Origin of the sequence: Acidovorax sp. ST3 (genome assembly GCF_003231145.1) — a bacterium.
GTDB lineage: Bacteria > Pseudomonadota > Gammaproteobacteria > Burkholderiales > Burkholderiaceae_C > Acidovorax.
This window is the reverse complement of the sequence record NZ_QKVP01000004.1, coordinates 334,996-446,743: the sequence shown is the minus strand read 5'-3', so window position 1 is coordinate 446,743 and position 111,748 is coordinate 334,996. Positions and strand designations below refer to the sequence as shown.

Genomic DNA, 111,748 nt, shown 5'->3' with positions numbered 1-111,748 from the left:
CAGCGGCGCCTGGACGGGTGCCGAAGCCTTTGGCGTGACGCCCGACATCCTGAACTTTGCGAAGCAGGTCACCAACGGCGCGCAGCCGCTGGGCGGCGTAGTGGCTACCAAGGAAATCTACGACACCTTCATGGCCGCGGGTGGCCCCGAGTACATGCTCGAATTCCCGCACGGCTACACCTATTCGGCCCACCCCGTGGCCTGCGCGGCGGGCATTGCGGCGCTCGACATCCTGCAAAACGAAGACATGATCGGCCGCGTGAAGGCGCTGGCCCCGTACTTCGAGCAGGCTGTGCACAGCCTCAAGGGCGCCAAGCATGTGGCCGACATCCGCAACTTTGGCCTGGCCGCCGGCTTCACCATTGCAGCGCTGCCCGGCGAGCCTGCCAAGCGCCCCTATGAGATCGCCATGAACTGCTGGAAGAAGGGCTTTTACGTGCGCTACGGTGGCGACACCATCCAGCTGGCGCCACCGTTCATCAGCACCCAGGCCGAAATCGACCGCCTGATCAGCGCCCTGGGCGACGCCCTGCACGAAACGGCTTAAGGCACAAGCCCGACCGGCCCATGCGCATCTCCATCCTCACCTTCGACGCCTTCAACGACCTCGACTCGCTCGTGGCGTTTGGCATGCTCAGCCGCATCGCGCTGCTGGGCGACACGGACTGGCAGGTGCGCATTGCGAGCCCCACGCCGCGCGTCACGTCCATGAACGGGCTCACCATCGACGCACATGAAGACCTGAGCCAGTTGGCCCAGGCCGATGCGGTGCTGGTGGGCAGCGGCATGAAGACGCGCGAGGTGGCGAACACCCCGGCGCTGATGGAGCAGCTGCGTGCGCTGAACCCTGAACGCCAGTTGCTGGCGGCGCAGTGCTCGGGCACCCTTTTGCTCAGCCGCCTGGGCCTGCTCCGCGGCACGCCCGCCTGCACGGACCTGACCAGCAAGCCCTGGGTGGTGGATTCGGGCGTCGATGTGGTGCCTCGCGCCTTCACCGCCCGTGGCAACGTGGCCACGGCAGGCGGGTGCCTGGCGTCGCAGTACCTGGTGGCGTGGCTGATTGCGCGCCTGAAAGGGCTGGACGCCGCGCGCGAGGTGCTGCACTACTTTGCGCCGGTGGGCGAAAAGCAGGAATACATTGACCGCGCGCTGGCGCATGTGCTGCCGGTCTTGGAGTCCCAGGCCACTGCGGCCTAGTTACTATTAATTTGATAGCTGATTGCGCATATTGCACTAGCGCTACCGGCACTTTTGACCTGAAATCACCATGAACCACGACAAGAACGTCACCACCACCATCGGCCACCTGATCGACGGCAAGCTGGTTGCCGACACCGAGCGTACGCAGCCGGTGTTCAACCCCGCCACGGGCCAATCGACCACCAGCGTGGCGCTAGCCAGCAAGGCCACGGTGGAGGCCGCCATCGCGTCGGCCGAAGCCGCCTTCCCCGCCTGGCGCAACACCCCGCCGCTCAAGCGCGCGCGGGTGATGAGCAAGCTCAAGGTGCTGCTGGAAGAAAACGCCGACAAGATCGCTGCCCTGATCACCGCCGAGCACGGCAAGGTGCTGGCCGATGCGCACGGCGAACTGCAGCGCGGCATTGAAAACGTGGAATACGCCAGCTACGCGCCCGAGCTGCTCAAGGGCGAGCACAGCCGCAACGTCGGCCCATCGATTGACTCGTGGAGCGAGTTCCAGGCGCTGGGCGTCACCGCCGGCATCACGCCGTTCAACTTCCCGGCCATGGTGCCGCTGTGGATGTGGCCCATGGCCGTGGCGTGTGGCAACACCTTTGTGCTCAAGCCTTCGGAGCGCGACCCCTCCTCCACGCTGTTCATCGCCCAGCTGGCCCTCGAAGCAGGCCTGCCGCCCGGCGTGCTCAACGTGGTCAACGGCGACAAGACCGCCGTGGACACGCTGCTGCAGGACCCGCGCGTGAAAGCCGTGAGCTTTGTGGGCTCCACCCCTATCGCCGAGTACATCTACAGCGAAGGCTGCAAACACGGCAAGCGTGTGCAAGCCCTGGGCGGCGCCAAGAACCACGCGGTGCTGATGCCCGACGCGGACGTGGACAACGCCGTGAGCGCCCTCATGGGAGCGGCCTACGGATCGTGCGGCGAGCGCTGCATGGCCATCCCGCTGCTGGTGGCCGTGGGTGACGCAGTGGGTGACGCCGTGATTGCGGGCCTGAAGACCGAGATCGCCAAGATGAAGGTCGGCCCCGGCACCGACAACAGCAACGACATGGGCCCGCTGGTGACCAAGCCGCACTTCGAGAAGGTGAAGGCCTATGTGGACAGCGGCGTGGCCGAAGGCGCCACGCTGGTGGTGGATGGCCGCTCGGTGAAGGTGGCCGGGCATGAGGAAGGCTACTTCCTGGGCGCCTGCCTGTTCGACAACGTCAAGCCTGGCATGAAGATCTATCAGGAAGAAATCTTCGGCCCCGTGCTTGGCGTGGTGCGCGTGAAGACGCTGCAGGAGGCTATGCAGCTCATCAACGACCATGAGTACGGCAACGGCACCTGCATCTTCACCCGCGACGGCGAGGCCGCCCGCTACTTCACCGACCACATCCAGGTCGGCATGGTGGGCGTGAACGTGCCCCTGCCCGTGCCCGTGGCGTACCACTCGTTCGGCGGCTGGAAGCGCAGCCTGTTCGGCGACCTGCACGCCTACGGCCCGGACGCCGTGCGCTTCTATACCAAGCGCAAGACCATCACGCAGCGCTGGCCATCGGCGGGCGTGCGTGAGGGGGCGGTGTTCAGCTTTCCGAGCAGCCGCTGAAGCATCCGTCGGCGTCTACGCTTCAACGACAAAGGCCCCATGCGGGGCCTTTTTCGTTCCATGCCTCGCCAGAGCGTTGGAAGTCAAGCCATCCCAACGAGCACGGCTGGCGCGGCATGCACCCTTTTGACGCCAGAAGGGTGCATGAAGCGACCCGTTTCGGGCAAGCACTGTGTTCCTCCTCAAAAAGCAAAACACCTCATAGCTTATGTGCATGGATATGGGGGTCTCAAAACCCTGTCCACACGACACAATGAATGGGCAAACAGCCCCTGAGTAAGCAGATTCGCTTACTAGGGTTTTTACGCACATCCCCCTACAATCGCAGACCCTTACAAAGCTGACAGCCTGCTGCAGACCCGCTGGAGTACGGTTTTGGCCCCTCACCCCCTGAGTTGGAGACACTGAATGCCCGAGAACACCACGGCCCAGAACAACAACAACGATTCCGACAAGCGTGCCCAGTTGCGCCGTGCCGCTCTCGAGTACCACGAGTTTCCCAAGCCGGGTAAGCTGGCGATTGCCGCGACCAAGCAGATGATCAACCAGCACGATCTTGCGCTGGCCTACTCGCCCGGTGTGGCCGCGCCCTGCGAAGAGATCGTGAAGGACCCTGCCAACGCCTTCCGCTACACCTCGCGCGGCAATCTGGTCGCTGTGATTTCCAACGGCACCGCCGTGCTGGGCCTGGGCGACATTGGCGCGCTGGCCTCCAAGCCGGTGATGGAAGGCAAGGCCGTCCTGTTCAAGAAGTTTGCGGGCGTCGATGTGTTCGACATCGAGATCGACGAAAAGGACCCCGCCAAGCTGGTCGAGGTGATCGCAGCGCTGGAGCCCACCTTTGGCGCCGTCAACCTCGAAGACATCAAGGCCCCGGACTGCTTCTATGTGGAGCGCGAGCTGCGCAAGCGCATGAAGATCCCGGTCTTCCACGACGACCAGCACGGCACGGCGATCACGGTGGCGGCTGCCATCGTGAATGCGCTGAAGGTGGCAGGCAAAAAAATTGAAGACGTGAAGCTGGTCACCAGCGGCGCAGGCGCAGCGGCCCTGGCCTGCCTGAACCTGCTGCTCAAGGTCGGCGTGCAGCGCAAGAACGTGTTCGTCACCGACCTGGCCGGTGTGGTGTACGAAGGCCGCGAAGAACTGATGGACGACGACAAGCGCCAGTTCATGCAGAAGACCGACGCGCGCAAGCTGGCCGAGGTGATGGTGGGCGCCGACGTGTTCCTGGGCCTGTCGGCCGGCAACGTGCTCAAGCCCGAAATGGTGGCCACCATGGCCGAGCGCCCAGTGATCTTCGCGCTGGCGAACCCCAACCCCGAGATCACGCCCGAGCTGGCGCACAGCGTGCGCAACGACATCATCATGGCCACGGGCCGTTCGGACTATCCGAACCAGGTGAACAACGTCCTGTGCTTCCCCTACATCTTCCGGGGCGCATTGGACTGCGGCGCCACCACCATCACCGATGAGATGGAAATTGCGGCCGTGCACGCGATTGCCGAGCTGGCCCAGGCCGAGCAGAGCGAGGTGGTGGCAGCCGCCTACGTGGGCGAGAAGCTGACCTTTGGCCCCGAATACCTGATCCCCAAGCCGTTCGACCCCCGGCTGATGATGAAGATCGCGCCGGCCGTGGCCCAGGCCGCCATGGACAGCGGCGTGGCGCAGCGTCCCATCGCTGACATGGACGCGTACCGCGACCGTCTGCAGACCTTTGTGTATGCCTCGGGCACGACGATGAAGCCCATCTTCGACGCAGCCCGCAACGCTGCCAAGAAGCGCGTGGCCTATGCCGAAGGTGAAGAAGAACGCGTGCTGCGTGCTGCGCAGATCGTGGTGGACGAGAAGGTCGCCCGCCCCACGCTGATCGGCCGCCCCGCCATCATCGCCCAGCGCATCGAAAAGTTTGGCCTGCGCCTGAAGGAAGGCGTGGACTACGACGTGGTCAACACCGACTTCGACCACCGGTACCGCGACTTCTGGCAGACCTACCACCGCATGACTGAGCGCAAGGGCATCACCCAGCAGGTCGCGAAGATCGAGATGCGCCGCCGCCTCACGCTCATCGGATCGATGATGCTGCACAAGGGCGAAGTGGACGGCCTGATCTGCGGCACCTGGGGCACCACGGCCAACCACCTGATGTACATCGACCAGGTGATCGGCAAGCACGCGGGCGGTGCCGACAGCACGGCCCAGGACGTGCCGGTGTACGCATGCATGAACGGCCTGATGCTGCCCGGCCGCCAGGTGTTCCTGGTGGACACGCACGTCAACTACGACCCCACGCCGCAGGAGCTCGCCGAGATCACCGCTCTGGCCGCCGAAGAAATGATGCGCTTTGGCATCAAGCCCAAGGCCGCACTGCTGTCGCACTCCAACTTTGGCACCAGCAACAGCCCCAGCGCGGTAAAGATGCGCCAGACCCTGGAGCTGCTGCGCCAGCAGGCGCCCTGGCTGGAAGTGGACGGCGAAATGCATGGCGACGTGGCGCTGGACGGCAAGGCCCGTTCGGCACTCATGCCCAGCAGCGAGCTGACTGGCGACGCCAACCTGCTGGTGTTCCCCAACATCGACGCCGCCAACATTGCCTACAACCTGCTCAAGACGGCGGCGGGTGGCGGCATTGCCATCGGCCCCGTGCTGCTGGGGGCGGCCAAGCCGGTTCATATCCTGACACCGAGCGCGACCGTGCGCCGTATCGTGAACATGACAGCCCTCACCGTGGCCGATGCCAACGTGGCGAGATAAGCCAATATCCGGTAGCAAGCGCTAACTTAAAACCCTTGCAAAGCCCTTCAGCGTCTGCCCAATCTTTGTGCAGACGCTTGCTTTTTGGGGACCGTTGAGCGACACTAGCGGCTCGAAATTTCGGGTTAACCCGTAGTTTCTGAAAGGTTCGTTGATGCTGAAGGCTGTAGCCACCCGGGCGCGCAAGGCAGGGTTATTGTGTGTTTTGGGTGTTGCTTTCGTGCTGTCTCCGGTCGCGGGACATGCCCGGAAATCCCCGTCCGAAAGCGGGTCCACCACCCCCATCGCACTGGCCGAGTTGCCGCCCCAAGGGCGGACAACGTATGCGCTGATCCGTGAGGGCGGGCCCTTTCCGTACGACAAGGACGGATCGGTTTTTGGCAATCGCGAGCGGCTGTTGCCCTTCCAAAAGCGGGGCTACTACCGTGAATACACCGTCAGAACACCAGGATCGCGCGACCGGGGAGCCCGGCGCATCGTGTGTGGCGGCAAGCCCCGGACACCGGACGCCTGCTACTACACCAGCGACCACTACGCCAGTTTTCGCGAGATCGTCGAGTAACCCCCTGCGGTGTGCGCCAGCCAGCCCATCCCTGAAAACGTACGCCGCGCCCCATTGAATTCCCCATTCACAGGCCGCATCCTGCAGCCTGTGAGATGCCAGAAGTTTGTGGACTTTATAAAGAAAGAGTAGCGGAGATGCAGACGCCACTTCGTAAAGACCTGGAAACGCCACTGCGTGGCGTGCGCACCAACATCGTGCAGTCCATTCGCGCCTTCCGCGTGCAGGACCTGCAGGATGCAGCCACCTCCATGGGTCACCATTTCTTGTACGCCAATCTGGCCCATGCACAGTCCAAGCAGGATGTGCTCGACCTGATTGCCGCCCAATTCACGTTCCCATCGCACTTCGGCAAGAACTTTGATGCGTTGTACGACTGCATGACAGACCCGTTGCACAAATCGGGCCCGCAGCCTGGTTTCATCGTGGTGCTGGAGCAGATTCCTGCCACAGGCAAGTTCGACAAGGAAGCGCGCGAGCAGCTGCTCGACATCTTCCGTGACGCGGCTGACTACTGGGGTGATCGCAAGATCCCCTTCCGGTGTTTCTATTCTTTTCTGTAGCCCGTTCTGCATCCACCAGCCAAGCAGAACGGGCGAACGAGGCTAGCGACACCCAGGCCGTCGAAGGCATCGAGATCAACGGCGAACCCGCTGAAAAGATGCCCACAGACAAACTTGTGGACGTATCGCCCATGGCGCTGCGCATGAGCAGCCCTTTCAACGCCGGGTATTGGCTCAGCGCCGCCTGAATTCGGTACATCCCCCTGAGCGGATACGCCGCTTCCCCCTTCTCTCGGCTTCGCCGGGAAGGGGGACGACACCCGCGCGGCGGGGCGGCCCTTGCACGGTGTCTCTCGCACGGCATCTCGCCCATGGTCAGGGGCAGAGTTGAATCAAGCGCTTGCCACCCCCGAGGCAGGCCTTGTTTCCCGCCATTGAGGCGGATGATGCGGGTGCGCTGCCCCCCGTTTTTTACTCCCATAGATCGCCAGCGCCTGTTCAATAAGCGCTGTCAGCTATCATTCAAGAGCATTTCTGTGCCAGTGCCACGTACTCGGCCACGGGCACTTCCTCGGCGCGGCGCTGGGTGTCGAATTCACCCGCAAACTGGCAGGCTTCGAGCCAGCGGCCCAGCGTGTGGCGCAGGAGCTTGCGGCGCTGGCTGAAAGCCACCTGGACCAGCTCCTCCAGCAGCGGTACCGACAACGGCGCCGGCTCGGCATATGGCACCATGCGCACGACGGCGCTGTCCACACGAGGCGGCGGGTCGAAGCTCTCGGGCGGCACGAACAGCACGTTTTCCATGGCGTAGCGCCACTGCAGCATGACCGACAGGCGCCCGTAATCGCCCGTGGCGGGGCTGGCCACCATGCGATCGATCACTTCCTTTTGCAGCATGAAGTGCTGGTCTTCGATGACCTGCACATGGTCCAGCAGATGGAAAAGGATGGGCGTGGAGATGTTGTACGGCAAGTTGCCCACCACGCGCAGCCGCAATCCTGGCTGCCCGGCCTTGTCGCGCAGCGTCTGCGCGAGCGCCGTGAAGTCCACCTTCAGCACGTCGGACTCGATCACATCGAGCTGCCCATGCAGGCGCAGGCGCAGGGCCAGGTCGCGGTCCAGTTCGATGACGGTAAGGCGCCCCAGTCGCTCCACCAAGGGCTGCGTCAGCGCGGCCAGGCCAGGCCCGATCTCGACCATGGGCTGGCCGGGCAGCGGCGCAATGGCCTGCACGATGCCGTCGATGATGCCCTGGTCGGACAGGAAATGTTGTCCGAAGCGCTTGCGGGGGATGTGTTTCAACGCGGCCATACTTGTTATGGTGTCTGAGAGTGCTGGGTGCTAGGGCCTGCACTCATTGGGGTGGCTCGCGGTACTCGACATACGCGCGCCCACGCAGCTCTTGCGCCCAGGTGGCATACGCCTCGTCGAGTTTCTTCTCGCGCACCACGTTGCGTGCCATGTCACGCTGCTCGCGCTGGGTGAGCTTGGCTTCGCGGCGCTCCAGCAGCTGGATCAGGTGCACGCCAAAACGCGAAACCAGGGGTTCGCTGATGTCGCCAGGCTTGAGGGCGTCCAGCGCCTGCTCGAACTCGGGCACATACCGGCCAGGGTTGGCCCAGCCCAGATCACCACCCTCCTTGGCGCTGCCATCCTGCGAATGCTCGCGTGCCAAGGCTGCAAAGTCGGCCTGCCCGGCCAGCACGCGGCGGCGGTAGTCGGCCAGGCGCGCGGCGGCGGCGGCCTCGGACAACTGGGGGCCCGTGCGCAGAAGGATATGGCGCGCGTGGTTTTGCACCACCGTGGTTGGCATGCCGGCCGTCACACGTTCCACTACCTTGAGCACGTGAAAGCCCGCCGGCGAGCGCACCGGGCCCACGATGGAGCCCACCGGCAGGCCCAGGGTGGAGTTCACGAACAGTTCCGGATAACGGTCGGCAGGCCGCAGGCCCAGCAAACCGCCAGCCCGCTGGCCTTCAGGCGCATCGGAGAACTCGCGGGCCACCGCCGCAAAGTCTTCGCCCGCGCGCACCTTGTCGGCCGCACGCTGTGCGCGTGCCTGCCGTTCGGCCACCTGCGCGGGGGTGGCGTTTTCTGGCACCACCACCAGCACATGGCCGAGGTTGATCTCCATGGCGGCGACGTCCGTGCCCTTTTGCTCTTCGCGCAGGAACTGATCCGCGTCCAGGTCGCTCACCTTCACGCGTGCTTCGACTTCGCGTTCGCGCAGGCGCTGCTGCAGCAGCTGGTTGCGCAGCTCTTCGCGAAAACGGTCCTTGCTCATGCCGTCGCGGGCCAGGCGCGCATACAGCTCGTCCACCGTCATGTCGTTCTGGCGGGCCACGCCCTGCTCGGCCTGCGACACGGCGTAGTCATCGACCTTGATGCCCGATTCACGCGCCTGCTGCAGCTGCACCTTTTCCAGAATGATGCGTTCGAGAACCTCGCGCGCCAGCGCATCGCGCGGTGGCATGGCACCGCCCTGCTTGGCGATCTGCGCCTCGGCACGGGCCAGGCGCGAGCGCACTTCGTAGTTGGTCACGGGCTCGGAGTTGACCACCGCCACGATGAAATCGGCCGAGCGCGGAGCGGTGCTCGCGGAAGGCGCAGGCAAAGTGATGGAGGGCACGGCCGCAGGGCGCGCGGTCAGCGACGACGGCGAGGAGGACAACCCAGTCTTGCCCGAAGACGAGACCCCCGAGGGACGCAGGCCCTGGGCCGCAGCGCCTTGCGCCACGAGGGATGCCAACGCGGCCGTCAAGGCCAGTGCGAGTACACGGTGAGTCATGGTCTAGTCGTAGTTGCTGAAGCGGCTGGGCGTGGATACCTGCTCGCGCAGGTTCTGGTAACGCGGCACATTTTGCTTGAAGGAGTCGAGCGGGCTGGAGCCGAGGCTCAGGCGGGAGAAGCCCACGAATTCGATCTGGAACAGCAGGCGCGTGTTGGAGCTGGTCACGCTGCTTTGCAGGCGCTCCAGCACCACGCGGCCGATCCAGCAGCAGCTGTCGTACTCGAAGCCCACCACGGTGTCCACCAGCTTGCGGTCCTTCATGCTGTAGTTCAGGCGGCCCACGCTGTACCAGCGCCCGCCGCCCTGGCCACGGCCGGGGCCCAGGTCCTTGCCCTTGTCGCCCCACAGGTCGTTCAGCGGCCACTGCCAGCCGATGTCGATCTGCTCGCTGGTGCCACGCTGCAAACGGTAGGCCGCGCTCACAGTGCGGTAGTTGCTGGGGCTGTAGCGCGCGCCGATGGTGGAGCGGATGGACTGCCCGGTCTTGGGGTTGTACTGCACGGTGGAGTCAAAGCCCCACTGCGGTGTCCAGTTGATGCCCGCGCCCAGGAGCAGATCCGACAGGCGCTCGCTCACCGGCGTGCCGCCTGGCAAGGTCACCTTCTGGTCCGAGAACCGCACCCGCTGCGCAATGCCGAAACGCGCGGCCTGGGCACCGGTGTCGGGGTCCAGCAGGCGGGTGGTCACGCCCAGGGTCAGCAGGTTGTTGTCGGCCAGCCGGTCGTTGCCGCCAAACGCGTTCTCGGTGTAGATGGTCGCAAAGTTGAAGTCATTGGCCGCCGTGTCGTACACCGGCAGCATGCTCTGGTCGCGGTAGGGCGTGTAGGTGTAGAACGCCCGGGGCTCCAGCGTCTGCAGGAAGGCCCGGCCGAAGTAGGCGGTGTCGCGCTCGAACACCAGGCCGCTGTCCAGGCTGAAGGTGGGCAGTGTGCGACTGGCCGAGCGCTGGCCGTTGGAGAGGGCCGAATCAAACTGGTACTGCGTGGCATGCAGCTGCAGGCGCGGGGTGATGAAGCCCCCCGGCGACAAGAAGGGGCGGCTGATCTGCGCCATGGCGTAGCTGCGGTCAGCGTTGGGCTGGCCCGTGAGCGCGCGGGCTGCTTCGAAGCGCGTGGTGTCCAGCTCGACGCTGGCATCGAATCCACCGCCCAGCTGCGATGGGTTGTAGCGCCACTGCACCTGCGGCATGCGGTCATACGGCGGCACGATGGGCGAGGTGACGTCCTGCAGCGTCTGCCATTTGAGGGTGCGCACCGTGGCCGACATGTCGTTACCACCCCACGACAAGGTGGCATCGTTGGGCAACAGGCGCTGGCGCAACTGCTCGGTGGCGCGGCTGAAATCGCGCCAGTAGTTGTCGTCACTCACCCGGTTGAGGTTGAGGTTCAGCCCCAGCCCGCCAATGGGCGTATCTAACGAGCCTTCGTGCTTGCCGCTGAAGCTCCAGCGCACCCGGTCGCGCAGGCGGTCGGTGGGCATCACATCGGCGCTGATCTGGCCTTTGTAGGTTGGCTCCAGATACCGGAACTCGCCGCCCACATTGGCACCCCGCTTGGTCATGAGCGCGGCGCGCAAGGTGGCATCGCGGTTGGGGGCGATATTCCAGTAGTACGGCTGCACGTAGGTCACGCCATCGCGGCTGTCGAGCCCAATGGTGGGCGGCAGCAGGCCGGACTTGCGCTTTTCCGACAGCGGGAAGCTGATGTACGGAATGGGCAACACCGAAACCCCCTTGAACTCCAGCACCGCATCTTCGGCCGTGCCAACCTCTTCCTCGTTGTCGATGCGGATGGTGGCGGCGCGCAGCACCCAGTCGGGCTGCCAGCTTTCTTCGTTGCCACGCTCGCAGGTGGTGTAGGTGCCGTTGTGCACCACAGCGCGGTAGCGGTCCACAAAGTCCACCCGCGTCGCATCTCCGTGCGCCTGCGTGGCCAGAAAGCGGTAGCGCGCATCGCTGAAGAAGCCCTCGAAGGCCTCCACCCGCAGCTCCAGCGCCGTGCCTTCGTAGACATTGCCTGCGCGGTTGATGCGCACCTTGCCGTTGGCCTTGGCCAGGTCCTCGGGCACGTTGTAGTCCAGCCGGTCCGCACGGATGACCGTGTCGCCCCGGCGCAGTTCGGCATTGCCTTCGATCAGTGCGTTCAGGTCCGTCTGGCCGCTGATGTGATCGCCCTTCACAAACACGGGCAATTGCGAGCGCACGGCGTCAGGAATCTTTTCCTGCAGCAGCGGGGAGGACCGCAGCGCCGGAGGCGCATCCCAGGCGCTGGGCGCGGCGGCGTCCTGGGCCAGGGCCGCCAGCGGCAGGCCACACCAGGCCAGCGCAACGCCCAAGGCCAGCACGCGGGGCACGGGGGGCCGCAGCCGTGCAGACTTCGCCGTGGCGGGCCGGGCGCGAAGGGAGGTGAGGTTCTGCACGGTGGGTGGCTGGCAGCGTGGCACGTGGGGTGTTGGGGCGGTAGCGGACAAAGGGACCGGCCCTGCCCAGCGCGCACGGCGCCAGCCACGACCGGTTTGTAAAATCGGATTATCCATGAGCCACCCCATCCCCCCATCGCCCGCTGGCCAGCCCCCCGGCGCCACCTTGGCCGCACCGGCTGCGCCCGCCGCCTCCACCCCCGTCAGCTGGCCTGATGCCGCCCGCCGTGCGGCCTTTGACGCCTGGCTGGCCCCCCTGGTGGGACCGCACCAGTTGCTGCCCGCCACCCTGCGCCCCGCGTCGGCCGATGCCAGCTTCCGCCGCTATCTGCGCATCGACACGGGCACGGGCGCCAGCCGCATCGTGATGGATGCACCGCCCGACAAGGAAAACTGCAAGCCCTTCGTGCAGGTGCAAGGCCTGATGGCCGCCGCCGGGCTGAACGTGCCGCAGATCCTGGCGTTTGATGAGCCCACCGGCTTCATGCTGCTGTCCGACCTGGGCCACCAGACCGTGATCGAGCGGCTGAACCCCGAAAAACCCCAGGACGCCTACGCGTGGTACCAGCAGGCCACCGATGTGCTGCTGCAATGGCAAAAGGCTTCGCAGCCCGGCGTGCTACCCGCCTACGACGAGCCGCTGCTGCGCCGCGAGCTGGCGCTGTTCCCCGACTGGTACCTGGCCAAACACCGCGCCATCGCCCTGGACGACAAACAGCAGGCGACCTTGGGCAGCGCCTTTGATGCCGTCGTGGCGCACAACCTGGCAGCCCCGCAGGTCTATGTGCACCGCGACTTCATGACCCGCAATCTGATGGCGCCGGTGGAAGCTGGTGCACCCCTGGGCGTGCTGGATTTCCAGGACGCGGTCTACGGCCCCATCACTTACGACATCGCCAGCCTGCTGCGCGACGCGTTCATCAGCTGGGAAGAAGAATTCGTCATCGACATTACCGTGCGTTACTGGGAGAAGGCGCGCAAGGCCGGATTGCTGGGCGCCAACAGCGCCAGCGGCTGGGGCGATGACTTTGGCGAGTTCTACCGCGCAGTGGAGTGGATGGGCCTGCAGCGGCACCTCAAGGTCGCGGGCATTTTTGCGCGGCTGACGCTGCGCGACGGCAAGCCCAAGTACCTGGCCGATGCGCCCCGGTTCATTGCGTACATCCGCGCCACGGCCAACCGCTACCGGCAGCTGGGGCCGCTGCTCAAGATGCTGGACCAGATCGAAGGCACCGAGCCCGTGGTGGGCTTTGCGTACGGCCGCATGTAGCCACAGCGCCCTGCATCCACGGCACGCCCCAAAAAATCAAGCAAAAACCGGCTCAAGCGCAGAAAAATCATGCGCTAGTAGCTATTACAAACATAGCAAATGCCCCGTTTCCATTGCCCGGCCCCCCTGGCCACCAGCGCCGAGCTGGACCTGCCCCGGGGCGCTGCACGCCATGTGCAGGTGCTGCGCCTGCAGCCCGGTGACGGCATCACGCTGTTCCACGGCGGCCAGGGCGCGGGCGACCCCGGCGGCGAGTTCGATGCCACCGTGCTCAAGATGGGCCGCAGCGATGTACGCGTGCTGGTGGGTGCGCACCACGCCGTCGAGCGCGAGGCGCCCCGCGCCGTGCACCTGCTGGCCGGCATCACCGCCAACGAGCGCATGGACTGGCTGGTCGAAAAAGCCACCGAACTGGGCGTGGCCAGCATCACCCCGCTGGTGGCCGAGCGCAGCGTGCTCAAGCTCAAGGGCGAGCGCGCCGACAAGAAGATCGCCCACTGGCAGGCCGTGGCCGTGGCCGCCTGCGAACAATGCGGCCGCAACCGTGTGCCCGTGGTGCACCCCGCCATCGATCTGGCGGGCTGGCTGCGTTCACCAGGGCAGGGGGCGTCCTCTCCGGAGAACCAGGACCGTCCCCAGCGCCTGCTGCTGTCGCTGCGACCCGGTACCGTGCCGCTGCGCGAAGCTACGGGCAGCGAGGCTAGCCAACGCCCCTTGCTGTTCCTCTCCGGCCCCGAGGGTGGCCTGAGCCCTGCGGAAGAAGACCTGGCGGTGCAACACGGCTTTGCTCCGGTCACGCTGGGCCCCCGCGTGCTGCGTGCCGAAACAGCCCCGCTGGCCGCCCTGGCAGCGCTCACGCTGTAGCGCTGCACCCGCGCCGCAGACCGGACTCGCCACGCGAGCTGCATACCCGGACAACGCACGGCGAAGGCCTAGGGCCTGTACGCCCGGCATTACCTCACCGTAAAATCGCTGACTGGCCGGTAACGCCCAATCCCACGGGTTCTGGCCACCCCGCCCGCGCTCCGCGCGGCCCTCCCTCCTGGCCGGAGCCCCCCACCTTGCGCCCACCCGTCCGCTGGCAGCGCCTCAAGGATGTGATCCTCTCCACCGACCCCCGGCGGCGCACGCTGGTGGGCATGGCCTTGCTGGCGCTCACGCTGATGGCAGGCAGCGCTGGGGTGATGCTGCTGGTGGCGCATTCCAGCACCTCCGTGGACCAGACCGCCGTGCAATGGTGGGCCGCCCTGTCGGTGGGCGGACTGGTGGTGATGACGGCCTTCATCCGCTCGGGCGAAACCGCCCGCCTGCGCGACCCCTCGCTCACCATCCCGCAAATGGTCTGGACCATCACCAGCGGTGCGGTGGCCTATGTGCTGGCGGGCGATGCGCGGGGGCTGGTGCCCAGCGTGCTGGCGATGATCCTGTTCTTCGGCACCTTCGGCCTCACGGTGGCTGAGGTGATCGGCATCGGCGTGTATGCGCTGCTGGCCTTTGCCAGCGCCATCGGCGTCAGCTCCCGCTTCAATGCCAATGCCTCGGGCTACCTGGACACCGCCTATGCGCTGATGGTGCTCATCGTCCTCAGCGGCTGCATTGCGCTGAACCTGCGCATCCAGCGCATCCGCGCCAAGCTGCAGCAGCAGCGCGAGGCACTGGCCCAGGCGCTCGAAGTCAACCGCGAACTGGCCACCCGCGACGAGCTGACGGGCCTCATCAACCGCCGCGCCATGCTCGACCTGATGGCGCTGGAGCACCGCCGCAGCCTGCGCAGTGGCCGCCCGCTGCTGCTCGCGCAGCTGGACATCGACCACTTCAAGCCCATCAACGACCAGCACGGCCACGCCACCGGCGACCGCGCGCTGCAGGCCTTTGCGGGCACGGTGCGCGCCAGCGTGCGCGACACCGACGTGCTGGCCCGCTGGGGTGGCGAAGAGTTTGTGCTGATGCTCACCGACACCTCGGCAGACCATGCGCGCGAGCTGCTCGAACGCATTCGCCAGGCCGTGCAGGCGCTGGAGATTGCCCACAGCGCAGGCTCGCTGCAGCTCACCGTGTCCATCGGCCTGGCCCAGCACCTGCCGGGCGACACCGTGGAGCACACGCTGGAACGCGCCGACCAGGCGCTGTACCACGCCAAGGCCCTGGGCCGCAACCGCGTGGTGGTGGCGCCGGCCACCCACCGCCCTGTGGCCTCTGGGACTAGCGCACGGGCTTGATCGCGCCGCAGTCAGCGGCCAGCCACTTGCCGTTCTGCACCATGTCGATCTGCTCGGGCTTGCCGTTGGACGTGGTCTTGACCTTGAAATTGCCCGTGTAGGCTGTGGGCCCCTGGAAGGTCATCGTGCCCTCGCCCGTGGTGGGCGGCTGGCCTTGGGTGCCCTTGCAGCTGAACGTCATGGCCACGGCATTGGGGCCCGTGCGTTGCACGTTCTGCGTGCAGCCTTCCTGCGCCGGAATGCGGTCCAGGTCGGCCTGCTCGGGGCTGATGCAGACCTTCACGGTATTGCCGCTGGGGCCCATGCTCACACCCTGCTGGGCCATGGCCTGTTCCATCTGCTTGCGCTGCGCAGGCGTCAGGCTGGCCATGGACTTCTGCATCTGCGCCATCGCGGCCTCCAGCTGGCCGCTCTGACTTTTCATGGTCACGCTGTTCTCCCACAGGCCGGGCCGCAGCTTCTGCGTCTGGGCATGGGCCGTGGCCCAGAGCCCGGGGCCAAGCACGGTGGCGGAGAGGACAACGGCGAGAGCGCGGGGGATGGGGGTGTGCATGGTGGTGGGGCCTCGGTGCCAGCGGCGGAGCCGACAGTATCGACACACCGGCCTTTGCTGCCAAGTACCAACCACCAAGTGCACGGTGGAAGGTGGGAAGCAGCGGCTGCGGCCCGCGCGCAGCGGCACACGGTCTCCGTGGGTCTCCATCCTCAGGCGCTCAGGTGCGGCGGCGCGCGTAGCTGCTCGGGGGTGGTGAAGTAGGCTGCCGATGCCCCCAGGCCCGCGCGCGCCTGCGCCAGCTCGTGCCGCGCCACGGTGCGCAGGTGCACCTCGTCGGGCCCGTCCATCAGCCGCAGCGCGCGGCCCCAGGTCCAGAAGGCGGCCAACGGCGTGTCGGGCGACAGGCCCATGGCGCCAAAGATCTGCATGGCGCGGTCCACCACCCGCTGCTGCAGGCGCGCGGCCACCACCTTGATGGCGGCGACCTGGGCACGCACGGCGCGCGCGTCTGCCGCAGCGCCCTGGTCCAGCAACCAGGCGGCGTGCAGCACCAGCAGGCGCGCCTGGTCGATCTCGATGCGCGACTCGGCCAGCCATTCCTGCACATTGGCCTGCTCGGCCAGCGGCTTGCCAAAGGCGGTGCGCTCCAGCGCGCGCTCGGTGGCCAGGGAGAGGGCCAGCTCGCACTGGCCGATGGTGCGCATGCAGTGGTGCACACGGCCCGGCCCCAGGCGCGCCTGCGCCATCGCAAACCCCGCACCCCAGTCGCCCAGCAGGTAGTCCGCAGGCACACGCACACCCTGCAGCAGGATCTCGCAATGCCCCTCCGGGGCGTGGTGGTGCAGCACGGAGATGTTGCGCACGATCTGCACACCTGGTGTGTTCACCGGCACCAGCACCATGCTGTGGCGATGGTGGCCGTCTTCACTGTCGGCATCTGCGTTGCGGCACAGCACGATGAGCAACTGGCACTGCGGGTGCGCCGCGCCGGTGATGAACCACTTACGGCCGCTGAGCACCAGGTCATCGCCCTCGCGCCGCACCGTGGTTTGCAGGTTGGTAGGGTCGGACGAGGCCACATCGGGCTCGCTCATCGCAAAGGCCGATCGCATCTGGCCGTTCAGCAACGGCACCAGCCAGCGGGTGCGCTGGGCGGGCGTGGCAAAGCGGTGCAGCAGCTCAATGTTGCCGGTGTCTGGCGCATGGCAGTTGAACACCTCGGCCGCCCAGGGCAGGCGGCCCATGGCCTCGGCCAGCGGCGCGTAGTCCAGGTTGGACAGGCGCGTGCCAGGCTCATCATCCCGCAGCGTGGGCAGGAACAGGTTCCACAAACCCTCCTCACGCGCCAGCGCCTTGAGGTCTTCGACAAACGGCGGCGGGTAGTCGCCCGCCGCCACGGACGCGTGCCAAGCGGCGTTGTAGGGCAGCAGATAGCGGTCCATGAAAGCCAGCAGGCGATCACGCAGTGCAAGGGCCAAGGGGGAGAGTGCGAAGTCCATGCGGCCATTGTGAAAACCGCGCCAGCACACGTCACAACGCAGGCGACAACGGGCTTGACGCACATCACGGCCTGCCCGGGAGCTTTCGGTGACGGTATCCCATCTGCTACGCTATTGATAGCTAGTCAGGCATATTGCACTAGCGCTACCAACCCGTTTTACTTGAAATGTGGCCTGACACCCATCACCACGCAGGTACCATGGCTCCATGAGTACCCACTACGAAACCCTGCAGCACGCCGACACCTACCGCGAGGCGTTTGCGGTCGAGCCCCCTGCGGCGCTGGGTGAACGCCACCTGTGGCCCCGCAAGCCGGGCTTTTTCATCGTGAATGCAGCAACGGCCACCGCCCTGGCCCAAGGGCCGGCCAGCACGGCCGGCGCGGTTGAAGAAGCTGCCCCCACGACGGCTTCAAACACCCCGAGCGACGCCGCTTCCACCCGGGTGCTGGTGCCCGCGCAATGGGGCCTGGTGCCTCACTGGGTCAAGTCGGCATCCGACGCCAAGCTGCGCGCGCCCAAGCTGGTGAACGCCAAGTCCGATCTGGCCTCCACCGGCACCGCGTTTCGCGATGCCTGGCTGAACGGCCAGCGCTGCATCGTGCCGATGGTGGCGTTTTATGAAGACGACCTGCGCAGCGGCAAGGCCGTGCCCACCCGCGTTGCGCGCGTGGACGGCAAGCCGATGGGCGTGGCGGGCCTGTGGGCGCGCTGGCAGGGCGCAGGGGCCGAGTCGGGCGAGGTCATCATCAGCTACTGCCTGCTCACGGTGAACGCCAACAACCATGCCCTGCTGCACCGCTACGGCCAGCCCGGCAGCGAAAAGAGCATGCCCGCCATCCTGAACGAAGGCGCCTACGACGCCTGGCTCACGGCCCGGCCCGACAAGGCCAAGGAGTTCATGCGCCAGTACGCGGCAGAAAAACTCACCGCCAATCCCGTGGAGAAAAAGGCCGACAAGGTGCCCAAGGGCTGGCTGGGTTGAAGCCCGCACCGCCGGAGCGGCGCGGGGGGGTGCCTAGGATGGCCGCTTCATCTGGCACGACGTGGGCTGGGCGCTGATGTAGTTGTCCCACGCCACTTCAGAGCGGAAACCGTAGCCGGTCTTTTCGGCGTCGTACTTCACGCCCTTGCTGCCCTGCTTGGCCCAGATGCCGAGGTACAGCGGCGCTTCGAGCTGGTGGTCGGTCTTGCGCATGCGCACCTCGCCCATGGGGCTCTTGTAGGTCATGTTTTCCAGCGCGAAGGCGACCTTCTTGGCATCGGTGGACTGGGCCTTGCGCATGGCCTCGCGCAGCATGTGCACACTGTTCCAGTGGGCCGCAAACACAAAGTCGTCGCCCGTCTTCTTCTTGTAGTCCACGTAGATCTTTTCCAGCTCGGGGGTGGGCGCGTTGTGCACCCAGTTCCAGATCACCCCGACCTTGCCTTCGCCCCACGGCCCGATCTGCGCGGGCGTGCCGGGGTTGTTGGCGTTGAGCGTGAAGTAGTTGATGTTCAGGCCGTAGTCGCGCGAGGACTTGAACAGCAGCGTGAGGTCGCTGCCCCAGTTGGAGGTGATGACGGTGTCGGCCTTGGTCGCGGCAATCTTGGCCACGTACGAGGCGAAGTCGCGCGTCTGCGCGATGGGGATGAAGTCGTCGCCCACGATCTCGATGTCAGGCCGCTTGCGGGCCAGGTATTCCTTGGCGGCCTTGGAGACCTGGCGGCCGTGGGTGTAGTCCTGGTTGAGCAGGTACACGCGCTTCACGTCCTTGCGGCCCTGCAGGTAGGTGGTCAGCGCCTCCATCTTCATCTCGCTCGACGGATAGAAGCGGAAGTGCCAGAAGCTGCAGCGGTCGTTGGTGAGCTGCGGGTCCATGGCGGCGTAGTTCAGGTACACGGTGGCGCGCTCGGGGTCGCGCTCGGCGAGCTTGTTGAGTGCATCCACCAGCGCCAGCGCCACGCCCGAGCCGCCGCCCTGGGTGATGTAGCGCACGCCCCGGTCGGTGGCGGCCTTGAGCGCGTTCAGGCTCTCCTGCGGCGTGCCCTTGTTGTCAAAGTCCATCACCTCGAACTTGGGCTCGTTGGGCCCGGCCTTGGCGTTGACCTGGGCCACCACCTCGCGCAGCTGGTTCAGCGAGCTTTGGCCAGTGAGCGCAAACGGGCCGGACAGCAGGTCGATGAAGCCGATCTTTACCGTCTCGGCCGCCCCGGCGTGCGCGGACATCACCAGCGCCGCGGCGCATGCGCCGACCTTCAACCAATGGCGGGGCCATTTCCTGGGAACCATGTTCATGTGTGTCTCCGTGGGGTGGGTAAGTGGGAACGAAAGGAAAGCCAAAACCGAAAACCGTCAGCGCGTGATGGCGTCACTCGCCGCCGAACACCGCGCCATGGCGCTGCCGCAGCTCGTTCTTCTGGACCTTCCCGGTGCCGCCCAGGGGCAGGCTGTCAACAAACAGCACGTCGTCGGGCAGCCACCACTTGGCAACCCGCTGTGCGAGGAAGTCCAGGATCTGCGCCTTGTCCAGCTCCTGCCCGGGCTTGCGCACGATGAACAGCAGCGGGCGTTCGTCCCACTTGGGGTGCTTGACGCCGATGACCGCCGCCATGGCCACCGCCGGGTGCGCCACGGCAGCGTTCTCCAGGTCGATGGAGCTGATCCACTCGCCGCCCGACTTGATCACGTCCTTGGTGCGGTCGCGGATCTGCACCACGCCCTGCGGGTTGATGGTGGCGATGTCGCCCGTGGGGAACCAGCCATCGACCAGCGCCGAGCGCTCGGCCTTGTGGTACCGGTCCACGATCCACTGACCGCGCACCATCAGCTCGCCCTGCGCCACGCCGTCGCGCGGCAGGGTGGCGCCGTTCTCGTCCACCAGTTTGAGCTCGATGCCGAACACCGACTTGCCCTGCTTGGCCACCAGCGCGTGGCGGTCTTCGGGCGGCAGTTCGGCATCGGATGCGCCCAGCACGCTCATGGTGGCAATGGCCGTGGTCTCGGTCATGCCCCAGCCATGGCGCACCTCCACGTCGTACACGTCGTTGAACTTGGCGATCAGCGCCTTGGGCATGGCCGAGCCGCCCACACCGGTGCGCCGCATGGTGCTAAAGCGCAGCCCGTGCTGCTCCACATGCTGGATCAGGCCCATCCAGATCGTGGGCACACCCGCGCTCACGGTGACGCGCTCGGTCTCCATCAGCTCGTACAGGCTGGCCGCATCCAGGCGCGGGCCGGGCAGCACCAACTTGGCGCCACCGATCAGCGCCGCATAGGGCAGGCACCAGGCGTTGATGTGGAACATGGGCACCACGGGCAGGATGGTCTCCCGCGCGCTGATGCTGAGCACACCCGGCATGCAGGCCGACAGGGCGCTGAGCACGAGCGCACGGTGCGAATACAGCACGCCCTTGGGGTTGCCGGTGGTGCCCGACGTGTAGCACAGCGCCGCGCCAGCCTTCTCCTCGCACAGGGGCCAGATGAAGCGGTCGTTCTGGCGGTCCACCAGCGTCTCGTATGCCTCGACCCCGCTGACCCCTTGCAGGTCGATGGAGCCCAGCGTGTCGGCATCACACAGTGCCACCCAGTGCCGCACGCGGGGGCACGACGCCGCAATGGCACGCACCAGTGGTGCAAAGGTGGTGTCAAACAGCACCACCTCGTCGTCGGCGTGGTTGACGATGTAGGCCAGCTGCTCGGGGTGCAGGCGCGGGTTGCAGGTGTGCATGACCATGCCGCTGCCCGACACGGCGTAGTACGCCTCCAGGTGGCGGTGGTTGTTCCAGGCCAGCGACCCCACCACGCTGCCGGGGCGCAGGCCCAGTGCCTGCAGCGCGTTGGCCAGCTGCCGGGCGCGCTGGGCCATGTCGGCAAAGCGGTAACGGTGCAGGCGGCCATCGGTGTCGCGCGAAACGATCTGCTGATCGCCGTACTGGTTCTCGCCATGCTCAAGAATGGCCGAAACCAGTAAAGGCCGGTCCATCATGCTGCCGGGCTGGTGCTGCTGCATTGCCGTTGTCTCCTAGGGATGTGCGCCTTGCTGCATCGCGGCATCCACAGGGTGCCGGTGCAGAGCCTTCTATGTGAGGCTTGCGCATAGTCGCAAACAACGCGGGGCGGGCTTGTCGTCTGCGCGACTGAGGGTGCGCAGCACCACCTTGGTGCGCCGTGGCGCGCGGGGCCCTTAAAGGCCCAGCGCAGCGAAAAGCCCGTCCATGCGCGCCTGCACGGCGGCGTCCATGGTCATGGGCCGGCCCCACTCCCGCTGCGTCTCCCCCGGCCACTTGTTCGTGGCGTCCATCCCCATCTTGCTGCCCAGGCCGCTGACGGGCGAGGCGAAGTCCAGGTAGTCGATGGGCGTGTGCTCCACCAGCAACGTGTCGCGCGCCGGGTCCATGCGGGTGGTGATGGCCCAGATCACGTCCTTCCAGTCGCGCACGTCCACGTCGGCATCCACCACCACGATGAACTTGGTGTACATGAACTGGCGCAGGTGGCTCCACACGCCCATCATCACGCGCCGTGCGTGGCCTGCGTAGGCCTTGCGGATGCTGACAACCGCTAGCCGATAGCTGCAGCCTTCGGGCGGCAGGTAGAAGTCCACGATCTCGGGGAACTGCTTTTGCAAGAGCGGGATGAACAGCTCGTTCATCGCCAGGCCCAGCACAGCGGGCTCGTCGGGCGGTTTGCCCGTGTAGGTGCTGTGGTAGATCGCGTCCTTGCGCAGAGTGATGCGGTCCACCGTGAGGACGGGGAACTCGGCGCATTCGTTGTAGTAGCCGGTGTGGTCGCCGTAAGGGCCTTCCAGCGCGTGCTGCCAGCCGCTCGGGTGGCTCGCGTCGGGCTGGATGTGGCCTTCGAGCACGATCTCGGCCGTGGCGGGCACTTGCAGGGGCACGCCCAGGGCGACGGTGACCTCGGTGCGCGCGCCGCGCAGCAGGCCGGCGAACTGGTATTCGCTCAACGCATCGGGCACGGGCGTGACGGCGCCCAGCAGTGTGGCCGGGTCGGCGCCCAGCGCTACGGCCACGGGGTAGGGCTGGCCGGGGTGGGCGGCGCAGTGGTCGGCAAAATCCAGCGCCCCGCCCCGGTGGGCCAGCCAGCGCACGATGACCTGGTTGCGCGAGAGCACCTGCTGGCGGTAGATGCCCAGGTTCTGCCGCGCCTTGCGCGGGCCGCGCGTGATGGTGAGGCCCCAGGTGATGAGTGGGGCCACGTCGCCGGGCCAGCAGTGCTGCACAGGCAGGCGTGCCAGGTCAACGTCGGGGCCTTCCCACACTTCCTGCTGGCAGGGTGCGCCGCGCGCCACGGTGTGCGGCGCCATGTTCCACAGGGTCTTGAGCAGCTGGCCCATGCCCAGCATGTCTTTGAAGCCTTTCGGCGCCTCGGGCTCCTTGAGGGTGGCCAGCAGTTCGCCCAGAGCGCGCACGCCGTGCAGGTCGGCCACGCCCATGGCGCGGGCCACTCGGTCTGTGGTGCCAAACAGGTTGGTGAGCACCGGCATGCGGTGGCCCGTGGGCTGGGTGAAGAGCAGCGCCGGGCCGCCTGCGCGCAGCACGCGGTCGCTGAGCGCAGTCATCTCCAGGTGGGGCGACACGGGCTCCGCCACGCGGCGCAGGTCGCCCGTGGCTTCGAGCTGGGCCATGAAGTCGCGCAGGTCGCTGTAGGCCATATCGGGTCCAGAATTTGAATGAAATTGGCCTCTGGCGCTTATCCAATAAGCGCGAGCAGCTATGAATCAAGGAGCATCCAACTCCAGTCCCTGCCAGCGCGGCGCCAGGTCGTGCGGCATGTCGATGAGGTCGAGCGCGCGCGCCACGCTGTAGTCCACCACTTCGCCCACAGTCTGCGGGCGCAGATAGAAGGCGGGCAGCGGCGGGCAGATGATGCCGCCCATCTCGGTCACGGCCACCATGTTGCGCAGGTGCGTGAGGTGCAGGGGCGACTCGCGCACCATCAGCAACAGGCGGCGGCGCTCCTTGAGGGCGACGTCGGCCGCGCGCGTGAGCAGGTTGTCAGCCAGCCCATGCGCTATGGCGGCCAGCGTGCGCATGGAGCAGGGCGCGACCACCATGGCATGGCACTGGAACGAGCCGCTGGCGATGGCCGCGCCCACGTTGGCCACGTCGTGCACGCGGTGGGCCAGGGCCTCGACGGCAGGGCGGTCCATGTCCAGCTCATGCTGCAGGTTGCGCCAGCCGGCGTCGGAGACGACCAGGTGGGTCTCGATGCCGCTTTGGCCTTGCAGCACCTGCAGCAGGCGCGCGCCGTACACGGCGCCGCTGGCGCCCGAGATCGCGACGATGATGCGGCGGGTGTGGGCAGCATCAGCCATGCGAGGGCTCCACCACAGAAGGGCGCCGCAGGGGCTGGGCCCGCTGGTCGGCCTCCACCTGCTCCAACACCAGCGTGGCCTGCACGGGGTCAAAGTCTTCGTGCGCGCGTTTTTTCACGCCGTATTGCTGCAGCTGGTAATGCCGGTCGGCTGCGATGCCGTGGCGCGCGAGCGTGCTTTTGACGCAGACCAGCGGGCAGCCGTCGAGCGCGATGATGGGCCGGCCCGAGCGCACGGTCTTCATCAGGTGCGGCACATCGCCGCCCACACCGGCGATGCACGACATCTCGGCCACGCCGCGCCGGTCGAGCTGCAGTGCCACGTGGTTGGCCAGCTGCGCGGCGCTGGAGCAGCCGGAGCAGGAATAGACCAAGGGGTGGTTCTGGGGATGGGTGTCGGTGGTCATGCTCACCCTCCGTTGCGTGGTGTCGGGTCCAGGCGGCGGCGCAGGTGGCCCAGCACCTGGCGCGGCGCCAGCTTGTGGACCCACTGGCGCGGGTCCAGCACGGGCAGCTCGATGGCATCGAGCGCGTTCTTCACCACCAGGCCCAGCTCGGTGTCGCCCTCCATCGACAGGCGGCGGCTGAAGAACAGCGTGTCGGGGTCCTGCTGGCGCTGGGCGAGCAGCAAAAAGTCATGGACCGTGGCGCTCAGCGTGACATCGGCCACCTGCGGCGGCACCAGCGGAGCATGGGGGGCGAAGCGCTGGCCCGTCCAGGCAAAGTCAAAGGCCACGCGCGCATCGCGCACCTGCACCCGCATCTTCTTGTGCAACAGCACCTGGCCCACGTCCGCAGGCAGGTGCCGCGCCAGCGCCAGGTTGAGCGCGGTTACCAGCAGCTGCGAGCCAGGGTAGGCGGGCAGGCGCGCCAGCACAGCGCCCACGGGCGCAGGAACGACCAGGGGGAAAGGAAGGGGAGAAGCCGCCATGAGACAGAAGGGCCCTCAGGCCACGTAGAAAAACACGGTGAAGAAGTGGCAGACGCTGCCACCCAGCACAAACAGGTGCCACAGCCCGTGGCCGTGGCGCACGCGGTGGTCCAGCGCATAGAAGACGATGCCCAGCGTGTAGCAGGCTCCGCCCGCCAGCAGCCAGGCAAACCCGGCCGGCGTGAGCGCTTGCCACAGCGGCACCACGGCCACCAGCGCCAGCCAGCCCATGAGCACGTAGATGACCAGCGACAGCACACGCGCGCCGCGCGCCCACCAGATCTCCTGCGCAATGCCCAGCAGGGCGAGCCCCCACACCACGCCCAGCAGCGACCAGCCCCAGGCACCGCGCAGCGACACCAGCGCAAACGGCGTGTAGCTGCCCGCGATCAGCAGGTAGATGCTGCAGTGGTCCAGCTTTTGCAGCACGGCCTTGATGGTGCGCCGGCGCACGCTGTGGTACGCGGTAGAGGCGGCGTACAGCGCCACCAGCATGGCGCCGTAGATGCTGAACGCCACCACCTTCCACGGGTCACCCAGGCGCGCCGCCAAGGTGATGAGCACGGCCGTGCCCGCCGTGGCCAGCAAGGCGCCCACCAGGTGGCTGATGCTGTTGAAACGTTCTCCGGGGTACATGGTGTATCTGCCTGATGGTTACGGGTGCATGGAGGGCTGAGCGGCTGCACCGCCCGCCGCGCCTTGCATCCCTTGCTCCAGCCCTGGACGCCCGAACCAGTAGCCGTTGCAGGGCAGATCGGGCATGAAGGGCTGCATGCGCTCCACAAAGTCGGGCTCGTTTTCAGCAGGGGCTTCGGCCGCTGCGGCACGGCGGGCTTCGTCAAATGAATCAATCACCTGCGCCATGTGCTGCGCTTGCGGGCTCAGGCGCACCACGTCCACGCCCCGGGCGCGCATCGCGGCCAGTTCGTTGGCCAGGTTGTAGACACGGGCCGACTGGGTCTGCGTGCCGTTGAGCACCAGAAAGCCTTCGCTCTCGCGCGTGCGCAGCGGCAGGCCGTCGGCATGCTGCAGGCAGCTGAACTGGCAGTCGTCCTTGGGCAGGTTGCGGTGGCGGGCCGTGAAGCAGCGCGCCGAGTAGGCCAGCGGCATGCGGCCGTAGGCAAACACCTCGGTCTCGATGCCGGCGGGCCGCTGCGCCAGCACAGCAGAGAGCGCCTCCTGCGACATTTCGAGCGGCATCACCCAGCGCGTGGCGCCGAGCTGCGCCATCCACCGCAGCGAGTGCGCGTTGTACAGGTTCAGGTGCGGCCCGGCCACAAAGCCCCGCGGCCCGGCGGGCGCACGCGATAGGCAGCCCACGGCCCCCATGTCGTTGGCCTCGACCAGGAACTCGCCGTTGCCCGCGATCTTGTGCATCACCCCCACGTCGGCGCTGGACTCGATGAGCACCTGGCTGGACAGCACCACCTCCTTGCCCGCGTCCCGCAGCGTGCGCGACAGCGCCAGCCAGTCGGCCAGGCGCAGCTCGTGGCGGCGCGAGCACACCGTCTCGCCCAGGTACACCACATCCACGGGCGTGGCGGCCATGGCCTCGTAGAACGCGAACACGGTGTCGCGGGGCCAGTAGTACAGCAGCGGGCCGAGAGCAAGTTTCATGGGGCGATTTCTGGGAGGTTGTCGTTGTGGAGAAGCACTACTTCCACGGGCGGTGGTAGGCACCCAGCGTGTGCTGCTGGCCTTCTGCCACCTGGTCCAGGCTGGCCATCCAGCGTGTCTTGGGCGCGTAGCGGTGGGGATAGGCCAGGCACTGGTCCAGGGCCTCGCGCCAGACCTGGGTGACCTGCGCCACATACGCGGGGCTGCGCTGGCGGCCTTCGATCTTGATGGCGCGCACGCCCATCTTGAGCAACTGGGGCAGCAACTCCAGCGTGTTGAGGCTGGTGGGCTCTTCGATGGCGTAGTAGTTCTCGTCGTCCCCCACATCGAAACGCCCCTTGCACAGCGTGGGGTAGCCCGCGTTCTCGCCGGGCGCATAACGGTCGATGAGCACACCGTTCAGGCGCGACTCGCGGCCCTGTGGCGTCTCCACCCAGCGCACGGCCTTCGGGGGTGAACACACGCCGTGCGTGTTGGGCGATTCGCCGGTCACGTACGACGACAGCGCGCAGCGCCCCTCGACCATCACGCACAGACTGCCAAAGCCAAACACCTCGATCTCGACCGGTGTGCGGTCGATGACCTGGCGCACCTGCTCCATCGACAGCACGCGTGGCAGCACGGCACGCACGATGCCGAACTGCTCGCGGTAGAAGTTGATGGCCTCGTAGTTGGTGGCCGAGCCCTGCACCGACAGGTGCAGACGCAGCCGGGGGTGGTGCTGCACTGCATGCTGCATGAGGCCGGGGTCGGCCAGGATGACGGCGTCCACACCCAGGTCCACCGCCTTGTCGAGAGCGCTGCGCCAGGGCCCGGGGTTGGCGGCCTGCGGGTAGGTGTTGAGTGCCATGAAGACCTTGCAGCCGCGCGCATGGGCATGGTCAATGCCCTGGGCAATGGCTGCCTCGTCAAAGTTGAGGCCCGCAAAATTGCGCGCATTGGTGGCGTCGCGCAAGCCCAGGTAGACGCAGTTGGCGCCATGGTCCACGGCGGCCTTGAGGGCAGGCAGGCTGCCTGCGGGGCAAACCAGTTCCATGGCAGGGCTCGCTGCCTCGGGCAAGGCAGCGGCAGTCGATTTCAAGGGGTCCATCACAAGCATTCAAACGCTGGCCCCGGTGGGGAGCCACAGCACAGGGCGCCACCATACGGGGCGCATCCCGCGCGTCCGCTGATCTTCATCAACGGCAGTGCACAATGCTGGAGCAAAGCAGTCGGGCTTTGACGTGCCGTGGCCTTCCTGGCGCACCACACTGCCTACCGCCCTTGACTTGCATCCAGCCCCCACCCAACGCACCTCTGCCCGCCCCGAGCGCCCCCTGCCGTGAACAAGAACCTGTGGCTCCTGGCCCTGTGCCAAGGCCTTTTCCTCACCAACAACGTTGTCTTCATCGCCATCAACGGCCTGGTGGGCCTGCAGCTCGCGCCCTTTGGCTGGATGGCCACGCTGCCGGTGATGGGCTACGTGGTGGGCGGTGCACTGTCCACGCCGCTGGTGGCGCAGAGCCAGGCGCGCTGGGGGCGCAAGGTGTCGTTCCAGATCGGGCTGGCCGTGGCCGTGGTGTCGGCCGCGCTGTGTGCCTGGGCGGCTTTCAGCGCCAGCTTCTGGCTGCTGTGCACGGCCACGGTGGTGGCGGGCTACTACAGCGCCAATGGCGGGCTGTACCGCTTTGCGGCGGCCGAACTGGCCAAACCGGACTACCGCGAAAAGGCCGTGTCTCTGGTGCTGGCCGGTGGCCTGCTGGGTGCGGTGGCGGGCCCCAACCTGGCCAGTGCCACGCGCACGCTGTTCCCGGTGCCGTTTGCGGGCGCCTACATCGCGTTGATCGGCGTGGCGCTGTTGTCCATGCTGTGTATGTCAGCCATCCGGTTCGAGGCGCAGCCCGTGGTGCTCAATGCGGCGGGGCAGCGCGAGCAGGGCCGCCCGCTCAAAGTGCTGATGCGCCAGCCTGCGTTCATCGTCGCCATCGTGGGCGCCGCGCTGGGTTATGGCGTGATGAACCTGCTGATGGCCGCCACGCCGCTGGCCATGCAGGTGTGCGGCTTTGACTTTGATGCCTCAGCACTGGTGCTGGAGTGGCATGTGATCGGCATGTTCGCGCCCGGCTTTGTCACCGGCCACCTCATCAAGCGCTTTGGCGTGCTGCCCATCATGGGCACGGGCGTGTTGCTCAACCTGGCGTGCGTGGCGGTGGCACTGATGGGCGTGGAGCTGCACCACTTCGGCATTGCGCTGTTCTTCCTGGGTGTGGGCTGGAACTTACTGTTCACCGGCTCCACCACGCTGGCCATGACGGCCTACCGGCCGGAGGAGAAGGACCGCGCACAGGCGGCCATCAACTTCTGCGTGTATGCCACGCTGGCGCTGAGCGCGTTCTCGTCGGGCGTGCTGGTCACCACACAGGGCTGGACGCTGCTGAACGCCGGCTCGCTGGTGCCGATTGTCGTGACGGGGCTGGCGCTGGCCTGGCTGGGCCTGCAACGCCAGCGTGTTTCAAGCGGTGCCTGAAGCGCGTTCGGCAGCAGCGCCATCGGCCTGCGCCGTGGTGCGCAGCCACTGTGCAAAGGCCGCCACCGCAGGGTCTTCCAGACGCCCCGGCGCCACGAACAGGCTGTAGCCCCGCGCACCGCTGTCGTGGTGCGGGTGGGCCAGCACCAGCTCGCCCGATTGCAGTTCGCGCTCCACAAAATAACGCGGCACCAAGCCCACACCCAGGTCAGCGCGCACCGCCTCCACCAGCATCGAGAACAGATCAAAACGGTGGCCGCCCAGGGTGTGGGCCGGCACGCGCGTGATGCCTGCACGGCCCAGCCAGTCGTCCCACGCACCCAGGCGGGAGCTGAGCTGCAGCAGCGGCACGGCGCGGAAGTCGCCGCGCTCTGTGGCGCGCCGGTGGCGCGACTGCGGCGCACACACGGCCACGCAGACCTCGGGCATCAGCGGCGCGGGCACCACGCCGGGCCAGGCCGCGTCGTCGTACTGCACGGCCACGTCAAACGGGATCTCCGCCATGTAGATCTGCGTGGGGTACACCTGCAGGTGCAGGCTGCAGCCTTTGTGCTGTGCAAGGAAGGCCGGCAGACGGGGCAGCAGCCAGCGCTCGGCAAACACCGGCACGCAGCCCACCAGCAGACGCGCGCCATCGGGCCGCTGGGCCATGGCTTCGAGTGTGTGGTTCTGCAGGCGCAACAGGTCGCCCACGATCTGCGCGTGGTAGCGGCGGCCCACGTCGGTAAGGGTGGAGCCCCGAGCGCCACGCTGCACCAGCTGCAGGCCCAGCTGGCCCTCCAGCAGACGCAGCTGCTGGCTCACGGCGCTGTGGGTGAGGCAGAGTTCTTCGGCGGCCTTGCTCACGCCGTGGTGGCGCGCCACAGCATCAAAAACAAGCAGGGCGCGGGTGCTGGGGATGTGTTTGCGCATGTAAGAAAAACTGTCGGCTGGGCAGATTAAAGCAGAGCCCGGGGGCCGAGTTCGGTCCAACAATTGCATGGCACTGCATGCCGGCCCGCGGCTCCATCCACGATGGCTGGACAGGCCGGTCACTCCTTCCGTTTGTGTTCGTGTTTCGCTGGATCACCATGACTCTCCCTCTCCATACCTTCCGTGCCACAGCCCTTGCGGGTGCCATGGCCCTCGCCTGCGCCGCCTTGCTGCCCGGTGCCGCCCATGCGCAGTTCGGCGCCGTGGCGCCCACGCCCACCACGCTGCGTCCCGCCGTGGACAAGGCCTACGGCCAGCTCATGGCCGCGCCCCAGATCCTGCAGCTGCTCGACGCCGTGAAGGCCGACCACGACCGCGCCACCGAAGACCTGCGCATGCTCACCGAGATCGAGGCGCCGCCGTTCAAGGAACAAAAGCGTGCCGAAGCCTTCCTGGCCCGGCTCCAGGCTCTGGGCCTGACCAATGCCGCCATCGACGCCGAAGGCAACGTGGTGGGGGTGCGCAAGGGCACGGGCAACGGGCCCAAGCTGGTCATCTCGGCCCACCTGGACACCGTGTTCCCCTCCGGCACCGACGTGAAGGTGAAGGAGCGCGACGGCAAGCTGTATGCGCCCGGCATTTCCGACAACACGCGCGGACTGGCCGTGCTGCTGTCGTGGCTCAAGGTGCTGAACGATCAGAAGATCGCCACCGTGGGCGACCTGGTGTTCGTGGGCAATGTGGGCGAGGAAGAGCTGGGCAACCTGCGCGGCATGAAGCATTTGTTCAAGGAGCACCTGGACATCGACGGCATGGTGGCGCTGGAGCCCGCGCCCGATGGCACGGTGCTGGTGCTGGGCACGGGCAGCCACCGCCACGAGGTGACCTTCAAGGGCCCGGGCGGCCACAGCTACGCCGCGTTCGGCGAGGTGCCCAGCGCCATCCACGGCATGGGCCGCGCCATTGCCAAGATCGCCGAGATCCGCACGCCCAAGAGCCCCAAGACCACCTTCACCGTGGGCACCGTGGGCGGCGGCACGTCCGTCAACACCATCGCGCCAGAAGCGCGCATGGCGGTGGACATCCGCTCCGACGAAATGGCCCCGCTGCTGGCCACCGAAAAGCAGGTGCTGGCCGCCGTGGACAGCGCAGTGACCGAAGAGAACGCACGCTGGGGCGTGAACACCCTGAGCGCATCGACCAAGCTCATCGGCGACCGGCCCGGTGGCCGCACCGCCGCCGACGCGTTGATCGTCGAGGCTGCCGTGCGCGCCAACACCGCCTTTGGCCGCAAGACGGTGCTGGCCGGTGCCAGCACCGATGCCAACGTGCCCATGGCGCTGGGCATCCCCGCCATCGTGATCGGGGGCGGCGGCAAGACAGGAGGGTTCCACGCGCTGTCGGAGTGGATCGACCTGACGGATGCCTGGAAAGGCGCCCAGACCTCGCTGGTCACGGTGCTGGGGCTGGTGGGGGTACAAGGTGTGAGTGCGCCACTGCTCGACAAGCGCCCACCCCGCACCAAGTAGTGGCGCGGCACCCCAGCGGCATCACCCCGTTCACGATTGTTGACACGAAGGCGCCGCCGAGGTGCGTACCATGGGTGGTTCCGTCCGGGCTGGCGCACTGCCGCCCTTCATTCCTCTACAGGAGAACACCATGGGTTTGCTCGATTCCGTTCTGGGTGCCGTCATCAACAACGCGTCGCAAGGCGGCAGTGGCGCCGCTGCGGCGGGTGGGGCCGGTGGTGGCCTGGGAGGGCTGATCAGCCTGGCCGCACAAAACCCGCAGCTGGTGCAGGCCGTCATGTCCCTCCTCAGCAACGACGGCCCGGTGGGCGGCCTGCCGGGGCTGATGGCCAAGTTCCAGCAAGCCGGGCTGGGCAACGTGATTGCGTCGTGGCTGGGCGCCGGGCCCAACCACGCAATCTCGGGCGAGCAGCTGTCCCAGGTGCTGGGCAGTGGCCCACTGGCGCAGATCGCGTCGCAATTGGGTGTGGGCCCCAGCGCTGCGGCGGGGCAACTGGCGCAGGTGTTGCCGGGCCTGGTCGACCACCTGAGCCCCCAGGGACAGGCGCCCCATGGCGGGTTTGGCAATGCCAACGATCTGCTGGGTATGTTGGGCGGATTGCTTCAAAAGTGATAGCTGCCAGCACTTGATTTGAGAGCGCCATCGGCCATTTTCACCATCACCCCGCGCCCTCGGTGGGGCCAGCGCGTTACCGCTGCAAACAACTCAGAGGACTGCTCACAAAAATTCCCACGGGTGTGCCCCTAGCATCGCGGGCGCCGTGCAAGGCGGGCCCATCGGCAAGCACTGCGGCGCACACAACAACACACGACCGAGGGAATTTTCAGCATGAACGAAGGCACTCCATTTGCAACGCCCCCAGCGGCATCGGCCGCAGCCAGTGGCACCCCCACGGCGGTGCCCACCGACTTGCCCAAAGTCTGGCAAAAACGATTTGCGCTGATAGAGCGGGCGGGGGGACTCAAGCTCACCAAGCTCAAGGACCTGAGCTTCTTTGAGCGCACGGCGTGCACCTTCAACCTGCTGGCGGGCCTGTTCGGCCCGTTTTATTACGTCGCCAAGGGCATGTGGAAAAAGGGGCTGGCGTACTGGGGGCTGGGCATTGCGGGCATCCTGGTGCTGGAAACGCTGGTGACGGTGGCGGGCTTTGGGCACCTGCTGAGCCGGATGCACTACACCGGCGCATGGGTCGCCCTGTTTGCCATGATGGCGAACCGCGACTACTACAAGAAGGTCATGCTGGGCGACAACGGCTGGCTGTGACACCCGGCTCCCAACCCATAACCCCCAGCCGCGCCGCACAACACTGCATTCGCTGGGCCTGGGAGCTGCCCTGGTGACGTTTGCGCTCACCGCAGCCAACACGACCGGTGCCGCACTGGGTTCCAACGGGGTCACGTTCACCCCGTGGATGTGGCTGGACGTAGGTATCTGCGGGGTGCTGGCGTGTGGCATCTACCGCCGCAGCCGCGTCGCCGCCGTGCTCATGTTCGTTTACTTCACCGCCGCCAAGGCGCTGTGGGTGTGGAACGACCTGGAGATGCGTGACGAACCCGGCTGGAGCGATTTTCTGGACAGCCTGGACACCTGTACCAGCGGCGGCCTACTGATGGCCGCGGTGCTGGCGGTCGTGTACGCACTGGGCGTCTGCGGCACGGTGGCCCACCACAGGCGGTAGCGCCGGTCTGCACCACCGGCGTTATTTCCGCGAGTTCAAAAATGATAGCTACTGACGCATGATGCACTGGCGCTTGAAGGCCTTTTTATCCAAAAACGGCCCGTACGCCTAGGCCACCACGGGACAGCGCCGCACCAGCCATTGCCGCAGCAGGTCGAACACCGGCTCCGCCAGTTCCGGGCTTTCGTTGAACAGCTCGTGGAACAAGGGCTCAAAGCAGTGGGACTGCACCACGGCCTTGGGTGCAGCGGCCGCAAAGGCACGGCTGCCCGCAGGGTTGACCAGCTTGTCGCTGCCCGCCCACATCAGCAGCGTGGGCACGCTCCAGTGCGCAGCGCGGGCGACGGTGGCGGGGCCACCCTCGGCAATGAAGCGGGCCAGGCGGGCGCTGATGCGGTCGTGGCACAGCGGATCGGCCAGGTAGGCCGCCACCACGGCGCTGTCGTGCGAGAGGTATTGCGCATCCAGCCCGTTGCCCACGCGCAGGTTGGGCGCAATGCGCGGCAGCGTTGCGAGCAGCAGCTTTTGGACGGCGCCCAGGCCGGCATCGAGTGCGGGGGAGGACAGCACCAGTGCATCCACCGGCCGCAGGTGCAGGGACACAAACCGCGAGGCCACCAAGCCGCCCATGCTGTGGCCCAGTAGCACCAGGGGTTGCCCTTCCGGCATGCGGGCGCGGGTGGCGTCCACCAGGTCCGCCAGATCGTCCAGCAAGCGCATGTCCGACGTGAGCCCACCGCGCGGCCCGGCCGACTCGCCATGGCCGTATTGGTCATAGCCCCGCACGGCAAACCCCCAGTCGTTGAGGCGGCGGGCCAGCGCGTCATAGCGGCCCACATGCTCGCCCAGGCCGTGCACCAGCAACACCGTCCCCCGGCAGGGCTCGCCCTGCGGCAAGGGCCAGTCCTGCACGGCCAGGTTCTCGCCATCGCTGGCGGTGAAGGTGGTCAGGGTCGAAGGAAGCAGTTCTTCAGAAGTCATGGAAAGCAGGGCATTCGAGACGCGATGGGACAGCATACCCGGCGCGCCCAAATACCCGGTGCACTAAATGGTCAGGCTCGTGCTGCCGGCAAGACCCAGAGAGCGTGACCCCTGATCGGGCGAAGCTGCACCGGGGTTTTCAAGCCAGAGATACCCAGAGGTCATCCCAGTCGGTGGGCAGGAAATTGCCTTCGCGCCGCAGCACTTGCTGGTGCTTGCGGTTGAGCACGAAGTGCGTGGGACGCCGCGAAATGGCGCCAAAGCTGTCCTTGTGCCCCTCGGCGTTTCGCCAAGCAATGGGAAAACGCTGCTCGGCGGGCACTGATACCTTGAGCAGCTCGATGTACTGCATGAAGTCAGCCGCCTTCTCGTCCATGTTCACGCCCAGCAGCACAAAGTCGCGCTGGCGATTGGCGGTGTAAAACTCGCGCATGAGGCGCAGCTCGTTGGTACACAGGGCGCAGCCAGCGGTAAAGAAGCTCACCAGACACACCTTGCCGGCGTAGTCCGTCAGCATGACCGGCTTGCCTTCGCTGTTGGTACCGGTCAGCGTGTGAAGCGGGCCCGGTGTGCTGGCGCCAGCCGGGGTCTGGGCCAGACCGGACGCCGGCGCGAGAGTGGCAAGGGCAGCTGCAGAGCAGGCGTGGAGAAATGCGCGTTTGTCCATGGTGTAACCCGGTGATGGAAGGCGTGAGGAAGAGCACCCAGGGCGCCTGGTGTGGCGCCCTGTGCTGTCAGGGGGCCGTGGCCGCTGCGGCCGCCTGCTGGGCCATGGCTGCCATCACATGTGCCACGGAGGCAGTGAGGCGCTTGGCATAAGGCACGTGCAGAAACTCGTTGGGACCGTGCGCGTTGCTCTTGGGGCCCAACACGCCACAGACCATCATCTGCGCGGTGGGAAAGCCTTCGCTCAGCATGTTCATGAGCGGGATGGTGCCGCCCTGGCCGATGTAGCCGCAGGGCGCGCCAAAATGCGCCTGCGAGGCTTCGTTGAGCGCCTGCTCAAACCAGGGCGTGGTGGCCGGTGCGTTCCAGCCCGTGGCGCCGCCGCCGCTCTGGAAGGTGACCTTGGCCTGGTAGGGCGCGTTGTCTTCCAGCAGCGCCTTCAGGTCCTGCACGGCCTGGGCGGCGTCCACCAGCGGGGGCAGGCGCAGGCTGAGCTTGAAGGCGGTGTAGGGGCGCAGCACATTGCCCGCGTCCTGCAGCGCCGGGAAGCCCTCGGCACCGGTGACGCTGAGCGTGGGCTCCCAGGTGCGCTTGAGCAGGGCCTGCACCGGGTCGGTGGTGGTGGGCAGGGCGAACACGGTGGAGCCGCCGCAGTCGTAGTGCGCCCAGGGGAAGCGCTTGTACACCTCTTCGCCCAGGATGGCCGCCGTGGCGCGCGCCTGGGCCAGCCGGTCGGCGGGCACTTCGCAGTGGAAACTGGCGGGCAGCAGGCGGCCGGTGGCGCTGTCTTCCAGCCGGTCCAGCACCTGCCGCATGATGCGGAACGACGAGGGCACCAGGCCCGAGGCATCGCCGGAGTGGATGCCTTCGGTGAGGATCTCGACCTTGAGCGTGCCGCTGGCCATGCCGCGCAGGCTGGTGGTGAGCCACAGCTGGTCGTAGTTGCCGGCGCCCGAGTCTAGGCACACCACCAGCGCCACGTTGCCCATGCGGGGCTTCAATGCGTCGATGTAGGGCAGCAGGTCGCGCGAGCCACTTTCTTCGCAGGTCTCGATCAGGCCCACGATGCGCGGGTGCGGCACGTTCTGGCGCTTGAGTTCCTGCACGGCAGCGATGCTGGCGTAGACCGCGTAGCCGTCATCGGCGCCGCCCCGGCCGTAGAGCTTGCCGTCTTCGTACTTGGGTGTCCAGGGGCCCAGGTCGCTGCGCCAGCCAGAGAACTCGGGTTGCTTGTCCAGGTGGCCGTACATGAGCACGGTGTCGGTGGCATTGGGCTGGGTGGCAGCGATCTCGAAGAACAGCACCGGGGTGCGGCCTTCCAGGCGCACGATTTCGAGCGTCAGGCCCTCGACCTTTTGCGACTCCACCCAGGCGGCGGCGTTGCGCACCACGGTGTCGAGCAGGCCCAGCTCGGCCCAGTCGGCCGCGAAGGTGGGGGACTTGGCAGGGATGGCGATGTAGTCGGTGAGCTGGCGAACAATGTCGCTGTCCCAGGCCTGGCTGACGCGCTGCAGGGCAAGCTCAGGCTGAAGGACTTGGGAGGGCACGCGGGCGTTCATGGTGGGGGCTCCTGAAGGCGGAAGGTGATCAATCCGCCATTCCAACACAACCCCCCGCCGGGCGCCATCGGTCAATACAGAGACTCGGGCAAGGTCTCGGGATTGGCCTGGGCCGCCAGCTGGGCGCTGGGGCGGCGCAAGCCCGTAGCCACCTCGACGCGGTTGCGGCCGTTGTTCTTGGCCTGGTACAGCGCGCGGTCGGCCGCGGCAATCAGCATGTCCCAGCTGTCTCCTGAGTCCAGCCGCCCGCCAAACACGCCAATGCTCACCGTGACGGCAATGCCGGGGCCGGGCACGCCATCGGCTGGGCAACGGGACTCCTCGACTGCCTTGCACAGCTCGCGCGCCAGCTGTTCGGCCCCCGTGAGGCCGGTGTCGGGCAGCAGCACCATGAACTCTTCGCCCCCGTAGCGGCCCACCAGATCCTGCGCACGCACGCGCTGGCGCAGCACGTTGACCACGCTGCACAGCACGCGGTCACCCGCCGGGTGGCCGTACTGGTCGTTCACGTCCTTGAAATGGTCGATGTCCACCATCATCAGCGCCATGGGCTCGCGCATGCGCTGGGCGCGGGCCACGTCCCGGTCCAGCGCGGCGATCAGCGAGCGGCGGTTGGCCACGCCGGTGAGCGGGTCCAGCGCGGCCAGCACGCGGTTGTTTTCGTCGGCCCGGTCGCGCGACATGAACACAAAACCCACCGAGCTGACGAGCACCACCGAGAAGGTGGCCAGAAAAGTCAGCGTCTGCAGCCCACTGCCCTGCAGGATGTTGGTGGCCTCGGAATGGGTGCTGATGGCCACCAGCGCACGCCCCCCCAGCACCACGGCCTCCAGCGACAGGCCCGCCACCAGCAGCCACTGCCCGCGCCCCACGGTGGCGTGCCGGTGCGACAGCGCCGCCAGCAGCGCCCACACGGCCTGCAGCCCGATCACCAGACCCACAAAACTCACCCGCGCCGGAAAGTTGTCGATGAACACCGAGACAAAGACCAGCACTAGCAACGGCGGTGCCAGCAGCAGGGCCCAGCGCACAGGCCGCCCCTGGAACTGGTAGACCGCCGCAATCATCCCCACGAACACACTGGACAACATCAGGTTACCCACCACGATGGACAACAGGTCGGGGATCAGGCCGCGCAGCATGATCAGCAGGTGGCCGATGGCATTGACCAGCAGGGCCGCCGCCCAGCGGCCCAGGCCGTCGCGCCGCCGGCCCCACCCCACCACGGCCATGGAGGCAGCCATCATGAGGGAGCTGGCAATGATCATTGCCAGCATGGTGGGGACGTGGGCGGCCATGGATGCAGTTGGGCGGGGGTATGAAAGGAATCAGGCCAGCATAAACCAAGGATTACAGGCCGCAAACCACCGGATGACCACCCGCTCCGGTGGTGCGCCCTATTGCAGCTGGGCGGGCGCCCGGGCGCCGCTGCCGGGCGCGTGCTGCCCTTCGCCGTCGCCGGTCTGCGCCATGGGCGCGGCCAGGGCCGTGCGGGGGGCGTAGCCCAGGCCGCCCTGGGTGGCTGCGCCATCGCCGCGCGAGAGCTTGAACACCTGCACCGCGCCCGCCAGGCGGGTGGCCTGCTCGCGCAGGCTCTGGGCGGCGGCGGCCGACTGCTCCACGAGCGCAGCGTTCTGTTGCGTCATCTGGTCGAGCTGGTTGACGGCGGTGTTGACCTGACCGATGCCGTCGGACTGCTCGGTCGATGCGGCCGTGATCTCGCCAATGATGTCGCCTACCCGTTTGACCGAGCCCACGATCTCGTCCATGGTGCTGCCCGCGTTCTGCACCAGGCGCGCGCCCGATTCCACCCGCTCTACGGACGCACCAATCAGCGCCTTGATCTCGCGCGCGGCCTCGGCGCTGCGCCCGGCGAGGTTGCGCACCTCGCTGGCCACCACGGCAAAACCCCGGCCTTGTTCGCCCGCACGCGCAGCTTCCACGGCCGCGTTGAGCGCCAGGATGTTGGTCTGAAACGCGATGGAGTCGATCACGCCGATGATGTCGGCGATCTTGCGCGAGCTCTGGTTGATGTCGCCCATGGTGGTGACCACCTCGCCCACCACCTGGCCGCCGCGCGCGGCCACTTCGGCAGCGGTGCTGGCCAGCTGGTTAGCCTGGCGGGCGGCGTCGGCCGACTGGCGCACGGTGGAGGTCAGGTGCTCCATGCTCTGTGCGGTCTGCGCCAGGCTGCTGGCCGTGGCCTCGGTGCGGGCCGACAGGTCCTGGTTGCCGCTGGCGATCTCGGCGCTGGCGGTGGTGATGCTGTCCACGGCATTGCGCACCTGCTGCAGCATCTGCGTGTAGCGCTGGCGCATGCCCTCCACCTCCTGCACCAGCGCTCCGATCTCGTCGCGCCGGGTGGTGTGGAAGGCCTCGGTGAGGTCGCCCTGCGCGACCAGCGTGATGGCCTGGGTCAGGTCCTGCAGCGGGCGGCTCACCCCCCGGCGCAGCATGACGAACAGGCCGATGGCCAGCAGCACCACGGCCACGGCCATCAGGCCCCACACAGCCAGCGTGACGCGACGCTGGCTGGCCATGGCCTCGCCATCGGCCACCTCGGCCACCACCCACCAGCCGCCACCGGTCTTGCGCACCAGCGCCCAGGGGTTCTCGGCGCTGGTGCCCAGCACGTCTGCTGCCTCGCGCACAAAGCCGTCCTGCGATGCGGCCAGCGCTTCAAAGAAGGGGCGCGCCTGCGGATAGGCCTCCAGCACGCGCTTGCCGCGCGCTGTGGGGTGGTACACAAACACGGCCTGGTCCAGCGAGGTGCCGGGGTTGATCACATAGGTGCCGCCGTGCTCGAAGAACTTCGTCTGCGCTACCTGCTTTTGCAGCATGGCGTGGAACACGCTGATGTCGTTGCCGATGAACAGCAGCGCAATGACCTTGCCCGAGGCGTCCTTGGCGGGCAGATAGTGGCCCATGAAGGGCTTGCCGTTCACCACCGTGACGCCGGTGTAGGGCTCGCCCTTGGACACCGTAGCGTAGGCCGGATCGGTGCGGCCGAGCGGCGTGCCCATCTGGCGCTCGCCCTTGTCGTTCTTGACCGAGGTGGTGATGCGCACAAAGTCATCGCCCTTCTTGGCGAACACCGTGGCAATGCCGCCGGTCTCGCTGGCGAATTTGTCGACCGAGCCGTAGTCCTCGTTCACCAGCGCGCCGTAGCTGCGCAGCTCGCCCGAGGCTTCGTCAAGCTGCATGGTGGCCTCGAAGTAGCGCTGGAAGCCCTTCATGGTCAGCTGCACCAGCTCGCGGTTGGTGTTGTCGGCCGCGTCCAGCGACTGCGCCACGCTCTGCGCTGTATCCCCCACGCTGGCCACCACCTGCGCGCGGGTGCTGCGCTCGGTCAGCACGGCAATCGCCAGCCCCACCAGCACCAGCACCAGGGCCACCAGCGCAATGGCGGTCAACGTGACCTGGCGCGCGACGGATCGGTTGTTGGCAAGGGATGCGGGCATGCGGGGTGTCTCCTGAATTGGGATGCGCAAGGCAATGCGCCAAGGAATGCAAAAGCCGACTGGGCCGGTCTGCTTTCACTCTAAGCCCAGCACCTTGTTACATTTATTCACGCATTCCCTTACGCATTCGCGCGTACTGGAGTCGGCCCGCGAAACGATTTAGGCCGGGTGCTGGGGGCCGTTGCGCAGGGCCAAGTCCCGCCAGCCAAGCCCCTGCGATGTCCCTGCCGACGGGCTGTATTCGCAGCCCACCCAGCCCGTGTAGCCCAGGGCGTCGAGGGTGTCGAACAGGAACGGGTAGTGCAGCTCGCCCCGGTCGGGCTCATTGCGCGCGGGCACACCCGCCGCCTGGATGTGGGCCACGCGGCCCGTGGGCAGGTAGCGCTGCAGCTTGCCGTGCAGGTCACCCTCCACCAGCTGGCAGTGGTACAGGTCCATCAGCACCTTCAGGTGCGGCACCTGGGCCGCGTCGAGCAGCTCGTGCGCGTGGTCCTGCCGGTTTAGAAAATAACGCGGCACATCGCGCAGGTTGGTGGGTTCGATGAGGATGTCGCACCCGGCGCGGCCCGCCTGGTCTGCCGCCCAGCGCAGGTTGTCCACGCACAGGGCCTTGAGCGATTCGCGCTCCACGCCGGGCGGAACGGTGCCGCACAGCACATTGATGCGGGGGCAGCCCAGCCGTTCGGCATACCGCAGGGCCTCCAGCACGCCGGCGCGAAACTCCGCCTCCCGCCCCGGCTGCGCGGCCAGGCCGCGTGCGCCCTGGTCCCAGGCGTGGGCCATGTCGGCGGGCGCGAACCCGGCTGCGGGGGCATTGAACAGCACCAGCTGCAGGCCGTTGTCCTGCAGCCGGGCAGCGATCTCGCGGGGGTCGACAGCGTAGGGAAAGTGCAGCTCCACCGCCCGAAAGCCGTCGCGCGCTGCCGCCGCAAAACGGTCGAGCAAGGGCAGCTCGGGGTACATCAGGCTCAGGTGGGCGGCGAACTGGGGCATGGGGCAACGGGGCAGCAGTCGAAACCCTGCCAGCTTATCGCGCCGCAGCCTGCGGGCCGCCGCGCGGGGCCTGTTGGTGGCAGATTCAATACCCTACAGGCCGGTAGCGCTAATCGATCATGCCCGAGCAGCTATCAAAACAGTAGTGAAAATGATGCGATGCGATGAGATGCGCGGCACAGGTGGGAGGGAGCCAGCGCGGGCTTCAGCGCCCCGCGCGGCGCCACCACCTCTGTCTACTTGGCCCGGCTTCCCGCCGCCAACACGGCTGCACGGCCTACCGCCGAGTCGTCGGTGAAGAAGCCGTCGATGCCCGCACGCAGGTAGGCCGTGATCTCGGCCACGCTGTCGCCGCGCACGGTGCCATCGGTGGTGGGCGCCTTCTTCAGCCCGGCGGGCAGGAAGGCGTTTTCGGGCCGCAGTGTCCAGATGTGCACGGCCAGCCCGACGGCGTGGGCCTGCGCAACCAGGGGCGTGGGCTCGCCGGGCACGCCGTCCTTCACCGGCACCACCAGCGTCTTGAACGGGCCGATGGCGTTGGCGTAGGTGGCCACCTGCTTCAGGCCCTCGGGCGTGATCAGGTCGGCATAGCCGCGCGTGTTGGCCGCGCCCTGGGCCACAAAGTCATAGGGCCGGCCCGAGGGCGCCACCAGCTGCACCAGGCGCACGCTGCTGAGCTTACGAATCGCCTGCAGGTTGCTGACCTCGAACGACTGCACGAACACGGGCGCGTCCTTGTGGTTCCAGCCGTTCTTCTCCAGCGCGGCCAGCAGCGGTGCCTCCAGCGGCAGGCCGATGGACTGGAAGTAGGTAGGGTGTTTGGTCTCGGGGTAGATGCCGATGGTCCTGCCCGTCTTCGCGCTTTGGGCCTTGGCCAGGTCAATGACTTCCTGCAAGGTGGGCACCTCGAACTGGCCGTTGTAGGCCACGTTGGCCGGGCGCTGCGCGGGGATGCGCTCGCGGGCACGCAGGGTTTTCAGCTCGGCCAGCGTGAAGTCCTCGGTAAACCAGCCGGTGATGGCCTGGCCGTCGATGGTCTTGGTGGTTTTGCGGCCTGCGAACTCGGGGCGGTCCACCACGTCGGTGGTGGCTTCCTTCACCGAGCCGTCGGCGTTCAGGATGGCGATCGCGTTCTCGTGCCGGGCCACCAGCACGCCGTCCTTGGTGATCACCAGGTCGGGCTCGATGATGTCAGCGCCGTCGTCAATGGCCTTTTGGTACGCGGCCAGCGTGTGCTCGGGCCGCAGGGCCGAAGCGCCCCGGTGGGCAATCACGGTGGGGGTGGGCGGCCAGGCCTGGGCCACGGCGCCCAGCGCCCAGGTGGTGAGCAGCGCGGCGGCAGTCACGGCGCGCAGTGCAATGCGTTTCATGCGGGTCTCCTACAAACGGAGTCTGCACCTTAGCCGATGCGGTTGACAGCAACGTGTCGCCAGGGCGCACGCACCCACAAGGGCTATGCGTGCTCGAAGTGGAAGACGGCCGTGCCCGCGCGGGCGTTGGGCAGCCAGCGCACCTCCTGCCCATCCTGCAGCCCAAAGGAGTCGAGGATGCGCAGGCTGTTCTTGGTGGCCAGCACTTCAAAGTCCTTGTAAGTGCCCACGCGGATGTTGGGCGTGTCGTACCACTGGTAGGGCAGGCGCCGCGTCACGGGCATGCGCCCACGCAGGATGGACAGGCGGTTGGGCCAGTGCGCAAAGTTGGGGAAGGCCACCACACCGGTGCGGCCCACACGCGCTGTCTCGCGCAGCATGGTTTCGGCATTGCGCAAATGCTGCAGCGTGTCGATCTGCAGCACCACGTCAAAGCTGTTGTCGTCGAACATGGCCAGCCCCTCGTCGAGGTTGAGCTGGATCACATCCACCCCGCGCTGCACGCAGGCCAGCACATTGGCGTCGTCGATCTCCACGCCGTAGCCGCTGCAGCCGCGCTCGCGCTGCAGGTAGTCGAGCATGGCGCCGTTGCCACAGCCCAGGTCGAGCACGCGCGAGCCGGGGGGCACCAGGCGCGCCAGGGCTTGCATTGCCGCTTTGTCCGTCATGCTTGCAACTCCTTGGCAATGCTATCGAAGTAAGAGCGCATCACGCCCATGTAGCGGGCGTCATCCAGCAAAAAGGCATCATGCCCGTGCGGTGCGTCGATCTCGGCGTAGCTCACGCTGCGGCGGTTGTCGAGCAGGGCCTTGACAATCTCGCGGCTGCGCTGGGGCGAGAAGCGCCAGTCGGTGGTGAAGCTCACCAGCAGGAACTTCGCCGTGGCACGGGCCAGGGCGCGCGTGAGGTTGCCGGCGTGCGCGCGGGCGGGGTCGAAGTAGTCCAGCGCGCGGGTGATCAGCAGGTAGGTGTTGGCGTCGAAGTAGTCGCTGAACTTGTCGCCCTGGTAGCGCAGATAGCTTTCGATCTGGAATTCGATGTCCTGCGTGCTGTACTTCAGGTCAATGCCCTCGCGCAGCTGTCGGCCGAATTTCTCGTTCATCACGTCGTCGCTGAGGTACGTGATGTGGCCGATCATCCGCGCGATGCGCAGGCCTCGCTTGGGGATCACACCGTGGCGGTAGAAGTGGCCGCCGTGGAAGTCCGGGTCGGTCACGATGGCGCGGCGGGCGACCTCGTTGAAGGCAATGTTCTCGGCCGTCAGGTTGGGCGCGCTGGCCACGACCACGGCGTGGCGCATGCGCTCGGGGTACTGCAGCGTCCAGCTGAGCGCCTGCATGCCGCCCAGGCTGCCGCCCAGCACAGCAGCGAGTTGCGTGATGCCCAGACGATCGAGCAGGCGGGCCTGGGCGTTGACCCAGTCCTCCACCGTGACCACCGGAAAGTCCGCGCCGTAGACCTCGCCCGTGTCCGGGTGCGGGTGCATGGGGCCGGTCGAGCCGAAGCAGGAGCCGAGGTTGTTCACGCCGATGACGAAGAAGCGGTCGGTGTCCACCGGCTTGCCGGGGCCGATCATGTTGTCCCACCAGCCTTCGCTCTTGTCCTGCCCCGCGTACACGCCGGCCACGTGGTGCGAGGCGTTGAGGGCATGGCACACAAGCACGGCATTGGAGCGGTCGGCATTGAGCGTGCCGTAGGTTTCGTAGGCCAGGTGGTAGTCGCGGATCGACGCGCCGCTTTGCAGCGGGAGCACCTCCGGGAAATGCATGGACTGGGGTGTGGCGATGAACGACATAGTTGGAACGGGTAAGCCCTCACGTTCCACCGCTTGCAATCGCCGCAGCCCCCTGGGGAGCCGCTGTCGCCGAGGGCAAACCTCGGCAAAAAAATACCCGGCGTCGCTAAAAACGAGGCCGGGCAGGTGTGTCGGACGGGTCTTTAGCAGAATTTATAAAGCGCCCGCAAGCTGTGGCAAATCGGCGCGTCTGGCAAATATACCAAAGCAGCGCCGCGTCGCCCAGCCCGTTGATCGGTTCAGATCAGGCTGCCGACGAAAAAATGGCCAGCAGGCCGAGCACCAGAAAGATCGCGGCAGACACCAGATGCACCGCGCGGATGGGCACCTTGCGCGTGATGCGCTCGCCCAGCCAGACCACCGGCGCATTGGCCAGCATCATGCCCAGCGTGGTGCCCGCCACCACCCACAGATAGGCGTTGTATTTGGCGGCCAGCATGACGGTGGCGATCTGGGTCTTGTCGCCCATCTCGGCCAGGAAGAACGCGACCACCGTGGTGCCGAACACGCCCCAGCGCGGGGAGCCGTCGGCTTCGCCTTCGTCCAGCTTGTCGGGGATCAGCATCCAGATCGCCATGGCGATGAACGAGGCGCCCAGAATCCAGCGCAGTACCTGCGGGCCGAGGAAGGTGGTCACCCACGCGCCGACAGCGCCAGCCAGGCCGTGGTTGACCAGTGTGGCGACCAGAATGCCCAGCACGATGGGCCAGGGTTTACGAAAACGGGCTGCCAGTACGAGCGCGAGCAACTGGGTCTTGTCGCCCATCTCGGCAAGCGCGACGATGGCGGTGGAAATGAAGAAGGCTTCCATGGGGGATGGGGTCCTATCCGGCCGGATGGGTGGAAAACGCATTGACTGCACCCCGACTCCGGCCATGTGGATCGGTTTGCAGTCAATGGTCTCGCCCAGCTCAAAAGCCGCATACGCCATAGGTTTCCAAGAACCCAAGTGTGTTGACGCATGCCCCCGGCGCATTGCGCGGCCGGGCGGGCTACTCCCCAAAGACAGGCGGATTTTACCCTATGGTTTGCCCTGAAATTCACCGAAAAACCACGCTTGCCCGGTGTTTTGGGCCCATTTACCCAGAAATAAACCCCCACGGGCTCCATAAAGTGATTAATAATGGTTTCGCTTTTCTGTTCGCAGAAAGGCAGTTAGCTTAGCGGTGAATGGTCAGTTTCGCGTCTTTGAAGTCGTCACAGGTTTGTTGATTGCGTCGGGCTCCATCGCGTTTTTGTGTTTTTTCAGGAGTCCTTCATGGGCAACAAACTTTACGTGGGCAACCTGCCCTACTCTTTCCGCGACGAAGATCTGCAGCAGACCTTCAGTCAGTACGGCTCGGTTGGCAGCGCCAAGGTCATGATGGAACGTGACACCGGCCGCTCCAAGGGTTTCGGCTTCGTCGAAATGGGTAGCGATGCTGAAGCCCAAGCCGCCATCCAAGGCGTGCATGGCCAAAACTACGGCGGCCGTGACCTGGTGGTCAACGAAGCCCGTCCGATGGAACCCCGTGCTCCCCGTAGTGGTGGCTTCGGTGGTGGCAATGGCGGCGGCGGTTACGGCGGTGGCCGTAGCGGCGGCGGCTACGGTGGTGGCGGCGGTGGTGGTTACGGCGGTGGCCGTAACAGCTACTAATAAGTCCTCATCAGCATTCCCCCAGGGTCTGCTGACGGCATGAAAAGGAGCCTTCGGGCTCCTTTTTGCGTTCTGGCGCAGCATGGGCGCCACAGCACGCAAAGCCCCTTGCTTTTTCCGTAAAAGTGTGGCGCATAATGGCTTGCGGGCTTTGCCTGCGTTTCAAGTTTGCGGTGATCCGTCAGTTTCGCGCTGAGAGCGTCATTGAGATTAGCTGGCTGCGTTTTGGGGACTCCATCGCTTTATCCATGTGTTTTTGAGGAGTCCCTCGATGGGCAACAAACTGTACGTCGGCAACCTGCCTTACTCGGTGCGCGACGGTGATCTGGAACAGGCCTTTGGCCAGTTCGGTGCCGTGACCAGCGCCAAGGTCATGATGGAGCGCGACACGGGTCGCTCCAAAGGCTTCGGTTTTGTGGAGATGGGCAGCGACGCAGAAGCCCAGGCTGCCATCAACGGCATGAACGGCCAGCCCCTCGGCGGCCGCAGCATTGTGGTCAACGAAGCCCGTCCTATGGAGCCACGCCCACCCCGCAGTGGTGGTTTTGGCGGCGGTGGCGGCGGCTACGGCGGTGGTGGCCGCAGTGGTGGTGGCTACGGCGGCGGCCGTGAAGGCGGCGGCGGTGGCTATGGTGGTGGCCGCGAGGGCGGTGGCGGTGGTTACGGCGGTGGCCGTGACGGTGGCGGCGGCTACGGCGGCGGTGGCCGCAGCGAAGGGGGCTTCCGCAGCCCCTACGGTTCGGGTTCGCGCAACGGCGGAGGCGGCGGTCGCAATGGTGGCGGTGGTGGCTACGGTGGCGGCGGCAACGGCGGCTACTGAACCACACCCGTTTTTGTGTCACAAGGGCCCTTCAGGGCCCTTTTTCATGGCAGCTGCACGTCGAGATAGCAATCTCCATCGCCCCCGGCGCTTTGGAGCGCCTTGTGCAATCCCGCCCCTACTGCATTTCGCTCTGGCGGCGCTTGCGTGGGCGGCCCGCCAGCACTTTGTCAAACAATGGGTTCGGCAGCATGCGCAGCAGCTTGGCGACCACGCCCATTTGCCAGGGGATGACCCGGTAGCTCACGCCCGCCTGAATGGTGCGAAACGCCCGGTCGGCAAAATCGGCAGGCTGCATCAAAAACGGCATGCTGTAGCGATTCTGCTGCGTGAGGGGGGTGTCGATGTAGCCCGGCGACACCGTCACCACGCGCACGCCATGGGGGCGCAATTCACCGCGCAGGCTTTCGCAATAGCTGATGACCGCCGCCTTGCTGGCGCAATACGCGCCATGGCCCGGCAGGCCGCGGATACCGGCCACGCTGCCAATGCCCACCAGGGTGCCGCTGCCGCGCTGCACCATGGCATCCACAAACGGCTGGAAGGTGGCCGCCATGCCGATGTTGTTGGTGGCAAAGGTGCGGGCCATGACGTCGATGTCGCTCAGCACGGCCGTGTCCATGCCCACGCTGATGCCCGCGTTGGCAATCACCACATCCGGCACCCCCTGGCGTGCGATGCAGTCACGCCCCGCAGCGACGATGCTGTCAGTCACCGACACATCGGCACTATAAATTTCATAGCTTTCAGGGCTTATTCCTTGAGCACTTGCCCATGTTTTGACTTCGAAAGTGCGCCGCGCCACCAGAGCCAGGCGAAACCCCGCTTGGTGGTAGCGCTGGGCCAGCGCTTGGCCGATGCCACTGGATGCGCCGGTGATGAAGACAAGGGGAGTGGTCATGTGCATTCCGACAGTGGGCGGCTAGGCAGGATAGGTGGAGGCTACCGCGTGGTGCCCGGCAGGATCATGCCGCGCACGCGCCCGCGCAGCTGCAGCACCTGGTCGAGGTTGTCGTAATCCATGCTGTCGGCGGTGAAGCGGTCGTTGCCACGGGTGAGCGTGACCGGCTGATCAGAGCGCACCCGCTCGGTGTTGGTGAAGGCATGCAGAAACTCACCACGGAACTCCATGGGGGGCTGCGCTGCCGCCCCGGGCTTGGCGGGCAGCGGTTCACGCTTGACGATGGCGTTGCCGAACAACTGCACTTCGGAGCCATCGGCGTTGCTCAGGGCCCGGTTGGCCGTGGCCACGGTGACCCGGCCATCGAGGCTGACCGAACGCATGCGGACCTGATCGATCTCCAGCGTGTCGGTGTCGGGATAGTGGCGTGCCTCGTCGCCCTGCACCTCACTTTGCAGGCGGCCTGTGGCATCGAACGTTTTTACCGAAAAAGACTTCATGAAATAGTCCGGCTGGTGCTTCACGGGCCGGTCAATGGCGGGCAACTGCGGCATGGGCGCGTTGCGCACCAGCCACCAGGTGCCCAGCGCCAGCAGGCCCATCAGCACCACGGGCAGGTAGATCGAGAGCTGGTCCCAGCCCCGGCGGATCACGCGGATCATGCGGTGTAGTCCGCCAGCAGTGCCGCATAGCGGCCCGTGGCCACCAGCAGCAGATCGCACAGCTCACGCGCTGCACCGTCGCCCCCGCGCGCCTGGGTGACGAAGTGGGCCGCGTGGCGCACCTCGGTCTGGGCGTTGGCGGGCGCGCAGGCAAAGGCGCTGCGGCGCATGACGGGCAGGTCGGGCCAGTCGTCACCCATGGCTGCGGCCTGCGCCCAGGTCAGGCCCAGGGTGGCCAGCATCTGCTCAGCGGCGGGGCGCTTGTCTTCGGTGCCGAACACGGCGTGCTCCACACCCAGGGCCTTCAGGCGCACGCGCAGCGGGGCAGAGTCGCGACCGGTGATCACGGCGGGGGTGATGCCTGCCTTTTGCAGCAGCTTGAGGCCGTGGCCGTCCAGGGTGTTGAAGCGCTTGATGGTTTCGCCCGTTTCGCTGAAGTACAGGCCACCGTCAGTGAGCACACCGTCCACGTCAAAAAAGGCCACGCGCACGCCCTGGGCACGCAGCAGCAGCTCGGGGTCGATCTGCAGGGCAGGAGAGGGAGAGGTCTGCGGGGACAGCGCCATCGTCAGATCACCTTCGCCCGCATCAGGTCGCCGATGTGCACCACGCCCACCAGCACGCCCGCTGCGTCCACCACCAGCACGCTGGTGATGGCGTGGGCTTCCATCATTTCGGCGGCGTCCACGGCCAGGGCGTCGGGGGCAATGCGGCGCGGGTTGGCGTGCATGACCTGGGCGGCGGTGGTGGACCGCAGGTCTGCCCCGGCCTCGATGCGGCGGCGCAGGTCGCCGTCGGTGAAGATGCCCAGCACCTGCCCTGCTGCATCGACGATGGCCGAGGCGCCCAGGCCCTTGGCGCTCATCTCGCGCATGAGGTCGCTGAACGAAGCATCGGGCGCCACGCGCGGCACCTCGGAGCCCGAGCGCATCACGTCGCTCACATGGGTGAGCAGCTTGCGGCCCAGCGCACCGCCGGGGTGCGAGCGGGCAAAGTCTTCGGGGCGGAAGCCCCGGGCGTCCAGCAGGGCTACGGCCAGCGCGTCGCCCATGGCCAGCTGGGCCGTGGTGCTGGCGGTGGGGGCCAGGTTGAGCGGGCAGGCTTCGCGCGCCACGCTGCAGTCGAGCACCAGGTCCGCGTAGCGCGCTAGGGTGGACTGCAGACCGCCCGTCATGGCAATCATGGGCGCGCCCAGACGCCGCAGCACGGGCAGGATGGCTGTGAGTTCGCCGCTTTCGCCACTGTTGGAGATGGCCAGCACCAGGTCGTCGCTGGTGACCATGCCCAAGTCGCCATGGCTGGCTTCGGCGGGATGGACAAAAAACGCGGGGGTGCCGGTGGAAGCCAGCGTGGCGGCAATCTTGCGGCCCACGTGGCCGCTTTTGCCCATGCCCATGACCACCACACGGCCCCGGGCCTGCAGCACCATCTGCACCGCCTGGGCAAACACACCATCCACGCGGGCCGCCAGGCCATTCAAGGCTTCCACCTCGATGTGGAAGGTCTCGCGGGCCAGGCGCAGGGCCTGATCAGCGTCAAAAGGGGGCAGCGCGGCGGGGGCGGGAGTCATGCATGGATTCTATCGACCGGCATGTGGGCCGGTCCGTGCAACCTCCCAAGTCCACTGGCACGGTCCGTGCATCCAGCCCGCAAAGCCTTTGCCCCGCCCACCAGGCTGCGAGACCTGCGCGCACGGCCGCGCAGCAGCGGCCTGCAGCCCCGGCAATGGCTTGCTTGAATCCTGTGTTACACAACTCAAGCCTCGGATAGCATCGAACCCATGTCTTCTCTCGCCCTCACACTGCTTTACCTGCTGGCCGCGGTGCTGGGCGTGGTGACCTGTCGCAGCCTCAAGCTGCCGCCCATGCTGGGCTACCTGGCGGCCGGGGTGCTCATCGGGCCGCATGCGCTGGCGCTGGCGCAGAACTCCGAAGGCGTGCGCCACCTGGGCGAGTTCGGGGTGGTGTTCCTGATGTTCGCGATCGGGCTGGAGTTCAGCCTGCCCAAGCTGCGCGCCATGCGCAAGCAGGTGTTTGGCCTGGGGCTGATGCAGGTGGTGCTGACGATGGCCGTGGTGTCTGGCCTGGCGCTGGTGCTGTCGCGCTGGGCAGGCGGGGTGTGGGACATGGGCTGGCAGACGGCGCTGGCGCTGTCGGGCGTGATGGCCATGAGCAGCACGGCGATTGTGGTCAAGCTCATGGCCGAGCGGGCCGAGCTGGAGAGCGAACACGGCCGGCGCGTGATGGGCATCCTGCTTTTCCAGGACCTGGCCGTGGTGCCGCTGCTGGTGCTGATTCCTGCACTCGGGTCGTCGCCCGACCAGCTGCTCACCTCGCTGGGCTGGGCGCTGATCAAGGCCACGGTGCTGGTGGGCCTGCTGCTCACCGGCGGCCAGCGGCTGATGCGCTGGTGGCTCACGCTGGTCGCGCGGCGCAAGAGCGACGAGCTGTTCATGCTGAACCTGCTGCTGATCACGCTGGGCCTGGCCTGGCTGACCGAGTTGGCAGGCCTGAGCCTGGCCCTGGGTGCCTTCATTGCGGGCGTGCTGGTGTCCGAGACGGAATACCGCCACCAGGTGGGCACGGACATCCGGCCCTTTCACGACGTGCTGCTGGGCCTGTTCTTCATCACCATCGGGATGATGCTGGACTGGCACATCCTGGTGGACCGCTGGGCGCTGGTGCTGATGCTGCTCACCGTGCCGCTGGTGCTCAAGCTGGGGATCATCCTGGTGCTGGCGCGGGGCATGGGTGCGACCACCGGCGTGGCTCTGCGCACCGGGCTGTACCTGGCGCAGGCCGGCGAGTTCGGCTTTGTGCTGCTGTCGCTCACGCAAAGCAACGGGCTGGTGCAACCGGCGCTGATGAACCCCATCCTCGCGGCCATGGTGCTCTCGATGCTCGCCACGCCGTTCCTCATCATGTACAGCAACCGCATCGTGATGAAGCTGGTGGCCAGCGACTGGCTGCAGCAGTCGCTGCAGATGACATCGATTGCGCGCAAATCCATCAACACCAGCAAGCACGTGATCATCTGCGGCTACGGCCGCTGCGGACAGAACCTGGCGCGCATGCTGGAGCACGAGGGCATCCCCTACATGGCGCTGGACCTGGACCCGGACCGCGTGCGCCAGGCGGCGGCGGCCGGTGATTCGGTGGTGTATGGCGACGCGACCCGTCTGCAGGCGCTGATGGCCGCCGGCCTGGTGCGTGCCAGCGCCGTGGCCGTGACCTATATCGACGTGCCCGCCGCGCTGAAGGTGCTGGCCAATGCCCGGTCGCACGCGCCGCAGGTGCCGGTGGTGGTGCGCACGCAGGACGACCTGTACCTGGACAAGCTGCAGGAGGCCGGCGCGACCGAGGTGGTGCCCGAGGCCATCGAGGGCTCGCTCATGCTCGCCAGCCACGCCCTGGCCCTGGTGGGTGTGCCCATGCGCCGCGTGCTGCGGCTGGTGCAGGACCAGCGCGACGCGCGCTACAACCTGCTGCGCGGCTACTTCCACGGCGCGGACGACGACACGGTGAACGAGCGCGACCAGGAGCGCCTGTCCACCATCAACCTGCCCCCCGGCTCCACGGCCCTCGGTCGCAGCCTGGGCCAGCTGGCCCTGCCGGCCATGGGTGTGCGCGTGGTCAACCTGCGGCGCGGCAATGGCCATGTGAGCGCGGCGGTGGACGAGGCCTTGCTGGCCGAAGGTGACACGCTGGTGCTGTCGGGCCATCCGGCCGCGCTGGCGCTGGCGGAAGACAAGCTGCTGAAAGGCTGACCGGCCCAGGGCCCGCCGCTGGCAGCTCAGCGGGTGGTTGGGCACAAAATTTGAATGAAATCGGCCTGTAGCGCTAGTGCAATATGCGCTGACAGCTACACATTTAATAGCAAACTACAACAGCTCTGCAGGCCCAGGCCGCCCGAACAGGTAGCCCTGGAACTGGCGGCAGCCGTTGCGCAGCAGGAAGCTGCGCTGCCCTTCGGTTTCCACGCCCTCAGCCACCACGTCCAAGCCCAGGCTGCGGGCCAGCGTGATGATGGTGCAGGCGATGGTGGCGTCGTTGGGGTCGGTGAGCACGTCGCGCACAAAGCTCTGGTCGATCTTGAGCTGGTCCAGCGGCAGGCGCTTGAGGTAGCTGAGCGATGAATAGCCCGTGCCAAAGTCGTCCAGCGAAAAGCCCACCCCCAGCGTGCGCAGCGCCTGCATCTTGAGGATGCTGTCCTCCACGTCGTGGAGCAGCAGGCTTTCGGTCAGTTCAAGCTTGAGCAGGCGCGGGTTGGCGGCCGCATCGCGCAGCGCGGCCAGCACCTGCTCCACAAAATCGGGCTGGCGGAACTCCTGCGCACTCACGTTGACGGCCAGCGTCCACGCAGCCGTCGCCGGGGCGGTGGCCCACTTGGCCAGCTGGCGGCAGGCCAGGGCCAGCACCTGCCGGCCCAGGGGCAGGATGAGCCCGGTCTGCTCGGCCAGCGGGATGAAGTCGGCGGGCGAGACCATGCCGCGCTGCGGGTGTTGCCAGCGCACCAGCGCCTCGGCTCCCAGCAGGTGGCCGGTGGCGTCCACCACCGGCTGGTAGTGCAACAGAAACTCGTTGCGCGCCAGGCCCTGGCGGATGTCGCCCTCCAGTGCCGAACGCGCCGACGCAGCGGCCTGCATGGCGGGGTCAAAAAAGCACAGGGTGTTGCGCCCCTGCGCCTTGGCCTGGTACATGGCCAGGTCGGCGCGCTTGAGCAGCTCCTGCACCGGCTGCTGCGCGTCCTGGAACAGCGCGATGCCAATGCTGGGCGTGCTGTGCATGTCGCAGCCGTCCACCACATAGGGCTGGTTCAGTGCCACCAGCACCTTCTGCCCCACGGCCTCGGCCTCGGCGGCGGCTTCGACCTCCTGGCTGTGGAGACCTTGCACCACGACCACAAACTCGTCGCCACCCAGCCGCGCCACGGTGTCGGTGGCCCGCACGCAGGCCCCGATGCGCGCGGCCACCTGCACCAGCAGGCGGTCGCCCCATTCGTGGCCCATGGTGTCGTTGATGCCCTTGAAGTTGTCCAGGTCCAGGAACAGCAGTGCACCGTGGCGGCCCTCGCGCTGGGTGGTAGCCACCGCGCGCTCCAGCCGGTCCATCAGCAGGCGGCGGTTGGGCAGGCCGGTGAGTTCGTCATAGAACGCCAGGCGCTGGATCTCGGCCTCGGCCAGCTTGCGCTCGGTGATGTCCCGCGCCACGCCCCGGTAGCCGGTGAAGCGCCCCTCTTCGTCAAAGATGGGCTCGCCGCTGATCGACACCCATACGGGTTTGCCGTCCTGGGACAGGCGCTGCATCTCGAAGTCATGAAAGACCTGGTGCGCCTCCAGCTGTTCGCGGTGTTCGCGCCACTGCCCCTCGGTGACGAAGGTGTCGGGCAGCTCCCAGCGGGTCAGGCCGTAGTGCATCTCGTCGGGCACCCCCTCCGTGTGGTACGGGTTGCCGTCCAGCCGCACAAAGCGGAACTGGTCGTCCTGCTCCCAGTACCAGTCGGACGACAGGTCCGTCAGGCTGCGCCAGCGCGCCTCGCTCTGGCGCAGGGCCTCCAGCGTGCTCAGGTAGTCGGTGACATCGGTGAATGTGCGCACGCGCCCGCCGGGCTCCAGGGCGCGGGTGCGCACCTCGATGTAGCGGCCCTTGGGCGTGCGCCGCACGTAGCTGTCGGGCAAAGGCATCTGGTTGCCATGGGCCGCGTACTCCGAGGCCACATAGTTGCGCGCCATGGGCTCGATGAGCTGGAAATTGGGACCGAAGTCACCCCGCTCGGTCTGAAAGCGCACCACCTCTTCCACCAGCGGCTGCTGGGCCAGCAGACTCTCGGGCAGGTCCAGCAGCTCCAGGTAGCGCTGGTTGTAGACGCGGATGCGCCCCTCTGCGTCCACGTTGGTGATGCCCTGGGAGATGTTGTCCAGCGTGCCTTCAAGGGCGCGGGTCTTCTCGGCCAGCAGGGCGCTGGTGCGGGCCAGTTCGGCCTCCACATGGCTGCGGGCCAGCTCGGCGCGGCGGGCGGTCTCCAGCTGGCCGATCGTGCTCAGCAGGGGCTGCAGAAACTGCACGTCGGCGTTGGAGTACCCGCTGCTGCGGTTGGCCAGGCCCACCATGGCCACCAGCTCGCCCGCAGCGTGGATGGGCAGGCCCAGGTAGGTGCGCAGCGTGGGGTGGCCGGGCGGCGTGCCCGCGCTGCGGGGGTCGTGTTTGGCATCGTTGCTGATCACGGGCTCGCCCGACACCAGGGCCGCGCCCACCAGCGAATGCAGGTTGTCGAACACCATGCCGTCCTCGGCATGCTGGGCATAGCGCTGGCGCGAGGCCTCGTCCCAGCTGATGTCGGTCATCGCGTGCACACGCAGGTAGGGGTGCCCGTCATCGGCCCGCTGCACCTGGCCCACCAGGCCGAACGCGCTCTGGGTCAGCGTCATCAACTCGCCCAGCAGCGCCTCGAACGCCGCCCGGGGGCCAGAGCTGGCAATGAACATGCCCTGGGCCCGCGAGATGGCCTGCAGCAGCCGGTGCTGGCGCGCCAGCATGGCCTCGGCCGCGCGGCGGGCACGGGCGCTGGAGCTGCGCTCCAGCACGGCTTCGATCTGTGCGGGCAGGGTGAGCAGGTAGTCCAGCGCCGGGTCCTGCACGGTGAAGTCGTCAAAGCCGTGGCGCATGGCCTGCGCCGCGTGGGTCTCCGCCCCCATGCGCACGATGATGATGGCCGGAACGCCGTCGAGCAGCTGCAGCAGGTCAAAGGCCGAGCCGTCCATGGTGCGCTGCGCCGCCAGCACGATATCGGGCCGGTGGCGCAGCAGATGCTCGCGCGCCTCGGTGATGGACTCCACCACGTCCACGCGCCAGCCCGACCAGGGGTCGGCCAGTGCCCCCGCCACGGCCTGTGCGTGGGGGTGATCACTCTCGATCAGCAAGACGGAGATGGGCATGGGCCGATCGTCGTGGGGGTTGGGGCACCGCCCGCCACAGGCGGCGCGCAGTTTGTAACGCCAGTGAAACACATTATGGCGTCTGGTGCAGGCACGCGCGGGAACGGCCGGGCTGTTTACACTCTCGCACTTTCCGAGCGCTGCGCCACCGGCCAGCGCCTGTCGCGCGCACAGGCATTGGCCCCCGTCCGGGCCGCCTCACCGTCATCACTCCCACACCCGCCATGCAGCCCCTCAGCGTCAACCAGTACCTTCGCCAGCACATCCGCACCGTCCCTGACTGGCCCGCGCCCGGCGTGCAGTTCCGCGACATCACGCCACTGCTGCAGGACCCGAAAGTGTTCCGTGTGCTGATCGACGCGTTTGTGCACCGCTACATGGACAAGGGGCTGCGCCCCGACGTGGTGGCAGGCCTGGACGCGCGAGGCTTCATCCTGGGCGCTGTGGTGGCCTATGAGCTGAATGTGGGTTTTGTGCCCATCCGCAAGAAAGGCAAGCTGCCCTTCACCACGGTGGAGGAGACCTATGAACTGGAGTACGGCAGCGCCACGGTGGAACTGCACACCGACGCCGTGAAGGCCGGCGACCGCGTGCTGCTGATCGATGACCTCATCGCCACCGGCGGCACCATGATGGCCGGCAAAAAACTGCTGGAAAAACTGGGGGCCACCGTCACCGAAGGCGCCGCGATTGTCGATTTGCCCGAGTTGGGTGGATCACAGCGCCTGCGCGATGCGGGCCTGCCGCTGTACACCCTGGTGGACTTTGCAGGACACTGACCCGGAGCCTTGGCATGGGTGCACGGCCCGCTCAGGGCGTGCAACACATGACCCTTGGTGACCTTTGGCTCAGTTGAGTTCGCCGTACTGCGTGCTGCTGAGGTCGGGGGCGGGACTGTCGGCACCGGGCATTTCGGTGTCTTCAAAACCCGTGGGCTGGGACGGGGGCAGCAGCGGACCGGAACGCACGGGCACTCCTGGCTTGGCGGCCGCAGCCGTGGCCGCTGACGACCCTGCGGCGTTGGCTAGCGCGCGCTTGAACGCGGCCACCTCGTCGGCCTCGATGGGTTCAAAGCGGGCAGAAGAGGGCTGCCGCGCTGCGGCCAGCGGTGCGGGTGCAGACACGAGGGGCGCGGGGGCCGACACCGCGCCGAGCGGGCGGCGCGCAGCCAGCGGGGCCGCTGCTGGCGTCAAAGGGGTTGGAGCCACCGGTGCGGGTGCAGCCATAGCGGGGCGTGCACCTGCCAGGGGGGCGGGCGATGGGGTCAGGGGTGCCGGGGCCGTTGCTGCAACAGGCGGGCGGCGCACCACTGTGGAAGCCGCTTGCAGTGGCAGCGCTGCGCCCTGGGGCGCCACGCCCTTTTGCGGAATACCCACCGCCACATGGTCGTTGATGCGCCAGTACACGGCCGTCACCAGGATGTCGTAGCGGGTTTTAGCGGTCTGGGCGATGAGGGCCTCGATCTCGCTCAGGCGCACCGTCTCGCCGCCGTATTCGCGGGCCAGGTCCATCATCACCAGAAACTGGCGGCCGCGCTGGTCGAGCGACAGCACCTTGAATTTGTAGCTGGCCGACAGGACGCCCGCGCGCACCATGGCATCGCGCACCACCGTGTAGAGCAGCTCCCGGCGCTCCATGCGCTCATTCTTGCGGTTGGCGGCGTGCTCGGGCGGCTGGGGTTCCACGAGTGGCTTGCCCTGGCGCCCGGGTTGCAGGGGCACGGTGGCGTCGGCGTTGAACAGGCCGGAGGGCTCGGCCGCTGCGCGGGGCTTGGCGGGAGCGGGTTTGCGGCTGAACCAACTGAACAGGGACATGGCTTGCTTTCTTCGGATGGTGCCTGGACAAAATCCAAATCGAGTGTAACGCGCCATCCCCCCGCAGAAGGCGGAAGAAGCCCGAGGAAAACCCCCGACAGGGCCCGCCTGTCAGGTGGCCGCAACGCGGCGGCGGCGGTTGCCCAGGCGCTTGGCCAGCACAGCCCCTGCAGCCATGGCCAAACCCAGGGCAATGGCGGGCTGGCGGTTGGTCAGCTCGGTGAAGCGGATGGCCGTGAGGCTCCACAGCTTGCAGGGCGCGCTGGCCTGCACGGTGGCGCTGCGTGCGCGGTGTGAGAAGAAAGCGCCTTCGCCGACCACAGAGCCAGCGCCCACAATCGCCAGGCGCAGGCGTTCTTTTTCGTCCTGGTAGTGCACGCTCAGGCTGCCGCTTTCGACCAGGTACAGGGTGCGGTCCGTGGCGCCTTGGCTGAAGAGCACCTGGCCGGCGGGCAGCACCACCGGCAGCAAATAGGACGACAGCACCTCCCACTGGGCGGCCGTCAGCGGGTTGGTCATGCTGTCCTCCGCCGTGGTCTGGGCAATGGCGTCGATCAGACCTTTGAGGTCCACCTTGGAGGCAACGGGCATCGGAACATTCATGGTCCGCCGAAAGTAACCCTGTTACAGATCGGACACAAGCGCTGTTTACGTCCGTTTACAAGATAGGGCGACCAACGGTCGTTATTTACCGATACAGAAGCTGGAGAAGATCACGCCGAGCAGGTCATCGGAGGTGAACTCGCCGGTGATGGCGCTCAGCGCGTTCTGCGCCAGCCGCAGCTCCTCGGCCAGCAAGTCCAGCGCCGGGCCCTGGGCTTGCAGCTGGTCGGCGGCCTCCTGCAGGTGGGCAGACACCGCCTGCAGCGCCTGCACATGGCGCGCCCGGGCAATGTAGATGCCCTCGGGCGCCGACTGCCAGCCGGCCACGTCCAAGAGCAGCCGTCGCAAGCCGTCCAGCCCTTGACCGGTGCGGGCAGACAGATGCACAGCAGGGCGCGTGGGGTTGGCTGTAGGGGCAACATCCGCCGCACAGTCCAGCTTGTTCCAGACATCGATCACGGGAATGTTTTTGGGCAGTTTTTGCCCCAAGGCGCTTTCGATATCTGCATCGGCAGCTACATATTCAGGAGCATTCTGCCGCGACAGGTCGTGCAGAAACAGCACGGCGTCCGCCCCCGCGATCTCGTCCCAGGCGCGGGCGATGCCGATGCGCTCGACCTCGTCGCTGCTGTCGCGCAGGCCGGCGGTGTCGATGATGTGCAGGGGCACCCCTTCGATCTGAATGGTCTGCTGCACCTTGTCGCGCGTGGTGCCAGCAATGGGCGTGACGATGGCCAGCTCGGCCCCCGCCAGCGCATTGAGCAGCGAGCTTTTGCCTGCATTCGGCTGGCCGGCAATCACCACTTTGATGCCCTCGCGCAGCAGTGCGCCCTGGCGCGCGCGCTGCATCACCGAGGCAAGCGTTTGCTGCAGATTCGATAGCTGCCCATGCGCATCGGCCTTGCGCAAGAAGTCGATTTCTTCTTCAGGGAAATCGAGCGTGGCCTCCACCAGCATGCGCAGGTGGATGAGCGCGTCGCGCAGGCTGTGGATTTCTGCCGAGAACGCGCCGGTGAGCGAGCGGCTGGCGCTGCGGGCTGCGGCCTCGGTGCTGGCGTCGATCAGGTCGGCAATCGCCTCGGCCTGGGCCAGGTCGATCTTGTCGTTGAGGAAGGCGCGTTCAGTGAATTCGCCCGGCTGGGCCACGCGCAGGCCCGGCAGGCAGGGCTGGCCCGTGGCCGGGTCCGTGGCGGCACCCGCCTCCAGGCAGCGTGCCAGCAACAACTGCAGCACCACGGGGCCGCCGTGGGCCTGCAGCTCCAGCACATCCTCGCCGGTGTAGCTGTGCGGGCCGGGGAAGTACAGCGCCAGCCCCTGGTCGATGGCCTGGCCCTGTGCATCCCGAAACGGCAGGTAGGTGGCCTCGCGGGGCTTGAGGGTGCGGCCGCACAGCGCCTGCACCAGGCCCTCCAGCCCTTTGCCCGACACCCGCACGATGCCGACGGCCCCGCGCCCGGGGGCAGTGGCGATGGCAACGATGGGGTCGTGGTGGCGGGCAAGCATGGGCAGGGACTTTACAAGGTGGGCAGAAAAAAGGCCGCTTGCGCGGCCTTTGAGGAGTCAGTTCGTGGATGTCAGCGTTGCCGCTGCCGGATCACTTGAACTTGGGCAGATTGAACTGCGGTGGCACGCCCATGCGGGTGTTGATGATCCACTGCTGCGCTATCGACAGGATGTTGTTCGTCAGCCAGTACAGCACCAAGCCAGCCGGGAAGAAGAAGAACATCACGCTGAAGATCAGCGGCATGAACCACATCATCTTGGCCTGCATCGGGTCTGGTGGTGCGGGGTTCAGCGCGGTTTGCAGCAACGAGCTGGCCGTCATCAGCAGGGGCAGGATGAAGAACGGGTCCGGCGCGGAGAGGTCGTGAATCCAGCCGATCCAGGGCGCATTGCGCATCTCAACGCTGGACAGCAGCACCCAGTACAGCGCAATGAACACGGGGATCTGGATCATGATGGGGAAGCAGCCACCCATGGGGTTGACCTTTTCCTCGCGGTAGATGCGCATCATCTCCTGCTGCATCTGCTGCGGCTTGTCCTTCAGGCGCTCGCGCATCTCCATGATCTTGGGGTTGATGGACTTCATCTTGGCCATGCTGGCGTAAGCCTTGGCATTGAGCCAGTAGAAAGCAATCTTGAGCAACAGCACCAAGGCCACGATGGACCAGCCCCAGTTGCCCAGCAGCTTGTGCAGGTTGTCGAGCAGCCAGTACAGCGGCTTGGACAGGATGGTCAGCCAGCCGTAGTCCTTGACCAGTTCCAGGCCAGGGTACAGCTTTTCCATCATGGTCTCGACCTGCGGACCGGCGAACAGGCGCGCGTCGATGGTCTTGGTGGCGCCCGGCTCGATGGTGCCGAGGGAGGTCAGCATGCCCACCGAGTACAGGTTGGTGTCCACCTTGCGAACGAAGGGCTCGCGCTGCACGCCATCCGCCAGCAGCCAAGCCGTGGCGAAGTAATGCTGGACCATGGCTGCATAGCCATTGGCAGAGTCCTTGGGGATATCGACTTTGCCGCTTTCGATGTCCTTGAACTCGATCTTCTGGTACTTCTTGGCTTCGGTGTAGACCGCTGGGCCGGTGAAGGTGGAGTAGAACGACGACTCGCCTGGCGGTTTGTTGCCGTCACGCACCAGTTGCAGGTACAGCTGGGGCGACACGGCGGCGCTGCCGGTGTTGACGATGTCGTGCTTGACGGCAATGTCGTAAGCGCCACGTTTGATGGTCCAGGTCTTGACCAGCTTCACGCCACCCTGGTCCGGCGACTCGAAGCGGATGCTGATGGAATCTTCACCGTCCTTGAGTTCGCGCGGGCCGGGCACAGCCGTCATCGCGGTCTTGTGCGTGGGGAAGGTGCCGCCCACCAGACCCGTCTGCGCCACGTAGACACGCTGGGCGCTCTCGTCCAGCAACAGGAAGTTGCGCGCCTTGTCGGTCATGTCGGCGTGCTTGAGCAGCTCGGCCTGCGTGAGCGAGCCGCCTTCGCTGTCGAACACCAGGCGATACAGGTCGGTCTTGACCTCGATGCGCTCACGCTTGGCAGGGGCAGCCGCTGCGGCAGGCTGGCCGGGCACCGCTGCTGCGCCCTGCGCGGCCGCAGTAGCCGTGGGCACGCTGGTGGCTGGCACGCTGGCAGCCCCGGTCGCGCTGGAGGCCGCCCCTGCTGCTGCGGCAGCAGGGGCCGTCACTGCGGGCGTGGTCGGGAAAAAGGTGGCCTTGTTGCCGTTGTGCAGCTGCCACTTGTCCCACAGCAGAACCATGGAAAAGCCAAAAATCACCCACAGGATGGTGCGGCGAATGTCGTTCATGAAGACTTCTTTGGTGAGGATGGGGGAGTGGTGGAAGGGGTGAGCCGGGAGAAAAGCCGCAGGCTGCGCGGCAGATCTTGCGGGACCGGATCATGGCCCCCCTCGCACCAGGGGTGGCAGCGTACCAGCCTGCGCACCGTCAGATAACTGCCTGCCGCAGCGCCGTGCTGCTCCAGCGCCTGCAGCGAATAGACCGAGCAGGTCGGCTCAAAGCGGCAGGCCGAGCCCAGCCAGGGGCTGAGGAACAGTCGGTAGCCTTTGACCACGCCGATCAGCAGGCGCTGCATCATGGGGTGGTCACCGGCTCTGCCACCGGAGGTGCAGGTACAGACACAGGTGCTGCAACTGCGGCGCCCGCATGCCGGGTGGCGTAGCCAAACAGCTGCAGCAGCTCCGCGCGCACCGCCTGCTTGAGCTGGTCGGACGTGGCGCTCACAAACTGCTTGCGATCAAACGCCGAGCGCAGGCGCACCACATGGGCGGCCTGCGGCAAACGCGCCTCGAACGTGGCGCCCACGGTGTAGATCTGCCGCTTGATGGCGTTGCGCGTCACGGCACGGCGCGCCCAGCGCTTGGGCACCATGGCACCCAGCCAGACGCCAGGAACGACAAACAGGGCCTGCGGCCCTTGCGTGTGCGGCAAGGAGCCGGGCCCTGTGGGTGCAACAGTAGCTGCTTGGCTGGCCATTGCGGTGCTGCTGGCATCCAGTGCCAAACGGTGCAACGCAAAATGTGCCGTGCGGGAGACAGTGCCTCCCGCCATGGCAGCCTGGAACTGCGGCCGGGTTTTTAGCCTGTGCATGCAAGCGCCCCGTTTGGAACCTGGCGGTACAAACCGGGAACAGGCGGGGAGCAGGCCGTAGACCGTAACGGCCTTAGACGGCCAGGCGCTTGCGGCCCTTGGCGCGGCGTGCGTTGATAACGGCACGGCCGCCGCGGGTCTTCATGCGGACGAGGAAACCGTGGGTGCGCGCGCGGCGCGTCTTGGAGGGCTGGTAAGTACGTTTCATGGTGCTATTCCTTGAGGTTCAGTTCCGGACTGCTGCTCTTGAACCCCCTGCAGTCTGTACACCACGCTGTGTATGAAACACCACCTGAAGACAGACCCACGGGGCAGAAATAACGGCGCGCCGGGTCAAATCACCCTGAACACATTCAGGGAAACCCAAAATTATCGCAGGCTTGTGGCCGACTGGCAATGCCTTTTGGAAGGCAGGCCTTTATCGGCGCGCCGAAGAGGCTGCGGCGCCCAGCCGTTTCAGGCCCCATCGGCCCGGCCTGGCAACCCCGGATTGCCCCGGATGACAGCCGGCGTCAAATTGTGGATAACTCCTTGACAAGCTACAATCCGCCGCCTCACACCGTTCCTCCTATCCACAATAAGAATTCCCCCGCAATGATCGAGGAACCCACCCGCAGCTCCCCCCATTCGCCCGGCGCAGATGCCGGTCAGGGCCTGTGGCAAGCCTGCGTAGAGCAACTGGCACAAGACCTGCCAGAACAACAATTCAACACCTGGATCAAGCCCCTGGTGGCCCAAGTGGCCGAAGACTTCTCCAAAGTCACGCTGCTCGTGGGCAACCGCTTCAAGCTCGACTGGATCCGCGCCCAATACGCAGGCCGCATTGCCGCGCTGCTCGAAGGCCTGTACGGCCAGCCGGTCACGCTGGAGTTAGCGCTCGCTCAGCGCGAATCCGTTGCCCGTACTTATGTGCGGCCCACGGCGCAAGAACCCGCCAGCCCCGCAGCACCGGCCGAAGCCCCGTCCAGCAGTGACGACGCCACGGCGGGCGCGTTCCGCAACCGCCTGAACGCCGCCCTCACGTTCGAGACGCTGGTGGAGGGCACGGCCAACCGCATGGCGCGCTCTGCGGCCATGCACGTGGCGGGCATGCCCGGCCACCTGTACAACCCCCTGTTCATCTACGGGGGCGTTGGACTGGGCAAGACCCACCTGGTGCACGCTGTGGGTAACCGCCTGCTGCAGGACAAGCCCGACGCCAAAGTTCTCTACATCCATGCCGAACAGTTCGTGTCGGATGTGGTTAAGGCCTACCAGCGCCGCACCTTCGACGAGTTCAAGGAGCGCTACCACTCGCTGGACCTGCTGCTGATCGACGATGTGCAGTTCTTCGCCAACAAGGACCGCACGCAGGAAGAATTCTTCAACGCGTTCGAAGCTTTGCTGGCCAAGAAGTCGCACATCGTGATGACGTCGGACACGTATCCGAAGGGTCTGGCCAACATCCACGAGCGGCTGGTGTCGCGCTTCGATTCGGGCCTGACAGTGGCGATTGAGCCGCCCGAGCTGGAAATGCGTGTGGCCATCTTGATCAACAAGGCGCGCGTGGAGGGCACCGAGATGCCCGAGGAAGTCGCGTTCTTCGTCGCCAAGAACGTGCGCTCCAACGTGCGCGAATTGGAAGGCGCGCTGCGCAAGATCCTGGCGTACTCGCGCTTCAACCAGAAAGAGATTTCGATCCAGCTGGCACGCGAAGCCCTCAGAGATCTGCTGTCCATCCAGAACCGGCAGATTTCTGTGGAAAACATCCAGAAGACGGTGGCCGACTATTACAAGATCAAGGTCGCCGACATGTACAGCAAGAAGCGCCCGGCCAGCATTGCCCGCCCGCGCCAGATTGCGATGTACCTGGCCAAGGAGCTGACGCAAAAGAGCCTTCCCGAGATCGGAGAATTGTTCGGCGGGCGCGACCACACCACCGTTCTGCATGCCGTGCGCAAGATTGCGGGCGAGCGTCAGCAGCTGACCGAGCTGAACCAGCAGCTGCACGTGCTGGAGCAGACGCTGAAAGGCTGATGCCCCATGCGCTCCCTGAGGCTGGTGTGTGTAAGAACTTGTTCATTGCGCACCCAAGAAGGCGAACAGCCGCTTACAGGGCAAAATGACGGATTGGGCAGCAGGGGGGGCACCACCCGTGCCGCTGCCGACGCACCGGTTTAGAAAATCCACAAGAGGTTGATGACATGATCGTCCTGAAGGCAACACAAGACAAGGTTCTCGCGGTTCTGCAGTCCGTGGCTGGCATCGTGGAGCGCCGCCACACGCTGCCCATCCTGGCCAATGTGCTGATCCGCAAGACGGGCAATGCCCTGCAGCTGACGACCAGCGACCTCGAAATCCAGATCCGCACCACGGCCGAACTGGGCGGCGACACCGGCGACTTCACCACCACCGTGGGCGCGCGCAAGCTCATCGACATCCTGCGCACCATGCCCGGTGATCAGACCGTGAGCCTTGAATCGGCCCAGTCCAAGCTCATCCTCAAGGGCGGCAAGAGCCGCTTCACGCTGCAAAGCCTGCCCGCCGAAGACTTCCCGCTGGTGCAAGAGTCCGCCGCTTTCGGCCCCGTGTTCGCCGTGCCGCAAAAGACGCTGAAGGACCTGCTGGGCCAAGTGTCGTTTGCGATGGCCGTGCAGGACATCCGCTACTACCTGAACGGCATCCTGTTCGTGGCCGAAGGCAAGACCCTGAGCCTGGTCGCCACCGACGGCCACCGCCTGGCCTTTGCCAGCGCCACGCTGGATGTGGAAGTGCCCAAGCAGGAAGTCATCCTGCCGCGCAAGACCGTGATCGAGCTGCAGCGCCTGCTGTCTGATGCGGGTGGCGAGAACCAGCCCCACATCGAGATGCAGTTCGCCAACAACCAGGCGAAGTTCACCTTTGGCGGCATGGAGTTCGTCACCAAGCTGGTCGAGGGCAAGTTCCCCGACTACAACCGCGTGATCCCCAAGAACCACAAGAACAGCGTCACCCTGGGCCGCGCCCCGCTGCTGGCCAGCCTGCAGCGCACGGCCATCATGACCAGCGACAAGTTCAAGGGCGTGCGCCTGAACCTGGAGCCCGGCACCCTGCGCGTGGCGTCCAACAACGCCGAGCAGGAAGAGGCCGTGGACGAGCTCGATATCGACTACGGTGGCGACACCATCGAGATCGGCTTCAACGTGACCTACCTCATCGACGCCCTGGCCAACATGGGCCAGGACATGGTGAAGGTGGAGCTTTCGGACGGCAACAGCTCTGCGCTGCTGACCATCCCCGACAACGACAGCTTCAAGTACGTCGTGATGCCCATGCGCATCTGAGGCGGCGTGACACCCGCCCCGCTTCACAGTTGCATCGCCACACCGCAACCGCTACTGTATTGATAGCTGCAAGCGCATATTCAATATGCGCTTGCGCCCAATTTGACCATTGAACATATTGGAAACCCCGGTTTCCACGGATCCCAAGGCCCACCATGACCGTTGACAACAACATTCCCTCCGAGCCCGAATCCTCCGGCGTCTCCGGCCATGTGGAGCCCACCGTCAACAAGATCGACACCAACCAGGCCGGCGCCAGCGAAAGCTACGGCGAAGGCGCCATCACCATCCTCGAAGGCCTGGAGGCCGTGCGCAAGCGCCCCGGCATGTACATCGGCGACACGAGCGACGGCACCGGCCTCCACCACCTGGTGTTCGAAGTGGTCGACAACTCCATCGACGAAGCCCTGGCCGGCCACTGCGATGACATCGTCGTTACCATCCACACCGACAACTCCATCAGCGTGACCGACAACGGCCGTGGCATCCCCACCGGCGTGAAGATGGACGACAAGCACGAGCCCAAACGCTCGGCGGCAGAAATCGCCCTGACCGAACTGCACGCGGGCGGCAAGTTCAACCAGAACAGCTACAAGGTGTCGGGCGGCCTGCACGGCGTGGGCGTGAGCTGCGTGAACGCACTGTCCAAATGGCTGCGCCTGACCGTGCGCCGCGAAGGCAAGGTGCACCAGATCGAATTTGCACGCGGCTTTGTGCAAGACCGCTTGCTGGCCACCGTGGACGGCTTTGAAGTCAGCCCCATGAAGGTGACCGGCGAGACCGAAAAGCGCGGCACTGAAGTGCACTTTTTGCCCGACACCGAGATTTTCAAAGAGAACAACGACTTCCACTACGAGATCCTGGCCAAGCGCCTGCGCGAACTTTCGTTCCTGAACAACGGCGTGCGCATTCGTCTCAAGGACGAGCGCAGCGGCAAGGAAGACGACTTCTCGGGCGCCGGCGGCGTGCGCGGCTTTGTCGAGTTCATCAACAAGGGCAAGACGGTGTTGCACCCCACCTCGTTCTACGCCGCAGGCGAGCGCCCGGCCGAGAGCTACGGCGGCATCCCCGGCACGCACATCGGCGTCGAGGTGGCCATGCAGTGGAACAGCGCGTACACCGAACAGGTGCTGTGCTTCACCAACAACATCCCTCAGCGTGACGGCGGCACCCACCTGACCGGCCTGCGTGCCGCGATGACCCGCGTCATCAACAAGTACATCGAAGAAAACGAGCTGGCCAAGAAGGCCAAGGTTGAAGTCACTGGCGACGACATGCGCGAAGGCCTGTGCTGCGTGCTGAGCGTGAAGGTGCCCGAGCCCAAGTTCAGCAGCCAGACCAAGGACAAGCTGGTGTCGAGCGAAGTGCGCGCGCCGGTGGAAGACATCGTGGGCAAGCTGCTGACGGACTACCTGCAGGAAAAGCCCAACGACGCCAAGATCATCTGCGGCAAGATCGTCGAAGCCGCCAAGGCCCGCGAAGCCGCCCGCAAGGCCCGCGAAATGACCCGCCGCAAGGGCGTGCTCGACGGCATGGGCCTGCCCGGCAAGCTGGCCGACTGCCAGGAAAAAGACCCCGCCCTGTGCGAGATCTACATCGTCGAGGGTGACTCCGCCGGTGGCTCCGCCAAGCAGGGCCGCGACCGCAAATTCCAGGCCATCCTGCCCCTGCGCGGCAAGATCCTGAACGTGGAAAAAGCCCGCTACGAAAAGCTGCTGACCAGCAACGAAATCCTCACGCTGATCACGGCCCTGGGCACCGGCATCGGCAAGGCCGGTGGCACCACCGGCGGCGACGACTTTGATGTGGCCAAGCTGCGCTACCACCGCATCATCATCATGACCGACGCCGACGTCGACGGCGCCCACATCCGCACCCTGCTGCTCACTTTCTTCTACCGCCAGATGCCCGAGCTGGTCGAGCGCGGCCACATCTACATTGCCCAGCCACCGCTGTACAAGGTCAAGGCCGGCAAGGAAGAGCTGTACCTGAAGGACGCCCCCGCACTCGACGGCTTCTTGCTGCGCATTGCGCTGAACCACGCCAGCGTGACCACCGGCGGCGCCAACCCGCAAACCCTGACCGGAGACACCCTGGCCGAGCTGGCGCGCAAGCACCAGATCGCCGAAAGCGTCATCGCCCGCCTGGGCAACTTCATGGACGCCGAAGCCCTGCGCGCGATTGCCGACGGTGTGAGCCTCAAGCTCGACACCGTGGCCGATGCCGAGGCCAGCGCCGTGGCCCTGCAGGCCAAGCTGCGCGAACTGAACACCACCGGTGCCCCCGCCGAAGTGGCTGGAGAGTTCGACGCCCGCACCGACAAGCCCCTGCTGCGCATCAGCCGCCGCCACCACGGCAACATCAAGAGCAGCGTCATCACGCAAGACTTTGTGCACGGCGCCGACTACGCAGCGCTGGCCGAAGCCGCCGAAACCTTCCGTGGGCTGCTCAGCGAGGGCGCCAAGGCCATGCGTGGTGAAGGCGACAAGCAGAAGGAAGAAAAGGTCAGCGACTTCCGCCAGGCCATGAAGTGGCTGATTGCCGAAGCCGAACGCACAACCAGCCGCCAGCGCTACAAGGGCCTGGGTGAAATGAACCCCGAGCAGCTGTGGGAAACGACGATGGACCCCAACGTGCGCCGCCTGCTGCGGGTGCAGATTGATGACGCGATCGAAGCGGACCGCGTGTTCACGATGCTTATGGGAGACGAGGTGGAGCCGCGCCGGGATTTCATCGAAACCAACGCTTTGCGCGCCGGGAACATTGACGTTTGATCTTGTTAAATGACAGAAAAAGTGCTGACTCTGCCAAGTTAGTGCCAAGTGCTAGAGAAAAGAAAAAGGCGCTCAATTTGAGCGCCTTTTTCTTTGGAAAAATATGTATGGGCTGTGCATCTTCGGGAACCTGAACAGATCAACCCCTGGTGTATCTCAGACAGCGACGTAGCAGCTTACTTGAGCGGATGAGTGGCTGAAATGTTTTGTAGGTGATTTTCTGTGGAGTCTTTGTTCATTTATTATCTATGTTCATTATTAATGAACGTGATGCACAAATGAACAACAGAGGTATTCTCACTCAGGCAATTGAGGCCACAAGCCCCCCCTTGAGCTGGGAGGTTCTTGAAGAAGACGCTCTCTCATCACCAAGCGATGCGGATGCCATCCTCACACTACACCTTAAGGGAGGCCGAGCTCACCGGTTCGCGGTGGAAGTAAAAACCGTTGTGCGTATTGAAACCCTCAGAGCACAGGTAGCCCGTGGTTCGAAAATCTCTCATCAACCGAATTGGCTTGTTGTTGTTCCCTACATGTCGAAGAACAATGCCGCCCTTTGCCAGGAGGCCGGGTTGAACTTCATAGACACCGCAGGGAACGCCTTCATCGACGTTCCCGGTTGCTATGTCTTTATCACTGGCAAGCAAAGGCCTGAACGAGAGCTCGTTGGATCTGGCCATGAGGTCATGGGGTCTGCAAGCGCCTTACGGGTCATCTTCACTTTGCTGACAGAACCCGACATGCCTGCAAGCCCGATACGCGACATTGCCACCATGGCAGGGGTATCACTTGGCTCAGCAGCGAAGGCCATAGAAGGTCTTCGAAGCCTGGGCTACTTGAGCCCCGGGGACACCAAAAGCCGCAGACTTCTCGCCGTTGACGCCCTGAAGACGGAGTGGGCCCGCAACTACCCTATTGCACTGCGCAACAAGCTCCAACCTCAGCGATACGCACCGCAGAATGTGCAGTGGTGGAAGGATGCCAAGCTGCAGCCGGAAGCAGCGGCTTGGGGGGGCGAGGTGGGTGCCGCGCTCAAGACCTCATATCTCCAGCCCGAGCAGATCACCATCTATTGCTGGAAGGACAGAGGAAAGCTGTTGATGCAACATCGCCTACGGCCCGATCCCAACGGCAGCGTTGAAATCCTCGACGCCTTCTGGGTGCCTCCCAGTTCTAGCGCTGAGCCCATCGCACCTTTGCTGCTGATCTACGCAGATCTCATGACCAGCCTGGACGGCCGCAATCGAGAGGTAGCAAGCATGCTGAGAAAGGAAATCTTCGATGCTGAAGCGACTCCCTGACCGCGACATAGACCCGGCCCTGCGAGCGATCCTGAAACAGGCGCGCAGCGCCACAGAAGCGCTAGAAATCCCGTTCTTTGTGGGAGGTGCCATGGCTCGGGACATCATCTTGACCCACGTCTTCGGGCAGGATACGACGCGCGCAACACGCGACGTGGACCTCGGGATCTACCTTGACGGCTGGGACCGCTTCCAGCACCTGAAAGATACGCTGGTGCGCACGGGTTTGTTCCACTCTGCCGATGGCAAGCCCCATCGGCTTCACTATGGGTCTCCAAAAGGCATCCCCCTGGACCTGATCCCCTTTGGCCGGATAGAGCACCCTGCGGGCGAGATTGCGTGGCCTCCAGGGAATGAAGTGGTGCTCAACGTGGCGGGCTTCGAGGACGCGTTTCGGAGTGCGCTGGTAGTAGACCTCGGTAAGGGACTGGTCATCAACACATGCGCCCTTCCGTCCCTGGCAGTGCTCAAACTGATCGCATGGCAGGACCGTCGAAATTTTTCCAACAAGGACGCCACCGATCTGCTGCTGATCGCACAGAACTACGCCGCCGCCGACAATATGGATCGGCTCTACGAGAGGGAGCCGGAGCTGATGGAGGCCGCCGACTACAACCCTGAATTGGCAGGCGCTTACTTGCTCGGCAAGGATGCTGCTTTGCAGTCTGGAAGCGACACAGCAGCTATCGCCAAAGCCATCCTCGAAAACGAAGTGTTGCAACAGGAGTTGATCGACCAGATCATCCGAGCGAAAGCGGCATCGCACAGTCGCGAAGACGAGCAGAGGCATACCCAGTACCTGAAAGGTTTCAGCACAAGCTTCCTCCAGCAACTGCGTGAGCCCGGTCAGTAACGGGGACGCTCTTTGCAGGTTAGTGACACTTGATCAAAGCCGCAGCGTCGATGGGTCAAGCTCGAATTTGTCCATACCCAATTTGTCCATGATTGCTGGCAAAACTTGGTGAATGACGCGCATGCCAACCAGCAATTCGTTCATGTAGATGTCCGGGTGCAGTCGCGATTCATGGAACCCAAGGCTCTCAGCTTCTGCTTCTGCCCCTAAGCTGCCATGCGTTCCATAGACAAGTTCGAGCAGTTCTGCCCGCAGGGGAAGCCCCGCTTGGAATGCCTTCTCCTTCACGAAAGTCAGCCATTCCGTATAGGACTTGATTGTTTCGTACTTAAACTCACTGAACCTTGTCGCGAGGGCAGGAAGCTCTTCGATTTTGGACGCAGCAAGTTCCATAAGGCAAGGCTCGATGTCACATGCGGGAGAGTCGTACAGCTCCAGTTCTTCAATGAGATGGTCGACGTAGGCTGCGTAGAACCCATAGACATCCGTGTATGACTTATAGATCGCCATGATGAGCGCGACATGTGGTTGGCAAAACATGTCATCCAGACACTCACCCAGCGCATCACTGTCCTGGTAGTCAAACTCCAGCGCTGGTGGGAAGGGCTTGGGAATCTCGACGCCCATCTGCTGAAGAACGTAGAACGTGTGCCAATACAAAAGATCGGCTTCCTCCTCCTCTTCTAGTCGATAGGTGTGATATCCCGTTTCCGCCTGCTGGGCCGCCATATCGGCCAAATATCGCAACAGTATCGCCCATTTCTCAGCGTCGCGCACCGACCCCGCCAAGAGCACAAAGTCGGGATGGTTGCTCCCGATGTCAGCCAACTCAACCAGCTTTGTGCGCATGTCCATCGATATGTACTCGCCGTTTTTCCACTTGCTGATCTGTGCGGGCGAAACACCAACACGAAGCGCCAACTCTTTATGGCTGCAGCCCTGACGGGCGATTGCCAGAGCAATCAGTGACTTTGTGCTCATTTGGATTCCTTGATTATAATTTACTTAAGTTTATTCACATTTAGTAAATTGCTAGCCAACTAAAGTGACAGGAGTGCTCCACGAATGCGCTGACCAGCAGTCCTGCACATCATCGCCAGCGCTAAGGTCTGTTGAGAATCAACCTTGAATGCGTGAAGGGATGTGATTCAATAGGCGCATGAGCACTAGATGGGTACTGACAGAAGCACAATAGGCAAAGATGGAGCACCACTGCCTTGGTAAGCCAAGTGATCCTGGACGCAGCGGCACAGACAACCGCCGCCTCGTTGAGGCAGTGCTGTGGATTGCTCGCACAGGCAGCCCCTGGCGAGACCTGCCGTCAGAGTTCGGCAAGTGGAACACGGTGTTCAAGCGCTTTAGAGACTGGGTTAAGGCCGACGTATTCCAACGCCTGTTCGATGCGGTGAGCGAGCAGCCGGACATGGAATATGCGATGGTGGATGCCACGATTGTGAAAGTGCATCGGCACGGCCAGGGGGCAAAAGGGGGACTTCGGGCCAGGCCATAGGTCACTCGCGGGGAGGGTTGACGACGAAGATACTGGCTTTGACGGATGCCCTGGGCAATCTGGTGAAGTTCATCCTGATGCCAGGGCAGCGCCACGATATCAAAGGAGTCAAAGAGCTGATCGCAGATGTGCGCTTTGATGCCTTGGTGGCAGATAAGGCGTTTGATGCCAACTGGCTGATTGAAGAGTTGAACAGGCGCGGGGCGCAGGTGGTGATCTCACAGATGCCCCGCAGGAGAGTGCCGCTGGAGATCGACTTGGAGGTCTACAAGTGGCGTCACTAGATTGAGAACTTCTTTTGCAAGCTCAAGGAGTTCAAGCGCATTGCGATGCGCAGTGACAAGACGGATACCAGCTTCTGTGCTGTGATTCTTTTGGCTGCAGCGGTTATCAACTCTCGTTGATTCTCAACAGACCCTAGGGCGGCTTGGCGCAAGGTGAACCCAGAACAGCAGCGAAAACCGCAGTGGCCCCACAGACTCCAGTTGCCGCACGTGCAGATCAACAATGCGTGCGGTGGGCCTATTGTTCAAAACGCTGCAGGGGATGAGGTAGAGCTGTAGCGAGACCTCATAGAGACAAGTGCCCAGCGATCAAGAAATATTGATACTTCGAAGGAATTCTCATCGTGGCCGCTGCTGCTCACGCCATCGGCTTATCGGCCAGTCGCGCCGTCCAATGTCCGCCAGTCTCCTGCTGAACCTTGAGCAGGTCGTAAGTCTTGAGCATGTCCAACAACCCGGAGTGGCCATAGCTCTTGGGTGAGAACGACGGGTCGGCGCGCTTCAGGTAGGAGCCCAGCCCGCCCACGCTGACTTTGCCCTCTGCGGTGTCTGCTGCCAATAGCGTGACAGCCTCCACAATGAACCTGGGACGCAGCTTTGGGACGGGTTTGACGGCTTCCACCTTCTGGGTGGACTTGGTCACTGCGGACTCAGCCGATGCAGGCTCCGCCTCCAGCAACGGCTTCGTCCATTCAAAGAACTGATCACTTGCGTTGCGCAGCGCATCGGGCGACTTGGCTTCTCCCACGATGTGCACCGTGGCGCCGCGCTCGCGAAGCTTGCGGCACAGGTAGGCAAAGTCGGAATCGCTGGTGACGATACAGAACGTCGTGGCGCGGCCGTCGAACAGCGCTTCGATCGCATCCAGCGCCAATGCAAGGTCGGACGTGTTTTTTCCCGCCGCATACTGATACTGCAGGCATGGGGTGAACGCTAGGCGCACCAGCGCTTCCTGCCACTTGTTCGCCAACGTGCTGTGGTTGCCATAACCCCGCCGCAAGACCACCCGCCCAAACTGCGCGACCACGCGCAAAGCGTATTCCAAAATTTCAGGGGTCGTATTGTCACAGTCCACCAGCACCGCGACACGCGACTCGGCATCGCCCATTTGATTTGCCATCTTGTATGTCCTCCCGCGCAAAAAGTGTTGAATACTTGGCGCAAGCCATTGGAACACCTCCGGCGTCGCACATGCCAACCCTCAACCAGCAGCGCACCCACAAATACATCACCGCCCGGCAGCAGCACCCGGCCTGGCTGCTGCTGGCCTCGCGGCGGGCGCCGCTGGTGTTGAGCTGCCTGGACGCGCTGTTTGAGCACCAGCGCGATGGCGTACCCTTCGACGCGGCCGTCCAAGCGCTGGCGGACATGCTGGCAGCGCATGCCAACGAGGTGGACTTTGAAATCGACAGCGACGACACCCTGAGCCAGGCCCGGCGCGAGGTGCGTGAGTGGATACGGCGCGGGCTGGTGGTGGAGCGCGAAGGCCGCGTGTTCGAGACCGATGCGCTGAAGACCGCACTGCGCTTCATCGCCCAACTCGATGGGCGCATGATGACCTCCACGGCGTCGCGCCTGGCGGTGGTGCAGCGCGAAATCGACAATCTGGCCGCCGCGCTCAACCCCGATCCGCAAAGCCGCGCCGAGCATCTGCAGCGCCGCATGGCCGACTTGCAGCAGCAGCTTGACGACGTGCGGGCAGGCCGCATCACTGAACTGACGCCAGAGCAGGCAGTGGAAGGCATCCGCGAGGTGTATGCGCTTTCGGTCAGCCTGCGGGCCGACTTTCGCCGGGTGGAGGATTCCTGGCGCGAGGCGGACCGTGCGCTGCGCGAGGCCATCATCAGCGCCCGTCATCACCGCGGCGCGGTTATGGACCAGCTGCTGGACGGCCATGCGAACCTGCTGAATACGCAGGAGGGCCGGGTGTTCGACAGCTTCCACCAACAGCTCTCGCACCAGACCGAGCTGACCGAGATGCGCCAGCGCATCCGCCAGATCCTGGCGCACCCGGCCACCGAACACGCGTTGGATCACCTGCAGCGCAGCACGCTGCACCTGCTGGTGCAGCAGCTCATCAAAGAGGCCAAGGTGGTGCAGGCCGTGCGCGCGCGCAGCGAGCGCGAGGTCAGCCAGTTCATGAAAACCGGCCAGGCGGCCGAGAACCAGCGCGTGGGCCAATTGCTCAACGACGTGCTGGAGCAGGCCCTGCGCATCGACTGGCAACGCCAAGCTATGCGCCGCCAAAGCACGCCGCTGCCGCCGCTGGGCGTGGCCCTGGGCAGCGTGCCGCTGGTGGAGCGGCTGCGCGCCAAATCGCTGGACGGCGGCGACCAGGCCGCGCTGCTGCTCACCACCGCCTACGCCGACCTGGGCGAGATGGACGGTGAGTTCTGGCAGGCCTTTGAAGGGCTGGAACGCGACGCGTTGGTGCAGCGCACTTTGCAAACCTTGGCCGAGCGGGGCCGACCGATGACTTTGGCCGAGCTGGCCGCAGCACTGCCTCCGGGCGAGCATGACCTGGAGACCTTTGCGCTGTGGCTGGCCATGGCGCGCGAGGCCGGCGTGGAATTGCAGCCGGGCGAGGAGCAGATCGAAACACAGGATAGCTATCAGCACTGGCGCTTTACCGTGCCGCGGGTGGCGCTGGACGGCGCGCAACTGGCGCAAAGAGAGTGGGAGCTGTGATGCAGCAGGAGCCGGATATTTTTGACCGCATGGCCGCGCAGGGTGCGGGTGGGCAAGCAGAACAATCGCTATCAAAAAAAGAGCCTCCCGCGCTGACTGAAAGCGGCATGGCAGCACAATGCGCTTTAAGAACGCCGCCCAACGTGCGTCAGGCGCTACAGTTTTTGCTAGCGCACGGCTGGCTCGAATCTGCGACCAAGCCGAAGCTGTTCCACCTGATTGCAGCGCAAACCACACTGCTCGATGCGCTGCTGGAGCCGCTGGACCTGCGCGTGGTGGTGGACGACGTGCGCGGCCTGGCCTTTCTGGCCGTGGTGCCCGACTACGCGGGCGACGATACCGACGAGAGCGAGCAGGACGACTGGACGCACCCCCTGATGAAGCGCCAGCGACTGACACTGGAGCAATCACTGCTGCTCGCCCTTTTACGGCGCGAGTTCTTGCAGCGCGAACAGGAGAGCGGCACCGGCACGGCAGTGCGCATCACCGTGGACAGCCTGTTGCCGCAACTCGAAACCTACCTCGGGGCAACCGGCAGCGACATGCAAGAGCGCAAGCGCTTGGGCCAGCTGCTGGAGAACCTGCGCGCGCACGGTATGGTTTCGGAGGTGGATGCGCAAGACTGCATCACCATCCGCCCGATGATCGTGCACCTGCTCAACCCCGAGAACCTGCAGACACTGCTGCTGCGCCTGCGTGCGGTGGCGCAACAAGGCGGCGCAGGTAACGCAGAGGGCGCGCAATGAGCGCCGACGCCTCCTTCATACTGCAAGAGCTGCACCTGTACAACTGGGGCGCGTTCGCGGGCCGCCACCAGGTGACCATCGACCCCCGCAACAGCGCCATCATCGGCCCCACGGGCAGCGGCAAGACCACGCTGGTCGATGCGCTGATGACGCTGCTGTGCGCCAGCCCGCGCTACAACCTGGCCTCCACGGGCGGGCACGAGAGCGACCGCGACCTGGTGAGCTATGTGCGCGGTGCCAGCGGCCAGGGCAACGACAGCGGCGACCACATTGCGCGGGCCGGGCGCTGCGCGACCGGCATCGCAGCACGGCTGGTGCGCGGGGCTGAATTGGTCTGGCTTGGCGCGCTGCTGTGGTTTGACGGCAGCAGCCAATCCGCCGCCGACATGCAAAAGCGCTGGTTCTTTGCGCAGGGCGCGGGCCACAGCCTGGATCTGTGGCTGGAGGAGCAGCACAGCGGCGGCGCGCGGGCACTGACGCGGCTGGCCAAGGACAGCGAAGGCCTGCAGATGTTCAGCAGCAAGGCGCCGTACCTGGCCAAACTGCACAGCTTCTTTGAAGTGGGGCCGAACGCCTTCACGCTGCTCAACCGAGCGGCAGGCCTCAAGCAGCTCAACAGCATCGACGAGATTTTTCGCGAGCTGGTGCTGGACGATCACTCGGCGTTTGAGGACGCACAAAAGGTGGTCGATGGGTTTGCCGAGCTGGCTTCCATCCACGCCGACCTGGAGCTGGCCAACGCGCAGTATGTGTCGCTGCTGCCGCTGCGCGATCTGGCTGCGCGCGAGCATCAGCAAGCCCAGCACTTGGCCCACTTGCAGGCGCTGCAGCAACAGCTGCCGCAATGGTTTGCGGCGCAGGGCGTGCAATGGTGGGGCGAACGCATCACGCAACTGCAGGCCCAGATGGCGGCGCGGGGTGGCGCACTGCATGCCGCGCAGGAGCACGTCAACACCACGCGAAAGGTCGAGCAAGACTTGCATGGCCAATACCTGCAAGCCGGCGGTGCCAACATCGACGTGCTGCGCGAAAACATTGACCACGCACGCAAGGAGCTGGCGCGCGTCCAGAACAATCTGGCGCAATACCAGGCCCTGACGCGCAACCTGGGGCTGGGGGACCACGCAGGGGCCGACCACTTGGTCAGCCACCAGGCCCAAGCTAAGGCGGCGATGGAGCAGATCGACGCCCAAGAGGCCGGGTTACAGGCCGACGCCGAACGCGCCATCGCCCAAACCCACAACGCCCACACCCGCCTGAACGAGATCCAGGCCGAATACGACGCCGTGCGCCAGCGCCCGGGCTCCAACCTGCCGATGGAGCACCAGCGCTTTCGTGCCGAGTTGGCCGACCACCTGGGCTTGCCGGAAAACGATCTGCCCTTCACCGCCGAACTGGTGGAGGTGCGCAAGGCCGAACAGGCGTGGCGCGGCGCCATCGAGCGCGCACTGGGCAGCCACCGGCTGCGCATTTTGGTGCCCCAGCCAGCAATGCACACCGCCCTGCAGTGGGTGAACCAGCGGCACAACCGACTGCATGTGCGCCTGCTGGAAGTGCGCGATGCCACCCCCGCGGCCTTCCTGGCCGACGGCTTTGCGCGCAAGCTCAACCTCAAGCCCGCAGCGCCCACGGCCCACCTGAACACGCTGCGCCATCTGCTGCACGGCCTGGACCGCCACTGCGTGCCCGATGTGCAAACGCTGGAGCGCACGCCCCACGCCATGACGGCGCAGGGGCTGATGTCCAGCCAATCCGGCCACTTCGACAAACAAGACCAGAAGCGGCTGGACCAGGACTGGATGACGGGTTTTGACAACCGTGACCGGCTGGTGCATTTGCTACAACAAATGGAGCTGTTAGCGCTTGACCATCAAGCGCTGGAGGCCAAAAAGACCCAAACTTTGCACGCCCAGCGGCGCGCGCAAGAGCAGCGCCAGCTGTGGGCAGCGCTCCAGGCACTGCGGACCGAAGACCTGGACACCACCGCCGCCCAAACGCAGTTGCAGCACAAAGAGCAGCAGCTGCAGGCGCTGCTCCACCCCGACTCCGACACCGCACAGGCCCAGCAGCGCTGGGAGGCCGCGCAAACCCACACCCGCGCGGCAGAGGGGCAACTGCGCGATCTGCAAACGGCACAGACGCAAGACGAAACCTTGCGGGCTGCAGCGCAGAAGCAACACGCCGCGTACCAAGCGCGCAGCACCGACACATTCTCCATCGACGCCGACTTTGCCGCGCAACTGGCCAGCGCCGGGCACCGCCTGCCCCCGCTCGATGGCGACAGCCTCGCAGCCCAGGAGCGCGACGCAGGCACTGCGGTACAAACCAAAACCGCTGAGGCCAGCAAAAAGCTCAGCACCCTGCACACCGACATCGTGCGCCAGATGGGCAAGGCCAAGCACGAAGACCGCGGCGCACTGGCCGACCACGCGCAAGAGGTGGACGCGCTGCCCCACTATCTGCAGCGCCTGCAGGTGCTGGAAGAAGAGGCCCTGCCGCACAAGCGCCAGCGGTTTCAGAAATACCTCAACAACACTTCACAGCAAGGTGTTGACACGCTGCTCAATGGCATCGCCGCGCAGGTGGCGGACATTGAAGAGCGCATTGCCCAGCTCAACCAAACGCTACAGCGCGTGGACTTTCAACCCGGCCGCTACCTGCAACTGGAGCCGCGTGCCGTTGTGCACCAAAGCCTGCAAGAGCTGAACCGCGCCCAGGCTCAGTTGCGCACCGAGAGCCTGCGCGACGACGGCGGCCAAAGCCACTACCGCGCACTGCGCGCCATCGTGGAGATTCTGCAAACCCACGCCAGCAACCGCCGCAATAAGGCCGCGCAAGCGCTGCTGGACGCGCGCTACCGCCTGCAGTTTGCGGTGCTGGTGCTGGACCGGGCCAGCGGCCAGATGCTGGAGCGGCGCACCGGCTCGCAAGGCGGCAGCGGGGGCGAGAAGGAGATCATCGCCAGCTACGTGCTCACCGCCTCGCTGAGCTACGCGCTGTGCCCCGATGGCGCAAGCCGCCCGGTGTTCGGCACCATCGTGCTGGACGAGGCGTTCTCCAAAAGCTCGCAGGCCGTGGCCGCGCGCATCATCCAGGCGCTGCGCGAGTTTGGCTTGCACGCGTTGTTCGTCACGCCCAACAAGGAAGTGCGCCTGCTGCGCAACCACACCCGCAGCGCGGTGGTGGTGCACCGGCGCGGCGCGCAGGCCACGCTGGCGTCGCTGCGCTGGGAGGAGATTGATGCATTTCGCCGCAGTGCCCCAGGCACCCCCGGCACACTCAGCGCCTCTACCGGCATCGAAGCATGAAGTCGCCCCAGGAACTGGCCGCCCGGCTCGCCCAGCAATGGAACAGTGCGGATTGGCGCGAACGCCAGCTGCTGGGCACCGCCGCAGCATGGCCGCTGACCCTGTCCATCGGCCAGCCTGACTCTGCCGTGTTTCTGAACAACGCCACCGCGCTGCGCAACCATTTGCAGCAATGGCGCGCCGTAGAACAGCACGGCCTGGGCAGTGTGCAGTGGCAGGAGCGGCGCTACCGGGGCAGCAGCGATGCGATTGCTGTGCCCACGCACTGGCAACTGGCCAAGCCTTCGCAATGCGTGGCGGCCATCGTTCATTACAAAGTGCCGGGGCATGCGCAGCTAAAGAGCGACTACGCCCGGCTCGGTGCCCTCATCGCGGCGGTGGAGCGCACCGGCTTTCAGCGCCTGCTGGTGCGCCGCCTCGTGCAGTGGCGCGACACCCCCGCCGAGGCGGTCATCGCCGCCGCACGCATGGCGCTGCAACTGGAGCCCGGCTGCGCCCAAGGCAGACCCCTGCGTGCCTTGGCGGTCCAAGGCAACGACAGCAAATTCTTCGAGCGCCACGCCAGCCTGCTCACCGCCTTGCTGGACGAGCGCTTTGACGGCGAAGCCAGCCGCCAGGGGCTGGTCGGCTTTCTCGGCGCGCTGCCGGAGGACGACCACTGGCTGCTGATCGCTCCGCTCGCCCCGGGTCTGCTGTCTTTCGCACGCCAGCGCGTACGCGCCAGCGAACTGCTCACGACACCGCTGCCCGCCCACCGCATTCTGCTGGTGGAGAACGAGCGCTGCCTGCACCAGCTGCCGCAGCCCTTGCCCGACACCATTGCCGTCTTGGGCGCAGGCCTCAACTTAGGCTGGCTGTCTGCGCTTTGGCTGCAAGCGCGCGACGTAGCCTACTGGGGCGACCTGGACACCTGGGGCTTGCACATGTTGGCCATGGCGCGCAGCCACCGGCCACAACTGCATGCGTTGTTGATGGACCGCGCCACCTTCGACGCCCACCAGGACCGGGCCGTGCCGGAGCCCGCCCACGCACCACCGCCCTTGCGAGGCAGCTCACTGCTGCTCACAGAACGTGGGCTGGACGGCCATCTGCGCACTCTGGAGAATGGCCGTCTGGAACAAGAGTTTCTTCCAGCCGACGTGGTGCACCGCGCGGTACAAAGCTGGGCGAGCAAGGCTTAGGCACAATCCCACCCCATGCGCTCCCCCATCGCCATCGTTGACGTAGACCGCCTGGACACCTGGACCCGCTACCGCGCAGGCCTGTGCGACACATGCGCGGCCAACTGCTGCACGATGCCGCTGGAGGTGCAGCTGTCGGACCTGGTGCGGCTGGAGCTGGTGGACCCGTTCGAGGCCGAGCATGAAGAAATCCGCCACATTGCCAAGCGGCTGCAAAAGGCGCGGCTGATTGACCACTTCAACCACAAGAACGCGGTCTTCACGATGGCGCGGAGGGCGAGTGGGGACTGCAACTTTCTCGACCCCAAGACCCGGCTGTGCACGGTGTACGACAAGCGGCCCGAGACCTGCCGCCTGCACCCGCAGAAGAAGAGCCCCAAGCCGGGTTACTGCGCCTATGGGGCTCGAGATCTGCAGCGGCGGGGCTGATGACAGACACGCACTGAGATGGCTCGCATCTCTCATCTGCGCAAGCCCGCCACCGTCTGAAACCACCGCTGCCCGCGCTCACACCATGTCGCGCAGCTCGCGGCGCAGGATCTTGCCAACGCTGGACTTGGGCAGGGCCTCCACAAACACGATCTGCCGGGGCACCTTGTAGGCGGTGAGCGCGGCGCGGCAGTGGGCTGCAATGTGGTCTGCATCCACCGGTGGCGCAGTGCCCGCCGCGCGCACCACATACAGCCGCAGCGCCTCGCCCGTTTTCTCGTCCGGCACGCCGATGCAGGCGCATTCCAGTACGCCGGGGCAGGCGGTGGCCACGGCCTCGACTTCGTTGGGAAAGACGTTGAAGCCCGAGACGATGACCATGTCCTTCTTGCGGTCCACGATCTTGAGAAAACCACGCTCGTCCAGCTGGCCAATGTCGCCGGTGCGGAAGTAGCCGTCGGGGGTGAAGGCGGCGGCATTGGCCTCGGGCTGTTGCCAGTAGCCGCCCATGACCTGGGGGCCTTTCACGCAGACCTCGCCGGGTTGGCCCAGGGGCACGGGGTGGCCCTGGTCGTCCAGCAGCAGCACGTCGGTGGACGGCAGGGGCAGGCCGGTGCTGCCGCTGAACGCGGTGACCGACGCGGGGTTGAAGGCCACCACGGGGCTGGTCTCGCTCAGGCCGTAGCCTTCGCGGATGAACTGACCGGTGATGGCCTGCCAGCGGGCGGAGACCGAGGGCAGGATGGCGGCACCACCGCCACCCGCCAGCCGCAGGTTGGAGAAGTCCACGCCCTGCGTGCCGGGGTGCGCCGCCAGCCCCGCGTACAGCGTGTTGACGCCCATGAACACGCTGGGGCGCGCAGCCTTCAACACATCGATCAACCCCTCCAGGTCGCGTGGGTTGGGCACCAGCCAGTTGCGTGCGCCCACCGCAAAGTAGCTGATCAGGTTCACCATCAGCGCGAAGATGTGATACAGCGGAATGGCCGTGACGACGACCTCCTGTGCGGGGCGCAGGGCATCGGGCACGAATGCCTTGAACTGCTCCACATTGGCCACCAGGTTGCGGTGCGTGAGCATGGCGCCCTTGGACAGGCCGGTGGTGCCCCCGGTGTACTGCAGGAACAGCAGGTCGCTCCCCTCCAGCACGGGCGGCGCAAAGGGCAGGGTGGCGCCTTCGGCCAGGGCGCGCGCCAACGAGGTGGTGGTGTGCAGATGGGCATCCACCGGGGGTCCGGGCAGGTCGGCTGCGGTGCCGTCGCCGGGCGCCACGGTGATGATGCTGCGCAGTTCCACCCGGTCCTGGATGGCAGCCAGGGTGGCGGTAGACCCCGCATAGATCACCATGACCTGGGCGCCTGCGTCCCGTAGCTGGCGCTCCAGCTCGCGCGGGGTGTAGAGCGGGTTGACGTTGACCTGCACGCAGCCTGCGCGCGCAATGCCCAGCATGGCGATAGGAAACGCCATCAGGTTCGGGCACATCACCGCGATGCGGTCGCCCTTGCGCACGCGCAGCACGTTCTGCAGGTAGGCCGCAAACGCGCGGGATTGCTGGTCCACATGTGCATAGGTCAGCGTCTGGCCCAGGCAGGTGAATGCGGGCCGGTGCGCGTACCGCTGCATGGCGGCACACAGCAGGTGCACGATGCTGGGATGGCTGTCGGGATCGATGTGGGCAGGGATGGCGCCATAGCTGGCCAGCCAGGGTTGGGGAGACATGGTGAATCGGTCCTCGTGGGGGGTGGAGCAGCAACGTGCGGGCAGGCTCAGCGCACGGCCTTGGCCAGTGCCGCAAAGGCTTGCCGGTCCAGCGCGTGGGTGAAGGCGGTGTTGGGCACGGGGTGCGTGGAGAACTTCACCACCACCAGCTCGGCCGCCGGGTTGATGTGGATGTGCTGGCCCATCAGGCCTTTGGCTTCAAAGGTGCCATCGGCATCGTGGGGTATCCACCACTGGTTGTGGTACGAGTAGCCCGCGCGCATGGCCGTGCCTGGGGCCTTGCTGAACTGGGCGGGGTCGGCCCCTTTGCGCAGCTCGGCAATGGTGGCGGGCGAGACGATCTGCTGGCCGTTGAAACGGCCGTTGGATCGCAGCATCTCGCCCAGACGGCCCAGGTCACGCAAAGTGGCGTTCACGCCCACGCTGGTGGCCTGGCCGCCGTTGGCGTCGGCAAACACATAGGCGTCCTCTTGCGTGCCCAGCTTGGACCAGATGCGCTCGGACAGCAGCGTGGCGTAGCTCTTGCCCGTCACGCGCTGCAGCAGCCAACCCAGCACTTCCGTGTCCACCGACTTGTAGGCAAATGCGGTGCCGTGCTCGCCGTCCTTTTGCACAGTGGGCAGGTGCTCGGCCATGCTCTTGGCCCCATTGCTACCGGGGCGCGCAGGCTGCAGGCCCGCAGCGGCCAGGTACTGAAAGACACCGGAGGTGGGGTCCGCAAAGTCTTCTGCGTATTTCACGCTGGTGGTCATGTCCAGGGTCTGCTGCACGGTGGCATCGGCCCAGGCGCTGTTGGCCAGCTCGGGCAGGTAACGCACGATGCGCGCGCTGGCATCGATGGCGCCTTCCTGGATGAGCTCCGTCACCAGCAGCCCCACCAGCGATTTGCTCATGGACCACAGCACATGCGGTTGCTGCGGCTGCATGCCGATGTGATAGCGCTCGTACACCACACGGCCCCGGTGCAGTACCAGCAGGGCGTCGGTGTACGTGGCCTTCTGCCAGTCGGCCAGCGTGGTGGTGGCGCCCTTGTCGTCGGCAAACGCCAGGGTATCGGGCAAGGCGCGCGGCGCGGCGGGCAGTGCGCTGGGCGCTGCTGCACCCCGCCAGATGGTGGCCGTGGGCCCCAGTTCGCGCAAGTGCTGAGCGGCCCAGCGCACGTTGGGGTACTTGAGGATGTTGGCCAGGCGCACGATCTTGTCGGGCGCCGGAGGGAAGCCCTGCATCAGCTGCAGGGTCACGGGGCTGGTGGCGTCTGGCGGCGGCAGCTGCGGAGCCTGGGCCTGGCTGGCAGACGCAAACCCCAGCAGGGCACAAGCCAGGGCGACAGCGGTGAAGGAGGAGGTGATGTGGCGATGAAAAGAGTGCATGGTGAAAAGGCCTCGGTCAAGAAACGCGGGATGGGAAGAACAAAAAAGGAAATGGATTCGGCCGGGCCGATCAGCCCCGCGCGGCCAGCAGCGTGCGGATCACGCCCTCGGTGCGCTCGTATTCGCCCTCGCCAAAGTGCTTGTAGCGAATGCGGCCTTGCGCATCGATGAGGTAGGTGGCGGGCCAGTACTGGTTGCCGTAGGCTTTCCAGGTGCCGTAGCGGTTGTCCTGTGCCACGGGGTGCTTGACGCCGTGGCGGCGCATGGCGGCTTCCACATTGGCGGTCGGGCGCTCGAACGGAAACTCTGGCGTGTGTACGCCCACCACGGTGAGCCCTTGGGGCGTGTATTGCTCGGCCCAGCGGTTCACATGGGGCAGGGTGCGGATGCAGTTGATGCAGGCGTACGTCCAGAAGTCCACCAGCACCACGCGGCCGCGCAACTGCGCCAGGCTCAGCGGTTCGGAATTGAGCCAGCGCTCGATGCCGGTGAACTCGGGCGCAGCGCCCAAATCGGGCAACGCTGCGGCGGGGCTGGCGGGGCCCGCTGCATACGCCAAGCCGGGGGCCGCCAGTGCAGCGGCCATCGACGCCAGGAAAGCGCGGCGCTCGGAGAAGCGCGGAGAAGAGGGGGGCAATGTCATGGTGAAAGCTCCTTGCAATCGGCGGGGCGTCGCCCCTTACAGGCCGCCCCAGCCCGAGGGATAAAACTGCGTGAGCCAGGCGGTGATCTGCCCATCCACCTCCCACAGCATGGCCAGCGCGACGGCAATGACCACCACGCCAAACACCTGCTGCACACGGTGCGCGTGGCGCGCAATGCGGCGCACATGGGTGGCGGCAGCCTGGCCGCCATAGGCAATCGCCAGCATGGGCAGTGCTGCGCCGGTGGAATACGCGAGCAGCAGTACGGCGATGCCCACCCCCGGTGGCTCGGTGGCGATGAGGGTGAGGATGGAGGCGAGCACCGGCCCGGCGCAGGGTGTCCAGACCGCGCCCAGGCTCAGGCCGAGCAGCAGTCCGCCCCAGTTGCCGCCCCCGCTGCCCATGCCCAGGCTGGCCATGCGGTTGAGCACGCCGCCCGCATGTTGGCTGAGCCACTGGAACGGCCGGGGCCACACCGTAAGCACGCCAAACACCAGCAGCATCACGGCGGCAAACCGGCGCAGGCCTTCCTGAGACACACCCAGCACCTGCGTGAAGCTGCTGAACAGCAGTGCCACGGCCGCGAACGACAGCGCAAAGCCCAGGGCAATGAACAGGGGGCGTGTGCGCCGCGCTGAGTCGGCGCCGCTCACCGAGGCCCCCAGCACCACTGGCAGCATGGGCAACACGCAGGGCGCCCCCACCGTGAGCATGCCGGCGGCCACGGCCAGCCATGGCGAGGTGGTGGCCATGGTCATTGCCCGCTCCCCTGCTCGGCCGCCGGGCGGCGCCACACCTGGGTTTTGCCGAACAGCGGAATGCCCACATATGCGTGCACCAGCAGTTGTTCCGGCTCGGCCGGCGTCAGGTTGACGCGGTACGTCTTGGCGTTCTCGCGGTTGTAGATTTCGCCCTGGTACTCGCTGCTGCCGCCCTCCGCCGGGCGCAGGCCCGACAGCAGGGTCATGCCCAGCGCAGGCCGCGCGTCGGCCGCCGCCATGTCGGCGCCCGGCGCGCTCATGGAGCGGTTGGCCAGCACGCGCACCACCTTGCCACACAGGGCGTTGCCGCCAGCGGGGTTGCAAGGAGCGATGTTCACTTCCAGATTGCCGCTCTCGGTGATCCAGCGACCCAGGGGCGCTTTGGGGTGGGCGGTGCCCGGCGCTGGTGCCACAGCGGCTGGCGGCGCTGCCGCAGCCTCTTGCGCGCTGACTGCCTGCGCCAGGCCCAGGGTCAGCAGGGCGGTCACGGCGATGGATGGTTTCATGGCGAGGTCCTCGTGAAGTTCAGGAAGACCTCATTGAAGCCAGCGCAGGTATCGGCGATTTGTCTGGCCAGGGGCTTTTGGTATGCGCGCTTGTCGATGCACCGGGCAGACAAGTTGAGATACATATCTGCCCACCCAGCCCATACCGCTGCACCACCAAAGCCCGGACAATGGCCACCATGACGACGACGCCCGCTCCCGACCACATCCTGATCGTCGATGACGACGCCGGCATCCGCGAACTGGCTGCCGAGTACCTGCAGCGCCAGGGCTTGCAGGTGAGTGTGGCCGCCGACGGGCGGCAAATGCGCGAGGTACTGGCCACGCAGCGCATCGACCTGCTGGTGCTGGACCTGATGCTGCCGGGCACCGACGGCATCGCACTGTGCCGCGAGCTGCGCAGCCCGGGCGCCCCACCGCTGCCCATCATCATGCTCACCGCACGCAGCGACGAGGCGGACCGCATCCTGGGTCTGGAACTGGGCGCGGACGACTACCTGACCAAACCCTTCGCCGCGCGCGAGCTGCTGGCACGCATCCACGCGGTGCTGCGGCGCACGCGCATGCTGCCGCCCAATCTGGCCGTGGCCGAACCCGCGCGCCACCTCACGTTTGGGGACTGGCGGCTGGACACCACCGCACGCCACCTGCTCGATGCCACGGGCGCAGTGGTGGCGCTGTCGGGCGCCGAATACCGCCTGCTGCGTGTGCTGCTGGACCACCCGCAGCGCATCCTCACACGCGACCAGCTGCTGCAGCTCACACAGGGGCGCGATGCCGATGTGTTCGACCGCTCCATCGACCTGCTGGTGAGCCGTGTGCGCCAGCGGCTGGGCGATGGCGCGCGCGGCTCGCGCTACATCAAGACCGTGCGCAACGAGGGCTATGTGTTCTGCGCCGATGTGCAAACTACGGCAGCAGTCGCAGGAGCTGCGCCATGACGCTGCGCTGGTGGCCACGCTCTTTGTTCGGGCGCATTCTGCTGGTGATGGCACTGGGCCTGGCGTTGGCGCATGCGCTGACGTTTGTGCTGGCGTTCACCGAGCGCAGCATGACCATGCGGCGGGCCATGGTGTCGTATTTCGCCAGCGACGTGGCCAGCTCGGTCGCCATGCTGGAACGCCTGCCTGCCACCGAGCGCGCACAGTGGGTGGACCGGCTGGCGCGCCGCAACTACCGCTTTGCGCTGGCCGAGCCGATGGACGCACCTGCCGACCCGTCCCAGCTGGCCCGCCTCGTTGCCAGCGCTGTGGCGGCCACTCTGCCCACTGACCGCCCGGTGCAGGTGATCGACCCCCATGTGCCGGGCATCGAGCTGCGGCTGCAACTGCGCCTGGCCGACGGCACACCCCTGGCCGTGGACATGGACGAGCCCCGGCTGCAGATCTCCCCCTGGGTGCTGGGCGCGCTGGCGCTGCAGCTGGCGCTGCTGGTGGGCCTGTGCGCCTGGGCCGTGCGTGCAGCCACGCGGCCCCTGAGCACGCTGGCCGATGCGGCCGATGCGCTGGGCGCCGACCGCCCCACCGTGCCGCTGGCTGAAGACGGCCCGCGCGAAGTGGTGCGCGCCGCCGTTGCCTTCAACCATATGCAGCAGCGCATCCAGGCGCATCTTCAGGAACGCATGCAGATCCTGGCCGCCGTCTCGCACGACCTGCAAACACCCATCACCCGGCTGCGCCTGCGCGCGGATCTGCTGGACGACACCACGCTGCGCGACAAGCTGCACGCCGACCTGGCCGAGATGCAGTCTCTGGTGGAAGAGGGCATTGCCTACGCGCGCTCATCGCAGGCCGTGCGCGAGCCCCCGCAGCGCGTGGACCTGCGCGCGCTGGTGGAGAGCATTGCGCGCGACTACGCCGATGCCGGCCTGCCGGTACAAGTGCTGCAGGCAGTGGATGTGACCTGCGACACCCGCCCCCAGGCCCTGCGCCGCCTGCTGTGCAATCTGGTGGACAACGCGCTCAAGTTTGCAGGCGCCGCCGAGCTGACGCTGGAGGCAGAAAGGCCAGGCCAGTGCCTGGTGCGCGTCATCGATCATGGGCCTGGCATCCCTCCGGCGGACCTGGCCGCCGTGCTGCAGCCCTATGTGCGGCTGGAAGATTCGCGCAACCGGGGCACCGGTGGCACCGGTCTGGGCCTGGCCATTGCCAGCGAGCTGGCCAAGGCCCTGGGCGGGCGGCTGGTGCTGGGGCCGCGTGCAGATGGCGCCCAGGGACTGGAGGCGCGGGTGGAGCTGCCAGAAGCGCTCCCGGCATAGGCATGCGCACCAGCGCCGCTGCTACAGTGGCCGCTCCGTGCACTCTCAAAAGGGCAACGCCGTGGACACACCTGTCAGCACCCCGCAGAGCGAGATCAGCGCCAGCAACCCACGCATCCGCGTCGGCATCGGCGGCTGGACCTTCGAGCCCTGGCGCGGCAGCTTCTACCCCGCAGGGCTGGCGCACAGCAGGGAGCTGCAATACGCCAGCCGACAGCTCACCGCGATTGAGGTCAACGGCACCTACTACAGCACCTTCAAACCACCCACCTTTGCCAAATGGCGCGATGAAACGCCCGAAGGCTTTGTGTTCTCACTCAAGGCCAACCGCTTTGCCACGCACCGGCGCGTGCTGGTCGAGGCGGGCGATTCGATCGCGCGGTTTGTCGACAGTGGCATCTCGGAACTGAAGGACAAGCTCGGGCCCATCGTGTGGCAGTTCATGCCGACCAAGGCGTTTGAGCCGGGCGACTTCGAGGCCTTTCTGGCCCTGCTGCCGCAGCAGGTGGATGGCCTGCAGCTGCGCCACGCGCTGGATGTGCGCCACCCGAGTTTCGCGACGCCAGCGTTTGTGGCGCTGGCGCGCCGGTATGGCTGCGTGCCTGTGTACACCGACTCCGACCAATTTCCGGCCATCGCGGATGCAGAGGCCGACTTTGCCTACCTGCGGCTGATGCGTGGCCAGGCCGGTGTGCCCACGGGCTACACCGCCGATGCCATTGCGCAGTGGGCACAGGGCGTGCGCACCTGGACCAGCGGCGACCGGCCACGCGATGTGTTTGTGTACTTCATCAACGGCGCCAAAGAGCGGGCGCCGGCAGGGGCGATGGAGTTGCTCAGGCAGCTGGGCGCTACACCGTCTCGCGCTGCGTGAAGCCCTGCGGCGCCTCGCCGCCATCGGGCACATTGCCTACCACCACGCGGTCCACGCGCGCGTGGTCAGGTCCCTGGTGTGCCCAGTCGATGAGCGCCAGCACGGCGGGTTCCGGGCCCCAGGCGCAGGCCTCCACGCGGCCATCCTGGCGGTTGCGCACCCAGCCCGTCACGCCCAGTCGATTGGCGGCCTGCGCCATGGACCAACGGTAGCCCACGCCCTGCACCTGGCCGGTGATCAACAGATGGCGGGTGATGGTGGAGTGGGGTTCTGCGTTCATGGGGGGCACTGTAGCGCGCTCCTTGTGGGGAGCCCGGTCCAGGGGCACACTGCCAGCACCACCGCACCCCATGACCACCACCACCCCCAAGGCCCTGCCCACCATCGACCCCCAGCGCTGCACCGGCTGCGGCTGGTGCATTGCGGTGTGCCCACCGCATGTGCTGTCACTGCAGGTGTTGGGCGCGGGGCCCTGGGGCCCCAAGTGCTCCACCCTGCACGACGCGCCCGGCTGCACCGGGTGCGCGCTGTGTGCGGTGCGCTGCCCATTCGATGCGATCCGCATGGTGCGGGTGGCGACCACCCAGGCCCGGTGAGGCCGTTGCGCCACAGGCTCACACAGGCGCACACAGATGCGCATAAGCGCGTACAGGCGGGTTGACAGGCCCCGGCCTGCATCCGGTACACTGCGCCCTTCATGTCGTTCACCTCTCTCCCCATCACCACCGCACGCGCCGCTGCCTTCCAAGGCATGGGCATGATGCCGCCCGTACTCACGCGGGCCAATGGTGAACAGCGGGCACTGGGTGCACGAATGATTACCACCATTACCACCGCGGCCACCTGAGCACGCGCAGGTGGCCGTTTCGGCAGCCACCTGGTGATCGCTCTCTTCTCCCACAAGACGAATGCACGAAACCCAGCTCTGGCAGCTGGGTTTTTTTGTTTGTTCGTTAGCCGGAGAAGTCCATGTACCGCGATCCCGTCCAGTCCCTCGAAGCCCCGTTGTTGCCGTCGTCCGCCACGGCCATGCGCCCCCTGCGCGTGGGCATGATTGGCATTGGCACCGTGGGCGCAGGCACCTTCCGCGTGCTGGCGCGCAACCAGGCGCTGATTGCGGGCCGTGCGGGCCGGGGCATCAAGCTGGTGGTGGTCTGCGCCCGCAGCCTGGCCCGCGCCATGAGCGTGGTGGGCAAGGACGTGGCGCTGACCAACGACCCCATGCAGGTCGCCACGCACCCCGACGTGGATGTGCTGGTGGAGGCCGCTGGCGGCACCGGCCCCGCACGCGACTGGGTGCTGGCCGCCATCCGTGCGGGCAAACATGTGGTCACGGCCAACAAGGCGCTGCTGGCCGAGTATGGCAACGAGATCTTTGCCGCCGCGCGCCAGCACGGCGTGGCCGTGGCCTACGAAGGCGCGGTGGCGGTGAGCATCCCCATCGTGAAGGCGCTGCGCGAGGGCCTGACGGCCAACCGCATCGAGTGGGTGGCGGGCATCATCAACGGCACCACCAACTTCATCCTGAGCAAGATGCGCGATGAGGGTGTGGGCTTTGCCGAAGCGCTGGCGCAGGCCCAGGCGCTGGGCTATGCCGAGGCCGATCCGACGTTTGACATCGAAGGCATCGACGTTGCGCACAAGATCTCGCTGCTGGCGGCCAATGCGTTCGGCATGCCGGTGCGCTTTGCCGATGCGCAGGTGGAGGGCATCACCCGCCTGCAGGGGCTGGACGTGGCCTGCGCCGAGCAGCTGGGCTTTCGCATCAAGCTGCTGGGCGTGGCCAAGCGGCGCAAGGAGGGTGACTCGGAAGGCAATGTGGAGGGGGTGGAGCTGCGCGTGCAGCCCGCGCTGGTGCCCGCCACGCATTTGCTGGCGCATGTGAACGGGTCGATGAACGCCGTGATGGTCAAGGGCGATGCGTCGGGCGTGACGATGTACTACGGCGCGGGTGCGGGGTCGGAGCAGACCGCGTCGGCCGTGATTGCGGACCTGGTGGATGTGGCGCGGCTCGATGGCACCCATGCGGCGCAGCGCGTGCCACACCTGGGCTTCCACCCCCAGGCCGTGGACGAGCAACTGGCGGTACTGCCCCGCGCGGCCGTGCACACCCGCCACTACCTGCGCGTGCCGGTGCACAGCGCGCAGCAGATCGAGGCCGTAGGCGCCTGGCTGGCTGCGCAGCAGGTGCCGGTGCTGCACGTGGCACTGGCGCATGACAAGGCCCTGCCCCCCGGCAACGGCCCCCAGGTGCTGGTGCTGACCGATGCCGTGGCGCAAGCCACGGTGGACCTGGCCGTGCATGCGCTGGCGGCGCACCCGGCGGTGGCCGGCCCGGTGGTCACGCTGCGGGTGGAGACGCTGGAGGGGTGAGCGCCACCTGAAAACGCGTTGGTGCGATGTTTTTGGGCCAAATCGGGCGGTAGCGCTAGTGCATCATGCCTGGTCTGCTATCAATTTTGATAGCCCCTGCCGATGGCATTCCTCACCCCATCAACCGGCCCAACACCAGCGCCGCCATGTCCTCGGCCGCGCGGGTGCCCTCCGCCATCAGGCCCTGCACCACACCGGCGCGATCGGTGTCGGTGCGGTTCTGGCTCACCTTCCAGATGCCCTCCCAGCGCTCCACCGCCAGCTCGATGCCCACGATGGCGCGCAGCAGCTTGTCGATGTAGTCGGGCGGCGCGTCGTCGATGCGCCAGGGGTCGGTGCGGTGGGCCTCGTGCTGCTCGCTCAGGGTGTGCAGGATGCCGCGCAGACGCGCGGGGTCGTCAAACGCGCTCAGTGCGCCGTGGGCGTGCACGGTGGCGTAGTTCCAGGTGGGCACCTGCTTGCCGTCCAGGGCCTTCGACGGGTACCACGAGGGCGACACATAGGCCTGCGGGCCGTGGAACACCGCCACCGCCTGCTGGGGCAACAGCGGCCACAGCGCGTTGGCGCGCGCCACATGGCCGATGAGCGTGCCCTGCGGGCCGCGCGCCGGGTCCAGGTACAGCGGGATGTGATTGACGTGTTGCGCGCCTTCGTGCGCAATGACCAGTGTGGCCAAAGGCTGGGCACGTACCAGGGCTTGCTGGGCAGCGGCATCGGCCACCTGAAACTGCCGGTTGGGGTTGGCCATGTCAGCCCCCTTCCACTTCAAGCACCGGGGCGCAGTCGATCTGCGTCTTGACCGAGTTGGCCAGAAAACACGATGTGTGGGCGCGGTGGTGCAGGTCTTCCAGCTGGGCAGCGCTGGGCGCGTGCGCTGCGTCAAAGCGCGTGACGGGCCTCAGCTGCACATGGGTGACGACCAGCTGGCCCTCTGCGTTCTTGGCCATGGTGCCCACGGCCGCGTCGGTGTAGCGGTTGAGCCGATAGCCCGCGCGGCTGGCGAAGTCCATGAACCACAGCATGTGGCAGCTCGACAGCGCGGCGACATATGCTTCTTCCGGGTCCACCGCCGCCGCGTCGGAGTACGGCAGCGGCACCACATGGGGCGACGACGACGCGGCCACGGTGGCGCCGCCGTCAAACTGCCACGTGTGGGCACGGTGGTAGCGCTTGTCCAGAAAGTCGTCGGTGCCACGGGACCAGGTGATGGTGGCGGTGTGCTCGGCCATGGGGTGCTTTCAAGAGGATCAGGCCGGCAAGCTGCGGCCCGGGTTTTTACAATGGTTCTTCAGTTTATGAGTGCATCACCCCATTGAAAGGGCCAATTCGTGCCCAGCCCCGGAGCCAATCGAACCACCGCCACCCTGCGCCAGCAGGTGTACGCGCAACTGCGCCGCGCCATTGAGCAGGGCAGCCTGCGCGCGGGCACCCGCCTGCCGCCCTCGCGCGAACATGCGGCCAGCCTGGGCGTGTCGCGCAACACCGTGCTGTGGGCCGTGCAACGCCTGCAGGCCGAGGGTTATGTGGAAGCCCGCGTGGGCGACGGCACCTATGTGTCGCAGGCCGTGGCCGCCACATTGCCTGCCCCGCAAGGCCTGGTGGCGCCGCCCCGGGGCCTGTCGCGCCGGGGGCAGCTGATAGCCGACACAGCGGCGCGCTGGCGCCCGCCCCTGGCGGCGGCCAAGGCGTTTCGCATTGGCGCGCCAGAAGTCGCCACCTTTCCGTTTGCGCTGTGGGACCGCCTGACACGCCAGGCCAGTTCAGGCCAGCGCAGCCACCGCGCGCAGTACCTGGACCCGGCTGGCGACCCCGACCTGCGCCAGGCCGTGGCGCAATGGCTGTGGGCTTCGCGCGGCATCCGCTGCGATGCGGCGCAGGTGGTGGTGTGCTCGGGCTCGCAGCAGGGCATTGACCTGATTGCACGGCTGCTGCTGGACGTGGGCGACGAGGTGCTGGTGGAAGACCCCGGCTACCCCGGCATCCGCGCCAGCCTGCTGGGCCACGGCGCGCTAGCGCGGCCGGTGGACATGGATGGAGACGGCCTGCGCATCGACACCGCTGCGGCGCAATGGCCAGACGCGCGCATGGCGGTCGTTACACCCACGCACCAGTTCCCCACCGGAGTGTGCATGGGCCTGGCGCGACGGCAGGCGCTGCTGCAGTGGGCGCGCACGCACGACGCCTGGGTGGTGGAGGACGACTACGACGGCGAGTTCCAGTACGGCAAGAACGATGGCAAGGCCCAGCGTGTGCCCGCGCTGTGCAGCCTGCCGGGCTCGGAGCGCGTGCTGTACGTGGGCACTTTCAGCAAGACGTTGCACCCGGGCTTGCGCCTGGGCTTTGTGGTGGTGCCGCCCGCGCTGGTGGAGGCCTTTGCCATGGCCCGCGCCATCACCGACCGGCACGCACCCGGCGACGCTCAGGCGGTGCTGGCACGTTTCATTGCCGAAGGCCACCTGCTGCGCCACCTGCGGCAGATGCGCGAGCTGTACCTGCAGCGGCAACACACGCTGCGCACCGCACTGGCCGAGGCCAGCAACGGCGCCTGGCAACTGGCCACCAGCGATCGTGGCATGCACCTGCTGCACGAGGTGGCACCCGGCACCGACGACGAAACCCTGAGCCGCCAGGCGCTGGCGGCGGGCGTGATGCTGGCGCCGCTGTCGCGTTATGCGATGCAGTCGGCGCGCCGGGGCTGGCTGTTGGGCTATGCGGGGTTTGACGAGGCGGAGATCCGCGCGGCGGCCCGCGTGGTGGGTGCGCTGGCGCGATGACCTGGGTGGTGAAAGTAAAACTTCTCAGCACTCCACCACAAAACTAACCACTGTAGTGGCGCTGCCGCCAATGTTCAGCGTGGCACAACGGCGCGCGCCCTCGATCTGGCAATCAGCCGCTTGGCCCGACACCTGCCGCATTGCATCCAGCAGCATGCGCACCCCTGTGGCGCCCACTGGGTGACCCAGGCCAATGAGCCCGCCGCTGGCATTGATGGGCAGCCGCCCCCCCATGGCGATAGTGCCGTCCTCAATGGCCTGCCAGCTCTGGCCCGGGGGGGTGATGCCAAAGTGGTCAATGGCCATGTATTCGGTGGTGGTGAAGCAGTCGTGGGTTTCGATGCCGTCGAGCTCGAACACATCCTGGATACCCGCACGCCGGAATGCGTCCTGAATGGTGTCGCGCACATGCGGAAACACATAGGGCTGCTGTGCGCTGGCCTGGAGCTTCACATCGAGCTTGAGGTGCGCGGTGCGGTGGCCCCAGCCAGCAATGCGCGGGATGCTGTCAAGCGATCGCCCGTGGCGTGCCGCCCATTGCGCGGCAAAGCGCTCGGAAGCCAGCACCACAGCAGCCGCCCCGTCGGTGACCTGGCCGCAGTCCTGGCGCCGGATCATGCCTTCAATGACGGGGTTGGCCTCATCATCGGCCGTGAAGCTGCGCGGGCTGTAGCTCCAGCTGCGCGTCTGCGCCTTGGGATTGCGCCGGGCATTGGTCAGGTTGATCTCAGCAATGCGGCCCAGGTGCTCGTACTTCAGGCCGTAGCGGCGCTCGTACTCCTGGCCCACCAGGTGGAACATGTGGGGCCAGGCGTAACGCACGTCCTGCGCCTCTTGGCCCACCCAGGTGGCAGCGCCCAGGTGGCGCGCAGCCACGGCACCGGGCACGTTGCGCTCCAGCTCCACACCAGCCACCAGCACGCAGTCGTAGCGCTGCGCCTGGATCTCGGCCGTCGCCGCCAGTGCCGCGATGCTGCCGGATGCACAGGCCGCCTCGTGCCGCCCTGCGGGCATGCCGTAGAACGCAGGGTCGATGGCCGCGAACATGCCACCCAGCTGGCCCTGCCCCGTAAACAGCTCGCCCACAAAGTTGCCGATGTGGCCAGCCTGCACCTCGCGCGCCTCCACGCCTGCGTGGTGCAAGGCCCCCTGGACGGCTTGCTGCAGCAGCTCAAAAAGGCCTTCTCCCTGGCGGGATGCATTGACGGCGAAGTCGGTCTGGTCGCCCCCCAGGATGTAAATGGTGTCTTGGCCCATGGTGGAACTCCTTGTCAGCGGTCGGTGGATGGCAGGGCCGCAGCACGCGCGGCCTCGCGCAGCGGTGCCTTGACCAACTTGCCGTTGAGGTTGCGTGGCAGTGGTTCGGCGCGGATGGTGATGAAGTCCGGCGTTTTGTAGTCGGCCAGCTGGCTGCGACAGAACTGGCGAATGCCCTCGGCGTCCACCGCAGTGCGGGTGTAGACAAAAACATGGATACGCTCGCCCAGCACAGGACAGGGGCTGGCCACGGCTGCAGCTTCGACCACGCCTTCGCAGCGCTGGATGCAGTTCTCCAGCTCCACGCAGTAGACCTTGTAGCCTCCGCGGTTGATCATGTCCTTGATGCGGTCGAACACGCGCAGGTAGCCTGCGGCGTCCACGCTGCCGATGTCCCCCGATCGCCAGTAGCCTGCGACAAAGGTCGCCCGCGTGACCTCGGGCTGGTCCCAGTAGCCAATGGCGTTGCCCGGGCTGCGAATCCACAGCTCGCCGGGAGCGCCAGGAGGCACCTCTCGGCCTTCGGAGTCCAGCACACGGATGTCGATGCACGGCAGCAGGGTGCCGACGGAGTCGGGGTAACGGGCGGCGTCGCCGCGCTCGGTGAGCGTGACGGCCGAGGTGGTCTCGGTGGCGCCAAAGCCGTTGTACAGCTGCAGCGCAGGCAGCACCTGGGCCAGCCGCTCAATGGTGACCTCCGGCATGGCTGCACCGCCAAAGTGCCCGATGCGCCAGGCCGACAGATCGTAGGTGCCGATCTCTGGTTGCAGAAGACACAAGTTGTACATCGCAGGCACCATCACGGTGGCGGTGATGCTTCGGTCTTGCATCGTCCGCAACACCTTGGGCGCATCGAACTGGCGAATGCACACCAGGCAACCGCCCACCTGCAAGGTCACGACCACAGCGGCCAGCAGGCCCGAGATGTGACTGCCGGGTATCACCAGCAGCATGCGGTCGTCCGGGCGGTAGCCAAAGCGGTGGATGTAATGCCTGGCTGTGTGGAAGAAGCCCAGGTGCGACAGCACCGCCCCCTTGGGGTGGCCCGTGGTGCCCGAGGTGTACATGATGCAGGCGGGCGACTGGTCGCTGAAGTCACCATGGCAAGCCGCCAGCGCCGGTTCGCACGCAATGTCGGCCAGGGCTACGCTCGAAAGCTCTGTGGCCTGGAGCACACTGGGACTTTCGTCGGCATCCAGGCAATGCACAAAAAGGCGCACGCCTGGGATGCGGTCGGGCCGGGGCAGCCTGTCGGCCAGTGTCCCCTCGAAGACCAGCGCACACGCACCGCATTGGCCCAGCATGTATTCCAGCTCGGCCGCGCTTTGCCGGATGCCAATGGGCACCACAATGGCCCCCAGGCGCCACAGCGACAGCAGGGCCACGACAAAGTCCATGCGGTTGCCCAGAAACAGCGCCACGCGGTCCCCACGCCCGATGCCGCGCGCCGCCCAGCCCGCCGCGAGGCGGCCCACCTGCGCGTCCAGCTGCGCATACGTCAGGCTGTACGCTCCCTCTTCCAGCGCCAGTGCTTGCGCGCGGCGCTGGACGGATGCACAGAACATGGCATCCAGGTGCGCGGGCCGGTGGGCGTAGCAGGGCACCAGGCGGTCGTGGTACAGCGCCTCCATGCGCAGGGCGCGTTCGTCAGTGGCAAAGGGCTCGTTCATGGCGGTATGGAAGTGGAAAGTTCGTCAGCGCGATGGCCGCTCATCAATGCCCAGCTGGGTACGAATGGCCGGACGCCTGGGGCTCGCGCATGCGCACCGCGCCGTCTATGCGAACGACCGAGCCATTCATCATGGAGTTCTCGATCAGGGCCTTGGCCATGTGGGCAAACTCTGCGGGGCGGCCAGGCCGGGTTGGAAAGGGTACGTCGCTGATCAGCGTGCGGCGGGTGTGGTCGGGTACCACCTCGTACATGCCCGTCTCAAACGTACCAGGAGCCAGCGCCATGACACGGATGCCGTAGTGCGCCAGCTCCCGCGCCAGCGGTAGCGTCATGCTCGCCACCCCAGCCTTCGAGGAGCCATAGGCCGTCTGTGCCGACAAGGCCTCATAGGCCGCCACCGATGCGGTGTTAATGATGACCCCACGGTCTTCGTCGCCCTGCACCGGCCCCGCCTGTGCCAGGCCCTGGGCAAAAAGCCGAATGGTGTTGAACGTACCCACCAGGTTGATGTCGATCACCCGGCGAAACAGCTCCATGGGGCGGGGCACGGCACGCCCCGTGGCTTTGTCAGTGCGAAACACCCGGGCTGGGCCCAACACGCCTGCACAGTTGATCAAAATGCCTGGCGTGCCCAGCTCGCGCTGAATGGTGGCAAACGCGCGTTCCATGTCGTTGGCACGGCTCACATCCCCGGCCAGACGCAACAGGCGCAACGTGCCGCTCCAGGCGCCAGGATCTTCGGCCACGGTCAGATCAATGGCGGCCACGCTGCAGCCTTCGGTCAGCAGCATTTCCACACAGGCACGGCCCAACCCCGATGCGGCGCCGGTCACCACGGCCACGGTTCCCTGCAATTTCATGGCAATCCTTGGTTGAAGCGAGAGGTGCTCACAGGCGGGCGGGCATACGCAGCGCGCCGTCCAAGCGCACCACTTCGCCGTTGAGCATGGGGTTGCCCAGAATGGCCAGCACCAGTTGAGCAAACTCCTGCGGCTGCCCGGGGCGCTGCGGGTAGGGCGGCACAGCTGCAAAAACCACATCGCGCGACCGCGGCGGCAGGCCCAGGGTCATAGGCGTCTCGAACACACCCGGCGCAATGCCCAGCACCCGGATACCGTAATCGCCCAGCTCGCGGGCCAGGGGCAGCACCATGCCCGCCACACCGCCCTTGGAGGCGGCGTACGCAGCCTGGCCCATCTGGCCATCAAAGGCTGCAATCGAGGCCGCATTGATAATCACGCCCGCCTCGGTGTCGGCTTTCGCGCCAGCATCGCTGCGCGCATTGATCATCTGCGGAACAGCGCATCGGATGCAGTTGATTGTGCCCAGCAGGTTCACAGCCACTACCCGCTCAAACGCGGCTAAGGGCATGGCCTGCCCCTGCCGAACCACGTTACCAGGGTCGGCAATTCCCGCGCAGTTCACCAACACCGACACGGGACCTACAGTGCGTTCGATCTGTTCGAAGGCCTGCTCCACAGCAGCGTCCTGCGTAACATCAAGCACCTGTCCCGCTGTGCCATGGCCCAGGGCCTGCACCACAGAGGCCACGACTTGCGCATCACGGTCAAGGACGACTACACGTGCACCCGCAGCGACCAGAGCTACGGCGCTGGCATGACCCAAGCCCGAAGCGCCTCCGGTGACCACAGCCACCTTGTCATGCACATTCATGGCTGGCGCTCCCGGGCGCCAGCGGGCTGTAGCGCGGGACTCAACTTGGTCGCTCCATCTTGCAGGTGGTGGGCAGTATGGTCTTGTCGCCAGGCACCTTGGCCACCGTCTTCCAGCCCATGCCCAGGCCCTCGGCGTCGTACTTCACACCCTTGACCAGCTGGTTGATGTAGATCGGGTGACTGGCCTGGTGGTCCTGGGCGCGCATCTTGATCTTGCCGAATGGCGAGTCGAGCTCCATGCCCTCCAGTGCCTTGGCAATCTTGACCAAGTCTTCAGTGTTGCCCGTCTTCTCGATGGCCTTGGCCAGCATGTCCATCTGCACCAGGATCGAGGTGTAGTACAGGTCTTCACCAAACTTGGCTTTGAAATCGCGCTGGTATTTCTCCAGCTCTGGCATCTTGTCTTCCACCGGCGCATTGGGGTGCCATGAAGAGATCTGGAACACGGTGTTCTCGCCCGCAGCGCCAATGGATGTAGGAACGCCGAACAGGCCGCCGTAGTAAGTGATGTACTTGGTGCTCAGGCCCGAGTCCTTGCTGGCACGCACCAGCAGCGCCAAGTCGTTGCCCCAGTTGCCCGTGAGAACCGTGTCGGCGCCAGACTGCTTGATCTTTAGCACGTAGGGCGAAAAGTCTTTGATCTTGCCAAAGGGGTGAAACTCGTCGCCCACGAACTGGATGTCTGGTCGGGCCTTGCCGATGATCGCTTTGGCATCCGCGCTGACCTCATGCCCAAAACTGTAGTCTTGGTTGATCAGATAGATCTTCTTGATGTCCGGGTTGTTGGCCACGTATTCAGCCACCGCATGCATCTTCATTTTCTGATGGGCTTCGAATCGGAAGAACCAGAAGTTGCACTTCGACTCGGTGAGATCGGGCAGCGCCGAACCGTAGTTCAGGAACAGCACGCGCGCGTTGGGATTGCGCTGGTTGTGCTTGTCGAGCGCGGTGAGCAGCGAGCCTGCAATGCCCGAGTTGCCCGCCTGCACCATGAAGTTGATCTTCTGGTCCACGGTGCTGGTCAGCATGGCCACGGCCTTGTTGGAATCGCCTGCGTTGTCCAGTTGCACCACTTCAAGCTTGCGGCCCAGCACGCCCCCGCGCTCGTTGATGAGGTGCACTGCATACAGCAAGGTCTTGGCCACCGTGGTGCCCGTCGAAGCCGTGGGGCCCGAGAAGGTGTCGATATGTGCAATGCGAATGGGTGGTGCCGACTGGGCTACCGCAGCGAGTGCGCTGCACGCCATGACGGCTGCGATGCAGGTAGCGCGAAAAATGCTCATGGATTTGTCTCCTGTTGCGACCCAGCAGGGCCTTTGTTTACCGAAGATAAACTTGCAGTTACTCTTTGGTAACTTTTAGTGAATGGTATGAGCGACAATGCGCAGCGTCAACTGCAAAATTGACACGTCAGCGACACAGCTGGCGCATTCCATAGCCCACCTCCGACTGCCAAGTGACGAACAAACCTGCCCGCTGGAATAACGCACTCGCCGAAGTCCCTGACGCACGCGAAGTACGCAAGCGTGCATTGGTCGTGGCGGCTGGCCGCGTGTTCGGCACCAAAGGCTTTCACAACACCACGCTGGACGACATTGCCCAAGCGCTGTCAGTCACCAAACCCGCGCTGTACCGTTATGTGGAGAACAAGCACGAGATCCTGTTTGAGTGCCACCGTATGGCCGTGGACATGGCAGAGACTTCGATGGCAGAAGCGCAGCAAAGCAACACCGCCCCCCTGGCGCAGCTGCGCGAATTCGTCGCGCTCTACATCCGCAAGATGACCAGCGAACTCGGGACCTGCGTCGTTCTGACCGAGTACTACTCCATGACTCCGGAACACACCGCAGTCATCCAGCGACGCCGCCGATTGCTGGACCAGGAATTGCGGACCCTGGTACAACGGGCCATCGACGAAGGACAGATTGCCCCGTGCGATCCCAAACTGGCGGTGTTCTTCTTCATGGGCGCCATCAACAACATCAACCGCTGGTTCACCGAAGATGGCCCCCTCTCTGGCGACCAGATCGCCCAGGCTTTCGCGGAACATGCCATCGCATGCCTTTCGCTGCTGCCCACAACACCACCCGACGAGGTCAAAAAAACCCGTGTACGCCGCGCACCATAGGGATACTCAGCATCGCGTGGAGGACCCAGAATGCTGGTCAATGCAACTACGCCGGCCAGCACGCCGGCGCGGGGCAATCTGCACTACGCTCGCCCGTTCATTCCACGCAGCCTGAAGCCCGATGCCCATCGCCCCCTACCTCGACACCGCCCCGGTTCTGGACACCGGCGTTTTCATCCACGACTCTGCCCAGGTCATCGGTGACGTCACCCTGGGCCGTGACAGCTCGGTCTGGTGCAACGCCGTACTGCGCGGCGATGTGAACCGCATCACCGTGGGCGTGTGCAGCAATGTGCAGGACCTGACGATGGGCCATGTCTCACACCGCAACGCCAGCAAGCCCGAGGGCTCGCCGCTGGTCATCGGCGACTACGTCACGGTGGGGCATTCGGTGATCCTGCACGGCTGCCGCATCGGCAACGAATGCCTGATCGGCATGGGTTCCATCGTGATGGATGACGCCATCATCGAAGACCGCGTGATTCTGGGCGCGGGCAGCCTGGTGTCGCCCGACAAGGTACTGGAGAGCGGCTACCTCTACATCGGTCGCCCCGCAGTGCGCCAGCGCGCACTGACCGATGCGGAGATTGCCTACCTCAAGTATTCGGCCGAGCACTATGTGCGGGTAAAAAACAATTACTTGGCGGGCACGCCCCAAGGGGCTCCGGTACCACCTGCGCCCCCAGCCCACCAGGGATAAAGCAGGGCCGGGATAATCAGGGGATCCACGACCCCTGCGGCGGCACCGCATCGCCCCATTGCCTGTTTCCACCATGTCTGCCGTCGCCCCCGCTTTACCCGCCCAGCGCGTGCTCTCCGTCATCCCCCCGATGACGCAGCTGAACACGCCGTACCCCTCCACCGCCTACCTCACGGGCTTTCTGCGCTCGCGCGGCATGACGGCGGTGCAGGAAGACCTGGCACTGGCGCTGGTGCTGCGCTTGCTCTCGCCCGAAGGGCTGCGCGCCGTGGCCGCCAAGGTGGACGCACTACCCGCCAAAAAGCAGAGCCCCGCCGTGCAAAGTTTTGCGGCGCAAAAGGACCGCTACCTCGCCACCATCGGCCCCGCCATTGCCTTTTTGCAGGGGCGCGACAGCACACTGGCCCACCGCATCGTGGGCCGCAACTACCTGCCCGAGGGGCCGCGCTTTGCCACGCTGGATGTGTACGTTGATGATGAGGGTGGCGACCCGCTGGGCTGGGCTTTTGGTGCGCTGGGCCTGACCGACAAGGCCAAGCATCTGGCCACGCTGTATTTGAACGACCTGGCCGACGTGCTGCGTGACGCGGTGGACGAGCGCTTTGAGTTTGTGCGCTATGCCGAATCACTGGCGGGTAGCCAGCCCACGTTCGACCCATTGGCCAACGCACTCGCTGCGCCGCCCACGCAGGTCGATGAAATGCTGGAGCAGCTCACGCACGAGGCCATCGCCAAGCACCAGCCCACCGTGGTGCTGCTGTCCGTGCCGTTCCCGGGGTCTGTTTACGCGGCGTTCCGCATCGCCCAGGCCATCAAGGCGCGCCACCCGCACATCGCCACCGTGCTGGGCGGCGGCTTTGTGAACACCGAACTGCGCGAGCTGGCCGACCCGCGTGTGTTTGACTTTTTTGACTATGTGACGCTGGACGCGGGCGAGCGCCCGCTGCTGGCGCTGCTGGAACACCTGCGCGGCGAGCGCGGCCGCCAGCGCTTGGTGCGCACCTTTGTGCGCAATGATGGAGAAGGCGGCGATGGCGCGGTGCAGTACATCAACATGATGGAAACCGACATCGCCTTTGCCGAGGTGGGCACCCCCACCTGGGATGGCCTGCCGCTGGACCGCTACCTATCGCTGCTGGACATGCTCAACCCCATGCACCGGCTGTGGAGCGACGGGCGCTGGAACAAGCTGACCGTGGCGCACGGCTGCTACTGGAAGAAGTGCAGCTTCTGCGACGTGAGCTTGGACTACATCAGCCGCTACGAAGGCGCGAGCGCTGCCGTGCTGGCCGACCGCATCGAAGCCATCGTGCGCGAGACGGGGCAGACGGGCTTTCACTTTGTGGACGAGGCCGCGCCGCCCAAGGCCCTCAAGGCCCTGGCCACAGAGCTGATTGCGCGCAACGCGGGTATCAGCTGGTGGGGCAATGTGCGGTTTGAAAAAACCTTCACCCCCGACCTGGCCGAGCTGCTGGCCGACAGCGGCTGTATCGCCATCTCGGGCGGACTGGAAGTCGCGTCAGACCGGCTGCTCAGCCTGATGAAAAAGGGCGTGTCGGTGGACCAGGTGGCGCGCGTGACCAAGGCCTTCACCGACGCGGGCATCCTGGTGCATGCGTACCTCATGTACGGCTTCCCGACCCAGACGGTGCAGGACACGGTGGACGCGCTCGAATACGTGCGCCAGCTGTTTGCCAATGGCTGCATCCAGAGTGGTTTCTTCCACCGCTTTGCCTGCACCGTGCATTCACCCGTGGGCCAAAACCCCGAGGAATACGGCGTGACGCTGGCGCCCCTGCCACCGGGCGACTTTGCCAAGAACGACGTGGCCTTCATCGACCCCACGGGCGTGGACCACGACGCGCTGGGCGCGGGCCTGAAGAAGGCCATCTACAACTACATGCACGGCATTGGGCTGGAAGAAGACGTGCGCATGTGGTTCCCGTTCAAGGTGCCCAAGACGACGGTGCGGCGGGACCGGATCGAGCGCGCACTGCGCGAGCGGGGATGAACACAACGGGCGATGCAGCGGCTGCTTTCAAGCAAAAATAGCCGGTAGCACCGGTTAAATATGCGCCGTCAGCTATCAAAAATGAAGCAACCATAATCCAATCAACGCTTTTGCTTCTGGTAAGCCTTGTCGGCCGGCGGCCCCCGGTCGGTGTCTTGCAACCCCCGCTGCACATCGCGGTAGGCCTGCTCGATTTGAGCGTCGGGTTTGCCATGGGTCATGTCCACCGATTCGTCACGCTCATGGGGCAGCTTGGGCTTTTCTTCCTTGGCGGCCGCAGGGCCCGCTTTCAACGGCCCCTGCGTGTGGGGGCCGGGGGCCTGGCGCTTGGTGGTGTCGACCGAAGGTTCGGGGCCGGTAGGGGCCGAAGTGGGTTCATCGGGGTCTGTGTTGTGGGGCATGGGGGTCTCCTGGGTTGGGACCGCAGCGGGTCACGTCCCATGGATCGTAAAAACGCCCCTGTCACCGTCTTGTAGGCACACAGGCCATCTACCAGAAGGGCGATGGAGATTGCGTGCACAAGCCCTTGACGCGATGGGCCCTCCAAGCCATGCGACACTACTGTATGTCTCAACAGGTGTGGGCCGCGCAGGCCCTTGAATCTTTCGATGCGGTGGTGCAGGCCACCGAGGGGTTTCGCAGCCGCGCAGGCCAGCGGCTGATGGCGCAGCAGGTGGCGCGTACATTCAGCAGTGCCACGCTGGGCAAGGTGGACGAAGAAAACGGCGAGGCCGCGCCCACGCGGTCCATTGCCGTGATCCAGGCGGGCACGGGGGTGGGCAAGTCGCTGGCGTATTGCGCACCCGCCATTGCGCTGGCGCTGGCGCGCGGCACACGGGTGCTGATCTCCACCGCCACGGTGGCGCTGCAGGAGCAACTGGTCAACAAGGACCTGCCTGCTCTGGCCGCGCTGATGCCCCAGCCCTTCAAGTTTGCGCTGGCCAAGGGGCGTGGGCGCTATGTGTGCAAGCTCAAGTTGGACCGCCTGGCGGGCACGGGCGAGGCGGAAGAAGAGGCCGACGACGACCTGTTTGCCGAGGAAGAAGCCGCCGCCCGCGCCAAGCGCCCCCGGCACGAAACCGAGGCGCGCATCCAGTTCTATTCGACGATGGCGCAATCCTTGTCGAAAGGCGCCTGGGATGGTGACCGCGACAGCCTGGACACACCGCCCGAGCCCGAAGTGTGGAGCCCCGTGGCGGCCGAGGGCGCGTCGTGCACCGGCAAGCATTGCCCGGCCTTCAGCCAGTGCACCTACTACGACAAGCGCAAGGAGCTGGTGGGTGCGCAGGTGATCGTGGCCAACCACGATTTGCTGCTGTCGTCGCTGGGCGCGCGCGTGCTGCCCGAGCTGGACAACTGCCTCTTGGTGCTGGACGAAGCCCACCACCTGCCATCGACCGCTCTGGATCAATTCGCGTGCAGCATGGACCTGTCGCGCATCACCTGGATCGAGCGCCTTGCCAGCCGGGGCCTGCGCATTGGTGCGCTGCTGGAGGTGGAAGAGATTGCCGACATCCCCAAGCACTCGGCCCAGCTGCGGCAAACGCTGCAGGACCTGGCGCGCATCGTGATGGACGTGTACGGCGCCCAACTCAAGAGCCAGCCCAGCGCCTGGGGCCCGGCGCGCGTGCGTGTGCCCCGGGGCGAATTGCCCGAGCCGTTGATTGCGCCACTGGGCCTGCTGGCCGCCAGTGCCGAAGGCTTCCTCGACGCGCTGCGCGCCATCAGCAAAGCCCTGCGTGCCGAGATGCGCGATAAGCCGGACGAGGCCAAGCGCCTGTCCACGCTGTACGCGCAAATCGGCATGCTGGCCCCGCGCCTGGAAGAGCTGCACGCCACCGCGCAACTGCTGCTGCAGGACGCCCCCGAGGGCACGGTGCCCGCCGCCAAGTGGTTCACGCTGGAGGTAGATGGCGACTTCATCGTGGTCAAGGCGCACGCCAGCCCCATCCTGCCCGGCACCACGCTGCGCAACCACCTGTGGAGCGCGGTGCGCGGCGCCGTGCTCACCTCGGCCACGCTCACCAGCTGCGGGCACTTTGATTTCTTCCTGCGCGAGGCGGGCCTGCATGGCGATGAGGCCACCACCACGCTGGAAGTGCCCAGCCCCTTCAACTACGCCGCACAGGGCACGTTGATTGCCGCCGAGACGCGCGCCGACCCCAAGAACGCCGCGCAGTTCACCACCGAGATGGTCGAAGCGCTGCTGCACGACATTGCCCGCGTGGAGTACGGCGCGCTGGTGCTGTTCACCTCCCGCGAGCAGATGCGCCAGGCGGTGGATGCATTGCCCACCGCCATGCGCAGCGTGGTGCTGGTGCAGAACGCACTGCCGCGCGCGCAGCTGCTCAAGCGCCACCGCGAGCGGGTGGAGAACGGCGAGCCCTCGGTCATCTTCGGCATGCAGTCGTTTGGCGAGGGGCTGGACTTGCCCGGGCGATTGTGCGAATCGGTCTTCATTACCAAGCTGCCCTTTGCCCCTCCCGACGACCCCGTGGGCGAGGCCCGCGCCGAGTGGCTGCGCGCCGTGGGGCGCGACCCGTTCAGCGAGCTGGTGGTGCCCGCCACGGCCATCCGCCTGGCGCAATGGGTGGGCCGCGCGATCCGCACCGAGGAAGACATGGCGCATGTGTACTGCTACGACAAACGCCTGACGCGCACCAGCTATGGGCAGCGCTTGCTCAAGGGCTTGCCGCCGTTTGCGCTGGAGCAACGCGCACCGCTGTGAAGCGGTGATACTTTGCCCCCTTCGATTTCATAACCACTACAACAACCCCAGAGAGGCCCCCCATGCCCCACACCGTACCTGCCTGCCCCCAATGTGGCCTGGAGAACACCTACCCCGATGGCAGCAACTACGTGTGCCCCGACTGCGCGTTTGAATGGCCGCAAGTGGCCGATGCAGCAGAAGCCGACGCCGATGCAGGCGACGGCATCGTGCGCGATGCGAATGGCAACCCACTGGCCGATGGCGACGCGGTGATCCTGGTGAAAGACCTCAAGGTCAAGGGCTCGTCGTCCACGCTCAAAAAGGGCACCAAGATCAAAAGCATCCGCCTGGTGGATGGTGCCGACGGCCACAACGTGGACTGCAAGACGGACCTGGGCAGCATGCTGCTCAAGTCAGAGTTTCTCAAGAAGGCCTGAGCGGCGCGGGGCGCAGCGCCCCTTGTCAGACAAGCACCCACAGGCATCGGCGCTGCACGCCGACGCCGGGGCGCAGGGAGGGTGCCTAGAGTGCATGGATGACCGCGCGAACACCCGAATGGCGCGGACCCTTTCGACTCCCCACCCCCTGCTGGAGGCCCCATGCACACTGAATCCCCCGCCCACGAGACCCTGTGGAAGCTCATCAAGGACATCCGCTTTGGCATGCTTACGCACCGCACGTCCACGGGCATGCTGCACGCGCACCCGCTGACCACCCAGAACCGGCAGCTGGATGAGCAGGCCGAGCTGTACTTCTTCATCTCACAGTCGGGCGAGCTGTACGAGCGCCTGTTGACCGACGGCGAAGTGAACGTGTCGTATGCCGACCCGGACGAAGACAGCTATGTGTCCGTGTCCGGACAGGCGCGGTTTGTAGAGGACCGCGCGCTGAAGGAAGCGCTGTGGTCGCCCATGGCTAAGGCCTGGTTTCCGGGCGGTGTGTCCGACCCGGACCTGGCGCTGCTCGCAGTGCGCATCCGCCATGCCGAGTACTGGAATGTGGACGAAAGCAAGATGGTGCAACTGTTCCAGATGGCCAAGGCCGCGATCACCGGGGAGCCCCCGCGCCACCTGGGTGAGCACAAGGAACTGACCTTGTCCTGAGCGGCGCGGAGCGACAGTGTGGGACCTGGAACGCCGGGCCACACGCACCGGTGGCTACACAGGACTTATCAAGCAAATCGGCCCGTAGCGCTAGTGCTTCATTCCCTGACAGCTACACAATCAATAGCATCTCCCTTTGGTCGAAAGGCGCAGCGAGCGTCATCGCGGCGCATTGCGCGCCTTGCGATAGCGCCGGGTGGCCTCGGCCAGCATCGCGTCCTTGGGCAACAGCTGGGTGCCGCCCACCCACAACTCGGTCGGCGTTCCGCTGGCGTCGCGCACGCGGCGCACTGGCTGGCCCGGGCTGGCGTAGGCCGAGGCTTTCTGAACCACGCCGGTGTCGCGCCCGGTGACGACGAGCTCGGTGGTGGCCGCGTTGAAGGGCACGAACATGGCGGGCGCCACCTGGCACACCACCTTGCCCATGGGCACCAGGTCGCTGGCACCCCACAGGCTCCACCAGCGCCCCGCCCAGGCGGCTTCCCTTTTGCCCGGCGCACCATGCTGCTGGAACGCAAACAGGATGCTGGCAATGCCTTCCACCCATTCGGTGGACAGACCATCCTGCGCGTTGGTGAGCACGGTCACCGTCAAATCGAGCGCGGGGTAGCGCGCCGTGCGCGACAAGAACCCTTGCAGGCTGCCGGTGTGGCCCATCCATTCGCGCGGTCCGGGTGCGCTGAGCATGGTGCCCAGGCCGTAGTGGGACTCGAACAGGTTGCAGGGGTCGCGCCAGCGGCGCTGCGCCATCTCGCGGCGGCTGGCGGGCGAGAGGATGCTGTGCGGACTGTCCGGCGCCAGCTGCGAAAAGAAGCGGGCCACATCCGACGCGGTGGACACAAACCCGGCCGCCGGGGCCATGGCGTCGCACGGGTTGTCGCCCGGCACGATCAGGCGCTGGCCGAACGGAAACTCGCTGCTGTGGCCCACGGCCATGGGCGCGCGCCGGGGCAGGTGGGGCATGTCGGACGCGGTCTCTTCCAAGCCTGCGGCGGCGATCACGTGGCGCTGCATCCAGGTGGCGTAGTCCGTGCCGGTCACCTGCTCCATCATCAGCCCCAGCAGGCCGTAGCCGTGGTTGGAATACTTGAGCTGTACCCCTGCCTCCAGCGGCGGCTTGGCGCGCAAGTCGGCCAGCAGCTCGGCGCGGGAGAGATACGGCCGCCGGTCCAGGAACTGGCCCGCATCGGGGCCGTCGCGCGTCACGCCCGCGCTGTGCGACAGCAGCTCGCCAATGCGGGCGCGGGCCAGGTCCTTGTGCAGGCCATCGACATAGCGGCCGATGGGGTCGTCCAGCCCGACCTGGCCCTGCTCGCGCAGCAGCAGGACGCCTGCCGCCGTGAAGGTCTTGGAGTGCGAGGCAATGCGCAGGCGGTGCCGGGGCGTGAGTTGCTTGTGGGTGCGCATGTCGGCCACGCCCAGCGCCAGCTCCGCCACCGTTTCGCCGCCGCGTGCAATGGCCACGGAGCACCCGGGCTGGCGGTAGCGCTCCAGTTGCAGTTCCAGCCATTGCGGCAGGTAGTCCAGCGCGGCGCGCTGCCAGGCCGGTGAGGTGGCGTTTTTCTTCATGGTGTGCTCGGCTCCATGCATCCAGAAAAGGAGTGGGGCAGTGTAGGCCACGCACCGGATAGGCGCGGTGACACACAGACACCCTGGGCGCACAGGATGGCTGGCGGGGCGGCGGCACAATCCTTCCTTTTCGCACGCAAGCCCATGTCCCCCATCGCCGTCATCGACTTTGAAACCACCGGCGTCTCGCCCGGCCAGGGCGCGCGTGCGACCGAAGTGGCCATCGTGCTGCTGGAGCGGGGTCAGGTGGTGGACCGGTTCCAGAGCCTGATGAAAACCGGGGTGTGGATTCCGTCGTTCATCACCCAGCTCACCGGCATCACCAACGCGATGGTGAACGCCGCGCCCGACGCAGCAAAGGTGATGCAGGACGCCGCGCGCTTTGTGGGCGATGCGCCCATGGTGGCGCACAACGCATCGTTCGACAGCAAGTTCTGGCAGGCCGAACTGGCCCTCGCCGGGCTGCCTGCACCGCAGCCGTTTGCGTGCACGGTGCTGCTGTCGCGGCGCTTGTACCCCGAGGCGCCCGGCCACAAGCTGGGCACGCTGGTGGACTACCACGGCCTGCCGCGCACGGGCCAGGCCCACCGGGCGCTAGCGGACGCCGAGATGGCCGCCGCGCTGCTGGCGCGCATGCAGCACGACCTGCGCACCCGCTGGCGCGTGGCCGAGCCCAGCTACGCGCTGCTGCAAACGCTGCAGCGCTGCGCCAAGCCCAAGATAGGGGCGCTGCTGGCGCAGCATGCGGGCGCCTGATCCGACCTGCCCGCTGGCGATGTTGCTGCACAGTTACTATTGAATTAATAGCTGCTAGCGCATGATTCACTAGCGCTTGCGGCATTTTTGACTCGAATCCAGGGCTGACGACCGTTCTCCAGAGCATGCGTCTGCAGGGGCCGCGCAAGTCCCTCCGCAACGGGTGCAATCGCCTGCTCTGCCGATAATCGATCAGGACTTGCACGACGGAGCTTTGCCACCGGTGGCGCAGCCCCGCCTTCGTCCTCAAAACCTGTTCACGACGACAACATGAAAGGCTTGGCCATGGGGTATCTGGTACTGGGACTGGTGCTGTTTCTGGGCGTGCACTCGGTGCGCATCGTGGCCGATGGCTGGCGCACCCACATGCGGACGCGCCTGGGCGAGATGCCGTGGAAGGGGCTGTATTCGCTGGTGTCGGCCGTGGGCCTGGCGCTCGTCGTCTGGGGCTATGGCCTGGCGCGGCAGCAGCCCGTGGTGCTGTGGGTGCCGCCCATCGGCATGCGGCACGCCGCAGCGCTGCTGACGCTGATCGCCTTTGTGCTGCTGGCCGCCACCTATGTGCCGCGCAATGCCCTCAAGGCCCGGCTGCACCACCCCATGGTGCTGGGCGTGAAGGTGTGGGCGCTGGCGCATCTGCTGTCCAACGGCAACCTGGCCGATGTGCTGCTGTTTGGCAGCTTCTTGCTGTGGGCCGTGCTGAGCTTTCGCGCCGCGCGCCAGCGCGACCGGGCGCAGGGCACCGTGTACGCGGCGGGCAGCGCTACAGGCACGGCGGCGGCTGTGGTGGTGGGCGCCGTGGCCTGGGTGGGCTTTGCGTTCTGGGGCCATGCGTGGCTGATCGGCGTGGCGCCGCTGGGGCGATGATCGAACGCCGGGACGACCCGCAACGCAAATGCCGGAGAATCCGCGCTTTGCGTTTTTTCCTTTCTCGCTGAGACCTCTATGACCGAAGCCACCACCCCCAACACCCCCGCCCTGCCGCCCCTGCCCGACCACCTGTCGGTCAACCCCCGCAGCCCGCACCATGTGGCCGCCGTGTTCGAGCACGACATCGGCATCCGCCTGAACGGCAAGGAGCGTTTTGATGTGGAGGAATACTGCATCAGCGAAGGCTGGGTGAAGGTGCCCGCCGGCAAGACGGTGGACCGCAAGGGCCAGCCGCTGCTCATCAAGATCAAGGGCACGGTCGAAGCGTTCTACAAGTGACCGCTGTACGGGCGGCCGCGCCGCTCGCTCCTGGTGCCTGGGTGATCCACTGCGATGGCAGTGCTTGGCCCAACCCCGGGCGCATGGGCCTGGGCGCGGTGCTGACGGGCCCCGACGGCACCGTGCAGCACCAGATCTCCGAAGCCACCACCTTCACCGGCTGCAACAACGAGGCCGAGTTGCGCGCGCTGATGTTGGCGCTGCAGTGGCTGGCGCAGCAGGGCATTGCCACATCAACCCAAGTGCACGTGTTCAGCGACAACAGCGTGCTGGTGGAGCAGTTGGGCAGCCATCCCACGGCACCGATCACGCGGCTGGCGACGCTGTTTGGCGAAGCACGCAAGGCACTGCGACGGTTCCCGCAAGCCCGCGTCCTGTGGATTCCCCGCCACCGCAATGGCGCGGCCGATACGCTGGCCCGCGCCGCCCTGGGGCTGGCACCCAAGGCCGCCACGCCGCAAAGCCAGACCATCAAAAAGCGCCGCCGGCGCTGAGCCGCCCGCCCGGCACAGGCCGTCAGGCCGGGTCGAGCCCTGCAGCCGCACGGTAGGCCTGGATGCGCGGCAGCACCGCCTGGCGACGGGCAATGCTTTGCGCAGGCCACAACCCCTCGCGTTCGTAATATTCCGCCACGGCGGGTATCCCCGGCGGCAGCACCACCCAGGGCTGTTTGGAGGCCGTGAAGATGTGGATGTCGGGCGGCAGGTGGTCCGGCACATCCAGCGTGCCCACGCGCACAAACGCCATGACGGGCCCCGCGCCTGCGTAGTGGCTCCAGACCGCCACCTGGCAGTGTGGGCAACGTGCAATCTGCTGGCCCAGGCCGCTTTCTGACGGGGTGTGCACCATCGCCGGGGTGCCTGCGAGCAATTCCACGCGGTCGACCTCGATCATCGCGTTCAGCGCAAAGGCCGCGCCGCTTTCGCGCTGGCACCAGCGGCAGTGGCAGCAGTGCACAAACAGCGGGGGCGTGAGCAGGCGGTAGCGCACATGGCGACAGGTGCAGCCGCCTTCCAGCGGGTATTCAGGGGCAGGGTGGGGCATGAGGGGGGTGTCCTTGCAGCGGGGTGAGGGTGCGCGCAACACCGGCCTTCAGCCGCAGGCGCGGGCCAGCAGCAGCGCCTTTTCCTGCGCGTTGCGGGTGAGGCTGGCTGCGCGCTCGAACTCGGCCCGCGCTTCATCTCCTCGGCCCAGCTTCGCCAGCAGGTCCCCGCGCACGCTGGGCAGCCAGTGGTAGTGACGCAGCAGGGGGTCGCTGGCCAGGGCATCGACCAGCGCCAGCGCGGCCTCCGGCCCCTCGGCCATGCCCACGGCCACGGCGCGGTTGAGCGCTACGACGGGCGAGGGCGCCACCTGCAGCAGTGCGTCGTACAGCGCCACGATGTGGGGCCAGTCCGTGTCTTGCGCCTGCCGGGCGCGTGCGTGGCAGGCGGCAATGGCGCCCTGCAGGGCGTAGGGTCCCCAGGGCTTGCCAGCGCGTGCCAACTGCTCGGCCTTGTCCAGCGCGGCCAGACCCCGGCGCACCAGGAGGTGGTCCCAGCGCGCGCGGTCCTGGTCCATGAGCAGCACGGGCTGGCCCTGTGCATCGGTGCGTGCGGGCAGGCGCGAGGCCTGGATTTCGAGCAGGGCTACCAGGCCTTGCACCTCGGGCTCGTCGGGCGCCAGGCTGGCCAGCACCCGCGCCAGGCGCTGGGCCTCGCCGCACAGCGCGGGGCGCATCCAGTCGTCACCCGCCGTGGCGGCATAGCCTTCGTTGAAGATGAGGTAGATCACCTCCAGCACCGAGGCCAGGCGCGGCGCGCGCTCGGCCGCGCCGGGCACTTCAAACGGCACCTGCGCGGCCGTGAGGCTGCGCTTGGCACGCACGATGCGCTGGGCCACGGTGGGCTCGGGCACCAGAAAGGCGCGCGCGATTTCGGCCGTGGTGAGGCCGCCCAACAGCCGCAAGGTGAGGGCCACGCGCGCCTCGGTGGGCAGCACGGGGTGGCACGCGGTGAAGATGAGGCGCAGCAGGTCGTCGCCGATGTCGTCCTGCTCGGCGTGCATGAGGGTGTCCACCACATCGGGCGCGTACTGCGCCTGCAGCGCGTCGAGGTCGTGGCCCAGTGCCTCGTGCTCGCGCAGGTGCAGCGCCTGCTGGCGCAGGTGGTCAATGGCGCGGCGCTTGGCGGTGGTCATGAGCCACGCGGCCGGGTTGGCGGGCAGGCCG

At 66.1% G+C, this 111,748-nt stretch carries 103 protein-coding genes, 1 pseudogene and 1 riboswitch (2 of these 105 running past the window's edge); of the genes and pseudogenes, 48 read left to right on the top strand and 56 right to left on the bottom strand.

The genetic code is table 11. The features are described from left to right. From DNK89_RS14740 to DNK89_RS24510, 7 genes are all read left to right on the top strand, one after another. Positions 1-547, top strand: the 3' end of a protein-coding gene (locus tag DNK89_RS14740) for an aspartate aminotransferase family protein (RefSeq protein ID WP_110960704.1). Its footprint begins 815 nt before the window's first position; the window shows 547 of its 1,362 coding nt (coding positions 816-1,362); the start codon falls outside the window, past its left edge; it ends in the stop codon at positions 545-547. A gap of 20 nt (positions 548-567) precedes the next feature. Continuing rightward, a complete protein-coding gene (locus DNK89_RS14735) occupies positions 568-1,197 on the top strand; it encodes a DJ-1/PfpI family protein (RefSeq protein WP_110960703.1) in 630 nt (209 codons plus the stop codon). Positions 1,198-1,267: 70 nt separating this feature from the next. Continuing rightward, complete coding sequence (locus DNK89_RS14730) at positions 1,268-2,785, top strand: CoA-acylating methylmalonate-semialdehyde dehydrogenase (protein WP_110960702.1); 1,518 nt, start codon at positions 1,268-1,270, stop codon at positions 2,783-2,785. Between the two features lie 408 nt (positions 2,786-3,193). Then, a complete protein-coding gene (locus DNK89_RS14725) occupies positions 3,194-5,539 on the top strand; it encodes an NADP-dependent malic enzyme (RefSeq protein WP_015016364.1) in 2,346 nt (781 codons plus the stop codon). Positions 5,540-5,693: 154 nt separating this feature from the next. Beyond that, on the top strand, positions 5,694-6,101 hold the full coding sequence (locus DNK89_RS14720) for a ribonuclease domain-containing protein (protein ID WP_110960701.1): 408 nt from the start codon (positions 5,694-5,696) through the stop codon (positions 6,099-6,101). 137 nt (positions 6,102-6,238) lie between these two features. Beyond that, positions 6,239-6,664 (top strand): barstar family protein, encoded by a 426-nt coding sequence (locus tag DNK89_RS14715; RefSeq protein ID WP_015016366.1) that lies wholly within the window; start codon positions 6,239-6,241, stop codon positions 6,662-6,664. Next, positions 6,643-6,852 carry a hypothetical protein gene (locus DNK89_RS24510; RefSeq protein WP_015016367.1) on the top strand — a complete coding sequence of 70 codons (210 nt, stop codon included), beginning with the start codon at positions 6,643-6,645 and terminating at the stop codon, positions 6,850-6,852. Before DNK89_RS14715 ends, DNK89_RS24510 begins: the two co-directional genes overlap by 22 nt. A 274-nt stretch (positions 6,853-7,126) precedes the next feature. Here the strand turns inward: DNK89_RS24510 and rsmA are convergent, their stop codons facing one another. Genes rsmA through DNK89_RS14700 form a run of 3 tightly spaced genes read right to left on the bottom strand, consistent with a single transcriptional unit; the run spans position 7,127 to position 11,813 of the window. After that, complete coding sequence (gene rsmA / locus DNK89_RS14710) at positions 7,127-7,906, bottom strand: 16S rRNA (adenine(1518)-N(6)/adenine(1519)-N(6))-dimethyltransferase RsmA (RefSeq protein ID WP_110960941.1); 780 nt, start codon at positions 7,904-7,906, stop codon at positions 7,127-7,129. A gap of 52 nt (positions 7,907-7,958) precedes the next feature. Then, complete coding sequence (locus DNK89_RS14705) at positions 7,959-9,392, bottom strand: peptidylprolyl isomerase (protein ID WP_110960700.1); 1,434 nt, start codon at positions 9,390-9,392, stop codon at positions 7,959-7,961. Positions 9,393-9,395: 3 nt separating this feature from the next. Continuing rightward, complete coding sequence (locus DNK89_RS14700) at positions 9,396-11,813, bottom strand: LPS-assembly protein LptD (RefSeq protein WP_370220922.1); 2,418 nt, start codon at positions 11,811-11,813, stop codon at positions 9,396-9,398. 115 nt (positions 11,814-11,928) lie between these two features. Here DNK89_RS14700 and DNK89_RS14695 point away from each other — a divergent pair, with 115 nt between their 5' ends. From DNK89_RS14695 to DNK89_RS14685, 3 genes are all read left to right on the top strand, one after another. Continuing rightward, positions 11,929-13,083, top strand: coding sequence for an aminoglycoside phosphotransferase family protein (locus DNK89_RS14695; RefSeq protein ID WP_203422284.1), 1,155 nt, complete (start codon positions 11,929-11,931; stop codon positions 13,081-13,083). A 99-nt stretch (positions 13,084-13,182) separates the two neighbouring features. Next, positions 13,183-13,947 carry a 16S rRNA (uracil(1498)-N(3))-methyltransferase gene (locus DNK89_RS14690; protein ID WP_110960699.1) on the top strand — a complete coding sequence of 255 codons (765 nt, stop codon included), beginning with the start codon at positions 13,183-13,185 and terminating at the stop codon, positions 13,945-13,947. Positions 13,948-14,144: 197 nt separating this feature from the next. Continuing rightward, positions 14,145-15,302, top strand: a complete 1,158-nt coding sequence (locus DNK89_RS14685; RefSeq protein WP_110960698.1) for a diguanylate cyclase — start codon at positions 14,145-14,147, stop codon at positions 15,300-15,302. Here DNK89_RS14685 and DNK89_RS14680 read toward each other — a convergent pair. Next, positions 15,286-15,855, bottom strand: coding sequence for a DUF3617 domain-containing protein (locus DNK89_RS14680; RefSeq protein ID WP_161958942.1), 570 nt, complete (start codon positions 15,853-15,855; stop codon positions 15,286-15,288). The two genes, DNK89_RS14685 and DNK89_RS14680, sit on opposite strands and share 17 nt — an antisense overlap. A gap of 152 nt (positions 15,856-16,007) precedes the next feature. Beyond that, on the bottom strand, positions 16,008-17,297 hold the full coding sequence (locus tag DNK89_RS14675; protein ID WP_110960696.1) for an acyl-CoA dehydrogenase family protein: 1,290 nt from the start codon (positions 17,295-17,297) through the stop codon (positions 16,008-16,010). A gap of 208 nt (positions 17,298-17,505) precedes the next feature. On the opposite strand from DNK89_RS14675, the gene DNK89_RS14670 reads away from it, so the two are divergent. Then, positions 17,506-18,282: an SOS response-associated peptidase gene (locus DNK89_RS14670; RefSeq protein WP_110960695.1), complete on the top strand. Its 777-nt coding sequence runs from the start codon at positions 17,506-17,508 to the stop codon at positions 18,280-18,282. Between the two features lie 33 nt (positions 18,283-18,315). Here DNK89_RS14670 and DNK89_RS14665 read toward each other — a convergent pair whose 3' ends face one another. The 9 genes from DNK89_RS14665 to DNK89_RS14625 form a co-directional block, all read right to left on the bottom strand. Further along, positions 18,316-19,575, bottom strand: a complete 1,260-nt coding sequence (locus tag DNK89_RS14665; RefSeq protein ID WP_082753527.1) for a branched-chain amino acid ABC transporter substrate-binding protein — start codon at positions 19,573-19,575, stop codon at positions 18,316-18,318. A gap of 73 nt (positions 19,576-19,648) precedes the next feature. Continuing rightward, on the bottom strand, positions 19,649-21,289 hold the full coding sequence (locus DNK89_RS14660) for a long-chain-fatty-acid--CoA ligase (protein ID WP_110960694.1): 1,641 nt from the start codon (positions 21,287-21,289) through the stop codon (positions 19,649-19,651). A 174-nt stretch (positions 21,290-21,463) separates the two neighbouring features. Continuing rightward, complete coding sequence (ubiD, locus tag DNK89_RS14655) at positions 21,464-22,951, bottom strand: 4-hydroxy-3-polyprenylbenzoate decarboxylase (protein ID WP_110960693.1); 1,488 nt, start codon at positions 22,949-22,951, stop codon at positions 21,464-21,466. Between the two features lie 66 nt (positions 22,952-23,017). Beyond that, on the bottom strand, positions 23,018-23,614 hold the full coding sequence (locus tag DNK89_RS14650; RefSeq protein ID WP_110960692.1) for a UbiX family flavin prenyltransferase: 597 nt from the start codon (positions 23,612-23,614) through the stop codon (positions 23,018-23,020). Then, complete coding sequence (locus DNK89_RS14645) at positions 23,607-24,020, bottom strand: putative zinc-binding protein (protein ID WP_110960691.1); 414 nt, start codon at positions 24,018-24,020, stop codon at positions 23,607-23,609. The genes DNK89_RS14650 and DNK89_RS14645 overlap by 8 nt, the downstream gene beginning before the upstream one ends. Before the next feature lie 2 nt (positions 24,021-24,022). Beyond that, positions 24,023-24,544 (bottom strand): SCP2 domain-containing protein, encoded by a 522-nt coding sequence (locus DNK89_RS14640; RefSeq protein ID WP_110960690.1) that lies wholly within the window; start codon positions 24,542-24,544, stop codon positions 24,023-24,025. Between the two features lie 15 nt (positions 24,545-24,559). Continuing rightward, positions 24,560-25,180: a hemolysin III family protein gene (locus DNK89_RS14635; RefSeq protein WP_056056758.1), complete on the bottom strand. Its 621-nt coding sequence runs from the start codon at positions 25,178-25,180 to the stop codon at positions 24,560-24,562. Between the two features lie 18 nt (positions 25,181-25,198). Next, entirely contained in the window at positions 25,199-26,161 is a 963-nt protein-coding gene (locus DNK89_RS14630; RefSeq protein WP_110960689.1) for a U32 family peptidase, read from the bottom strand. 37 nt (positions 26,162-26,198) lie between these two features. Next, entirely contained in the window at positions 26,199-27,251 is a 1,053-nt protein-coding gene (locus DNK89_RS14625) for a peptidase U32 family protein (RefSeq protein ID WP_203422282.1), read from the bottom strand. A gap of 231 nt (positions 27,252-27,482) precedes the next feature. Here DNK89_RS14625 and DNK89_RS14620 point away from each other — a divergent pair, with 231 nt between their 5' ends. Beyond that, positions 27,483-28,667: an MFS transporter gene (locus DNK89_RS14620; protein WP_110960687.1), complete on the top strand. Its 1,185-nt coding sequence runs from the start codon at positions 27,483-27,485 to the stop codon at positions 28,665-28,667. Here the strand turns inward: DNK89_RS14620 and DNK89_RS14615 are convergent. Next, the gene (locus tag DNK89_RS14615) at positions 28,653-29,579 is read right to left on the bottom strand and encodes a LysR family transcriptional regulator (protein ID WP_110960686.1); all 927 of its coding nucleotides are present in this window, start codon (positions 29,577-29,579) and stop codon (positions 28,653-28,655) included. The genes DNK89_RS14620 and DNK89_RS14615 overlap by 15 nt on opposite strands. A gap of 158 nt (positions 29,580-29,737) precedes the next feature. Here DNK89_RS14615 and DNK89_RS14610 point away from each other — a divergent pair, with 158 nt between their 5' ends. The 4 genes from DNK89_RS14610 (at position 29,738) to DNK89_RS14595 (ending at position 32,787) form a co-directional block, all read left to right on the top strand. After that, entirely contained in the window at positions 29,738-31,108 is a 1,371-nt protein-coding gene (locus DNK89_RS14610; RefSeq protein WP_110960938.1) for a M20/M25/M40 family metallo-hydrolase, read from the top strand. A gap of 130 nt (positions 31,109-31,238) precedes the next feature. Beyond that, positions 31,239-31,721, top strand: coding sequence for a YidB family protein (locus DNK89_RS14605; protein ID WP_110960685.1), 483 nt, complete (start codon positions 31,239-31,241; stop codon positions 31,719-31,721). A 216-nt stretch (positions 31,722-31,937) separates the two neighbouring features. Continuing rightward, complete coding sequence (locus DNK89_RS14600) at positions 31,938-32,372, top strand: DUF2628 domain-containing protein (RefSeq protein ID WP_110960684.1); 435 nt, start codon at positions 31,938-31,940, stop codon at positions 32,370-32,372. Between the two features lie 73 nt (positions 32,373-32,445). Further along, positions 32,446-32,787, top strand: coding sequence for a hypothetical protein (locus DNK89_RS14595; RefSeq protein ID WP_110960683.1), 342 nt, complete (start codon positions 32,446-32,448; stop codon positions 32,785-32,787). Between the two features lie 108 nt (positions 32,788-32,895). Here DNK89_RS14595 and DNK89_RS14590 read toward each other — a convergent pair whose 3' ends face one another. From DNK89_RS14590 to DNK89_RS14545, 10 genes are all read right to left on the bottom strand, one after another. Further along, the gene (locus tag DNK89_RS14590; RefSeq protein WP_110960682.1) at positions 32,896-33,768 is read right to left on the bottom strand and encodes an alpha/beta hydrolase; all 873 of its coding nucleotides are present in this window, start codon (positions 33,766-33,768) and stop codon (positions 32,896-32,898) included. Between the two features lie 139 nt (positions 33,769-33,907). Beyond that, the gene (locus DNK89_RS14585) at positions 33,908-34,435 is read right to left on the bottom strand and encodes a peroxiredoxin (protein WP_110960681.1); all 528 of its coding nucleotides are present in this window, start codon (positions 34,433-34,435) and stop codon (positions 33,908-33,910) included. A gap of 67 nt (positions 34,436-34,502) precedes the next feature. After that, entirely contained in the window at positions 34,503-35,993 is a 1,491-nt protein-coding gene (locus tag DNK89_RS14580; RefSeq protein ID WP_110960680.1) for a M20 family metallopeptidase, read from the bottom strand. Between the two features lie 71 nt (positions 35,994-36,064). Continuing rightward, entirely contained in the window at positions 36,065-37,291 is a 1,227-nt protein-coding gene (locus tag DNK89_RS14575; protein ID WP_110960679.1) for a GGDEF domain-containing protein, read from the bottom strand. Positions 37,292-37,390: 99 nt separating this feature from the next. Beyond that, positions 37,391-39,454 carry a methyl-accepting chemotaxis protein gene (locus DNK89_RS14570; RefSeq protein ID WP_110960678.1) on the bottom strand — a complete coding sequence of 688 codons (2,064 nt, stop codon included), beginning with the start codon at positions 39,452-39,454 and terminating at the stop codon, positions 37,391-37,393. Positions 39,455-39,613: 159 nt separating this feature from the next. After that, complete coding sequence (locus tag DNK89_RS14565) at positions 39,614-40,447, bottom strand: hydroxypyruvate isomerase family protein (protein ID WP_110960677.1); 834 nt, start codon at positions 40,445-40,447, stop codon at positions 39,614-39,616. Between the two features lie 236 nt (positions 40,448-40,683). Continuing rightward, on the bottom strand, positions 40,684-41,817 hold the full coding sequence (locus tag DNK89_RS14560) for a glycerophosphodiester phosphodiesterase (protein WP_110960676.1): 1,134 nt from the start codon (positions 41,815-41,817) through the stop codon (positions 40,684-40,686). A gap of 83 nt (positions 41,818-41,900) precedes the next feature. Beyond that, entirely contained in the window at positions 41,901-42,485 is a 585-nt protein-coding gene (gene metW / locus DNK89_RS14555; protein WP_015016396.1) for a methionine biosynthesis protein MetW, read from the bottom strand. Then, a complete protein-coding gene (locus DNK89_RS14550) occupies positions 42,482-43,612 on the bottom strand; it encodes a homoserine O-acetyltransferase (RefSeq protein ID WP_110960675.1) in 1,131 nt (376 codons plus the stop codon). The genes metW and DNK89_RS14550 overlap by 4 nt, the downstream gene beginning before the upstream one ends. Before the next feature lie 244 nt (positions 43,613-43,856). After that, positions 43,857-44,423 carry a TMEM165/GDT1 family protein gene (locus DNK89_RS14545; protein ID WP_060986052.1) on the bottom strand — a complete coding sequence of 189 codons (567 nt, stop codon included), beginning with the start codon at positions 44,421-44,423 and terminating at the stop codon, positions 43,857-43,859. Between the two features lie 16 nt (positions 44,424-44,439). Next, positions 44,440-44,625, bottom strand: a riboswitch (yybP-ykoY riboswitch). Positions 44,626-44,870: 245 nt separating this feature from the next. On the opposite strand from DNK89_RS14545, the gene DNK89_RS14540 reads away from it, so the two are divergent. Then, complete coding sequence (locus DNK89_RS14540; protein ID WP_015016399.1) at positions 44,871-45,248, top strand: RNA-binding protein; 378 nt, start codon at positions 44,871-44,873, stop codon at positions 45,246-45,248. Between the two features lie 271 nt (positions 45,249-45,519). Continuing rightward, positions 45,520-46,068: an RNA-binding protein gene (locus tag DNK89_RS14535; protein WP_110960674.1), complete on the top strand. Its 549-nt coding sequence runs from the start codon at positions 45,520-45,522 to the stop codon at positions 46,066-46,068. A 118-nt stretch (positions 46,069-46,186) separates the two neighbouring features. Here DNK89_RS14535 and DNK89_RS14530 read toward each other — a convergent pair whose 3' ends face one another. From DNK89_RS14530 to DNK89_RS14515, 4 genes are read right to left on the bottom strand one after another with little or no spacing between them, the layout of a single operon-like run. After that, positions 46,187-46,969 carry an SDR family oxidoreductase gene (locus tag DNK89_RS14530; RefSeq protein ID WP_203422280.1) on the bottom strand — a complete coding sequence of 261 codons (783 nt, stop codon included), beginning with the start codon at positions 46,967-46,969 and terminating at the stop codon, positions 46,187-46,189. Positions 46,970-47,010: 41 nt separating this feature from the next. Next, a complete protein-coding gene (lptC, locus tag DNK89_RS14525) occupies positions 47,011-47,631 on the bottom strand; it encodes an LPS export ABC transporter periplasmic protein LptC (RefSeq protein ID WP_110960672.1) in 621 nt (206 codons plus the stop codon). Then, positions 47,628-48,197 (bottom strand): HAD family hydrolase, encoded by a 570-nt coding sequence (locus DNK89_RS14520; protein WP_110960671.1) that lies wholly within the window; start codon positions 48,195-48,197, stop codon positions 47,628-47,630. Before DNK89_RS14520 ends, lptC begins: the two co-directional genes overlap by 4 nt. Positions 48,198-48,199: 2 nt before the next feature. Next, a complete protein-coding gene (locus DNK89_RS14515; RefSeq protein WP_110960670.1) occupies positions 48,200-49,201 on the bottom strand; it encodes an SIS domain-containing protein in 1,002 nt (333 codons plus the stop codon). 210 nt (positions 49,202-49,411) lie between these two features. Between DNK89_RS14515 and DNK89_RS14510 the strand changes: the two genes are divergently transcribed. Then, on the top strand, positions 49,412-51,397 hold the full coding sequence (locus tag DNK89_RS14510; protein WP_110960669.1) for a monovalent cation:proton antiporter family protein: 1,986 nt from the start codon (positions 49,412-49,414) through the stop codon (positions 51,395-51,397). A gap of 114 nt (positions 51,398-51,511) precedes the next feature. Here DNK89_RS14510 and DNK89_RS14505 read toward each other — a convergent pair whose 3' ends face one another. After that, positions 51,512-54,565 carry an EAL domain-containing protein gene (locus DNK89_RS14505; protein WP_110960668.1) on the bottom strand — a complete coding sequence of 1,018 codons (3,054 nt, stop codon included), beginning with the start codon at positions 54,563-54,565 and terminating at the stop codon, positions 51,512-51,514. A 224-nt stretch (positions 54,566-54,789) separates the two neighbouring features. Between DNK89_RS14505 and DNK89_RS14500 the strand changes: the two genes are divergently transcribed. After that, a complete protein-coding gene (locus tag DNK89_RS14500) occupies positions 54,790-55,344 on the top strand; it encodes an adenine phosphoribosyltransferase (RefSeq protein WP_110960667.1) in 555 nt (184 codons plus the stop codon). Between the two features lie 69 nt (positions 55,345-55,413). Here the strand turns inward: DNK89_RS14500 and DNK89_RS14495 are convergent, their stop codons facing one another. The 7 genes from DNK89_RS14495 to rpmH all read right to left on the bottom strand — a co-directional run bounded on the left by DNK89_RS14495 (position 55,414) and on the right by rpmH (position 61,302). Beyond that, a complete protein-coding gene (locus DNK89_RS14495; RefSeq protein WP_110960666.1) occupies positions 55,414-56,379 on the bottom strand; it encodes a hypothetical protein in 966 nt (321 codons plus the stop codon). A 111-nt stretch (positions 56,380-56,490) separates the two neighbouring features. Next, complete coding sequence (locus DNK89_RS14490; RefSeq protein ID WP_043565827.1) at positions 56,491-56,982, bottom strand: Crp/Fnr family transcriptional regulator; 492 nt, start codon at positions 56,980-56,982, stop codon at positions 56,491-56,493. An 81-nt stretch (positions 56,983-57,063) separates the two neighbouring features. Then, positions 57,064-58,485 carry a tRNA uridine-5-carboxymethylaminomethyl(34) synthesis GTPase MnmE gene (gene mnmE / locus DNK89_RS14485; RefSeq protein ID WP_110960665.1) on the bottom strand — a complete coding sequence of 474 codons (1,422 nt, stop codon included), beginning with the start codon at positions 58,483-58,485 and terminating at the stop codon, positions 57,064-57,066. A gap of 91 nt (positions 58,486-58,576) precedes the next feature. Beyond that, positions 58,577-60,292 (bottom strand): membrane protein insertase YidC, encoded by a 1,716-nt coding sequence (yidC, locus tag DNK89_RS14480; protein ID WP_110960664.1) that lies wholly within the window; start codon positions 60,290-60,292, stop codon positions 58,577-58,579. Then, on the bottom strand, positions 60,289-60,582 hold the full coding sequence (gene yidD, locus DNK89_RS14475) for a membrane protein insertion efficiency factor YidD (protein ID WP_015016412.1): 294 nt from the start codon (positions 60,580-60,582) through the stop codon (positions 60,289-60,291). The genes yidC and yidD overlap by 4 nt, the downstream gene beginning before the upstream one ends. After that, complete coding sequence (locus tag DNK89_RS14470; RefSeq protein ID WP_110960663.1) at positions 60,579-61,094, bottom strand: ribonuclease P protein component; 516 nt, start codon at positions 61,092-61,094, stop codon at positions 60,579-60,581. Before DNK89_RS14470 ends, yidD begins: the two co-directional genes overlap by 4 nt. 73 nt (positions 61,095-61,167) lie before the next feature. Next, entirely contained in the window at positions 61,168-61,302 is a 135-nt protein-coding gene (gene rpmH, locus DNK89_RS14465; protein WP_005798102.1) for a 50S ribosomal protein L34, read from the bottom strand. Positions 61,303-61,688: 386 nt separating this feature from the next. Between rpmH and dnaA the strand changes: the two genes are divergently transcribed. The 5 genes from dnaA (at position 61,689) to DNK89_RS14440 (ending at position 69,324) form a co-directional block, all read left to right on the top strand. Beyond that, the gene (gene dnaA / locus DNK89_RS14460; protein WP_110960662.1) at positions 61,689-63,110 is read left to right on the top strand and encodes a chromosomal replication initiator protein DnaA; all 1,422 of its coding nucleotides are present in this window, start codon (positions 61,689-61,691) and stop codon (positions 63,108-63,110) included. 167 nt (positions 63,111-63,277) lie between these two features. Then, complete coding sequence (gene dnaN / locus DNK89_RS14455; protein WP_015011829.1) at positions 63,278-64,396, top strand: DNA polymerase III subunit beta; 1,119 nt, start codon at positions 63,278-63,280, stop codon at positions 64,394-64,396. Positions 64,397-64,551: 155 nt separating this feature from the next. Further along, positions 64,552-67,170 (top strand): DNA topoisomerase (ATP-hydrolyzing) subunit B, encoded by a 2,619-nt coding sequence (gyrB, locus tag DNK89_RS14450; protein ID WP_110960661.1) that lies wholly within the window; start codon positions 64,552-64,554, stop codon positions 67,168-67,170. 248 nt (positions 67,171-67,418) lie between these two features. After that, positions 67,419-68,471 (top strand): type IV toxin-antitoxin system AbiEi family antitoxin, encoded by a 1,053-nt coding sequence (locus DNK89_RS14445; RefSeq protein ID WP_110960660.1) that lies wholly within the window; start codon positions 67,419-67,421, stop codon positions 68,469-68,471. Continuing rightward, positions 68,452-69,324: a nucleotidyl transferase AbiEii/AbiGii toxin family protein gene (locus tag DNK89_RS14440; protein WP_110960659.1), complete on the top strand. Its 873-nt coding sequence runs from the start codon at positions 68,452-68,454 to the stop codon at positions 69,322-69,324. The genes DNK89_RS14445 and DNK89_RS14440 overlap by 20 nt, the downstream gene beginning before the upstream one ends. 33 nt (positions 69,325-69,357) lie before the next feature. On the opposite strand, the gene DNK89_RS14435 is transcribed toward DNK89_RS14440, so the two are convergent. Beyond that, a complete protein-coding gene (locus DNK89_RS14435; protein ID WP_110960658.1) occupies positions 69,358-70,305 on the bottom strand; it encodes a helix-turn-helix transcriptional regulator in 948 nt (315 codons plus the stop codon). Between the two features lie 220 nt (positions 70,306-70,525). On the opposite strand from DNK89_RS14435, the pseudogene DNK89_RS14430 reads away from it, so the two are divergent. Beyond that, positions 70,526-71,238 (top strand): annotated as a pseudogene (locus DNK89_RS14430) (IS5 family transposase). Positions 71,239-71,476: 238 nt separating this feature from the next. On the opposite strand, the gene DNK89_RS14425 reads toward DNK89_RS14430, so the two are convergent. Beyond that, positions 71,477-72,238, bottom strand: coding sequence for an NYN domain-containing protein (locus DNK89_RS14425; protein WP_110960657.1), 762 nt, complete (start codon positions 72,236-72,238; stop codon positions 71,477-71,479). 71 nt (positions 72,239-72,309) lie between these two features. On the opposite strand from DNK89_RS14425, the gene DNK89_RS14420 reads away from it, so the two are divergent. The 5 genes from DNK89_RS14420 to DNK89_RS14400 all read left to right on the top strand — a co-directional run bounded on the left by DNK89_RS14420 (position 72,310) and on the right by DNK89_RS14400 (position 79,470). After that, positions 72,310-73,806, top strand: coding sequence for a DUF3375 domain-containing protein (locus tag DNK89_RS14420; RefSeq protein WP_110960656.1), 1,497 nt, complete (start codon positions 72,310-72,312; stop codon positions 73,804-73,806). Between the two features lie 107 nt (positions 73,807-73,913). Next, positions 73,914-74,552 (top strand): DUF4194 domain-containing protein, encoded by a 639-nt coding sequence (locus tag DNK89_RS14415; protein ID WP_110960937.1) that lies wholly within the window; start codon positions 73,914-73,916, stop codon positions 74,550-74,552. Beyond that, positions 74,549-77,860 carry an ATP-binding protein gene (locus tag DNK89_RS14410; protein ID WP_110960655.1) on the top strand — a complete coding sequence of 1,104 codons (3,312 nt, stop codon included), beginning with the start codon at positions 74,549-74,551 and terminating at the stop codon, positions 77,858-77,860. Before DNK89_RS14415 ends, DNK89_RS14410 begins: the two co-directional genes overlap by 4 nt. Next, a complete protein-coding gene (locus tag DNK89_RS14405) occupies positions 77,857-79,041 on the top strand; it encodes a Wadjet anti-phage system protein JetD domain-containing protein (RefSeq protein ID WP_110960654.1) in 1,185 nt (394 codons plus the stop codon). Before DNK89_RS14410 ends, DNK89_RS14405 begins: the two co-directional genes overlap by 4 nt. A 15-nt stretch (positions 79,042-79,056) precedes the next feature. Next, on the top strand, positions 79,057-79,470 hold the full coding sequence (locus DNK89_RS14400; protein WP_099731681.1) for a YkgJ family cysteine cluster protein: 414 nt from the start codon (positions 79,057-79,059) through the stop codon (positions 79,468-79,470). A 78-nt stretch (positions 79,471-79,548) separates the two neighbouring features. Here the strand turns inward: DNK89_RS14400 and DNK89_RS14395 are convergent, their stop codons facing one another. From DNK89_RS14395 to DNK89_RS14375, 5 genes are all read right to left on the bottom strand, one after another. Then, the gene (locus tag DNK89_RS14395) at positions 79,549-81,189 is read right to left on the bottom strand and encodes an AMP-binding protein (protein WP_110960653.1); all 1,641 of its coding nucleotides are present in this window, start codon (positions 81,187-81,189) and stop codon (positions 79,549-79,551) included. A 47-nt stretch (positions 81,190-81,236) separates the two neighbouring features. Beyond that, the gene (locus DNK89_RS14390; protein ID WP_110960652.1) at positions 81,237-82,559 is read right to left on the bottom strand and encodes a serine hydrolase; all 1,323 of its coding nucleotides are present in this window, start codon (positions 82,557-82,559) and stop codon (positions 81,237-81,239) included. Between the two features lie 70 nt (positions 82,560-82,629). Then, the gene (locus DNK89_RS14385) at positions 82,630-83,202 is read right to left on the bottom strand and encodes a thioredoxin family protein (protein WP_110960651.1); all 573 of its coding nucleotides are present in this window, start codon (positions 83,200-83,202) and stop codon (positions 82,630-82,632) included. A gap of 36 nt (positions 83,203-83,238) precedes the next feature. Further along, positions 83,239-83,961, bottom strand: coding sequence for a cytochrome c biogenesis CcdA family protein (locus DNK89_RS14380; protein WP_110960650.1), 723 nt, complete (start codon positions 83,959-83,961; stop codon positions 83,239-83,241). Further along, positions 83,958-84,470 (bottom strand): DUF2147 domain-containing protein, encoded by a 513-nt coding sequence (locus DNK89_RS14375; protein ID WP_056056836.1) that lies wholly within the window; start codon positions 84,468-84,470, stop codon positions 83,958-83,960. Before DNK89_RS14375 ends, DNK89_RS14380 begins: the two co-directional genes overlap by 4 nt. A gap of 179 nt (positions 84,471-84,649) precedes the next feature. On the opposite strand from DNK89_RS14375, the gene DNK89_RS14370 reads away from it, so the two are divergent. The 3 genes from DNK89_RS14370 to DNK89_RS14360 all read left to right on the top strand — a co-directional run bounded on the left by DNK89_RS14370 (position 84,650) and on the right by DNK89_RS14360 (position 87,601). Beyond that, the gene (locus DNK89_RS14370; RefSeq protein WP_110960936.1) at positions 84,650-85,411 is read left to right on the top strand and encodes a response regulator; all 762 of its coding nucleotides are present in this window, start codon (positions 84,650-84,652) and stop codon (positions 85,409-85,411) included. After that, entirely contained in the window at positions 85,408-86,727 is a 1,320-nt protein-coding gene (locus DNK89_RS14365) for a HAMP domain-containing sensor histidine kinase (RefSeq protein WP_110960649.1), read from the top strand. Before DNK89_RS14370 ends, DNK89_RS14365 begins: the two co-directional genes overlap by 4 nt. Before the next feature lie 61 nt (positions 86,728-86,788). After that, on the top strand, positions 86,789-87,601 hold the full coding sequence (locus DNK89_RS14360; protein WP_238990820.1) for a DUF72 domain-containing protein: 813 nt from the start codon (positions 86,789-86,791) through the stop codon (positions 87,599-87,601). On the opposite strand, the gene DNK89_RS14355 is transcribed toward DNK89_RS14360, so the two are convergent. Then, positions 87,579-87,881, bottom strand: a complete 303-nt coding sequence (locus DNK89_RS14355; protein ID WP_110960647.1) for an acylphosphatase — start codon at positions 87,879-87,881, stop codon at positions 87,579-87,581. The two genes, DNK89_RS14360 and DNK89_RS14355, sit on opposite strands and share 23 nt — an antisense overlap. A gap of 70 nt (positions 87,882-87,951) precedes the next feature. Between DNK89_RS14355 and DNK89_RS14350 the strand changes: the two genes are divergently transcribed. The 3 genes from DNK89_RS14350 to DNK89_RS14345 all read left to right on the top strand — a co-directional run bounded on the left by DNK89_RS14350 (position 87,952) and on the right by DNK89_RS14345 (position 89,974). Continuing rightward, positions 87,952-88,197: an ATP-binding protein gene (locus DNK89_RS14350; protein WP_110960646.1), complete on the top strand. Its 246-nt coding sequence runs from the start codon at positions 87,952-87,954 to the stop codon at positions 88,195-88,197. A gap of 101 nt (positions 88,198-88,298) precedes the next feature. Beyond that, a complete protein-coding gene (locus DNK89_RS24400) occupies positions 88,299-88,448 on the top strand; it encodes a hypothetical protein (RefSeq protein WP_161958941.1) in 150 nt (49 codons plus the stop codon). 122 nt (positions 88,449-88,570) lie between these two features. Then, a complete protein-coding gene (locus DNK89_RS14345; protein ID WP_110960645.1) occupies positions 88,571-89,974 on the top strand; it encodes a homoserine dehydrogenase in 1,404 nt (467 codons plus the stop codon). Between the two features lie 112 nt (positions 89,975-90,086). Here the strand turns inward: DNK89_RS14345 and DNK89_RS14340 are convergent, their stop codons facing one another. Together DNK89_RS14340 and DNK89_RS14335 are read right to left on the bottom strand one after the other, a co-directional pair. Next, entirely contained in the window at positions 90,087-90,722 is a 636-nt protein-coding gene (locus DNK89_RS14340; protein ID WP_110960644.1) for an FMN-binding negative transcriptional regulator, read from the bottom strand. A 1-nt stretch (position 90,723) separates the two neighbouring features. Continuing rightward, positions 90,724-91,203 (bottom strand): OsmC family protein, encoded by a 480-nt coding sequence (locus DNK89_RS14335; RefSeq protein ID WP_108498470.1) that lies wholly within the window; start codon positions 91,201-91,203, stop codon positions 90,724-90,726. A gap of 99 nt (positions 91,204-91,302) precedes the next feature. Between DNK89_RS14335 and DNK89_RS14330 the strand changes: the two genes are divergently transcribed. Continuing rightward, the gene (locus DNK89_RS14330) at positions 91,303-92,748 is read left to right on the top strand and encodes a PLP-dependent aminotransferase family protein (protein ID WP_110960643.1); all 1,446 of its coding nucleotides are present in this window, start codon (positions 91,303-91,305) and stop codon (positions 92,746-92,748) included. 24 nt (positions 92,749-92,772) lie between these two features. Here the strand turns inward: DNK89_RS14330 and DNK89_RS14325 are convergent, their stop codons facing one another. From DNK89_RS14325 to DNK89_RS14305, 5 genes are read right to left on the bottom strand one after another with little or no spacing between them, the layout of a single operon-like run. Further along, entirely contained in the window at positions 92,773-94,005 is a 1,233-nt protein-coding gene (locus DNK89_RS14325; protein WP_110960642.1) for an acetyl-CoA acetyltransferase, read from the bottom strand. A 14-nt stretch (positions 94,006-94,019) separates the two neighbouring features. Then, the gene (locus DNK89_RS14320) at positions 94,020-95,675 is read right to left on the bottom strand and encodes a class I adenylate-forming enzyme family protein (protein WP_110960641.1); all 1,656 of its coding nucleotides are present in this window, start codon (positions 95,673-95,675) and stop codon (positions 94,020-94,022) included. 43 nt (positions 95,676-95,718) lie between these two features. Next, positions 95,719-96,537, bottom strand: a complete 819-nt coding sequence (locus DNK89_RS14315) for an SDR family NAD(P)-dependent oxidoreductase (RefSeq protein WP_110960640.1) — start codon at positions 96,535-96,537, stop codon at positions 95,719-95,721. A gap of 28 nt (positions 96,538-96,565) precedes the next feature. Further along, positions 96,566-97,351 (bottom strand): SDR family NAD(P)-dependent oxidoreductase, encoded by a 786-nt coding sequence (locus DNK89_RS14310; RefSeq protein WP_110960639.1) that lies wholly within the window; start codon positions 97,349-97,351, stop codon positions 96,566-96,568. A 40-nt stretch (positions 97,352-97,391) separates the two neighbouring features. Next, positions 97,392-98,636, bottom strand: coding sequence for a branched-chain amino acid ABC transporter substrate-binding protein (locus DNK89_RS14305; protein WP_110960638.1), 1,245 nt, complete (start codon positions 98,634-98,636; stop codon positions 97,392-97,394). 173 nt (positions 98,637-98,809) lie between these two features. Between DNK89_RS14305 and DNK89_RS14300 the strand changes: the two genes are divergently transcribed. From DNK89_RS14300 to DNK89_RS14290, 3 genes are all read left to right on the top strand, one after another. Continuing rightward, the gene (locus DNK89_RS14300; protein WP_110960637.1) at positions 98,810-99,481 is read left to right on the top strand and encodes a TetR/AcrR family transcriptional regulator; all 672 of its coding nucleotides are present in this window, start codon (positions 98,810-98,812) and stop codon (positions 99,479-99,481) included. 121 nt (positions 99,482-99,602) lie between these two features. Further along, positions 99,603-100,181, top strand: coding sequence for a gamma carbonic anhydrase family protein (locus tag DNK89_RS14295; RefSeq protein ID WP_110960636.1), 579 nt, complete (start codon positions 99,603-99,605; stop codon positions 100,179-100,181). A gap of 130 nt (positions 100,182-100,311) precedes the next feature. Further along, positions 100,312-102,192 (top strand): radical SAM protein, encoded by a 1,881-nt coding sequence (locus DNK89_RS14290; protein WP_110960635.1) that lies wholly within the window; start codon positions 100,312-100,314, stop codon positions 102,190-102,192. Between the two features lie 101 nt (positions 102,193-102,293). On the opposite strand, the gene DNK89_RS14285 is transcribed toward DNK89_RS14290, so the two are convergent. Next, positions 102,294-102,593 carry a hypothetical protein gene (locus DNK89_RS14285; protein ID WP_110960634.1) on the bottom strand — a complete coding sequence of 100 codons (300 nt, stop codon included), beginning with the start codon at positions 102,591-102,593 and terminating at the stop codon, positions 102,294-102,296. 164 nt (positions 102,594-102,757) lie between these two features. Between DNK89_RS14285 and dinG the strand changes: the two genes are divergently transcribed. The 3 genes from dinG to DNK89_RS14270 all read left to right on the top strand — a co-directional run bounded on the left by dinG (position 102,758) and on the right by DNK89_RS14270 (position 106,005). Further along, positions 102,758-104,920, top strand: coding sequence for an ATP-dependent DNA helicase DinG (gene dinG, locus DNK89_RS14280; RefSeq protein WP_110960633.1), 2,163 nt, complete (start codon positions 102,758-102,760; stop codon positions 104,918-104,920). A 62-nt stretch (positions 104,921-104,982) separates the two neighbouring features. Further along, entirely contained in the window at positions 104,983-105,339 is a 357-nt protein-coding gene (locus tag DNK89_RS14275) for a zinc ribbon domain-containing protein YjdM (protein WP_110960632.1), read from the top strand. 162 nt (positions 105,340-105,501) lie between these two features. Continuing rightward, positions 105,502-106,005, top strand: a complete 504-nt coding sequence (locus tag DNK89_RS14270; RefSeq protein WP_015011857.1) for a pyridoxamine 5'-phosphate oxidase family protein — start codon at positions 105,502-105,504, stop codon at positions 106,003-106,005. Between the two features lie 159 nt (positions 106,006-106,164). On the opposite strand, the gene DNK89_RS14265 is transcribed toward DNK89_RS14270, so the two are convergent. After that, a complete protein-coding gene (locus DNK89_RS14265; protein ID WP_110960631.1) occupies positions 106,165-107,574 on the bottom strand; it encodes a serine hydrolase in 1,410 nt (469 codons plus the stop codon). A gap of 144 nt (positions 107,575-107,718) precedes the next feature. On the opposite strand from DNK89_RS14265, the gene DNK89_RS14260 reads away from it, so the two are divergent. The 4 genes from DNK89_RS14260 (at position 107,719) to DNK89_RS14245 (ending at position 110,033) form a co-directional block, all read left to right on the top strand. Continuing rightward, positions 107,719-108,330 (top strand): PolC-type DNA polymerase III, encoded by a 612-nt coding sequence (locus DNK89_RS14260; RefSeq protein ID WP_110960935.1) that lies wholly within the window; start codon positions 107,719-107,721, stop codon positions 108,328-108,330. A 285-nt stretch (positions 108,331-108,615) separates the two neighbouring features. Continuing rightward, positions 108,616-109,197, top strand: coding sequence for an NnrU family protein (locus DNK89_RS14255; protein ID WP_015011862.1), 582 nt, complete (start codon positions 108,616-108,618; stop codon positions 109,195-109,197). Positions 109,198-109,275: 78 nt separating this feature from the next. Then, complete coding sequence (locus DNK89_RS14250) at positions 109,276-109,539, top strand: DUF3297 family protein (RefSeq protein WP_015011863.1); 264 nt, start codon at positions 109,276-109,278, stop codon at positions 109,537-109,539. Continuing rightward, positions 109,536-110,033 (top strand): ribonuclease HI family protein, encoded by a 498-nt coding sequence (locus tag DNK89_RS14245; RefSeq protein ID WP_110960630.1) that lies wholly within the window; start codon positions 109,536-109,538, stop codon positions 110,031-110,033. Before DNK89_RS14250 ends, DNK89_RS14245 begins: the two co-directional genes overlap by 4 nt. Positions 110,034-110,055: 22 nt before the next feature. Here the strand turns inward: DNK89_RS14245 and DNK89_RS14240 are convergent, their stop codons facing one another. Next, the gene (locus DNK89_RS14240) at positions 110,056-110,583 is read right to left on the bottom strand and encodes a GFA family protein (RefSeq protein ID WP_110960629.1); all 528 of its coding nucleotides are present in this window, start codon (positions 110,581-110,583) and stop codon (positions 110,056-110,058) included. 48 nt (positions 110,584-110,631) lie between these two features. After that, positions 110,632-111,748 carry the 3' portion of an RNA polymerase sigma factor gene (locus DNK89_RS14235; protein ID WP_110960934.1) on the bottom strand. Its footprint extends 161 nt past the window's final position, so 1,117 of the gene's 1,278 nt are visible here — the last part of the coding sequence; its start codon lies off the right edge, out of view; its stop codon occupies positions 110,632-110,634.

What these genes read in the sequence shown, in the direction of transcription:
- DNK89_RS14735 (WP_110960703.1), top strand. Translation starts at nt 568, where the DNA reads ATGCGCATCTCCATCCTCACCTTCGACGCCTTCAACGACCTCGACTCG.
- DNK89_RS14730 (WP_110960702.1), top strand. Translation starts at nt 1,268, where the DNA reads ATGAACCACGACAAGAACGTCACCACCACCATCGGCCACCTGATCGAC.
- DNK89_RS14725 (WP_015016364.1), top strand. Translation starts at nt 3,194, where the DNA reads ATGCCCGAGAACACCACGGCCCAGAACAACAACAACGATTCCGACAAG.
- DNK89_RS14720 (WP_110960701.1), top strand. Translation starts at nt 5,694, where the DNA reads ATGCTGAAGGCTGTAGCCACCCGGGCGCGCAAGGCAGGGTTATTGTGT.
- DNK89_RS14715 (WP_015016366.1), top strand. Translation starts at nt 6,239, where the DNA reads ATGCAGACGCCACTTCGTAAAGACCTGGAAACGCCACTGCGTGGCGTG.
- DNK89_RS14705 (WP_110960700.1), bottom strand. Translation starts at nt 9,392, where the DNA reads ATGACTCACCGTGTACTCGCACTGGCCTTGACGGCCGCGTTGGCATCC.
- DNK89_RS14695 (WP_203422284.1), top strand. Translation starts at nt 11,929, where the DNA reads ATGAGCCACCCCATCCCCCCATCGCCCGCTGGCCAGCCCCCCGGCGCC.
- DNK89_RS14690 (WP_110960699.1), top strand. Translation starts at nt 13,183, where the DNA reads ATGCCCCGTTTCCATTGCCCGGCCCCCCTGGCCACCAGCGCCGAGCTG.
- DNK89_RS14680 (WP_161958942.1), bottom strand. Translation starts at nt 15,855, where the DNA reads ATGCACACCCCCATCCCCCGCGCTCTCGCCGTTGTCCTCTCCGCCACC.
- DNK89_RS14675 (WP_110960696.1), bottom strand. Translation starts at nt 17,297, where the DNA reads ATGGACTTCGCACTCTCCCCCTTGGCCCTTGCACTGCGTGATCGCCTG.
- DNK89_RS14670 (WP_110960695.1), top strand. Translation starts at nt 17,506, where the DNA reads ATGAGTACCCACTACGAAACCCTGCAGCACGCCGACACCTACCGCGAG.
- DNK89_RS14665 (WP_082753527.1), bottom strand. Translation starts at nt 19,575, where the DNA reads ATGAACATGGTTCCCAGGAAATGGCCCCGCCATTGGTTGAAGGTCGGC.
- DNK89_RS14660 (WP_110960694.1), bottom strand. Translation starts at nt 21,289, where the DNA reads ATGCAGCAGCACCAGCCCGGCAGCATGATGGACCGGCCTTTACTGGTT.
- ubiD (WP_110960693.1), bottom strand. Translation starts at nt 22,951, where the DNA reads ATGGCCTACAGCGACCTGCGCGACTTCATGGCCCAGCTCGAAGCCACG.
- DNK89_RS14650 (WP_110960692.1), bottom strand. Translation starts at nt 23,614, where the DNA reads ATGGCTGATGCTGCCCACACCCGCCGCATCATCGTCGCGATCTCGGGC.
- DNK89_RS14645 (WP_110960691.1), bottom strand. Translation starts at nt 24,020, where the DNA reads ATGACCACCGACACCCATCCCCAGAACCACCCCTTGGTCTATTCCTGC.
- DNK89_RS14640 (WP_110960690.1), bottom strand. Translation starts at nt 24,544, where the DNA reads ATGGCGGCTTCTCCCCTTCCTTTCCCCCTGGTCGTTCCTGCGCCCGTG.
- DNK89_RS14635 (WP_056056758.1), bottom strand. Translation starts at nt 25,180, where the DNA reads ATGTACCCCGGAGAACGTTTCAACAGCATCAGCCACCTGGTGGGCGCC.
- DNK89_RS14630 (WP_110960689.1), bottom strand. Translation starts at nt 26,161, where the DNA reads ATGAAACTTGCTCTCGGCCCGCTGCTGTACTACTGGCCCCGCGACACC.
- DNK89_RS14625 (WP_203422282.1), bottom strand. Translation starts at nt 27,251, where the DNA reads ATGGACCCCTTGAAATCGACTGCCGCTGCCTTGCCCGAGGCAGCGAGC.
- DNK89_RS14615 (WP_110960686.1), bottom strand. Translation starts at nt 29,579, where the DNA reads ATGCGCAAACACATCCCCAGCACCCGCGCCCTGCTTGTTTTTGATGCT.
- DNK89_RS14610 (WP_110960938.1), top strand. Translation starts at nt 29,738, where the DNA reads ATGACTCTCCCTCTCCATACCTTCCGTGCCACAGCCCTTGCGGGTGCC.
- DNK89_RS14605 (WP_110960685.1), top strand. Translation starts at nt 31,239, where the DNA reads ATGGGTTTGCTCGATTCCGTTCTGGGTGCCGTCATCAACAACGCGTCG.
- DNK89_RS14600 (WP_110960684.1), top strand. Translation starts at nt 31,938, where the DNA reads ATGAACGAAGGCACTCCATTTGCAACGCCCCCAGCGGCATCGGCCGCA.
- DNK89_RS14590 (WP_110960682.1), bottom strand. Translation starts at nt 33,768, where the DNA reads ATGACTTCTGAAGAACTGCTTCCTTCGACCCTGACCACCTTCACCGCC.
- DNK89_RS14585 (WP_110960681.1), bottom strand. Translation starts at nt 34,435, where the DNA reads ATGGACAAACGCGCATTTCTCCACGCCTGCTCTGCAGCTGCCCTTGCC.
- DNK89_RS14580 (WP_110960680.1), bottom strand. Translation starts at nt 35,993, where the DNA reads ATGAACGCCCGCGTGCCCTCCCAAGTCCTTCAGCCTGAGCTTGCCCTG.
- DNK89_RS14575 (WP_110960679.1), bottom strand. Translation starts at nt 37,291, where the DNA reads ATGGCCGCCCACGTCCCCACCATGCTGGCAATGATCATTGCCAGCTCC.
- DNK89_RS14570 (WP_110960678.1), bottom strand. Translation starts at nt 39,454, where the DNA reads ATGCCCGCATCCCTTGCCAACAACCGATCCGTCGCGCGCCAGGTCACG.
- DNK89_RS14565 (WP_110960677.1), bottom strand. Translation starts at nt 40,447, where the DNA reads ATGCCCCAGTTCGCCGCCCACCTGAGCCTGATGTACCCCGAGCTGCCC.
- DNK89_RS14560 (WP_110960676.1), bottom strand. Translation starts at nt 41,817, where the DNA reads ATGAAACGCATTGCACTGCGCGCCGTGACTGCCGCCGCGCTGCTCACC.
- metW (WP_015016396.1), bottom strand. Translation starts at nt 42,485, where the DNA reads ATGACGGACAAAGCGGCAATGCAAGCCCTGGCGCGCCTGGTGCCCCCC.
- DNK89_RS14550 (WP_110960675.1), bottom strand. Translation starts at nt 43,612, where the DNA reads ATGTCGTTCATCGCCACACCCCAGTCCATGCATTTCCCGGAGGTGCTC.
- DNK89_RS14545 (WP_060986052.1), bottom strand. Translation starts at nt 44,423, where the DNA reads ATGGAAGCCTTCTTCATTTCCACCGCCATCGTCGCGCTTGCCGAGATG.
- DNK89_RS14540 (WP_015016399.1), top strand. Translation starts at nt 44,871, where the DNA reads ATGGGCAACAAACTTTACGTGGGCAACCTGCCCTACTCTTTCCGCGAC.
- DNK89_RS14535 (WP_110960674.1), top strand. Translation starts at nt 45,520, where the DNA reads ATGGGCAACAAACTGTACGTCGGCAACCTGCCTTACTCGGTGCGCGAC.
- DNK89_RS14530 (WP_203422280.1), bottom strand. Translation starts at nt 46,969, where the DNA reads ATGACCACTCCCCTTGTCTTCATCACCGGCGCATCCAGTGGCATCGGC.
- lptC (WP_110960672.1), bottom strand. Translation starts at nt 47,631, where the DNA reads ATGATCCGCGTGATCCGCCGGGGCTGGGACCAGCTCTCGATCTACCTG.
- DNK89_RS14520 (WP_110960671.1), bottom strand. Translation starts at nt 48,197, where the DNA reads ATGGCGCTGTCCCCGCAGACCTCTCCCTCTCCTGCCCTGCAGATCGAC.
- DNK89_RS14515 (WP_110960670.1), bottom strand. Translation starts at nt 49,201, where the DNA reads ATGACTCCCGCCCCCGCCGCGCTGCCCCCTTTTGACGCTGATCAGGCC.
- DNK89_RS14510 (WP_110960669.1), top strand. Translation starts at nt 49,412, where the DNA reads ATGTCTTCTCTCGCCCTCACACTGCTTTACCTGCTGGCCGCGGTGCTG.
- DNK89_RS14505 (WP_110960668.1), bottom strand. Translation starts at nt 54,565, where the DNA reads ATGCCCATCTCCGTCTTGCTGATCGAGAGTGATCACCCCCACGCACAG.
- DNK89_RS14500 (WP_110960667.1), top strand. Translation starts at nt 54,790, where the DNA reads ATGCAGCCCCTCAGCGTCAACCAGTACCTTCGCCAGCACATCCGCACC.
- DNK89_RS14495 (WP_110960666.1), bottom strand. Translation starts at nt 56,379, where the DNA reads ATGTCCCTGTTCAGTTGGTTCAGCCGCAAACCCGCTCCCGCCAAGCCC.
- DNK89_RS14490 (WP_043565827.1), bottom strand. Translation starts at nt 56,982, where the DNA reads ATGAATGTTCCGATGCCCGTTGCCTCCAAGGTGGACCTCAAAGGTCTG.
- mnmE (WP_110960665.1), bottom strand. Translation starts at nt 58,485, where the DNA reads ATGCTTGCCCGCCACCACGACCCCATCGTTGCCATCGCCACTGCCCCC.
- yidC (WP_110960664.1), bottom strand. Translation starts at nt 60,292, where the DNA reads ATGAACGACATTCGCCGCACCATCCTGTGGGTGATTTTTGGCTTTTCC.
- yidD (WP_015016412.1), bottom strand. Translation starts at nt 60,582, where the DNA reads ATGATGCAGCGCCTGCTGATCGGCGTGGTCAAAGGCTACCGACTGTTC.
- DNK89_RS14470 (WP_110960663.1), bottom strand. Translation starts at nt 61,094, where the DNA reads ATGCACAGGCTAAAAACCCGGCCGCAGTTCCAGGCTGCCATGGCGGGA.
- rpmH (WP_005798102.1), bottom strand. Translation starts at nt 61,302, where the DNA reads ATGAAACGTACTTACCAGCCCTCCAAGACGCGCCGCGCGCGCACCCAC.
- dnaA (WP_110960662.1), top strand. Translation starts at nt 61,689, where the DNA reads ATGATCGAGGAACCCACCCGCAGCTCCCCCCATTCGCCCGGCGCAGAT.
- dnaN (WP_015011829.1), top strand. Translation starts at nt 63,278, where the DNA reads ATGATCGTCCTGAAGGCAACACAAGACAAGGTTCTCGCGGTTCTGCAG.
- gyrB (WP_110960661.1), top strand. Translation starts at nt 64,552, where the DNA reads ATGACCGTTGACAACAACATTCCCTCCGAGCCCGAATCCTCCGGCGTC.
- DNK89_RS14445 (WP_110960660.1), top strand. Translation starts at nt 67,419, where the DNA reads ATGTTCATTATTAATGAACGTGATGCACAAATGAACAACAGAGGTATT.
- DNK89_RS14440 (WP_110960659.1), top strand. Translation starts at nt 68,452, where the DNA reads ATGCTGAAGCGACTCCCTGACCGCGACATAGACCCGGCCCTGCGAGCG.
- DNK89_RS14435 (WP_110960658.1), bottom strand. Translation starts at nt 70,305, where the DNA reads ATGAGCACAAAGTCACTGATTGCTCTGGCAATCGCCCGTCAGGGCTGC.
- DNK89_RS14425 (WP_110960657.1), bottom strand. Translation starts at nt 72,238, where the DNA reads ATGGCAAATCAAATGGGCGATGCCGAGTCGCGTGTCGCGGTGCTGGTG.
- DNK89_RS14420 (WP_110960656.1), top strand. Translation starts at nt 72,310, where the DNA reads ATGCCAACCCTCAACCAGCAGCGCACCCACAAATACATCACCGCCCGG.
- DNK89_RS14415 (WP_110960937.1), top strand. Translation starts at nt 73,914, where the DNA reads ATGGCAGCACAATGCGCTTTAAGAACGCCGCCCAACGTGCGTCAGGCG.
- DNK89_RS14410 (WP_110960655.1), top strand. Translation starts at nt 74,549, where the DNA reads ATGAGCGCCGACGCCTCCTTCATACTGCAAGAGCTGCACCTGTACAAC.
- DNK89_RS14405 (WP_110960654.1), top strand. Translation starts at nt 77,857, where the DNA reads ATGAAGTCGCCCCAGGAACTGGCCGCCCGGCTCGCCCAGCAATGGAAC.
- DNK89_RS14400 (WP_099731681.1), top strand. Translation starts at nt 79,057, where the DNA reads ATGCGCTCCCCCATCGCCATCGTTGACGTAGACCGCCTGGACACCTGG.
- DNK89_RS14395 (WP_110960653.1), bottom strand. Translation starts at nt 81,189, where the DNA reads ATGTCTCCCCAACCCTGGCTGGCCAGCTATGGCGCCATCCCTGCCCAC.
- DNK89_RS14390 (WP_110960652.1), bottom strand. Translation starts at nt 82,559, where the DNA reads ATGCACTCTTTTCATCGCCACATCACCTCCTCCTTCACCGCTGTCGCC.
- DNK89_RS14385 (WP_110960651.1), bottom strand. Translation starts at nt 83,202, where the DNA reads ATGACATTGCCCCCCTCTTCTCCGCGCTTCTCCGAGCGCCGCGCTTTC.
- DNK89_RS14380 (WP_110960650.1), bottom strand. Translation starts at nt 83,961, where the DNA reads ATGACCATGGCCACCACCTCGCCATGGCTGGCCGTGGCCGCCGGCATG.
- DNK89_RS14375 (WP_056056836.1), bottom strand. Translation starts at nt 84,470, where the DNA reads ATGAAACCATCCATCGCCGTGACCGCCCTGCTGACCCTGGGCCTGGCG.
- DNK89_RS14370 (WP_110960936.1), top strand. Translation starts at nt 84,650, where the DNA reads ATGACGACGACGCCCGCTCCCGACCACATCCTGATCGTCGATGACGAC.
- DNK89_RS14365 (WP_110960649.1), top strand. Translation starts at nt 85,408, where the DNA reads ATGACGCTGCGCTGGTGGCCACGCTCTTTGTTCGGGCGCATTCTGCTG.
- DNK89_RS14355 (WP_110960647.1), bottom strand. Translation starts at nt 87,881, where the DNA reads ATGAACGCAGAACCCCACTCCACCATCACCCGCCATCTGTTGATCACC.
- DNK89_RS14350 (WP_110960646.1), top strand. Translation starts at nt 87,952, where the DNA reads ATGACCACCACCACCCCCAAGGCCCTGCCCACCATCGACCCCCAGCGC.
- DNK89_RS24400 (WP_161958941.1), top strand. Translation starts at nt 88,299, where the DNA reads ATGTCGTTCACCTCTCTCCCCATCACCACCGCACGCGCCGCTGCCTTC.
- DNK89_RS14345 (WP_110960645.1), top strand. Translation starts at nt 88,571, where the DNA reads ATGTACCGCGATCCCGTCCAGTCCCTCGAAGCCCCGTTGTTGCCGTCG.
- DNK89_RS14340 (WP_110960644.1), bottom strand. Translation starts at nt 90,722, where the DNA reads ATGGCCAACCCCAACCGGCAGTTTCAGGTGGCCGATGCCGCTGCCCAG.
- DNK89_RS14335 (WP_108498470.1), bottom strand. Translation starts at nt 91,203, where the DNA reads ATGGCCGAGCACACCGCCACCATCACCTGGTCCCGTGGCACCGACGAC.
- DNK89_RS14325 (WP_110960642.1), bottom strand. Translation starts at nt 94,005, where the DNA reads ATGGGCCAAGACACCATTTACATCCTGGGGGGCGACCAGACCGACTTC.
- DNK89_RS14320 (WP_110960641.1), bottom strand. Translation starts at nt 95,675, where the DNA reads ATGAACGAGCCCTTTGCCACTGACGAACGCGCCCTGCGCATGGAGGCG.
- DNK89_RS14315 (WP_110960640.1), bottom strand. Translation starts at nt 96,537, where the DNA reads ATGAAATTGCAGGGAACCGTGGCCGTGGTGACCGGCGCCGCATCGGGG.
- DNK89_RS14310 (WP_110960639.1), bottom strand. Translation starts at nt 97,351, where the DNA reads ATGAATGTGCATGACAAGGTGGCTGTGGTCACCGGAGGCGCTTCGGGC.
- DNK89_RS14305 (WP_110960638.1), bottom strand. Translation starts at nt 98,636, where the DNA reads ATGAGCATTTTTCGCGCTACCTGCATCGCAGCCGTCATGGCGTGCAGC.
- DNK89_RS14295 (WP_110960636.1), top strand. Translation starts at nt 99,603, where the DNA reads ATGCCCATCGCCCCCTACCTCGACACCGCCCCGGTTCTGGACACCGGC.
- DNK89_RS14290 (WP_110960635.1), top strand. Translation starts at nt 100,312, where the DNA reads ATGACGCAGCTGAACACGCCGTACCCCTCCACCGCCTACCTCACGGGC.
- DNK89_RS14285 (WP_110960634.1), bottom strand. Translation starts at nt 102,593, where the DNA reads ATGCCCCACAACACAGACCCCGATGAACCCACTTCGGCCCCTACCGGC.
- dinG (WP_110960633.1), top strand. Translation starts at nt 102,758, where the DNA reads ATGTCTCAACAGGTGTGGGCCGCGCAGGCCCTTGAATCTTTCGATGCG.
- DNK89_RS14275 (WP_110960632.1), top strand. Translation starts at nt 104,983, where the DNA reads ATGCCCCACACCGTACCTGCCTGCCCCCAATGTGGCCTGGAGAACACC.
- DNK89_RS14270 (WP_015011857.1), top strand. Translation starts at nt 105,502, where the DNA reads ATGCACACTGAATCCCCCGCCCACGAGACCCTGTGGAAGCTCATCAAG.
- DNK89_RS14265 (WP_110960631.1), bottom strand. Translation starts at nt 107,574, where the DNA reads ATGAAGAAAAACGCCACCTCACCGGCCTGGCAGCGCGCCGCGCTGGAC.
- DNK89_RS14260 (WP_110960935.1), top strand. Translation starts at nt 107,719, where the DNA reads ATGTCCCCCATCGCCGTCATCGACTTTGAAACCACCGGCGTCTCGCCC.
- DNK89_RS14255 (WP_015011862.1), top strand. Translation starts at nt 108,616, where the DNA reads ATGGGGTATCTGGTACTGGGACTGGTGCTGTTTCTGGGCGTGCACTCG.
- DNK89_RS14250 (WP_015011863.1), top strand. Translation starts at nt 109,276, where the DNA reads ATGACCGAAGCCACCACCCCCAACACCCCCGCCCTGCCGCCCCTGCCC.
- DNK89_RS14240 (WP_110960629.1), bottom strand. Translation starts at nt 110,583, where the DNA reads ATGCCCCACCCTGCCCCTGAATACCCGCTGGAAGGCGGCTGCACCTGT.